The sequence below is a fragment of the Klebsiella sp. AqSCr genome (assembly GCF_008452795.1).
Taxonomy (GTDB): domain Bacteria; phylum Pseudomonadota; class Gammaproteobacteria; order Enterobacterales; family Enterobacteriaceae; genus Klebsiella; species Klebsiella pneumoniae.
This window is the reverse complement of sequence record NZ_MJDM01000005.1, coordinates 2,261,925-2,355,664: the sequence shown is the minus strand read 5'-3', so window position 1 is coordinate 2,355,664 and position 93,740 is coordinate 2,261,925. Positions and strand designations below refer to the sequence as shown.

At 57.9% G+C, this 93,740-nt stretch carries 96 protein-coding genes, 1 tRNA gene, 3 pseudogenes and 1 riboswitch (1 of these 101 only partly in view); of the genes and pseudogenes, 46 read left to right on the top strand and 54 right to left on the bottom strand.

Annotated features, from left to right (window positions below):
* From BHE81_RS28795 to BHE81_RS15470, 4 genes are all read right to left on the bottom strand, one after another.
* The coding region (locus BHE81_RS28795) for an urease subunit alpha (protein ID WP_228268719.1) at window positions 1-829 on the bottom strand (829 nt) is incomplete at its 3' end.
* Window positions 822-1,142: an urease subunit beta gene (locus BHE81_RS15480; protein WP_002916872.1), complete on the bottom strand. Its 321-nt coding sequence runs from the start codon at window positions 1,140-1,142 to the stop codon at window positions 822-824. The genes BHE81_RS15480 and BHE81_RS28795, both read right to left, overlap by 8 nt.
* 9 nt (window positions 1,143-1,151) lie before the next feature.
* Complete coding sequence (locus tag BHE81_RS15475; RefSeq protein WP_002916871.1) at window positions 1,152-1,454, bottom strand: urease subunit gamma; 303 nt, start codon at window positions 1,452-1,454, stop codon at window positions 1,152-1,154.
* 9 nt (window positions 1,455-1,463) lie between these two features.
* On the bottom strand, window positions 1,464-2,288 hold the full coding sequence (locus tag BHE81_RS15470; RefSeq protein ID WP_002916869.1) for an urease accessory protein UreD: 825 nt from the start codon (window positions 2,286-2,288) through the stop codon (window positions 1,464-1,466).
* On the opposite strand from BHE81_RS15470, the gene BHE81_RS15465 reads away from it, so the two are divergent.
* The gene (locus BHE81_RS15465; RefSeq protein ID WP_004144529.1) at window positions 2,278-2,424 is read left to right on the top strand and encodes a short-chain dehydrogenase; all 147 of its coding nucleotides are present in this window, start codon (window positions 2,278-2,280) and stop codon (window positions 2,422-2,424) included. The genes BHE81_RS15470 and BHE81_RS15465 overlap by 11 nt on opposite strands.
* A gap of 10 nt (window positions 2,425-2,434) precedes the next feature.
* Here the strand turns inward: BHE81_RS15465 and BHE81_RS28265 are convergent, their stop codons facing one another.
* Together BHE81_RS28265 and plsY are read right to left on the bottom strand one after the other, a co-directional pair.
* Window positions 2,435-2,554, bottom strand: coding sequence for a hypothetical protein (locus BHE81_RS28265; RefSeq protein WP_020324810.1), 120 nt, complete (start codon window positions 2,552-2,554; stop codon window positions 2,435-2,437).
* A 131-nt stretch (window positions 2,555-2,685) separates the two neighbouring features.
* Window positions 2,686-3,303, bottom strand: coding sequence for a glycerol-3-phosphate 1-O-acyltransferase PlsY (gene plsY / locus BHE81_RS15460; protein WP_015958998.1), 618 nt, complete (start codon window positions 3,301-3,303; stop codon window positions 2,686-2,688).
* Between the two features lie 107 nt (window positions 3,304-3,410).
* On the opposite strand from plsY, the gene folB reads away from it, so the two are divergent.
* Both folB and bacA read left to right on the top strand, forming a co-directional pair.
* A complete protein-coding gene (gene folB, locus BHE81_RS15455; protein ID WP_004150923.1) occupies window positions 3,411-3,794 on the top strand; it encodes a bifunctional dihydroneopterin aldolase/7,8-dihydroneopterin epimerase in 384 nt (127 codons plus the stop codon).
* A 198-nt stretch (window positions 3,795-3,992) separates the two neighbouring features.
* A complete protein-coding gene (gene bacA, locus BHE81_RS15450) occupies window positions 3,993-4,814 on the top strand; it encodes an undecaprenyl-diphosphate phosphatase (protein WP_004144532.1) in 822 nt (273 codons plus the stop codon).
* Between the two features lie 11 nt (window positions 4,815-4,825).
* On the opposite strand, the gene BHE81_RS15445 is transcribed toward bacA, so the two are convergent.
* Entirely contained in the window at window positions 4,826-6,067 is a 1,242-nt protein-coding gene (locus tag BHE81_RS15445; RefSeq protein ID WP_023342605.1) for a multifunctional CCA addition/repair protein, read from the bottom strand.
* Window positions 6,068-6,128: 61 nt separating this feature from the next.
* A complete protein-coding gene (locus BHE81_RS15440; RefSeq protein WP_002916862.1) occupies window positions 6,129-6,749 on the bottom strand; it encodes a TIGR04211 family SH3 domain-containing protein in 621 nt (206 codons plus the stop codon).
* Window positions 6,750-6,963: 214 nt separating this feature from the next.
* On the opposite strand from BHE81_RS15440, the gene BHE81_RS15435 reads away from it, so the two are divergent.
* Genes BHE81_RS15435 through hldE form a run of 3 tightly spaced genes read left to right on the top strand, consistent with a single transcriptional unit; the run spans window position 6,964 to window position 12,612 of the window.
* Complete coding sequence (locus BHE81_RS15435) at window positions 6,964-8,262, top strand: inorganic triphosphatase (protein WP_023342606.1); 1,299 nt, start codon at window positions 6,964-6,966, stop codon at window positions 8,260-8,262.
* A 20-nt stretch (window positions 8,263-8,282) separates the two neighbouring features.
* A complete protein-coding gene (gene glnE / locus BHE81_RS15430; RefSeq protein WP_002916860.1) occupies window positions 8,283-11,120 on the top strand; it encodes a bifunctional [glutamate--ammonia ligase]-adenylyl-L-tyrosine phosphorylase/[glutamate--ammonia-ligase] adenylyltransferase in 2,838 nt (945 codons plus the stop codon).
* Window positions 11,121-11,178: 58 nt separating this feature from the next.
* A complete protein-coding gene (gene hldE / locus BHE81_RS15425; protein WP_002916858.1) occupies window positions 11,179-12,612 on the top strand; it encodes a bifunctional D-glycero-beta-D-manno-heptose-7-phosphate kinase/D-glycero-beta-D-manno-heptose 1-phosphate adenylyltransferase HldE in 1,434 nt (477 codons plus the stop codon).
* Between the two features lie 77 nt (window positions 12,613-12,689).
* Here hldE and BHE81_RS28260 read toward each other — a convergent pair whose 3' ends face one another.
* Window positions 12,690-12,839 carry a hypothetical protein gene (locus tag BHE81_RS28260; RefSeq protein ID WP_004144536.1) on the bottom strand — a complete coding sequence of 50 codons (150 nt, stop codon included), beginning with the start codon at window positions 12,837-12,839 and terminating at the stop codon, window positions 12,690-12,692.
* Between BHE81_RS28260 and glgS the strand changes: the two genes are divergently transcribed.
* On the top strand, window positions 12,831-13,028 hold the full coding sequence (glgS, locus tag BHE81_RS15420) for a cell surface composition regulator GlgS (protein ID WP_004174354.1): 198 nt from the start codon (window positions 12,831-12,833) through the stop codon (window positions 13,026-13,028). The two genes, BHE81_RS28260 and glgS, sit on opposite strands and share 9 nt — an antisense overlap.
* A gap of 35 nt (window positions 13,029-13,063) precedes the next feature.
* On the opposite strand, the gene ubiK is transcribed toward glgS, so the two are convergent.
* On the bottom strand, window positions 13,064-13,336 hold the full coding sequence (gene ubiK, locus BHE81_RS15415) for a ubiquinone biosynthesis accessory factor UbiK (protein WP_004174355.1): 273 nt from the start codon (window positions 13,334-13,336) through the stop codon (window positions 13,064-13,066).
* A 120-nt stretch (window positions 13,337-13,456) separates the two neighbouring features.
* Window positions 13,457-13,608, top strand: a riboswitch (FMN riboswitch).
* A 105-nt stretch (window positions 13,609-13,713) separates the two neighbouring features.
* Here ubiK and ribB point away from each other — a divergent pair.
* A complete protein-coding gene (ribB, locus tag BHE81_RS15410; RefSeq protein ID WP_004185664.1) occupies window positions 13,714-14,367 on the top strand; it encodes a 3,4-dihydroxy-2-butanone-4-phosphate synthase in 654 nt (217 codons plus the stop codon).
* 61 nt (window positions 14,368-14,428) lie between these two features.
* On the opposite strand, the gene zupT is transcribed toward ribB, so the two are convergent.
* Window positions 14,429-15,199, bottom strand: a complete 771-nt coding sequence (gene zupT, locus BHE81_RS15405) for a zinc transporter ZupT (RefSeq protein WP_002916852.1) — start codon at window positions 15,197-15,199, stop codon at window positions 14,429-14,431.
* A 186-nt stretch (window positions 15,200-15,385) separates the two neighbouring features.
* Between zupT and ygiD the strand changes: the two genes are divergently transcribed.
* Entirely contained in the window at window positions 15,386-16,177 is a 792-nt protein-coding gene (ygiD, locus tag BHE81_RS15400) for a 4,5-DOPA dioxygenase extradiol (protein ID WP_004174357.1), read from the top strand.
* Between the two features lie 44 nt (window positions 16,178-16,221).
* On the opposite strand, the gene BHE81_RS15395 is transcribed toward ygiD, so the two are convergent.
* The 3 genes from BHE81_RS15395 to tolC form a co-directional block, all read right to left on the bottom strand.
* Window positions 16,222-17,382: a glutathionylspermidine synthase family protein gene (locus BHE81_RS15395; protein WP_004144540.1), complete on the bottom strand. Its 1,161-nt coding sequence runs from the start codon at window positions 17,380-17,382 to the stop codon at window positions 16,222-16,224.
* A gap of 5 nt (window positions 17,383-17,387) precedes the next feature.
* Entirely contained in the window at window positions 17,388-18,059 is a 672-nt protein-coding gene (locus tag BHE81_RS15390) for a DUF1190 family protein (RefSeq protein ID WP_002916849.1), read from the bottom strand.
* Between the two features lie 167 nt (window positions 18,060-18,226).
* Complete coding sequence (gene tolC, locus BHE81_RS15385; RefSeq protein ID WP_004174363.1) at window positions 18,227-19,699, bottom strand: outer membrane channel protein TolC; 1,473 nt, start codon at window positions 19,697-19,699, stop codon at window positions 18,227-18,229.
* A gap of 196 nt (window positions 19,700-19,895) precedes the next feature.
* Here tolC and nudF point away from each other — a divergent pair, with 196 nt between their 5' ends.
* From nudF to parE, 5 genes are read left to right on the top strand one after another with little or no spacing between them, the layout of a single operon-like run.
* A complete protein-coding gene (gene nudF / locus BHE81_RS15380) occupies window positions 19,896-20,528 on the top strand; it encodes an ADP-ribose diphosphatase (protein ID WP_002916848.1) in 633 nt (210 codons plus the stop codon).
* Complete coding sequence (locus tag BHE81_RS15375; protein ID WP_002916847.1) at window positions 20,525-20,947, top strand: DUF1249 family protein; 423 nt, start codon at window positions 20,525-20,527, stop codon at window positions 20,945-20,947. Before nudF ends, BHE81_RS15375 begins: the two co-directional genes overlap by 4 nt.
* Before the next feature lie 24 nt (window positions 20,948-20,971).
* Window positions 20,972-21,799: a 3',5'-cyclic-AMP phosphodiesterase gene (gene cpdA, locus BHE81_RS15370; protein WP_002916846.1), complete on the top strand. Its 828-nt coding sequence runs from the start codon at window positions 20,972-20,974 to the stop codon at window positions 21,797-21,799.
* Window positions 21,799-22,374, top strand: coding sequence for an esterase YqiA (gene yqiA / locus BHE81_RS15365; protein ID WP_002916845.1), 576 nt, complete (start codon window positions 21,799-21,801; stop codon window positions 22,372-22,374). The genes cpdA and yqiA overlap by 1 nt, the downstream gene beginning before the upstream one ends.
* A gap of 30 nt (window positions 22,375-22,404) precedes the next feature.
* Window positions 22,405-24,300 carry a DNA topoisomerase IV subunit B gene (gene parE, locus BHE81_RS15360; RefSeq protein WP_002916844.1) on the top strand — a complete coding sequence of 632 codons (1,896 nt, stop codon included), beginning with the start codon at window positions 22,405-22,407 and terminating at the stop codon, window positions 24,298-24,300.
* A 72-nt stretch (window positions 24,301-24,372) separates the two neighbouring features.
* Here the strand turns inward: parE and BHE81_RS15355 are convergent, their stop codons facing one another.
* The 4 genes from BHE81_RS15355 to qseB all read right to left on the bottom strand — a co-directional run bounded on the left by BHE81_RS15355 (window position 24,373) and on the right by qseB (window position 27,462).
* A complete protein-coding gene (locus BHE81_RS15355; RefSeq protein WP_002916842.1) occupies window positions 24,373-24,687 on the bottom strand; it encodes a putative quinol monooxygenase in 315 nt (104 codons plus the stop codon).
* Between the two features lie 81 nt (window positions 24,688-24,768).
* Window positions 24,769-25,350, bottom strand: coding sequence for an NAD(P)H-dependent oxidoreductase (locus BHE81_RS15350; protein ID WP_002916840.1), 582 nt, complete (start codon window positions 25,348-25,350; stop codon window positions 24,769-24,771).
* Window positions 25,351-25,456: 106 nt separating this feature from the next.
* Window positions 25,457-26,806: a quorum sensing histidine kinase QseC gene (qseC, locus tag BHE81_RS15345; protein WP_023301491.1), complete on the bottom strand. Its 1,350-nt coding sequence runs from the start codon at window positions 26,804-26,806 to the stop codon at window positions 25,457-25,459.
* Window positions 26,803-27,462 (bottom strand): quorum sensing response regulator transcription factor QseB, encoded by a 660-nt coding sequence (gene qseB, locus BHE81_RS15340; protein ID WP_002916836.1) that lies wholly within the window; start codon window positions 27,460-27,462, stop codon window positions 26,803-26,805. Before qseB ends, qseC begins: the two co-directional genes overlap by 4 nt.
* 150 nt (window positions 27,463-27,612) lie before the next feature.
* Between qseB and BHE81_RS15335 the strand changes: the two genes are divergently transcribed.
* From BHE81_RS15335 to BHE81_RS15305, 7 genes and pseudogenes are all read left to right on the top strand, one after another.
* On the top strand, window positions 27,613-28,008 hold the full coding sequence (locus BHE81_RS15335; protein WP_002916833.1) for a YgiW/YdeI family stress tolerance OB fold protein: 396 nt from the start codon (window positions 27,613-27,615) through the stop codon (window positions 28,006-28,008).
* A 77-nt stretch (window positions 28,009-28,085) separates the two neighbouring features.
* Window positions 28,086-28,955, top strand: coding sequence for an AraC family transcriptional regulator (locus tag BHE81_RS15330; RefSeq protein WP_023301492.1), 870 nt, complete (start codon window positions 28,086-28,088; stop codon window positions 28,953-28,955).
* Between the two features lie 121 nt (window positions 28,956-29,076).
* A complete protein-coding gene (gene parC / locus BHE81_RS15325; protein ID WP_004181324.1) occupies window positions 29,077-31,335 on the top strand; it encodes a DNA topoisomerase IV subunit A in 2,259 nt (752 codons plus the stop codon).
* Window positions 31,336-31,526: 191 nt separating this feature from the next.
* Window positions 31,527-32,264: a 1-acylglycerol-3-phosphate O-acyltransferase gene (gene plsC, locus BHE81_RS15320; protein ID WP_002916826.1), complete on the top strand. Its 738-nt coding sequence runs from the start codon at window positions 31,527-31,529 to the stop codon at window positions 32,262-32,264.
* 83 nt (window positions 32,265-32,347) lie between these two features.
* Window positions 32,348-33,760 carry a cell division protein FtsP gene (ftsP, locus tag BHE81_RS15315; protein WP_004144547.1) on the top strand — a complete coding sequence of 471 codons (1,413 nt, stop codon included), beginning with the start codon at window positions 32,348-32,350 and terminating at the stop codon, window positions 33,758-33,760.
* Between the two features lie 33 nt (window positions 33,761-33,793).
* A pseudogene (locus tag BHE81_RS15310) lies at window positions 33,794-36,125 on the top strand (YgiQ family radical SAM protein).
* Window positions 36,125-36,652, top strand: a complete 528-nt coding sequence (locus BHE81_RS15305) for a GNAT family N-acetyltransferase (protein ID WP_004144550.1) — start codon at window positions 36,125-36,127, stop codon at window positions 36,650-36,652. The pseudogene BHE81_RS15310 and the gene BHE81_RS15305 overlap by 1 nt, the downstream one beginning before the upstream one ends.
* A 35-nt stretch (window positions 36,653-36,687) precedes the next feature.
* Here BHE81_RS15305 and dkgA read toward each other — a convergent pair whose 3' ends face one another.
* Window positions 36,688-37,515, bottom strand: a complete 828-nt coding sequence (dkgA, locus tag BHE81_RS15300; protein WP_002916796.1) for a 2,5-didehydrogluconate reductase DkgA — start codon at window positions 37,513-37,515, stop codon at window positions 36,688-36,690.
* 145 nt (window positions 37,516-37,660) lie between these two features.
* Complete coding sequence (gene yqhD / locus BHE81_RS15295; RefSeq protein WP_004144551.1) at window positions 37,661-38,824, bottom strand: alcohol dehydrogenase; 1,164 nt, start codon at window positions 38,822-38,824, stop codon at window positions 37,661-37,663.
* 196 nt (window positions 38,825-39,020) lie between these two features.
* On the opposite strand from yqhD, the gene BHE81_RS15290 reads away from it, so the two are divergent.
* Window positions 39,021-39,920, top strand: coding sequence for an AraC family transcriptional regulator (locus BHE81_RS15290; protein WP_110246684.1), 900 nt, complete (start codon window positions 39,021-39,023; stop codon window positions 39,918-39,920).
* 49 nt (window positions 39,921-39,969) lie between these two features.
* On the opposite strand, the gene yghB is transcribed toward BHE81_RS15290, so the two are convergent.
* Both yghB and metC read right to left on the bottom strand, forming a co-directional pair.
* A complete protein-coding gene (yghB, locus tag BHE81_RS15285) occupies window positions 39,970-40,629 on the bottom strand; it encodes a DedA family general envelope maintenance protein YghB (RefSeq protein ID WP_002916791.1) in 660 nt (219 codons plus the stop codon).
* A 131-nt stretch (window positions 40,630-40,760) separates the two neighbouring features.
* Window positions 40,761-41,948, bottom strand: a complete 1,188-nt coding sequence (gene metC, locus BHE81_RS15280; RefSeq protein ID WP_004213773.1) for a cystathionine beta-lyase — start codon at window positions 41,946-41,948, stop codon at window positions 40,761-40,763.
* Between the two features lie 42 nt (window positions 41,949-41,990).
* Between metC and BHE81_RS15275 the strand changes: the two genes are divergently transcribed.
* From BHE81_RS15275 to BHE81_RS15240, 8 genes are all read left to right on the top strand, one after another.
* Window positions 41,991-42,206: a hypothetical protein gene (locus BHE81_RS15275; RefSeq protein WP_004213772.1), complete on the top strand. Its 216-nt coding sequence runs from the start codon at window positions 41,991-41,993 to the stop codon at window positions 42,204-42,206.
* Window positions 42,199-42,930 carry a tol-pal system-associated acyl-CoA thioesterase gene (gene exbB, locus BHE81_RS15270; protein WP_004174395.1) on the top strand — a complete coding sequence of 244 codons (732 nt, stop codon included), beginning with the start codon at window positions 42,199-42,201 and terminating at the stop codon, window positions 42,928-42,930. Before BHE81_RS15275 ends, exbB begins: the two co-directional genes overlap by 8 nt.
* 6 nt (window positions 42,931-42,936) lie before the next feature.
* Window positions 42,937-43,362 carry a TonB system transport protein ExbD gene (gene exbD / locus BHE81_RS15265; protein ID WP_002916785.1) on the top strand — a complete coding sequence of 142 codons (426 nt, stop codon included), beginning with the start codon at window positions 42,937-42,939 and terminating at the stop codon, window positions 43,360-43,362.
* Between the two features lie 204 nt (window positions 43,363-43,566).
* Window positions 43,567-44,985: a glycoside-pentoside-hexuronide (GPH):cation symporter gene (locus tag BHE81_RS15260; RefSeq protein WP_023342607.1), complete on the top strand. Its 1,419-nt coding sequence runs from the start codon at window positions 43,567-43,569 to the stop codon at window positions 44,983-44,985.
* A gap of 13 nt (window positions 44,986-44,998) precedes the next feature.
* Complete coding sequence (locus tag BHE81_RS15255) at window positions 44,999-46,522, top strand: glycoside hydrolase 43 family protein (RefSeq protein ID WP_023301306.1); 1,524 nt, start codon at window positions 44,999-45,001, stop codon at window positions 46,520-46,522.
* A 106-nt stretch (window positions 46,523-46,628) separates the two neighbouring features.
* Window positions 46,629-47,123: a TIGR00645 family protein gene (locus tag BHE81_RS15250; protein ID WP_004105804.1), complete on the top strand. Its 495-nt coding sequence runs from the start codon at window positions 46,629-46,631 to the stop codon at window positions 47,121-47,123.
* Window positions 47,124-47,244: 121 nt separating this feature from the next.
* Window positions 47,245-48,132 (top strand): YghX family hydrolase, encoded by an 888-nt coding sequence (yghX, locus tag BHE81_RS15245; protein ID WP_019704982.1) that lies wholly within the window; start codon window positions 47,245-47,247, stop codon window positions 48,130-48,132.
* A 78-nt stretch (window positions 48,133-48,210) separates the two neighbouring features.
* On the top strand, window positions 48,211-48,498 hold the full coding sequence (locus BHE81_RS15240; protein ID WP_002916743.1) for a DUF2623 domain-containing protein: 288 nt from the start codon (window positions 48,211-48,213) through the stop codon (window positions 48,496-48,498).
* A 72-nt stretch (window positions 48,499-48,570) separates the two neighbouring features.
* On the opposite strand, the gene yghU is transcribed toward BHE81_RS15240, so the two are convergent.
* Together yghU and BHE81_RS15230 are read right to left on the bottom strand one after the other, a co-directional pair.
* A complete protein-coding gene (gene yghU / locus BHE81_RS15235) occupies window positions 48,571-49,437 on the bottom strand; it encodes a glutathione-dependent disulfide-bond oxidoreductase (protein WP_002916742.1) in 867 nt (288 codons plus the stop codon).
* A 47-nt stretch (window positions 49,438-49,484) separates the two neighbouring features.
* Window positions 49,485-50,045, bottom strand: a complete 561-nt coding sequence (locus BHE81_RS15230; RefSeq protein WP_004150918.1) for a DsbA family protein — start codon at window positions 50,043-50,045, stop codon at window positions 49,485-49,487.
* Between the two features lie 20 nt (window positions 50,046-50,065).
* Between BHE81_RS15230 and BHE81_RS28255 the strand changes: the two genes are divergently transcribed.
* The 3 genes from BHE81_RS28255 to BHE81_RS15220 all read left to right on the top strand — a co-directional run bounded on the left by BHE81_RS28255 (window position 50,066) and on the right by BHE81_RS15220 (window position 53,457).
* Window positions 50,066-50,188: a hypothetical protein gene (locus BHE81_RS28255; RefSeq protein WP_004217169.1), complete on the top strand. Its 123-nt coding sequence runs from the start codon at window positions 50,066-50,068 to the stop codon at window positions 50,186-50,188.
* Window positions 50,189-50,264: 76 nt separating this feature from the next.
* Complete coding sequence (gene gss / locus BHE81_RS15225) at window positions 50,265-52,130, top strand: bifunctional glutathionylspermidine amidase/synthase (protein WP_023301496.1); 1,866 nt, start codon at window positions 50,265-50,267, stop codon at window positions 52,128-52,130.
* A gap of 145 nt (window positions 52,131-52,275) precedes the next feature.
* Window positions 52,276-53,457 carry a PLP-dependent aminotransferase family protein gene (locus tag BHE81_RS15220; RefSeq protein ID WP_110246683.1) on the top strand — a complete coding sequence of 394 codons (1,182 nt, stop codon included), beginning with the start codon at window positions 52,276-52,278 and terminating at the stop codon, window positions 53,455-53,457.
* Window positions 53,458-53,633: 176 nt separating this feature from the next.
* On the opposite strand, the gene BHE81_RS15215 is transcribed toward BHE81_RS15220, so the two are convergent.
* From BHE81_RS15215 to BHE81_RS15205, 3 genes are all read right to left on the bottom strand, one after another.
* Complete coding sequence (locus BHE81_RS15215; RefSeq protein WP_002916738.1) at window positions 53,634-53,822, bottom strand: hypothetical protein; 189 nt, start codon at window positions 53,820-53,822, stop codon at window positions 53,634-53,636.
* A gap of 199 nt (window positions 53,823-54,021) precedes the next feature.
* A complete protein-coding gene (locus tag BHE81_RS15210) occupies window positions 54,022-54,366 on the bottom strand; it encodes a hypothetical protein (protein WP_004185642.1) in 345 nt (114 codons plus the stop codon).
* An 86-nt stretch (window positions 54,367-54,452) separates the two neighbouring features.
* On the bottom strand, window positions 54,453-55,055 hold the full coding sequence (locus BHE81_RS15205) for a short chain dehydrogenase (protein ID WP_004174410.1): 603 nt from the start codon (window positions 55,053-55,055) through the stop codon (window positions 54,453-54,455).
* Between the two features lie 97 nt (window positions 55,056-55,152).
* Here BHE81_RS15205 and BHE81_RS15200 point away from each other — a divergent pair, with 97 nt between their 5' ends.
* The gene (locus tag BHE81_RS15200) at window positions 55,153-56,064 is read left to right on the top strand and encodes a LysR family transcriptional regulator (protein WP_004181308.1); all 912 of its coding nucleotides are present in this window, start codon (window positions 55,153-55,155) and stop codon (window positions 56,062-56,064) included.
* On the opposite strand, the gene BHE81_RS15195 is transcribed toward BHE81_RS15200, so the two are convergent.
* From BHE81_RS15195 to BHE81_RS15180, 4 genes are all read right to left on the bottom strand, one after another.
* Window positions 56,065-57,213 carry a trans-sulfuration enzyme family protein gene (locus BHE81_RS15195; RefSeq protein ID WP_023301497.1) on the bottom strand — a complete coding sequence of 383 codons (1,149 nt, stop codon included), beginning with the start codon at window positions 57,211-57,213 and terminating at the stop codon, window positions 56,065-56,067.
* A gap of 10 nt (window positions 57,214-57,223) precedes the next feature.
* Window positions 57,224-58,600 carry a pyridoxal-phosphate dependent enzyme gene (locus BHE81_RS15190; protein ID WP_004181304.1) on the bottom strand — a complete coding sequence of 459 codons (1,377 nt, stop codon included), beginning with the start codon at window positions 58,598-58,600 and terminating at the stop codon, window positions 57,224-57,226.
* A 395-nt stretch (window positions 58,601-58,995) separates the two neighbouring features.
* Window positions 58,996-59,071: transfer RNA gene (locus tag BHE81_RS15185), tRNA-Phe, on the bottom strand.
* A 105-nt stretch (window positions 59,072-59,176) separates the two neighbouring features.
* On the bottom strand, window positions 59,177-59,890 hold the full coding sequence (locus tag BHE81_RS15180; RefSeq protein ID WP_004174418.1) for a DUF554 domain-containing protein: 714 nt from the start codon (window positions 59,888-59,890) through the stop codon (window positions 59,177-59,179).
* 419 nt (window positions 59,891-60,309) lie between these two features.
* Between BHE81_RS15180 and BHE81_RS15170 the strand changes: the two genes are divergently transcribed.
* Window positions 60,310-62,448, top strand: coding sequence for an ornithine decarboxylase (locus BHE81_RS15170; RefSeq protein ID WP_009484134.1), 2,139 nt, complete (start codon window positions 60,310-60,312; stop codon window positions 62,446-62,448).
* Between the two features lie 43 nt (window positions 62,449-62,491).
* Here BHE81_RS15170 and BHE81_RS15165 read toward each other — a convergent pair whose 3' ends face one another.
* The 4 genes from BHE81_RS15165 to mutY all read right to left on the bottom strand — a co-directional run bounded on the left by BHE81_RS15165 (window position 62,492) and on the right by mutY (window position 66,431).
* Entirely contained in the window at window positions 62,492-63,745 is a 1,254-nt protein-coding gene (locus tag BHE81_RS15165; RefSeq protein ID WP_004144787.1) for a nucleoside permease, read from the bottom strand.
* Window positions 63,746-63,936: 191 nt separating this feature from the next.
* Window positions 63,937-65,019: a membrane-bound lytic murein transglycosylase MltC gene (mltC, locus tag BHE81_RS15160; RefSeq protein ID WP_002916629.1), complete on the bottom strand. Its 1,083-nt coding sequence runs from the start codon at window positions 65,017-65,019 to the stop codon at window positions 63,937-63,939.
* Between the two features lie 49 nt (window positions 65,020-65,068).
* Entirely contained in the window at window positions 65,069-65,344 is a 276-nt protein-coding gene (locus BHE81_RS15155; RefSeq protein WP_004105744.1) for an oxidative damage protection protein, read from the bottom strand.
* A gap of 28 nt (window positions 65,345-65,372) precedes the next feature.
* Entirely contained in the window at window positions 65,373-66,431 is a 1,059-nt protein-coding gene (gene mutY / locus BHE81_RS15150) for an A/G-specific adenine glycosylase (RefSeq protein WP_004185621.1), read from the bottom strand.
* 136 nt (window positions 66,432-66,567) lie between these two features.
* Between mutY and trmB the strand changes: the two genes are divergently transcribed.
* Genes trmB through BHE81_RS15135 form a run of 3 tightly spaced genes read left to right on the top strand, consistent with a single transcriptional unit; the run spans window position 66,568 to window position 68,383 of the window.
* On the top strand, window positions 66,568-67,287 hold the full coding sequence (gene trmB / locus BHE81_RS15145; protein ID WP_002916627.1) for a tRNA (guanosine(46)-N7)-methyltransferase TrmB: 720 nt from the start codon (window positions 66,568-66,570) through the stop codon (window positions 67,285-67,287).
* A complete protein-coding gene (locus tag BHE81_RS15140; protein WP_002916620.1) occupies window positions 67,287-67,613 on the top strand; it encodes a YggL family protein in 327 nt (108 codons plus the stop codon). The genes trmB and BHE81_RS15140 overlap by 1 nt, the downstream gene beginning before the upstream one ends.
* Window positions 67,614-67,663: 50 nt before the next feature.
* On the top strand, window positions 67,664-68,383 hold the full coding sequence (locus BHE81_RS15135) for a DUF2884 domain-containing protein (protein ID WP_019704316.1): 720 nt from the start codon (window positions 67,664-67,666) through the stop codon (window positions 68,381-68,383).
* 46 nt (window positions 68,384-68,429) lie between these two features.
* Here the strand turns inward: BHE81_RS15135 and BHE81_RS15130 are convergent, their stop codons facing one another.
* The 8 genes from BHE81_RS15130 to BHE81_RS15095 form a co-directional block, all read right to left on the bottom strand.
* Window positions 68,430-69,677, bottom strand: a complete 1,248-nt coding sequence (locus BHE81_RS15130; RefSeq protein WP_004181281.1) for a sugar ABC transporter permease — start codon at window positions 69,675-69,677, stop codon at window positions 68,430-68,432.
* Between the two features lie 4 nt (window positions 69,678-69,681).
* Complete coding sequence (locus tag BHE81_RS15125) at window positions 69,682-70,491, bottom strand: ATP-binding cassette domain-containing protein (RefSeq protein ID WP_004181271.1); 810 nt, start codon at window positions 70,489-70,491, stop codon at window positions 69,682-69,684.
* A gap of 59 nt (window positions 70,492-70,550) precedes the next feature.
* A complete protein-coding gene (locus tag BHE81_RS15120; protein WP_004185615.1) occupies window positions 70,551-71,597 on the bottom strand; it encodes a sugar ABC transporter substrate-binding protein in 1,047 nt (348 codons plus the stop codon).
* 292 nt (window positions 71,598-71,889) lie between these two features.
* On the bottom strand, window positions 71,890-73,029 hold the full coding sequence (hemW, locus tag BHE81_RS15115) for a radical SAM family heme chaperone HemW (RefSeq protein WP_016529066.1): 1,140 nt from the start codon (window positions 73,027-73,029) through the stop codon (window positions 71,890-71,892).
* On the bottom strand, window positions 73,022-73,615 hold the full coding sequence (locus tag BHE81_RS15110; RefSeq protein ID WP_002916615.1) for an XTP/dITP diphosphatase: 594 nt from the start codon (window positions 73,613-73,615) through the stop codon (window positions 73,022-73,024). The genes hemW and BHE81_RS15110 overlap by 8 nt, the downstream gene beginning before the upstream one ends.
* A 12-nt stretch (window positions 73,616-73,627) precedes the next feature.
* Window positions 73,628-73,918 carry a DUF167 family protein YggU gene (gene yggU, locus BHE81_RS15105; protein WP_002916614.1) on the bottom strand — a complete coding sequence of 97 codons (291 nt, stop codon included), beginning with the start codon at window positions 73,916-73,918 and terminating at the stop codon, window positions 73,628-73,630.
* Window positions 73,915-74,481, bottom strand: coding sequence for a YggT family protein (locus BHE81_RS15100; protein WP_002916613.1), 567 nt, complete (start codon window positions 74,479-74,481; stop codon window positions 73,915-73,917). The genes yggU and BHE81_RS15100 overlap by 4 nt, the downstream gene beginning before the upstream one ends.
* 20 nt (window positions 74,482-74,501) lie before the next feature.
* Window positions 74,502-75,203, bottom strand: coding sequence for a YggS family pyridoxal phosphate-dependent enzyme (locus tag BHE81_RS15095; RefSeq protein ID WP_004144780.1), 702 nt, complete (start codon window positions 75,201-75,203; stop codon window positions 74,502-74,504).
* Window positions 75,204-75,219: 16 nt separating this feature from the next.
* Between BHE81_RS15095 and BHE81_RS15090 the strand changes: the two genes are divergently transcribed.
* Complete coding sequence (locus BHE81_RS15090; protein ID WP_004149811.1) at window positions 75,220-76,200, top strand: type IV pilus twitching motility protein PilT; 981 nt, start codon at window positions 75,220-75,222, stop codon at window positions 76,198-76,200.
* 348 nt (window positions 76,201-76,548) lie between these two features.
* On the top strand, window positions 76,549-77,202 hold the full coding sequence (locus BHE81_RS15085) for a LuxR family transcriptional regulator (protein ID WP_002916607.1): 654 nt from the start codon (window positions 76,549-76,551) through the stop codon (window positions 77,200-77,202).
* Between the two features lie 52 nt (window positions 77,203-77,254).
* Here BHE81_RS15085 and ruvX read toward each other — a convergent pair whose 3' ends face one another.
* The 8 genes from ruvX to metK all read right to left on the bottom strand — a co-directional run bounded on the left by ruvX (window position 77,255) and on the right by metK (window position 84,513).
* Window positions 77,255-77,671 (bottom strand): Holliday junction resolvase RuvX, encoded by a 417-nt coding sequence (ruvX, locus tag BHE81_RS15080; protein WP_002916605.1) that lies wholly within the window; start codon window positions 77,669-77,671, stop codon window positions 77,255-77,257.
* Window positions 77,671-78,234 carry a YqgE/AlgH family protein gene (locus BHE81_RS15075; protein ID WP_002916603.1) on the bottom strand — a complete coding sequence of 188 codons (564 nt, stop codon included), beginning with the start codon at window positions 78,232-78,234 and terminating at the stop codon, window positions 77,671-77,673. The genes ruvX and BHE81_RS15075 overlap by 1 nt, the downstream gene beginning before the upstream one ends.
* A 174-nt stretch (window positions 78,235-78,408) precedes the next feature.
* On the bottom strand, window positions 78,409-79,359 hold the full coding sequence (gshB, locus tag BHE81_RS15070; RefSeq protein ID WP_023286872.1) for a glutathione synthase: 951 nt from the start codon (window positions 79,357-79,359) through the stop codon (window positions 78,409-78,411).
* 20 nt (window positions 79,360-79,379) lie between these two features.
* Entirely contained in the window at window positions 79,380-80,111 is a 732-nt protein-coding gene (rsmE, locus tag BHE81_RS15065) for a 16S rRNA (uracil(1498)-N(3))-methyltransferase (RefSeq protein WP_002916597.1), read from the bottom strand.
* Between the two features lie 91 nt (window positions 80,112-80,202).
* Window positions 80,203-80,910 (bottom strand): deoxyribonuclease I, encoded by a 708-nt coding sequence (gene endA / locus BHE81_RS15060; protein WP_002916589.1) that lies wholly within the window; start codon window positions 80,908-80,910, stop codon window positions 80,203-80,205.
* Window positions 80,911-81,004: 94 nt separating this feature from the next.
* Complete coding sequence (locus tag BHE81_RS15055) at window positions 81,005-81,505, bottom strand: SprT family zinc-dependent metalloprotease (RefSeq protein ID WP_002916588.1); 501 nt, start codon at window positions 81,503-81,505, stop codon at window positions 81,005-81,007.
* A 77-nt stretch (window positions 81,506-81,582) separates the two neighbouring features.
* Entirely contained in the window at window positions 81,583-82,977 is a 1,395-nt protein-coding gene (locus BHE81_RS15050) for a sugar porter family MFS transporter (RefSeq protein WP_002916587.1), read from the bottom strand.
* A 381-nt stretch (window positions 82,978-83,358) separates the two neighbouring features.
* On the bottom strand, window positions 83,359-84,513 hold the full coding sequence (gene metK / locus BHE81_RS15045; RefSeq protein WP_004149807.1) for a methionine adenosyltransferase: 1,155 nt from the start codon (window positions 84,511-84,513) through the stop codon (window positions 83,359-83,361).
* A gap of 701 nt (window positions 84,514-85,214) precedes the next feature.
* On the opposite strand from metK, the gene yqgB reads away from it, so the two are divergent.
* From yqgB to speB, 3 genes are all read left to right on the top strand, one after another.
* Entirely contained in the window at window positions 85,215-85,346 is a 132-nt protein-coding gene (gene yqgB / locus BHE81_RS15040; RefSeq protein ID WP_002916578.1) for an acid stress response protein YqgB, read from the top strand.
* Window positions 85,347-85,354: 8 nt separating this feature from the next.
* Window positions 85,355-87,331: a biosynthetic arginine decarboxylase gene (speA, locus tag BHE81_RS15035; RefSeq protein WP_023342612.1), complete on the top strand. Its 1,977-nt coding sequence runs from the start codon at window positions 85,355-85,357 to the stop codon at window positions 87,329-87,331.
* 233 nt (window positions 87,332-87,564) lie between these two features.
* Window positions 87,565-88,485: an agmatinase gene (gene speB, locus BHE81_RS15030; protein WP_002916572.1), complete on the top strand. Its 921-nt coding sequence runs from the start codon at window positions 87,565-87,567 to the stop codon at window positions 88,483-88,485.
* Window positions 88,486-88,535: 50 nt separating this feature from the next.
* Here speB and BHE81_RS15025 read toward each other — a convergent pair.
* From BHE81_RS15025 to BHE81_RS15015, 3 genes and pseudogenes are all read right to left on the bottom strand, one after another.
* Window positions 88,536-88,751 (bottom strand): annotated as a pseudogene (locus tag BHE81_RS15025) (OprD family outer membrane porin); the annotation flags it as partial.
* A gap of 86 nt (window positions 88,752-88,837) precedes the next feature.
* Window positions 88,838-88,912: pseudogene (locus BHE81_RS28790) on the bottom strand (hypothetical protein); the annotation flags it as partial.
* Between the two features lie 33 nt (window positions 88,913-88,945).
* Window positions 88,946-89,704 carry a M48 family metallopeptidase gene (locus BHE81_RS15015; protein WP_004151780.1) on the bottom strand — a complete coding sequence of 253 codons (759 nt, stop codon included), beginning with the start codon at window positions 89,702-89,704 and terminating at the stop codon, window positions 88,946-88,948.
* Window positions 89,705-89,982: 278 nt separating this feature from the next.
* On the opposite strand from BHE81_RS15015, the gene tkt reads away from it, so the two are divergent.
* The 3 genes from tkt to pgk form a co-directional block, all read left to right on the top strand.
* Window positions 89,983-91,974, top strand: coding sequence for a transketolase (gene tkt, locus BHE81_RS15010; protein ID WP_004174438.1), 1,992 nt, complete (start codon window positions 89,983-89,985; stop codon window positions 91,972-91,974).
* Window positions 91,975-92,359: 385 nt separating this feature from the next.
* Window positions 92,360-93,388: an erythrose-4-phosphate dehydrogenase gene (gene epd / locus BHE81_RS15005; protein WP_002916512.1), complete on the top strand. Its 1,029-nt coding sequence runs from the start codon at window positions 92,360-92,362 to the stop codon at window positions 93,386-93,388.
* Between the two features lie 39 nt (window positions 93,389-93,427).
* On the top strand, window positions 93,428-93,740 hold the start of the coding sequence (gene pgk / locus BHE81_RS15000; protein ID WP_002916508.1) for a phosphoglycerate kinase. 851 nt of this gene lie beyond the right edge of the window; the window shows 313 of its 1,164 coding nt (coding positions 1-313); it begins with the start codon at window positions 93,428-93,430; the stop codon falls past the right edge of the window.

The window sequence follows — 93,740 nt, the reverse complement described above, 5'->3', positions numbered from 1 at the left end:
CGCTCCTTTGGGTGAGATGGGTGTGGAGGGGGCGCCCGCCGATGGCGGCGAGGGTGTCTTCCACAAAACCGGATTCATTCAGGGTGTCGCTGTGCAGGGCGACCTGGACGTCCATTTCATCGGCGACGGTTAACGCACAGTCGATCGCCGCCGGGGTGGCGCCCCAGTCCTCATGGATCTTCAGGCCAATAACGCCCGCCGCCACCTGCTCGCGCAGGGCATCCGGCTGAGAAACGTTGCCCTTGCCCAGCAGGCCGATATTGACCGGCAGGCTGTCGGCCGCCTGCAGCATGCGTGAGATATACCACGGGCCCGGGGTGCAGGTGGTGGCATGGGTGCCCGCGGCCGGGCCGGTGCCGCCGCCGACCATGGTGGTCACGCCGGAGACCAGCGCCTCTTCCGCCTGTTGCGGACAGATCCAGTGAATATGGGTATCGATCCCGCCGGCGGTGACAATTTTTCCTTCGGCGGCGATCACTTCCGTCGCGGCGCCGATGGGGATGGTGACGTTGGGCTGGATGTCGGGGTTGCCGGCTTTGCCGATGGCGAAGATCCGGCCGTCCTTCACGCCGATATCGGCCTTAACGATCCCCCAGTGATCGACGATCAACGCGTTGGTGAGCACCAGGTCGACACAGTCGGCGGCCAGCATCTGTCCCTGGCCCATGCCGTCGCGGATCACTTTGCCGCCGCCGAATTTGACCTCTTCCCCGTAGGTGGTCAAATCGTCCTCCACCTCGATCCACAGCTCGGTATCCGCCAGGCGCACCTTGTCGCCGACGGTTGGGCCGAACATATCGGCATAGGCCTGGCGTGAAATATTACTCATCGTTTACCTCCAGAGGGCCCATAACCTCGCCGCGGAAGCCGAAGACGGCGCGGTGACCGGCGAAGGCCACCAGCTCGACCTCGCGTTTCTGGCCGGGTTCAAAGCGTACCGCCGTGCCCGCCGGGATATTCAGGCGATAGCCGGCGGCCTGCTGACGGTCGAACTTCAGCGCCGGGTTAACCTCGGCGAAATGGTAGTGCGAACCGACCTGAATCGGCCGATCGCCGTGGTTCTCAACGACCACGCGACAGGTTGCCCGGCCGGTATTCAGGGCTATCTGACCGGGCTTAACGTGATATTCACCGGGGATCATGGCGCTACCTCAGATAATCGGGTTGTGAACGGTGACCAGCTTCGAGCCGTCCGGGAAGGTGGCTTCGACCTGGATATCCGGGATCATTTCCGGGACGCCCTCCATCACCTGCTCGCGGGTCAGGACGTGACGGCCTTCCTCCATCAGCGAGGCCACGCTTTTGCCGTCCCGAGCGCCTTCCATAATAAAGGCGCTGATGAGGGCCACGGACTCCGGATAGTTGAGCTTCAGGCCGCGGGCCAGGCGACGCTCCGCCACCAGCGCGGCGGTAAACAGCAACAGCTTGTCTTTTTCTCGGGGGGTCAGTTCCATAACGTTCTCTTAAGTCAGCCAGATTCGGGGAAGTACGGGAGATTTACCGGTGAGATGAGGGCGCAGAAACTGCCATACGTCGCGCATCACCCGCTGGCAAATCAGATTATCGTCACTGAGGAAACGCACCGTCAGCAGGCGGTCGGTCAGGCTGGCGCCGGCGTAGAGACCGAGCGGCGCCAGCGCGTCGCGCACCCCGTCGAGCAGGGCATCGGTAGCCGGATAGCACAGCAAAGTGCCGACCCAGGGACGTTCGGCGACGCTGGAGAGCTCTCCCTCCTGCAGCTGCAGGCGCTCGACCAGCAGCGGCTCATCGTCCACCCATACCTCCAGCCGGTTGCTGAGGGTGCCGTGGCTGAAGGTTTCGCCAATCACCGGGCGGCCAAGGCAGAGCAGATCCCAGGCCAGCAGCCTGCTGGAGGCGCAAAGATGAAAGGTAGTGAACAGCCGGGCATTCGCCCCGGGAAAGAAGATGGCATCCTGCGGGAGCCACTCCAGGGTTGCCTGTGGGGCAAGGGTCAACTGCTGGCGAACTAGCGCTTGCGCGCCGCTGCTGCGGTAAAACTTGCTGGCGCCAGGCATGGTTATCAGCGTATGGCAGCCGGGGGCAAGGTGCGCGCTAATTGTCAGCTCATCACCGCCGACGATGCCGCCGGGCGGGTGAAGCAGATAGAGGTGACAGGTCTCTTCTTCCGGGTAAAACGGGCGCTGGACGGTCAGCGGGCCGACGTGTTGGGCGCTGGCGAGAACGGTCTTGCCGCCGGCCTGGTGAAAGCGGAGATCCAGCGTGGCCTGCCAGCCTTTTTTGAGTGGTGGTAACACGGTGCCGTGCAATGTTGCGCCCCTGCAAAATCAAGATAAAACAGCAGCAATGAGTATTGATCGGCGGGAGTTTATCCCGGTCATACGAAACGCTTATGTCATCCGTAACCCGGAGCGTCGCGACGGGCGCGAGGGGAAAGCGGCATAACCGCTCCGGATTATTCACCCGGATAATCTTTGCCGTCAATATCCTGATCCGCAGCCTGGGCGCGGCGGAAAAGGCGGCGGATCGGGTTGCGCCGCGCCGCCAGCCGCCAGCGCAACTTTTGCCTTTCCATGCTGCTAACGTATTGTTACAAAAGGAGGATGTGGCGATGATCGCCTTTGATGGCGAGGAAGCGTAAAAGGGCGGATGAAAGGCGCGATTAGCGCAGGGGAGTTCCCCGGCTGGCGGAGCCGGGAGGGGAGATTACTTCTGCTCTGGCGTTTTTTTCTTCTTCTCGCGGGTCCAGATTTTGCTCTCCTGGCGGCGCCACAGACGCTGAATGTTGTCGTGATGGCGCAGGAGGATCAGGCAGGAGAGCATCGACACCGGAAAGGTGTACTGCGGTTTGAACCACCAGACGTAGAACGGGGCGATCAGCGCGCTGACGATAGCGCCCAGGGAAGAGTAACCGCTGAGCAGGATGGTCAGCAGCCAGGTCCCGGCCATCACCCCGGTGAGATCGAGCCCGATGGGGGCGATAGCGCCGAAGGCCGTGGCGACGCCTTTACCGCCGCGGAAATGAAAGAAGACTGGCCAGATATGGCCCACGCAGGCGGCAATCGCCACTAACCCCAGCCAGAACGGCGTAAGGCCCAGCGCCCAGGCGCCCCACACCGGGAGCATGCCCTTCAGCACATCAAAAATAAGTACCGCTACGGCCGCCCCTTTTCCGCCAATTCGTAGTACGTTAGTGGCCCCGGGGTTGCCTGAGCCGCTGTCGCGTGGGTCGGGCAGGCCAGCAAGGCGACATACCAGAATGGCGCTGGAAATGGAGCCGCAGAGGTAGGCGAGGAGTACCAGTCCAGGCGCGATTGCACTCATAACGCTGTTCCGTTTTGAAAATGTCGTTGTATTCTCTGCATCTGTGGATAATACGCATAATTCGCCGGAAGTGGTATCCGGTTTAGCTAAAAAGCAGGCAGGGCGTGATGGATATTGTATTTATAGAGCAACTTTCGGTAATCACCACCATCGGTGTTTATGACTGGGAACAAACCATTGAGCAGAAGCTGGTGTTCGATATCGAAATTGCATGGGATAACCGCAAGGCGGCCGCCAGCGATGATGTCAGCGATTGCCTCAGCTATGCTGATATCAGCGAGCGCGTGATCGCGCATGTGGAGGGGGGGAAATTTGCGTTAGTGGAGCGGGTGGCGGAAGAGGTGGCCGACCTGCTGCTGGAAACATTCCAGTCGCCATGGGTGCGCATAAAAGTCAGCAAACCTGGCGCCGTGGCTCGCGCGGCAAACGTCGGGGTGATTATTGAACGTGGCCTTAATCTGAAACAAAACTTTTCAGGTCATACTTGTTAAACAAATTGCGTTTATACCGGTCATAGCATCCGGTCATCAGGCAATTTTACTGGCGATGTCCTTCCAGAACGGTGGACGAATCCGTGTGTACTTACTGTACGCTGCGGATTACGCGCGCTCTGGCAGCCGGGTTGTGCCTGTTGAACGATACCGTGTTCCTGGTTTTTTTCATTTTACTTTTTTAAAGGGTTTAATTGGATGAGCGATATACACTCGCTGCTGGTGGCGGCAATATTGGGTGTGGTTGAGGGTTTGACAGAGTTTTTACCTGTTTCCAGTACCGGTCATATGATTATTGTTGGTCACCTGCTGGGGTTTGAAGGTGATACCGCAAATACCTTTGAAGTGGTGATTCAGTTAGGTTCGATACTCGCCGTGGTGGTGATGTTCTGGCGTCGCCTGTTCGGCCTGATCGGCATCCATTTCGGGAAACCGCCGGCGCATGAAGGCCAGGGCAGCGGCCGTTTGTCGCTTATCCATATCCTTCTCGGCATGATCCCCGCGGTGGTGATGGGGCTGATTTTCCATGACACCATTAAATCCTTGTTTAACCCGGTGAACGTGATGTACGCCCTGATTGTCGGCGGCGTATTGCTGATTGCAGCGGAAGTGCTGAAGCCGAAACAGCCGCGCGCGGTCGGGATTGACGATATGACCTACCGTCAGGCGTTCGTCATCGGCTGCTTTCAGTGCCTGGCGCTGTGGCCAGGTTTCTCCCGCTCGGGGGCGACTATCTCCGGCGGCATGCTGATGGGCGTCAGCCGCTATGCGGCCTCGGAGTTCTCTTTCCTGCTGGCGGTACCGATGATGATGGGCGCCACCGTGCTGGACGTCTACAAGAGCATCGGCTTCCTGAACATGGGCGATGTCCCGATGTTCGCCGTCGGCTTCGTGATGGCGTTTATCGTGGCGCTGATTGCGATTAAAACCTTCCTGCAGCTGATCAAACGGATCTCGTTCATTCCGTTCGCTATCTACCGCTTTATCGTCGCGGCAGCGGTGTACGTGGTCTTCTTCTAAGGCCTGCGCCCTCAGCCTTGCGGCTGGGGGCAACGCTGTTCCTTCCACTGCGCTACCGCCGCAATTCTCCGCCGCGTCAGCTCCTCGCGAATTTCCGCCCCTTTAAAGCCCGCCGCCACGACCTCTTTAGTGGAGACCGACTGCGCCACTTCCCAGGCCTCCAGCAGCAGGCGCCCCTGCGGGTAATCGCTGGCCTCGAAACCGGTGCGTCCGCGGACGTCGGCTTCGCTGGTGAGCGCGATCTGCTGCACGCGCTGCGGTTTGCGCCACGCGTCAATGCTGTCGAAGAGTTTGACGAGGGTTTTCGGCTGCAGAATCGGCAGGGTGTGGATTAGGTCATGGTACTCCGCCACCAGTTTCGCGAGATCGCGGATATCGTTCGGCACCCGCAGACGCGCGCAGAGCTGCTCCACCAGCTTGACTCCCGCTGGACCATGGCCGTGGTGACGCGGCCAGAGCGCCTTCGGCGTCAGCCCTTTGCCGAGGTCATGGCACAGGGTGGCGAAACGTACGTCGACATCCGGCGACAGCATCGCGGCCATCGTGACGGTCATCAGGGTGTGCAGGCCGGTATCGATTTCCGGATGCCATTTCGCCGGGGCCGGCACGCCGTACAGGGCGTCAATCTCCGGGAACAGCACCTTGAGGGCCTGACAGTCGCGCAGCGTCTGGAAAAAGACCTGCGGGTTGCGAGTAGTTAATGCGCTTTCCGTCTCTTTCCACACCCGCTCCGGCGTTAAATGCGCCAGCTCGCCGGCCTCAACCATCGCGGCCATCAGGGCCTGGGTCTCTTCGGCAATGCGAAAACCGAGGTGGGCGTAGCGGGCGGCAAAGCGCGCGACGCGCAGCACGCGCAGCGGATCTTCACTAAACGCGGGAGAGACATGGCGCAGCAGGCGCTTACGGAGATCGTTCTGTCCGCCGTAGGGGTCGATAATTGCGCCGTCGGCATCCTGGGCGAGGGCATTGACCGTCAGGTCGCGGCGCAGCAGATCGGCTTCGAGGGTGACGTCCGGGGCGGCATAGCAGGTAAAACCGGTATAGCCCGCGCCGGATTTGCGCTCGGTGCGGGCCAGGGCATACTCTTCCCGGCTTTGCGGATGGAGGAACACGGGAAAATCGCGGCCTACCTGTTGATAGCCCGCGTCTAGCATCTGTTGCGGGGTGGCGCCCACCACCACCCAGTCTCGGTCTTTGACCGGCAGCCCTAACAGCGCGTCACGCACCGCGCCACCGACCAGATAACTCTTCACGCCTGATTCTCCCGTATCCGTTTTTCGCAAGATGATACGTAAGTCTGGCAGAGAAGACGAATTAGTTCATCCACCGGTCTTTGCGTTTGCGGCTTGGCACCAGATGCGGCAGCACCAGACCGAGCAGCAGACCGACGCCCAGCACACCGCCGCCGTACATAAACCACTGCATGATAATGGTGCGCTGTTTATCATCAAGCTGCAGATTTGCCGCATTCACCTTCTTCTGCGCGACAACCAGCTCGTTTTTCAACTTTTGGTTCTCGTCCTTCAGCGCGTTAATCACGCTGTCGCTGCCGGCGACTTTCTTCTGCATATCCGCCGTGCGCTGGTTCCAGGTGGCATCGATGTTATTCAGCTTATCGGTCAGCGTTTTGACCTGGTTTTCCAGATCCGGGACGCGGGTGCGCAGGCTGGGCTCGTTGCTCAGCTCTTTCAGCGGGATCCAGGCGGTACGGCCGTTGCTGTCGCGAATTTGCGCGTAACTGGTGCTGTCGTTCGTTTGCAGTACCGACACTTCTTCCCCGGCGTTGATGGTGCCGACCAGACGATAATTATCGCCCGGGCCGCTGCGAACCCAGGTGTTCAGCTCATCGGAAACGTAGCGCTTTTCTTCTGCGTGAACCGCCGTGGCGGCGCTAAGCGCGAGCAAAGTAAAAGTAATCAGGCGTAATTTTGGCATCAGGTCATCGTTTGGTCATAAAAAGTGGAACGATAGTAGAGGCATCGCTAGAGCGACGCAAAGTTTTCCGCCACAATCGGAATCATCCAGGAGGTGGCCCGGCAAAAAGCGCGTTGCATGGCGATTCACCGCAAAATACTATCTACTGACAAAAAATATTGTCGTAAGTTCGCCGCAATTTGTCGGCGCAGCACAGAAGCGGAAGAATTCAGTCATGGCTCAAGAAATCGAACTCAAGTTTATCGTCGCTCAGGATGGGGTAGAGACGCTGCGCGAGCAGCTCAATGCGCTCGAGGCGAAACATACGCCCGCGGGCCAGTTGCTGAACATTTATTACGAAACCGCCGATAACTGGCTGCGTCGTCACGATATGGGGCTGCGCATCCGCGGCGATCAGGGGCGTTATGAGATGACGCTGAAAATCGCCGGTCGGGTGGTCGGCGGCCTGCACCAGCGCCCGGAATATAATATTCCATTGGCTAAACCGGAGCTGGCGCTTGAGCGCCTGCCGGCGGAGGTCTGGCCGCAAGGGGAACTTCCGGCCGCGCTGGCGGAGCATGTCCAGCCGCTGTTCAGCACCGATTTTGCCCGTGAACGCTGGGTGATCCAGGAAGGAAAGAGTGAGATTGAGATTGCCCTCGATCGCGGCGAAGTAAAGGCGGGCGAACATCAGGAGCCGATCTGCGAACTGGAGCTGGAGCTGCTCGCCGGGGAGACCGCCGATCTGCTACGCCTCGCGCATCGTTTGCTGGAGAGCGGCGTCCTGCGTCAGGGGAGCCTGAGCAAAGCCGCGCGCGGGTATCATCTGGCGCAAGGTAACAATGAGCGTCCGGTGACCCGGCTGGCGGTGCTGCCGGTGGCAGCGAAGGCCAGCGTGGAGCAGGGGCTGGAGGCGGCGCTGGAGAGCGCCCTGGCGCACTGGCTATATCACGACGAGATCTGGCTGCGCGGCAACGCAAAAGCCAAAGCGGAAATTCTGCTGGCGATAGCCCGCGTGCGCCATGCCCTCGTGCTGTTTGGCGGCATCGTGCCGCGTAAGGCGACCACCCACCTCCGCGCGTTGCTGAACGACGCCGACGCCGTTCTGCTGGCTGCGGACACCGCCGACGAAGCGTTATTCCGCACCGAGGTCGTTGGCGCCAAACTGGCCCTGACCGAATGGCTGGTCCAGCGCGGGTGGCGTTCGTTCCTCAACGAGGCGGGAGAGAAAAAAATAGCCGGATCGTTCAAACGGTTTGCCGATATTCACCTCTCGCGGGTGGCGGCCGAGCTGCGCAGCGCCGTGCAGCATCTGGCGATAGAAGATGCCGCTGACCAGTTGCCGAAGCTGTCCCGCGACATCGACAGCGTCCAACTGCTGGCGGGCGCCTATGGCGACGCCGTCGCGCCCTGGCTGGAGAACTGGCAGGAACTTCAGCGTGCGATAGAGCATGACGACCGCAGCGTGTTTGAATATTTCCGTCGCAAGGCGCTGGCTGCCGAGCCGTTCTGGCTGCATAGTGGAAAACGATAATTACAGGCCAGGGAGCCCTTATGATGCCGCTTTCTCCGCAGTTACAGCAGCACTGGCAGACGGTCGCTGACCGTCTGCCAACGGATTTTCCCGTTGCCGAACTGAGCCCACAGGCCAGGTCGGTGATGGCGTTCAGCGATTTTGTCGAACAGAGTGTGATCGCTCAGCCGGGCTGGCTGAATGAGCTTGCGGACTCCGCGCCGGCGGCGGAAGAGTGGCGGCATTACGAAGCCTGGCTGCAGGAGCGCCTGCAGGCCGTCACTGACGAAGCGGGGTTGATGCGAGAGCTGCGTCTCTTCCGCCGCCAGATGATGGTCCGCATCGCCTGGGCGCAGGCCTTGTCGCTGGTGCGCGAAGAAGAGACGCTGCAGCAGCTGAGCGTCCTGGCGGAGACCCTGATTGTCGCCGCCCGCGACTGGCTGTACGCCGCCTGCTGTAAAGAGTGGGGAACGCCATGCAACGCCGAGGGTCAGCCGCAGCCGCTGCTGATCCTCGGGATGGGAAAGCTGGGCGGCGGCGAGCTGAACTTCTCTTCCGATATCGATCTGATCTTTGCCTGGCCGGAGCATGGCGCCACCCGCGGCGGCCGCCGCGAGCTGGATAACGCCCAGTTCTTTACCCGCCTGGGGCAGCGGCTTATCAAGGCGCTGGATCAGCCGACGCAGGACGGCTTTGTTTATCGGGTGGACATGCGCCTGCGGCCGTTTGGCGACAGCGGGCCGCTGGTGCTCAGCTTTGCGGCGCTGGAAGATTATTACCAGGAGCAGGGGCGGGACTGGGAACGCTACGCGATGGTGAAAGCGCGGATCATGGGCGATAACGACGGCGCCTACGCCAGCGAACTGCGCGCGATGCTTCGCCCCTTCGTCTTCCGCCGCTATATCGACTTCAGCGTGATCCAGTCGCTGCGTAACATGAAAGGCATGATCGCCCGTGAAGTGCGGCGTCGCGGGCTGAAAGACAACATCAAGCTCGGCGCCGGCGGCATTCGTGAAATTGAATTTATCGTTCAAGTCTTTCAGCTGATCCGCGGCGGTCGCGAACCTGCGCTGCAGCAGCGCGCGCTATTGCCGACACTGGCGGCGATTGATGAGCTGCATCTGCTGCCGGAAGGCGACGCGACCCTGCTGCGCGCGGCCTATCTGTTCCTGCGCCGGCTGGAAAACCTGCTGCAAAGTATCAACGATGAACAGACCCAGACCCTGCCGCAGGATGAACTGAACCGCGCCAGACTGGCGTGGGGGATGCATACCGATGACTGGGAGACGCTGAGCGCGCAGCTGGCGAACCATATGGCCAACGTACGGCGGGTGTTTAATGAACTGATCGGCGATGACGAGGCTCAGTCGCCAGATGAGCAGCTGGCCGAGTACTGGCGCGAGCTGTGGCAGGATGCGCTGGAAGAAGATGACGCCAGTCCGGCGCTGGCGCATTTAAACGACGCCGACCGCCGCAGCGTGCTGGCGCTGATTGCCGATTTCCGCAAAGAGCTGGATCGGCGCACCATCGGCCCGCGCGGCCGCCAGGTGCTGGATCAGCTGATGCCGCATCTGTTGAGCGAAATCTGCTCGCGCGCCGATGCGCCGCTGCCTCTGGCGCGGATCACGCCGCTGTTGACCGGGATCGTCACCCGCACCACCTATCTTGAACTGCTGAGCGAATTCCCCGGCGCGCTGAAACACCTGATTACGCTCTGCGCGGCATCGCCGATGGTCGCCAGCCAGCTGGCGCGCCACCCGCTGCTGCTGGATGAGCTGCTGGATCCCAACACCCTCTATCAGCCGACGGCGACCGATGCCTATCGCGACGAGCTGCGTCAGTATCTGCTGCGGGTGCCGGAAGAGGATGAAGAGCAGCAGCTGGAGGCGTTGCGCCAGTTCAAGCAGGCGCAGCAGCTGCATATCGCGGCGGCGGATATCGCCGGCACCCTGCCGGTGATGAAGGTCAGCGATCATTTAACCTGGCTTGCCGAAGCGATCCTCGATGCGGTGGTGCAGCAGGCATGGGGGCAGATGGTGGCTCGCTACGGCCTGCCGACCCATCTGCACGATCGCCAGGGGCGCGGCTTCGCCGTCGTCGGCTACGGTAAGCTCGGCGGTTGGGAGCTGGGCTACAGCTCCGATCTCGACCTGGTGTTCCTCCATGACTGTCCGGCGGAGGTGATGACCGACGGCGAGCGGGAGATTGACGGCCGTCAGTTCTACCTGCGGCTGGCCCAGCGGATCATGCATCTGTTCAGCACCCGCACCTCGTCCGGTATTCTCTACGAAGTGGACGCCCGGCTGCGCCCTTCCGGCGCGGCGGGGATGCTGGTTACCACCGCTGACGCGTTTGCCGACTATCAGCAGAACGAGGCCTGGACGTGGGAGCATCAGGCGCTGGTGCGCGCCCGCGTGGTCTATGGCGACCCGGCGTTGCAGGCGCGCTTTGACGCCATTCGTCGCGATATCCTGACCACCCCGCGGGAGGGCGCAACCCTGCAGACCGAGGTTCGCGAGATGCGTGAGAAGATGCGCGCCCACCTCGGCAACAAGCATCCCAATCGTTTTGATATCAAAGCCGATGCCGGCGGGATCACGGATATTGAATTTATTACCCAGTATCTGGTCCTACGCTATGCCAGCGACAAGCCGAAGCTGACCCGCTGGTCTGATAATGTGCGTATTCTCGAGCTGCTGGCGCAGAACGACATCATGGACGAGGAGGAAGCGCGCGCCTTAACGCACGCGTACACCACCTTGCGTGACGCGCTCCATCACCTGGCCCTGCAGGAGCTGCCGGGACACGTGGCGCCAGAGGCCTTCAGCCGGGAGCGCGAGCAGGTCAGCGCCAGCTGGCAGAAATGGCTGATGGCTTAACTATAAAATCGGGTGTGCTATTATCGCGCGCAAAGTTTGCGTCTCGCAGGAGAGAGTCATGAAAGTAACGCTGCCGGAGTTTGAACGTGCAGGAGTGTTGGTGGTGGGTGATGTGATGCTGGACCGCTACTGGTACGGCCCCACCAGTCGTATTTCCCCGGAAGCCCCGGTGCCGGTGGTGAAGGTGGAAAATATCGAAGAACGTCCTGGCGGCGCGGCAAACGTAGCGATGAACATTGCCTCGCTGGGGGCAACCTCGCGCCTGGTGGGATTGACCGGGATTGATGACGCCGCCCGCGCGCTGAGCCAGGCGCTGGCCAACGTCAATGTGAAGTGCGACTTCGTCTCCGTCCCGACTCACCCGACTATCACCAAGCTGCGGGTGCTGTCGCGCAATCAACAGCTGATCCGCCTCGACTTTGAAGAGGGCTTCTCCGGCGTCGATCCGCAGCCGATGCACGAGCGCATTCAGCAGGCGCTGGGCTCTATTGGCGCGCTGGTCCTTTCGGACTATGCCAAAGGGGCGCTGACCAGCGTCCAGACCATGATCCGACTCGCACGTGAAGCGGGCGTGCCGGTGCTGATCGATCCGAAAGGCACCGATTTCGAACGCTATCGCGGCGCGACGTTGCTCACCCCGAACCTCTCTGAGTTTGAAGCGGTGGTGGGCAAGTGCCAGGATGAAGCGCAGATCGTTGAGCGCGGCATGAAGCTCATCGCCGAATTCGAACTGTCGGCGCTGCTGGTGACGCGCTCTGAGCAGGGGATGACGCTGCTGCAGCCGGGGCGTCCGCCGCTGCATATGCCGACCCAGGCCCAGGAAGTGTACGACGTGACCGGCGCCGGCGACACGGTGATTGGCGTGCTGGCGGCGACCCTGGCGTCCGGCAACACCCTGGAAGAGGCCTGCTATTTCGCTAACGCCGCGGCGGGCGTGGTGGTCGGTAAGCTGGGTACATCCACCGTTTCCCCTGTCGAGCTGGAAAACGCGGTCCGCGGCCGGGCTGAGACCGGCTTTGGCGTGATGAGCGAAGAGGAGCTCAAACAGGCGGTTGCGGCGGCGCGCAAGCGCGGCGAGAAAGTGGTGATGACCAACGGCGTCTTCGACATTCTGCATGCCGGTCATGTCTCCTATCTGGCGAATGCGCGCAAGCTGGGCGACCGTCTGATCGTGGCGGTCAACAGCGATGCCTCCACCAAACGTCTGAAAGGCGAAACCCGCCCGGTGAACCCGCTGGAACAGCGGATGATCGTGCTGGGGGCGCTGGAAGCCGTCGACTGGGTGGTCTCCTTCGAAGAAGATACTCCGCAGCGCCTGATCGCTGGCATCCTGCCGGATCTGCTGGTCAAGGGCGGCGACTACAAACCGGAGCAGATCGCCGGCAGCGAAGAGGTCTGGGCGAACGGTGGCGAAGTGCTGGTGCTCAACTTTGAAGATGGCTGCTCAACTACCAATATTATTAAGAAAATACAAAAAGATAGCGACAAATAAGCTTTTCGCTATTCACCGGTTTGTACGGTGAAGCATCACGGCCTGCGATAGACGTATCGCGGGCCGTTTTTATTTAATCATGTGGAAAATGATTTAGCGCAATAAATAATCATGTTAAGCGCATTTTTCGTACAAATCGCGTTAAGGTAAGCGTAAATACTGAAGTGAGTAAAAGGCATATGACTGATCAGAACATCCACCGCTGAAGGAGTATGCGCATGAACCATAACGATATGTATTCAATGAAGAATTTTGATTTTTTGGCGCGGAGTTTCGCCAGAATGCACGCCCAGGGCCAGCCAATTGATCTTCAGGCCATTGTCGGCAATATGGATGAAGAACATCGTGAATGGTTTTGCCAGCGCTATGAACTGTACTGTCGCCAGGTGAGTAGTCAGGCGGAAGCCGCCCATTAAGCCAAACGCAAAACGGGCCCCCAGGGGCCCGTTTTTTACTGCTGCTCTTCGCTGCCCGGCGTCGTCGCCGGGCGGTTTTCGAGGTCATTCAGGCGCTGCTCCAGCAGCGCCAGTTTTTCCCGGGTCCGCAGCAGCACCTGAGTCTGCACGTCAAACTCTTCGCGGCTAACCAGATCCAGACGGGTCAGCTGCGACTGCAGCGCCTGGCGGATTTTCTTCTCAACATCCTCACCCAGATCGCGAAGTCCTTTTGGCATCGACTCATGGACCTGGCGGGCGATTTGTTCAATTTTTTTCGGGTCAATCATGGTGGTTTCCTGCTCGGGTCGGATGATTGATCATTGTAGTGCGAACCAGGCCGCCTATAAACCAGAAATGTTTGAAGCTTATGCATTGCCGAGGATAGTCAATAGCGTTATAGTTATCTCGCTTATTCTCAGGGCGGGGCGAAATTCCCCACCGGCGGTAAATCAACCATGGCGTTGAAAGCCCGCGAGCGCTTCCCGTGACTACGGGAAGGTCAGCAGATCCGGTGTAATTCCGGGGCCGACGGTTAAAGTCCGGATGGGAGAGAGTAACGGCACAGTCGGGCCCAGGCCCGCTCGCGTTGACTTTTGCCGCTAAACCGGCGCTCCTAAGACTGCCCTGATTCTGGTAACCATAATTTTAATGAGGTTTTTTTACCATGAATCAGACGCTCCTTTCTTCTTTTGGTACCGCTTTTGAACGTGTGGAACACGCTTTGGACGCCCTGCGCGAAGGCCGCGGCGTGATGGTGCTTGATGATGAAGACCGTGAAAACGAAGGCGATATGATCTTCGCCGCCGAAACCATGACCGTTGAGCAGATGGCGCTGACCATTCGTCACGGCAGCGGCATTGTGTGCCTGTGCCTGACCGAAGAACGCCGCAAACAGCTGGATCTGCCGATGATGGTAGAGAACAACACCAGCGCCTACGGCACTGGCTTCACCGTGACCATCGAAGCGGCCGAAGGTGTGACCACCGGCGTCTCCGCTGCCGACCGCGTGACCACCGTCCGCGCGGCCATCGCCGACGGCGCGAAACCTTCCGATCTCAACCGTCCAGGTCACGTCTTCCCGCTGCGTGCGCAGCCGGGCGGCGTACTGACCCGCGGCGGCCACACCGAAGCCACTATCGACCTCGTGACCCTGGCTGGCTTTAAACCGGCAGGCGTGCTGTGCGAGCTGACCAATGACGATGGCACCATGGCCCGCGCGCCGGAGTGCATCAAGTTCGCTCAGCAGCACAATATGGCGGTAGTCACGATTGAAGATCTGGTGGCCTATCGTCGCGAACATGAGCGTAAAGCCAGCTAAATAGCGGTTCGCTATGCCCGAGCACAGCCCACTTGTTAGTGGGCTGTGTTGTTTCTGCGCTTTAACCGATGCCCATCGTCTGGAGTACCACCAGGCTCAGCCCCATGACCGACATCCCGCACAGGACGCCGTAGCTTGGATTGCTTTGCGGATCGATCTCTTTCGCCAGCGGCATCAGTTCATCGACCGACAGCGCCACCATAATCCCGGCGACGGCAGCCATGATCGCGCCCATCACCAGCGGCGAGACCAGGCTCCCCAGAATCAACCACGCCAGCACGCCGCCCAAAATTTCCGCCATGCCGGAAAGCCCGGCCCAGAGCACCGCTTTGCTGCGCGAGCCGGTGGCGGCATACACCGGTCCGGCAACCGCCAGTCCTTCCGGAATATTGTGCAGGGCGACGGCAAGGGCGACGCCCATGCCAAGCTCGAGGTTGTTGCTGGCCGTGACATAGGTGGCGATCCCTTCCGGAAAGTTATGCAGGCTGATCCCCAGCGTCAGAAGAATAGCGGTGCGGCGTAAGTTGCGCGGGCGCGGCATGGCGGGAGTCATCAGATCCTGCGGGTGGGCGTGCGGCAGCAGGCGGTCAAGACCAAAGTAACCCAGCAGGCCGACAACAAACATTCCGTAGCCGAGCAGCGGCGACATGCCCTCGGCGGCCAGCGCGGCAGGCAGCATTTCCATCAACGAAATTAATAGCATAATCCCGGCGGCAAAGCCGAGGGAGAAGCCAAGCAGGCGGTTAGAGGGTTTCTGGCCAATCACGCCGAATATGGCGCCAATGAAGGTTGCGCTACCGGCTAACAGCGTCAATATTAAGGGTGATGACATCGCTTCTCTCCCTGTGAAAATAATTACATACGAGTATATTGCCTGAGGATGCGCGTACGGGACACGTCCCTTTACCGCGAATTACATTCAAATTTTCTGACGATCATCATCATGGTTATCTGAGTTTATCCTGGCGCAAAAGCGCGTAATGTGAGCACATCACATTGACACCCTAAGGATATCATCATGTCCCGTACCCGAATGCCCGCGTTGTTTCTCGGCCATGGCAGCCCAATGAACGTGCTGGAAGACAACCGTTATACCCGCGCCTGGGCTCAACTGGGCGAAACCCTGCCGCGTCCGAAAGCGATCGTGGTGGTCTCTGCGCACTGGTTTACGCGCGGTACGGGCGTAACGGCGATGGAGGCGCCGAAGACCATTCATGACTTCGGCGGTTTTCCGCAGGCGCTGTATGACACGCATTATCCGGCGCCGGGCTCTCCGGCGCTGGCGCAACGGCTGGTGGAGCTGCTCTCGCCGGTGCCGGTCACCCTCGATACAGAAGCCTGGGGATTTGACCATGGCTCGTGGGGCGTGCTGATTAAAATGTATCCGCAGGCGGATATCCCGATGGTTCAGTTGAGCATCGACAGCACCAAACCGCCGGCCTGGCATCTCGAAATGGGGCGGAAACTGGCCTCGCTGCGTGATGAAGGCATTATGCTGGTGGCCAGCGGCAACGTGGTGCATAACCTGCGCACCGCCCGCTGGCATGGCGAGAACACGCCGTACCCTTGGGCAGAGTCCTTCAATAACTACGTGAAAGCGAATCTGCAATGGCAGGGGCTGGACGAGCAGCACCCGCTGGTTAACTACCTGGCACACGAAGGGGGCTCGCTCTCCAATCCGACGGCGGAGCATTTCCTGCCGCTGCTGTATGTCCTGGGGACGTGGGATGGCGTTGAGGCGATGACGATCCCGGTCGATGGTATCGAGATGGGCTCGCTGAGCATGCTGTCGGTGTTGGTTGGCGCCTGATGATAGCGCGCTCCGGCGGCATTTACCGTCGCCGGAGCGCGGCATTATTCGACGAAAATGTGCGGATAGAAGCGCGACAGATCCTGGGTGATCAGCGCCCGGTCTTCGCGAATACCGATCCCTGCAGGCTGGTCGTTGATGAGCCAGCTGCCAATCAGCGTATAGCTATCGCCAAACTTCGGCAGCGGGTAAAACGCCTGCACGATGGTGCCTTCTTCCCCGTACGGGCCTTCTACTGCCTCCACCACTTTGCCATTTTCAACGATCGACACGTTAGCACCTTCGCGGGAGAAGATTGGCTTAATGACGTACTTCTCCATCTCCGGGTGAGTATCTTCGCTGAAGTAGGCCGCCAGCAGATTAGGGTGATTGGGGAACATCTCCCACAGCATCGGCAGCAGCGCCTTGTTGGAGATAATGCTTTTCCACGCCGGCTCCAGCCAGCGGACGCCAGCGTCTTCCAGCTTGGTGGAGAACATCTCCCGCAGCATAAACTCCCACGGATAGAGCTTGAACAGATTGCCAATCACCTGATCCTGCAGATCGGTAAACTGGCCTTTTTCGCCCAGGCCGATATCTTCAACGTAGAGGAATTCCGTCGCCAGCCCCGCTTCAGCGGCGCAGTCCTGCAGATACTGCACGGTACCGCGATCTTCAACGGTATCGCGGCAGCAGGCCATATGCAGCAGCTGAAAGCCAAACTGCTCGCGCAGCTCGCCGAAGCGATCGATCAGCTTTTCCTGCAAACTGTTGAACTGGTCGCTGCCCGCCGGCAGCTTGCCGGCGTTGAGCTGATCTTCCAGCCAGATCCACTGGAAGAAGGCCGCTTCATACAGCGAGGTCGGGGTGTCGGCATTGTTCTCCAGCAGCTTCGGTTCGCCGACGCCATCCCAGGCCAGGTCGAGACGTGAGTAGAGCGACGGCTGGTTGGTTTTCCACGACTGGCGTACAAAACCCCAGGTGTGTTTAGGGATGCGGAATTTGGTCATCAGCTCATCGCTGGCGATCACTTTTTCCACCACCTGGAGGCACATCTGATGTAGCTCAGCGGTGACCGCTTCCAGCTTTTCCACCTGCGCGAGGGTCAGCTTGTAATACGCCTCTTCGCTCCAGTAGGGCTCGCCGTACATGGTATGGAAGTTGAAACCGTACTCGGTCGCTTTCTCGCGCCAGTCCGGGCGCTCGGTAATACTGACTCTTTCCATGTTGCTTAGCCGCCCATTGAGCGAGAAGAGGACGTTGAGCCTGCGGCGCTACGCTGCATGGTCGACTGTTTCGCTACCGACTCGCCAAAGCCGCCGCGGGTGACGGTGGTGGTGGTGGCTGGCTTCGGCGCCATCGCGGTTTTCGGCACATTCATGGTGCGGCCCGGCTGGGCGGCGCCATAGCTCTTGCCGCTGGCGTCAGTGTACTGACCGTAGGCCGGGCTGGCCGGATTTTTCGAGCTGAACAGCGGCTGCTGTTGCGCCATGCCGCCGCCCATCAGGCGGCCCATCATGTAGCCGGCCATCAGCGGCATCCAGAAGCTGCCGCTGCTTTGCGCCTGCGCCTGGTTTTCCGGGGCGACGCCCGCCTGGGCTGGCGTCTGCTGGCACTGGCCTTCGCCAAACTCGGCGACGCAGTCTTCGCGGGTGGCATACTTCGGCGCAGTGCGCTCTGCCTCTTTTACCGCGTTGGTGTAGGCCGTGGTGCATTCGGCTGCTTTGCCAGGGTTGGCGGCGGAGCAGTCATCGGCGTTCTGGTACAGCGACACCGTTTCGTCGCTTTTTTCACAACCGGCGAGCATAAAGACCGCGGTGACGGCCAGCGCGACCGGCGTCAGATGGCGTGCGCTCCAGCTTTTGCGGAACGACGAATGATTAATATTTTTTGTCCGTTTCATATTTGTCTTCCAGGACCCAGTGGTATGGCGTGTGTTAACGCTCAGGATAGAGGATGAGTGGTGGAAAATGAAGCGAAGAGGGGCGCTAAGCGGGGGATCTTTACGTTGCCTTACGTTTAACGCATCGCCTGTCCGACGGACAGGCGATGCGCATCACAATATGAGAATTACTGACGGAACGGATTGCTGCCGCTGCTCTGGGTGGTCCGTGCGGACGCCGGCTTCACCGCCGCGGTAGTGTTGCCGTAGCCATCAGCGGTGGCATCCTGTTGCGGATTTTCCGGCGCGACGCTATCTGCGGAGGTGGAGATGGGTTTACCCAGCGTGTTGTTCAGGGCGACCAGATCCTGCTCGTTCAGGGTACCTAACGCCGACTTAATGTTCAGCTCGTTGATCAGGTAGTTGTAGCGCGCATTCGAGAGCTGCTGCTTAGCGTTATACAGCGTAGTGGTGGCGTCGAGGACGTCAACGATAGTACGCGTACCCACCGAGTAGCCAGCTTCCATGGCATCCAGGGAGCTTTGCGCAGAGACCACCGCCTGTTTGTAGGCGTTGATGCTGCTGATGGAGGCGTTCACGTTGTTAAACGATGAACGCACAGTCTGCACGACGCTGCGGTGGGCGCTTTCCAGCTGCTCGCTGGCGCCGACGAAGTTGTATTGCGCCTGCTTGACCTGCGAGGTCACCGCGCCGCCCTGGTACAGTGGCAGAGAGAAGTTCAGGCCGATTTGGTTCTGCCCGGCATCGTTATCCTGGTATTGCTGAGGATTATTATGGGTTTTTGAACCACTGTAGCTAGTATTCGATATCCCACTCGACGCGGATAGGCTGAGCGTCGGCAAATGGCCGTCCTGCGCCTGGCGAATCTGCTCGCGAGCCAGGTCCTGGTTCAGACGCGCCTGCAGCAGCGACAGGTTGCGGTTCTCCGCTTCCTTCAGCAGGGCGTTGACCGCCTGCGGCTTGTTGGTTTTGAAGCCATTCACGTTCAGGGAGGCCAGCTCCGGATAGTAGTTACCGGTGACCTGACGCAGTTCTTCGACGGCGTTGTCGAGATCGTTACGCGCGGTGACTTCGTTCGCCAGCACGGCATCGTATTGTGAACGGGCGTTCTGTACGTCGGTGATCGCCACCAGGCCTACGTTAAAGCGCTGCGTGGTTTGATCCAACTGGCGATAAATAGCCTGTTTCTGCGCTTCGGTATAGGAGAGCGTGTCGATGGCGGCCAGCACTTTAAAATAGGCCGTCGCGGTATTCAGAATCAGTGTTTGCTGATCGGTCTGATACGTGACATCCTGAATCCCTGCCGTTTTTTCCTGCAGCGTCAGGGCGCGCCATTTCGACATATCAAACAGAACCTGCGTTAACTGCAGCGAGCCGCTGGTGACGTTTGAATTGATGCCGTTGCTGTCGCGATAGCCATTGTTATAGGTATAATCCGCTCCCAGCCCAAGCTGAGGCAGTAATGGACTGCGCGCTTCGTTGATCTTTTCGAACGCGGCGTCACGATCGGCTGCCGATTTACGCAGATCGGGGTTGCTGATGCGTGCCTGCTGGTAAACCTGAAGCAGGTTTTCCGCCTGGCTCATGGCGCTGAACCCGGTCAGGCTCAGGCCGATAAGAATGGGGAGCAATTTCTTCATTTGCATTCCTTGTTGTGAAGCATTTAGCGCTGGTCTAATTCTAAGAAAAATTCCGCTGATTGTATCGATTCTGCCGCCGTAAAAAGTTGGCGTTACGTGCCATCCGGCGGTAATTTGCACCAATCTAACATACGGACCGTAAAACGGTAGCCAAACGGTTTGGAAATCCCTAATTTCAGATTCGCAGGACATGACAATGAGCAAACCCACGCAGCAGGGAATTACCTTCTCCAAAAATGATGTAGAAATTATTGCACGCGAAACGCTATATCGTGGTTTTTTTTCGCTCGATTTATACCGTTTTCGCCACCGCCTGTTTAACGGCGGCATGAGTGGCGAAATCACCCGTGAAATTTTTGAGCGCGGGCACGCCGCCGTCTTGCTACCCTTTGACCCGGTGCGCGACGAAGTGGTGCTGGTCGAACAAATCCGTATCGCCGCCTATGATACCAGCGAGAGCCCGTGGCTGCTGGAGATGGTCGCCGGCATGATTGAAGCGGGTGAAACGGTGGAAGATGTTGCCCGTCGGGAAGCGCTGGAGGAGGCCGGGCTTGAAGTTGGGCGGACGAAACCAATATTAAGCTATCTGGCCAGTCCCGGCGGCACCAGCGAACGGTTATCGATCCTGGTGGGAGAAGTTGATGCATCGACGGCAAAAGGCATTCACGGCCTGGCCGAGGAAAACGAGGATATTCGGGTGCATGTGGTGAGTCGGGAGCAGGCTTACCAGTGGGTAGAAGAGGGGAAAATCGACAACGCAGCCTCTGTCATCGCCTTGCAATGGCTGCAATTGCATTATCACAATTTACGAAATGAGTGGACAAAATGAAGCGTTATACACCTGACTTCCCTGAGATGATGCGCCTGTGCGAGACCAACTTCGCGCAGTTGCGCCGCCTGTTGCCGCGAACGGATGCAGCGGGTGAGAAGGTAAGCTATCAGGTGGGAAGCGCGCAGTATCGGTTAACGATAGTTGAATCGACCCGCTACACTACTCTGGTGGCAATAGAGCAGACTCTGCCTGCAGTGAGCTACTGGAGCCTGCCATCGATGACCGTCCGCCTCTACCATGACGCCATGGTGGCCGAAGTGTGTTCGAGTCAGCAGATCTTTCGCTTCAAAGCGCGATATGATTATCCTAATAAAAAGTTGCATCAACGCGACGAAAAGCATCAAATTAACCAGTTTTTGGCCGACTGGCTGCGTTACTGTTTAGCACATGGAGCGATGGCGATTCCGGTTTGTTAGCGTCGTTAAACCTAAGGACACCATTTGGAAAGCCTGTTAAACCTACCTCTGGCTGGTGAGGCCAGAGTCAGGATATTACAAATTACTGATACTCACCTGTTTGCTGAAAAGCATGAAACGTTGTTAGGCATCAATACCTGGGATAGCTATCAGGCCGTACTGTCGGCCATTCATGCCTCACAGCGTCCATGCGATCTGATTGTCGCAACAGGCGATCTGGCGCAGGACCACTCCTCCGCGGCCTATCAGCATTTTGCTGAGGGCATCGCGAGTTTTGCTGCACCCTGCGTCTGGCTACCGGGCAACCATGATTTCCAGCCGGCGATGTACAGCACCCTGCAGGAGGCGGGCATTTCCCCTGCCAAGCGCGTGTTTCTCGGCGATCGCTGGCAGATCCTGCTGCTCGACAGCCAGGTGTTTGGCGTTCCCCATGGCGAGCTGAGCGACTTCCAGCTGGAGTGGCTCGAACATAAGCTGGCGGAGGCGCCGGAGCGCTATACCTTACTCCTGCTGCACCATCATCCGCTGCCGGCCGGCTGCAGCTGGCTGGATCAGCATAGTCTGCGCAATGCCGGCGCGCTGGACAGCGCGTTGAGCGCCTGGCCGCGGGTGAAGCATCTTTTGTGCGGCCATATTCATCAGGAACTGGATCTCGACTGGAATGGCCGGCGCATGATGGCGACGCCGTCGACCTGCGTCCAGTTTAAACCGCACTGTGCCAATTTCACTCTGGATACGGTGTCACCGGGCTGGCGCTGGCTGGAGCTTCACCCTGACGGGACGCTGACCACCGAAGTGTGCCGCCTGGAAGGCGCCGCGTTTCATCCGGATATTGCTTCAGAAGGCTACTGATGGCGACGCTCCTTTATCTGCATGGCTTTAACAGTTCTCCGCGCTCGGCGAAGGCGACGGCGTTAAAGACCTGGCTGGCGCAGCACTATCCTGAGATCACCATGGTGGTGCCGGAGTTGCCGCCTTACCCGGCGGAAACGGCGGAGCTGTTGGAGTCCATCGTGCTGGAGCACGGCGGCGAGCCGCTGGGGGTCGTAGGGTCGTCGCTGGGCGGCTACTACGCGACCTGGCTTTCGCAGTGCTTTATGCTGCCGGCGGTGGTGGTTAACCCGGCGGTGCGGCCGTTTGAACTACTAAACAATTTTCTCGGCCACAATGAGAATCCATACACCGGGCAGCAATATGTGCTAGAGTCTCGCCATATTTACGATCTCAAAGTCATGCAAATCGACCCGCTCGAAGCGCCGGATTTACTCTGGCTGCTGCAGCAGACCGGGGATGAAGTGCTTGATTACCGCCAGGCCGTGCATTACTACGCCTCTTGCCGGCAGACGGTAGAGGAGGGCGGTAATCACGCATTTGTCGGCTTTGACGATCATTTCACTCAGATTATCGAATTTCTCGGCCTGCGCTAAACGGCCCTGAACGACCTACGAATACACACCATGACGCAATCTTCATATAATGCTGATGCCATTGAGGTACTCACCGGGCTAGAGCCGGTGCGCCGCCGTCCGGGCATGTATACCGACACCACTCGTCCTAACCATCTTGGTCAGGAAGTTATTGATAACAGTGTGGATGAAGCGCTGGCAGGCCACGCCAAACGCGTGGAAGTTATCCTTCATGCCGACCAGTCCCTGGAGGTCATTGACGATGGTCGTGGGATGCCGGTCGACATCCACCCGGAAGAGGGCGTGCCGGCGGTTGAGCTGATCCTCTGCCGGCTGCATGCGGGCGGTAAGTTTTCCAATAAAAACTATCAGTTTTCCGGCGGCCTGCACGGGGTGGGGATCTCGGTGGTCAACGCCCTGTCAAAACGCGTGGAGGTCAACGTGCGTCGCGACGGTCAGGTCTACAGCATCGCCTTTGAAAATGGTGAAAAAGTGGAAGACCTGCACGTCACCGGCACCTGCGGCAAACGCAATACCGGGACCAGCGTCCATTTCTGGCCGGACGAAAGCTTCTTCGACAGCCCGCGCTTTTCAGTTTCACGTCTGACCCACCTGTTAAAAGCGAAAGCGGTGCTGTGCCCGGGCGTGGAAATTGTTTTCCGCGACCAGGTGAACAACAGCGAGCAGAGCTGGTGCTATGCCGATGGCCTGAACGATTACCTGAGCGAAGCGGTGAACGGCTTGCCGCTGCTGCCGGAAAAACCATTCGTCGGCGCCTTCTCCGGCGAGACGGAGGCGGTGGACTGGGCGCTGCTGTGGCTGCCGGAAGGCGGCGAACTGCTGACCGAAAGCTACGTGAACCTGATCCCGACTATGCAGGGCGGGACGCACGTTAACGGTCTGCGTCAGGGGCTGCTGGACGCGATGCGTGAGTTCTGCGAGTACCGTAATATCCTGCCGCGCGGCGTGAAGCTGTCAGCGGAAGATATCTGGGATCGCTGCGCCTACGTGCTGTCGGTGAAGATGCAGGATCCGCAGTTCGCCGGGCAAACCAAAGAGCGCCTGTCGTCGCGCCAGTGCGCGGCGTTCGTCTCCGGCGTGGTGAAGGACGCCTTCAGCCTGTGGCTGAATCAGAACGTGCAGGCCGCGGAGCTGCTGGCGGAGATGGCCATCTCCAGCGCCCAGCGCCGTCTGCGCGCGGCCAAAAAAGTGGTGCGCAAAAAGCTGACCAGCGGTCCGGCGCTGCCGGGTAAGCTGGCGGACTGTACCGCCCAGGATCTGAACCGTACCGAGCTGTTCCTTGTCGAGGGGGATTCGGCGGGCGGCTCAGCCAAGCAGGCGCGCGATCGCGAATATCAGGCGATCATGCCGCTGAAGGGCAAGATCCTTAATACCTGGGAAGTCTCTTCCGATGAAGTGTTAGCTTCGCAAGAAGTGCACGACATTTCGGTGGCGATTGGTATTGACCCGGATAGCGATGATTTAAGCCAGCTGCGCTACGGTAAAATTTGTATTCTGGCGGATGCGGACTCCGATGGTCTGCACATTGCCACCCTGCTGTGCGCGCTGTTCGTAAGACATTTCCGTACCCTCGTGAAAGAGGGGCACGTCTATGTGGCGCTACCGCCGCTGTACCGTATCGACCTCGGTAAAGAGGTTTACTACGCACTGACGGAAGAAGAAAAAACCGGCGTGCTGGAGCAGCTAAAGCGCAAGAAGGGCAAGCCAAACGTCCAGCGCTTTAAAGGGCTCGGTGAGATGAACCCGATGCAGCTGCGCGAAACCACCCTTGACCCGAATACCCGCCGCCTGGTGCAGCTGGTGATCAGCGATGAGGACGAGCAGCAGACCACGGCGATAATGGATATGCTGCTGGCCAAAAAGCGTTCGGAAGATCGTCGCAACTGGCTGCAGGAGAAGGGCGATATGGCGGATCTGGAAGTGTAAGTCTGTACGCTGCGCCAGACGTAAAAGGGAGCCTCAGGCTCCCTTTTTCATGGCATTACTGAGTCGGCGGACTTAAACGCCAGCCTGCAGAATACGGATGCTGGTCTCCAGCACATCGCCTTTGACCGCTTCCGACCAGGCTTTCATGTGCGGGGTTTGCAGGTGTGCTTCAAGATGCGCGACGCTTTCCCACTGCTCGACCATGACGATAGAGTCGGGCGCTGTGGTCTGGAAGCTGACGCCGGCGGCATGATCCACCAGCGGGGCATAGCCGTGGCAGCCGGCCTCCTGCAAAACGGTCGGAATAATTTTCGCGAACTGATCGAGAACCGCCTGGCGGTGGTGCTGGCCCGGGCGGGTACGGATTTCTGCAATCACTGTTAACATGGTTAACTCAACTCCTTCTGTGTGGATCTTGTCATACTCCAGGTTCCAATAACTCGAAATATGTAGAGCATAGACCCCTAGTTAACCAAAAATTTCCGCCAGATGCTTGCGATATTCTGCGATATACCGTGGGACATCAGGCATTTTAATCACGTCGTTGGCGATAAAGGTCGGCAATGCCTCCATGCCGAGGAACTGATTGGCTTTATGGAACGGCAGGTAAACGCCGTCAACGCCGACGCCGTGGAAGAACTGGTCTTTGTCGGTGAAGGCTTCCATCGGCGCGTTCCAGGTCAGAGAAAGCATATATTTTTTCCCCTGCACCAGGCCGCCGGAGCCATATTTTTTGCTGGCGTCGGAGCGGGTACGGCCATCGCTGGCGTACAGCGAGCCGTGGCCTTCGGTAAAGACGTCATCCATATATTTTTTCACCGTCCACGGAGCGCCCATCCACCAGCCCGGCATCTGCCAGATCACCACATCGGCCCACAGGAAATTCTGTACTTCTTCTTTTACGTCGTACTCGCTTTCGGCGCGAACGCTTTTAACATCGTGCCCGGCGTCGCGCAGATAACTCTCCGCGACCTCGGTCAGGGTGTCGTTCAGTTGACCATTAGAGTGCGCGAACTTTTTCGCCCCATTGATAATCAGGATGTTGCTCATTTTTTACCCTCATATATGAAAATTTGCCGACGATCTTACCCCGCGAAGCGGGGCAGTAAAATGAGCAAAATGTGCAAAGTCTTTTGCCAAATGAGCAATAATCTCGCTACCAGTACACGCGGGCCTCGAAGCCGCCGTCGCGCGCGTTGGCAAAATCAACCTGCATGCCGTGCAGCGAGGCGATGCGCCGGACGATCGACAAGCCCAGGCCGCTGCCCGGCGCCTCCTGCCCCGGCGGACGATAAAAACGCTCGCCAATGCGCGAGAGCGCCTGCGGGCTAATGCCTGGGCCGTTATCGCGCACCCGGAACTCGCGGGCGTTGAGCGTGATATCGACCTGGCTGCCGCGAGGGCTATAGCGTACGGCGTTATCCAGCAGATTGCGCACCAGCAGACTGAGCAGCAGCGGCTGGCCGATGCGGACGATGTGGCTGGCATTAAGATGCAGGCGCAGCTCAATCCCGGACTGCTGCGCCGGGTGATACATCTCCATCACTGCCGACTGCAGCAGATCGGCGATAGCGACCTGCTGCACATCATCCAGTTGGGCGAGCGAGTCCAGCCGCGACAGCGTCAGCAGCTGATCCACCAGTCGGGTGGCGCGATCGATCCCCTGGTGGAGCTGATCCAACGCTTTCTCACGCCCTTCGGGATCGTCCAGGGAGAGTTGGGCGACTTCGGTCTGCACCTTCAGCGCCGCCAGCGGGCTGCGTAGCTCATGGGCGGCATCAGAGGTAAACCGACGCTCGCGCAGCATGGCGTCGTGAGTGCGTCGGAACAGCTGATTCAGCGCTTCGACCAGCGGGCGAACTTCGGCGGGGATCTTCTCCACGCTGAGCGAATCCGCCGAGTCCGGCGCGCGCAGGCGCAGCGTGCGCGCCAGATTTTTCAATGGCGCCAGCTCGCGGCTTAACAGCACGATGAGCAGCACGAACATCAGCGGCAGGGCAACCATCCACGGGGTGAGCTGCGAGGTCACGATATCCATCGCCATTTCGCGCCGGTAATCCCACTCCTGGCCGACGGCGATGCGGTAGCGGCCGTCGGCGGTGGTTAACCACAGGAAACGCCACTCGTCATCGTCGTCACGCAGATAGCCATCGCTGAATCCCTCGCGCTGCGAATTCCACTGAATATCCTCTCCGTTCTCGCCGTCATTAAGCACCATTTTGCCGTCGCGGGTGAAGATGGCGAACGCCAGCGCGTCGTCGTCGATGTGCCCGTGGCGTACCTTTTTCTTTTCCCCGAGTAAGGCGGGCGGGGCGCGCAGTTCATCGAAATGCATGACGCTCAGGCGGCGAGCGAACAGCAGCTGCTGGGTATCGAACAGCTTATCCAGCTTTTTGCTGGTCTGCTGCCAGGCGATAACGCTGGCCATCCCCCAGGCGGCGGTGGTCAGTACGGCAAACAGCAGCGTCAGGCGCAGGCGCAGGCTCAGGCGGGCAAGTCGTTTCATGCGTCACCCAGGGTATAGCCGATGCCGTGGACGGTACGGATAAAGTCGCTGCCGAGCTTGCGGCGCAGATGATGGACGTGAACTTCCACGGCGTTGCTGGAGACCTCGTCGTCCCAGGTGTAGAGCTTTTCCTCGATAAGCTTACGCGGCAATACGCGCCCGGCGTTGCGCATAAGCAGTTCCAGCAGGGCGAACTCCTTCGGCTTCAGCGCAAGGCTTTCGCCGTCGAGGCTGGCGGTTAAGCGGTTCGGATCGAGGATCACCTTGCCGTGGCGCAGTTCGCTGCTGCTCTGGCCGTGCGCGCGGCGGATCAACGCTTCGAGGCGCGCTGCCACCTCAATCAGGGCGAAAGGTTTGCACAGGTAGTCATCGGCGCCCAGGCGCAGGCCCTCCACCCGCTGGCTGAGGGCATCGCGGGCGGTGAGGATCAGCACCGGCTCATGGCGGCCTTTATCGCGCCATTCGCGCAGAATATCGAGGCCATCGATGCCGGGTAGGGTGAGGTCAAGGATTGCGGCGTCGTAGGGGGCGCTGTATAAGGCATTTTTGCCCTCCAGCCCGGCGGTAAACCAGTCAATGCTAAAGCCCATTTTGCTCAGCCCGGCTTTGATGCCGTCGCCGATAAGCTTGTCATCTTCCACCAGTAATATGCGCATGTTTCCCTCCGACGATCCCGTTTCTTTGCGCAGTAAACCGCGTTGAAGCGGGTGATGTACAGCATTAAAATTTCTTTTTTCCGCTTAAGAAGTCGTTAAGTTTTGTCGGGCGTAATAGGAGCCATACCAACACAAAAGGGAGAATATAAGATGAAAAAAATTGCTGCGATGACCGCGATTATTGCTTTGGTTTCCATGCCGGTACTGGCCGCCGGGCAGGGAGGATTCACCGGACCGTCGACTACCACTACCACCCAGGCTGGCGGCTTCACCGGGCCGAGCGGGGCGGTGACCACCGTGGCGAACGCCAAGTCGCTGCGTGATGACACCTGGGTGACCCTGCGCGGTAAAATCGTCGAGCGCATCTCTGATGACCTGTATAAATTCCAGGATGCTTCCGGGGTGATCAATGTCGATATCGACCACAAGCGCTGGAACGGCGTGACCGTCGGCCCGCAGGACACAGTAGAAATTCAGGGGGAAGTCGATAAGGACTGGAACTCGGTAGAAATCGACGTTAAACAGATCCGTAAAATCGCGCCATAAGTCTCCGTCGGATAAGCGCAAGATCGGTCAGGAATCGCGATCCTCGCTCTGTCAGAGTATGTCGCGAGGAGGAGACGATGAACGATATTAAGGCCAGCCCGGCGTATGTCGGGCGCTTCCAGCGCGTCTGTAAGTACATTGCGCGCCATCTTGATGAGCCGCTGTCGTTGGAGACGCTGAGCGCGATAGCGCACAGTTCGCCTTACCATTTTCACCGGCAATTTAGCGCTTATACCGGCATTCCATTGTACCGGTATATTCAGTGGTTGCGTCTGCGACGCGCCTGTTGGCGCCTGGCGTTCAACCCCCGCGATAAAGTCATCGATATTGCCCTTGATGCCGGATTTCAGAATGCGGAGTCGTTCAGTCGTGCCTTCCGTACCGCGTTTGACCAAAGCCCGACCCAATTCCGTCAACAACCGGACTGGGCCGAGTGGCATCGACGCGTACCGAAACATACGCTACAGGAGCAAACGTCGATGGACGTCAACATTATTTCGTGCCCCTCCACCCGGATAGCCGTACTGCAACATCGCGGTAGCCCGGACCTTGTCAACGCCACCGCCGCGCGTTTTATCGCCTGGCGTAAGACGAGCGGACTATCGCCCGTCGCCACCAGCGATACCTGGGGGATCGCCTGGGACGATCCGCAGACCACCCCGCAGGAGGCATTTCGTTTTGATATCTGCGGTACGGTCGATCGGCCGGTTGGTGAAAACGCCTTTGGCGTGATTAACGGCGAAATCCCCGGCGGACGCTGCGCCGTCGTGCGCCATCACGGCTCGCTGGACACGCTGGCGAACAGCGTTTGGTTTCTCTATCGCGACTGGTTACCCGCTTCAGGCGAGACGTTACGGGATTTTCCGGTGTACTTCCGTTACCTCAATTTTGTCCATGAGGTGGCTGAGCATGAACTGCAAACCGATATTTATCTGCCGCTGGCCTGATTAAGCGTGACGGAATCCTCAGCCGATCTCACGGCCTGTGACTCAGGGCGTGAGATCGGGTATTATCGCGGGTAGTTTTGCCGTCCGAACGGTCGGTACCCAGATTGAGGATCCACGATTAATGAGCGATATGGCAGAGCGCCTTGCGCTGCATGAATTTACGGAAAATGCTTACCTGAACTACTCCATGTACGTGATCATGGACAGGGCATTACCGTTTATTGGCGATGGCTTAAAACCGGTCCAGCGTCGCATCGTCTATGCGATGTCCGAGCTGGGGCTGAACGCCAGCGCGAAATTCAAAAAGTCCGCCCGCACCGTCGGCGACGTGTTGGGTAAATATCACCCGCACGGCGACAGCGCCTGCTATGAAGCGATGGTGCTGATGGCGCAGCCGTTCTCTTACCGCTATCCGCTGGTGGATGGTCAGGGAAACTGGGGGGCGCCGGACGATCCCAAATCTTTCGCCGCCATGCGTTACACCGAATCCCGCCTGTCGAAGTATGCCGAGCTGCTGCTCAGCGAGCTGGGGCAGGGGACGGTCGACTGGGTGCCAAACTTTGACGGCACGCTGCAGGAGCCGAAAATGCTGCCAGCGCGTCTGCCGAACATCCTGCTGAACGGCACCACCGGCATCGCGGTAGGCATGGCGACCGATATTCCTCCGCACAACCTGCGGGAAGTGGCCAAAGCGGCGATTACGCTGATTGAGCAGCCGAAAACCACCCTCGACGAACTGCTGGATATCGTACAGGGGCCGGATTTCCCGACCGAGGCGGAGATCATCACCTCGCGGGCGGAAATTCGCAAAATCTACCAGAACGGGCGCGGCTCAGTGCGCATGCGCGCGGTGTGGAGTAAAGAGGACGGCGCGGTGGTGATCAGCGCGCTGCCGCATCAGGTCTCCGGCGCCAAAGTGCTGGAGCAGATTGCGGCGCAGATGCGCAATAAAAAGCTGCCGATGGTTGACGATCTGCGCGACGAATCGGACCACGAAAACCCGACCCGTCTGGTGATTGTCCCGCGCTCCAACCGGGTGGATATGGAACAGGTGATGAACCACCTGTTCGCCACCACCGATCTGGAGAAGAGCTACCGCATCAACCTCAATATGATCGGCCTTGACGGCCGCCCGGCGGTGAAAAACCTGCTGGAGATCCTCAGCGAGTGGCTGGTGTTCCGTCGCGATACCGTGCGTCGCCGTCTAAACCATCGGTTAGAGAAAGTGCTGAAGCGCCTGCATATCCTCGAAGGTTTGCTGGTGGCGTTTCTTAATATCGATGAAGTGATTGAGATCATCCGCACTGAAGATGAACCGAAGCCGGCCCTGATGTCGCGCTTTGGCATCAGCGAAACCCAGGCGGAAGCGATTCTGGAATTAAAACTGCGCCACCTCGCCAAACTGGAAGAGATGAAGATCCGCGGCGAGCAGAGCGAGCTGGAAAAAGAGCGCGACCAGCTGCAGGCGATTCTGGCGTCTGAACGTAAGATGAACAACCTGCTGAAAAAAGAGCTGCAGGCCGATGCCGATGCCTTCGGCGACGACCGTCGCTCGCCGCTTCACGAGCGTGAAGAAGCGAAAGCGATGAGCGAACATGACATGCTGCCGTCTGAGCCGGTGACTATCGTTCTGTCGCAGATGGGCTGGGTGCGCAGCGCCAAAGGACACGACATTGACGCCCAGGGCTTGAGCTATAAGGCGGGCGACAGCTGGAAAGCCTCGGCGAAGGGCAAGAGCAACCAGCCGGTGGTGTTTATCGATACCACCGGACGCAGCTATGCCATCGATCCGATTACTCTGCCTTCCGCGCGTGGCCAGGGTGAACCGCTTACCGGCAAACTGACCCTGCCGCCGGGCGCGACCGTGGAGCATATGCTAATGGAAAGCGACGATCAGAAACTGCTGATGGCTTCCGACGCGGGCTACGGTTTCGTCTGTACCTTCAACGATCTGGTGGCGCGCAACCGTGCCGGGAAAGCGCTAATCACCCTGCCTGACAACGCGCACGTGATGCCGCCGCTGGTGATTGAGGATGAGTCCGATATGCTGCTGGCCATCACCGCCGCCGGGCGGATGCTGATGTTCCCGGTCAGCGATCTGCCGCAGCTGTCGAAAGGCAAGGGCAACAAAATTATCAGCATTCCGGCGGCGGAAGCCGCAGCCGGCCAGGACGGTCTGGCACATCTGTTTGTTCTGCCGCCGCAGAGTACGCTGACCATTCACGTCGGCAAACGGAAGATCAAACTGCGTCCGGAAGAGCTGCAAAAAGTCACCGGCGAGCGCGGCCGCCGCGGTTCGCTGATGCGCGGGCTGCAGAAAATTGACCGCGTGGAAATTGACTCGCCGCGTCGTGCCGCGGCAGGCGATAGCGAAGAGTAAGCGCGTCTCCTCCCCTCTTTGACGGGAGGAGACGAAAAAATGCCGCAAAATCGTTGTTTATTCAGGCGTTGCGATTAACAATGTCCATCATCAGGGACCCAGGAAGAACGGTCCCGGCCTGCGCAGAACTTGTGAGCCTGCCTTCTGCCAGCAGCGAATAATTCTAAGCGGTTTGGGTTTTAGAGGTAGCTATGCTATTCATTTTTCGAGTAATTTTCGTGGTCATTTATTGCATCGTAGTGTGCGTACTTGGCTGTCTGTACTGCTTGTTCAGCCCACGTAATCCAAAACACGTTGCCACTTTCGGCCATCTGTTTGGCCGTTTATCTCCGGTATTTGGCCTCAAGGTAGAGCTACGCAAACCCGCCGACGCGGAAAGCTATGGCAACGCGATCTACATCGCTAACCACCAGAACAACTATGATATGGTGACGGCGTCGAATATCGTGCAGGCTCCGACGGTCACCGTAGGTAAAAAGAGCCTGCTGTGGATCCCGTTCTTTGGCCAACTGTACTGGCTGACGGGCAATTTGCTGATTGACCGTAATAACCGAACCAAAGCGCACGGCACTATTGCCGAAGTCGTCAACGCTTTTAAAAAGCGTAAAATTTCGTTCTGGATGTTCCCGGAAGGGACCCGTAGCCGCGGCCGCGGCCTGCTGCCGTTTAAAACCGGGGCTTTTCACGCGGCTATTGCCGCTGGGGTGCCGATTATTCCGGTGTGTGTCTCGAATACATCGAATAAAATAAAGCTCAATCGCTGGAACAACGGTCTGGTGATTGTGGAAATGCTGCCGCCGGTAGATACCACGCAGTTTGGTAAAGACAACGTGCGCGCGCTGGCGACGCATTGCCGCGAGCTGATGGCCGCCAAAATCGCTGATCTGGACAACGAAGTGGCCGAGCGCGAAGCGGCTGGAAAGCAATAAGACAGGAAACGCCGCCAACGCGCGCGTATTGCTGGCGGGAAACGAATTCCCTTTTTCATTTGTCAGTATGTCATGGAGTTAATATGTCACTCAGTCGGCGTCAGTTTATTAAGGCTTCCGGCGTAGCGCTGTGCGCTGGCGCCGCGCCGCTGAAGGCCCATGCCGCCGGCCAGCAGCCTGCGCTGCCGGTTCCGCCGCTGCTGGAATCTCGTCGCGGCCAGCCGCTGTTTCTGACGCTGCAGCGTTCCCACTGGTCGTTTACCCCCGGCACCCGCGCCCCCGTCTGGGGGATCAATGGCCGCTATATGGGGCCGACGATCCGCGTCTGGAACGGAGACGACGTCAAGCTTATCTACAGCAACCGCCTGACGGAGAACGTGGCGATGACCATCCGCGGTCTGCAGGTGCCTGGCCCGCTGATTGGCGGCGCGGCGCGCATGATGTCGCCGAACGCCGACTGGGCGCCGGTGCTGCCTATCCGCCAGAGCGCGGCGACGCTGTGGTATCAGGCCAACACGCCGAACCGGATGGCGAAACAGGTTTACAACGGTCTGGCGGGCATGTGGCTGGTGGAAGACGAGGTCAGCAAGAACCTGCCGATCCCTAACCACTATGGCGTCGATGACTTCCCGGTGATTATTCAGGATAAACGGCTGGATAACTTCGGCACGCCGGAATATAGCGAACCGGGCAGCGGCGGCTTTGTGGGCGACACGCTGCTGGTTAACGGCGTGCAGAGCCCGTATGTTGAAGTGTCGCGCGGCTGGGTGCGCCTGCGCCTGCTGAACGCTTCCAACTCCCGGCGCTATCAGCTGCAGATGAGCGATGGCCGACTGCTGCATGTGATTTCCGGCGATCAGGGGTTCCTGCCGGCGCCGGTTTCGCTCAAGCAGCTATCGCTGGCCCCGGGGGAGCGGCGTGAAATTCTGGTCGATATGACTAACGGCGATGAAGTATCCATTACCTGCGGCGAAGCGGCGAGCATCGTCGACCGTATCCGCGGTTTTTTTGAACCGTCAAGCATCCTGGTCTCCACGCTGGTGCTGACGCTGCGTCCGACCGGGCTGCTGCCGCTGGTGACCGACAGTCTGCCGGTGCGCCTGCTGCCGACCGAGCTGCTCTCCGGTACGCCGATCCGCAGCCGGGATATCACCCTTGGCGACGATCCGGGCATCAACGGCCAGCTGTGGGATCCGCAGCGTATCGATATCACGGCGCAGCAGGGGACCTGGGAGCGCTGGACGGTGCGCGCCGACCGCCCGCAGTCGTTCCATATTGAAGGGGTGATGTTCCAGATCCGTAATGTCAACGGCTCGTCTCCTTTCCCGGAAGATCGCGGCTGGAAGGACACCGTGTGGGTCGACGGGCAGGTTGAGCTGCTGGTCTATTACGCTCAACCGTCGTGGCCGCACTTCCCGTTCCAGTATCTGAGTCAGACGCTGGAGCTTGCCGATCGCGGCTCGATCGGCCAGATGCTGGTGAATCCCGCGCCGTAATCTCTTTGACCCTGGCCGGCGCACGGTCAGGGTTTGAGAAAATCCTCCTTCATTTCCACTATCATTCCGGCTTATAATCCACGCCCTTTTGGTTATTTTTTTATCATTTTCCCCGGAAGCAATATGAGCGCAATATCCCTGATCCAACCGGATCGTGACCTTTTTTCCTGGCCGCAATACTGGGCTGCCTGTTTTGGCCCTGCGCCCTTTTTACCGATGTCGCGTGAAGAGATGGATCAACTTGGCTGGGATAGCTGCGACATTATTCTGGTCACCGGCGACGCCTATGTCGACCACCCGAGCTTCGGGATGGCTATCTGCGGCCGCATGCTGGAAGCGCAGGGTTTCCGGGTAGGGATCATCTCCCAGCCGGACTGGAACAGCAAAGACGACTTTATGCGTCTGGGCAAACCGAACCTGTTCTTCGGCGTGACCGCCGGCAACATGGACTCAATGATCAACCGTTACACCGCCGACCGTAAACTACGTCATGACGATGCCTATACGGCGGGTAACGTGGCGGGCAAACGTCCGGACCGCGCTACCCTCGTCTACACCCAGCGCTGTAAAGAGGCGTGGAAAGATGTGCCGGTGATCCTCGGCGGCATCGAAGCCAGCCTGCGTCGTACCGCCCACTATGATTACTGGTCCGACACCGTGCGCCGCTCGGTGCTGGTGGACTCCAAGGCCGATATGCTGATGTTCGGCAACGGCGAGCGTCCGCTGGTGGAAGTGGCTCATCGCCTGGCGATGGGCGAAACCATCGACCAGATCCGCGATGTGCGCAATACCGCCATCATGGTGAAAGAGGCGCTGCCGGGCTGGAGCGGCGTGGACTCCACCCGTCTGGATACGCCCGGTAAAATTGACCCCATCCCGCATCCGTACGGTGAAGATCTGCCGTGCGCCGATAACAAACCGGTCGCGCCGAAAAAACAGGAAGCGAAAAGCATTACTGTGCAACCGCCGCGGCCCAAACCGTGGGAAAAAACCTATGTGCTGCTGCCTTCCTTCGAGAAGGTGAAAGGCGATAAGGTCCTGTACGCTCACGCCTCGCGCATTTTGCACCACGAAACCAACCCCGGCTGCGCCCGGGCGCTGATGCAAAAGCACGGCGAGCGCTACATCTGGATCAACCCGCCGGCAATCCCGCTCTCCACCGAAGAGATGGACAGCGTCTTCGCGCTGCCGTACAAGCGGGTGCCGCATCCTTCCTATGGCGATGCGCGTATTCCGGCGTATGAGATGATCCGCTTCTCAATCAACATCATGCGCGGCTGCTTCGGCGGCTGTTCGTTCTGCTCGATCACCGAGCACGAAGGACGCATAATCCAGAGCCGTTCTGAGGATTCGATCATTAATGAGATCGAAGCCATTCGCGACACCGTGCCCGGCTTTACCGGGGTGATCTCCGATCTCGGCGGGCCAACGGCCAACATGTATATGCTGCGCTGTAAATCGCCGCGCGCTGAGCAGACCTGCCGCCGTCTCTCCTGCGTCTATCCGGATATTTGCCCGCACATGGATACCAACCATGAGCCGACGATCAATCTTTATCGCCGCGCTCGCGAACTGAAGGGCATCAAGAAGATCCTTATCGCCTCCGGGGTACGCTATGACATCGCGGTCGAAGATCCGCGCTATATCAAAGAGCTGGCGACCCACCACGTCGGCGGCTATCTGAAGATCGCCCCGGAGCATACCGAAGAGGGACCGCTGTCGAAGATGATGAAGCCGGGAATGGGCAGCTACGACCGCTTTAAAGAGCTGTTCGACACCTATTCGAAGCAGGCGGGTAAAGAGCAGTATCTGATCCCGTACTTTATCTCCGCTCATCCGGGGACCCGTGATGAAGATATGGTGAACCTGGCGCTGTGGCTGAAGAAGCATCGCTTCCGTCTCGACCAGGTGCAGAACTTCTATCCGTCGCCGCTGGCGAACTCGACCACCATGTATTACACCGGCAAGAACCCGCTGGGTAAAATTGGTTATAAGAGCGAAGAGGTGGTGGTGCCGAAGGGCGATAAACAGCGCCGTCTGCACAAAGCGCTGCTCCGCTACCACGATCCGGCAAACTGGCCGCTGATCCGTCAGGCGCTGGAGGCGATGGGCAAGAAGCACCTGATTGGCTCCCGTCGCGACTGCCTGGTGCCAGCGCCAACCCTGGACGAAATGCGTGAAGCGCGTCGCCAGAACCGCCATACTCGTCCGGCGCTGACCAAGCACACGCCGATCGCCCATCAGCGCCAGACGCCTGCCGCTGCGGGCGCGAAAAAACGCGTTAAGCCGAAGGCCGTATCACGCTAAGCGGCTGGCCCGGCGGGATCGCTCGCCGGGAACATCTGTGAAAAAAGGAGAGAGGTGATGACGCCGGTCATCCTGTCGCGACAACAACTGGACCAGCTCTGGGAGATAGACCGCAGCGAAATTATCGATACGCTCTACCGTCTCGATAACGGTCAGCTGCGGGCTTATCGGGAATATTATGACGTGCGTGGCTGGGACCCTCACGATCGTCAGGTTTATACTCCGATTCACGAGGCCTGTTACGATCGCGGCGGTATTTTTTTCGCCTTTTTTGACGATGAGCAGATGATTGCCGCAGCGGCGCTGGATACGCTGCCTCGCGGCATGAATGGCGAGCTGCGCCAGCTATTATTCTTTTATGTCGGGGCGGGAAAGCGCGGCCAGGGCTGGGGGCGGCGACTGTTTCAGTATGCCCTGCACCAGCTGCCAGAAATGGGGGCGTCCGGCCTCTATATCTCGTCGATCCCCAACAAAAACACCGTCGATTTTTATCTGGCTCAGGGATGTCGCTTAGCGGATAAGCCCGACCCGGCGCTGTTTGCGCTGGAGCCAGAGGATATTCATCTGGTCTGCGATCGCCTTTAACGCCGAGGCGCTAAAGGCGATGGCAAGAGAGAGCATTATCCGCCGAACTGATCCGGGTCAGGACCGAGACGTTTACCCTGGTCCAGCTTCGCGATCGCTCCCAGCTCATCTTTGTCGAGACGGAAGTCCCAGACGTCAAAGTTTTCCGCGATACGCGACGGCGTGACGGATTTCGGGATCACCACCAGACCGCTATCAAGATGCCAGCGGATGACGATTTGCGCCGGCGTTTTGCCGTACTTATCGGCGAGCTGGTGGATGACTTTTTGATCGAAGACGCCTTCGCCGCCCTGGGCCAGCGGGCTCCAGGATTCGGTCTGGATCTTGTGGGTGGCGTTCCACGCGTGCAGCTGACGCTGCTGCATAAGTGGATGGAGTTCTATCTGATTGATCACCGGGGCGACGCCGGTTTCATCAATCAGCTTCTGCAGATGCGGTACCTGGAAATTACACACGCCAATGCTTTTGGTCAGCCCCTGCTGCTGCAGCTCGATCAACGCCTGCCAGGCCTCGACGTAATGGCCGATAGCCGGTACCGGCCAGTGGATTAAATAGAGATCCACATAGTCCAGCTTCAGTTTGCTGAGGCTCTCTTTCAGCGCCTCGTGCGGCCGTTTTTGATCGTCGTTCCACAGCTTGGTGGTGATGAAGAGCTCATCGCGGTTGACGCCAGCGCTGTGCAGCGCATTGCCGACGCCGGTCTCATTTTGGTACGCGGCGGCGGTGTCAAAAGAGCGATAACCGACTTCCAGCGCCTTATGAATGGCGGAGACGACTTCCTCGTTGCCAGCTTTCCACACGCCGAGACCCAGCTGCGGCATCAGGTTGCCGTCGTGCAGTTTTATAACGGTTGGATGTGTCATGCCTTCCTCCTGTTAATGAACTCGGCGAAGCAGGATCCGCCGAGGGGTAGCATTAAGTCTGGACGAAATAGCTAAAAACGGTAGTAAAAACACCTCTCCCCGGCGTTTGTTTAACGTAAGGAGAGGTGAATCAGGCGGGGAGCGCTTAGCGTGCAGCCTCGTAAATACGGCGGCTGACGTCCAGGGTGATATCCTGATGTTCGCCAAGTTTAGTCATGCCGTGCTCTTCCAGTTTCGCCAGCAGCGCCGGGATGGAGCTACCGTCGAGACCGTAATCGGAAAGGCGGGTCGGCACGCCCATCTGCTCGAAGAACTGACGCGTTGCGGCGATGGCGGCATCGATACGTTGGTCGTCAGAGCCTTCGGTAATATTCCACACGCGCTCGGCATACTGCAGCAGCTTCTCGCGCTTGGCATCGCGTTTCTCATTCCACAGCGCCGGCAGCACGATAGCCAGCGTCTGGGCGTGATCCAGGCCGTGCATCGCCGTCAGCTCGTGGCCGAGCATATGCGTCGCCCAGTCCTGTGGCACGCCTGCGCCGATCAGGCCGTTCAGCGCCTGCGTCGCCGCCCACATAATGTTGGCGCGCACGTTATAGTTCTCCGGTTCCTGCAGGGCTTTCGGGCCATCCTCGATCAGGGTCAAGAGAATGCCTTCGGCGAAACGGTCCTGGATTTTGCCGTCTACCGGGTAGGTCACGTACTGCTCGACGGTATGGACGAAGGCGTCAACCACGCCGTTCGCGACCTGGCGCGGCGGCAGGGTATAGGTATAAACCGGATCGAGGATCGCGAACTGCGGCTGGACGTGCGAAGACATAAACGCGCGTTTGTCGCCGGTGGTTTTCCGCGATATGACCGCGCCTTTGTTGGATTCAGAACCGGTCGCTGGCAGAGTCAGTACCGAGCCCATTGGAATGGCGCTGGCAATTTTGCTGCCATAGGTTTCCAGAATTTCCCACGGATCGATATCCGCGTCGTAGTGGGCTGCTGCAGCGATAAACTTGGTGCCATCCAGCACCGAACCGCCGCCGACCGCCAGCAGGAAGGTCACTTTCTCTTCCCGGGCGAGTTTCACCGCATTCATCAGGGTTTCGTAAGACGGGTTCGGCTCGATGCCGCCAAATTCAAGGACATCCAGGCCATTCAGAGCGGTGAGGACCTGATCCAGGACGCCTGTTTTTTTGACGCTGCCGCCGCCGTAGGTGATCAGTACGCGGGCTTCCGCCGGGATCTGTTCACGCAGCTTTTCAATCGCGCCTTTGCCAAACAGAATGCGGGTTGGGGTATGCAGGTCGAAATTATTCATTGCTTAAGTCCTCCAAAGAGTAAAACCGTCGACAGGGACGATACCGCTGCCCGATGAAGGTTATTGTGGTCCTGGCGCCGTTGACCCTCAATGCACATTCCTGCCGATGTCTTGCCTATTTCTCCATATGGCTGGAGAATTTGTAGCGGCCTGCGCACAATGTACAGGTGAAGAAACATCGGGAGAGACGGTGGCAATGCAACACTCAGAGATATGTCGGACATTAACGGAGAAGATTAACCTGCTGAAAGATAAGCACGAAATGTTAAGTTCGTTGCTGCCTGACGTCCGTTTGCTGTACGGAACGCAACCGGGGCCCCGGACGCCGGTGATGTATCAGCCGGGGATCGTTTTTCTCTTTTCGGGCCATAAAATTGGTTATATCAATGAGCGGACTTTTCGCTACGATACAAACGAATATTTACTGCTGACCGTGCCGCTACCTTTCGAGTGCGAAACCTTTGCCGCCCCGGAGGTACCCCTCGCCGGGATGCGCCTGAACGTCGATATCCTGCAACTGCAAGAGCTGCTGATGGATATTGGCGAAGATCCACTGTTTCAGCCCGCGGTCGCCTCCAGCGGGATAAACTCCGCGGTACTCTCGGAGGATATTCTGTGCGCTGCCGAACGGCTGCTTGACGTGATGGAGCGGCCGCTGGACGCACGGATCCTTGGCAAGCAAATCGTCCGCGAAATTCTGTATTATGTGCTGACGGGGCCCTGCGGCGGCGCGCTGTTGGCGCTGGTCAGCCGGCAGACCCACTTCAGCCTGATAAGTCGCGTGCTCAAGCATATCGAAAGCCAGTACACCGAAAACCTCAGCGTCGATCGGCTGGCGGCGGAAGCGAATATGAGTGTGTCAGCGTTTCACCATAATTTTAAAGCGGTGACCAGCACTTCTCCTTTGCAGTATCTGAAAAACTACCGTTTGCACAAAGCACGAATGCTGATGATCCATGACGGCATGAAGGCCAGCGCGGCGGCGATGCGCGTGGGATATGAAAGCCCTTCGCAGTTCAGCCGCGAGTTTAAGCGCTACTTCGGTTTGACGCCGGGAGAAGACGCCGCGCGTATTCGCACGATGCAGGGGATGTAATACCGGGAAAGGGCGGCCGGGCGGGCGCAGGCCCCCCGGCAGATAAGCGTCAGGCGCTGCAATATTTCTTTTTAATGACCACGAACAGCGTGCCGAGCAGGCCAGCCAGCAGCAGGGCAATCGGCAGGATCATCAGACAGGTCATCACCTGATCTTCATGGCGCTTCACAAACGGGATCATGCTCAGCGCATAGCCAAGACCCGTCACCACACAGACCCACAGCAGGGCGCTCAGCCAGTTGAAGAACTGGAAGCGGCGGTTCGGCAGGCCAGAAATCCCGGCCATGGTTGGCAGCAGGGTGCGGACAAACGCCAGAAAACGGCCCGCGAGCAGCGCCAGCAGGCCGTGGCGGTCAAACATGCAGGTGGCGCGCTGATGGTACTTATGCGGCAGATGCGCCAGCCAGCCTTTCACCGTTTGCGTATTGCCCAGCCAGCGCCCTTGCACATAGCTCAGCCAGCAGCCGAGGCTGGCGGCGGCGGTCAGAATGGCGATAGTGGGCACAAAGTCCATGACGCCTTTAGCAATCAGCGCGCCGGCGAGCAGCAGCAGGCTGTCTCCCGGTAAAAAGGAGGCGGGCAGCAGCCCGTTTTCCAGAAACAGGGTCGCGAACATAACCAGATATACAACGCCCACAACGTGAGGGTTCGCCAATGCGGCAAAATCATGTTGCCACAGCGCGGCGACAATCTCTTGAATGACAACCATGGACTTTCCTAAGTGGTACCGTATTGTTGACTAGTGTACTCCTGAAGAGGCCCGAGCACCTTGATCCCGGGCGCAACAAAAGCGGCCGCTTTGCTAAAAAGCGTCCGCTATTGTTGCCACTGACTGTCACTTTACACGATACGCGCGAAGCCCGCTGCTAAATCCGCCTGCAGATCGTCAACATTTTCGAGACCAATGTGCAGGCGGATCAGCGTGCCGCTGAAGTCGACTTCAGCATCCGGTCGAATGTGGGCGATTTGCTCCGGCTGGTTGGCGAGAATCAGTGACTCAAAGCCGCCCCACGAATAGGCCATACTGAACAGGCTGAAATTGTCGAGGTACTCCGCCAGTTCGGCATCATTGAGGCGCTTGCTGAGCACAAACGAGAATAGCCCGCTGCTGCCGGTGAAATCACGTTTCCAGAACTCATGACCTTTACTGCCGGGAAGGGCGGGGTGGTTTACCCGCGCCACCTGCGGGTGCTGCGCCAGCCACTCGGCGATGCGCAGGCTGCTTTCATGATGCTGACGCAGGCGCACGCCCAGGGTGCGCAGGCCGCGGCTGGTCATATAGGCAGTATCGGCGTCCAGCATTTGCCCCATCAGGTAGGCATTTTCACGCAGCTGCGGCCAGCAGCGCGCGTTCGCCACCGCGGTGCCCACCATGGCGTCGGAATGGCCGATCAGGTATTTGGTGCCTGCCTGAATGGAAATATCAATGCCAAAATCCAGGGCTTTAAACAGGATCCCCGCCGCCCAGGTGTTATCGAGCATGATAATCGCTTCCGGGGCGACCTGACGCACGGCGGCGACTATCGCCGGCACATCGTGCACTTCCATGGTGATCGAGCCGGGCGATTCGAGGAACACCACGCGGGTCTCAGGGCGAACCAGACGGGCGATATCGGCGCCGATTAAGGGATCGAACCAGCTGGTGGTGACGCCGAGTTTGGCGAGAATTTTGGTACAAAAGTCCTGGCTTGGCTCATAGGCGGTATTGGTCATCAGCACATGGTCGCCTTGCTCGACAAACGCCAGGATAGTGTTAGCCACCGCCGCGGCGCCGCAGGGGAAGAGGGCGCAGCCGGCGCCGCCTTCCAGCTCGCACATCGCTTCCTGCAGCGAGAAATGGGTCAGGGTGCCGCGACGACCGTAGAACAGCTCGCCGTTGGCCCGATTGCGGGTGGCGTGCTTTTTGGCCTCGACGGTGTCGAAAACCAGCGATGACGCGCGCTGGATAACGCTGTTCACTGAGCCCTGGGTGTACTTTTTGCTCCGCCCGGCGTTGACCAGCGCGGTATCAAGATGTTTATCAGCCATGTTGACGAACCTGTTTTTATACGTCTGGACGTCTAAACTAACATGAATCTGCTTTTCTGTACCAGCGCACCGCCGATACAGGCGAAAATTTTACCAGGCCCGCAGTTAGCCGCTTTTTTACTGCGTAAGCGCAAGGAAAATAAACGTGATTTGCTGCACAGTGTAAATACTAATGAGAACCACTATCAATTCGATGTCGTTTTGATATTATTGTGGGCAGATTTTGTGATTATCGTCGTGGAGATAGAGCGTGGGTAATAATTTGATGCAGGCGGATCTCTCCGTTTGGGGTATGTATCATCATGCCGATATTGTCGTTAAGGTGGTGATGATTGGCCTGATTCTGGCGTCGGTCGTCACATGGGCCATCTTCTTCGGTAAAGGGGCGGAAATCCTCGCCAGCAAGCGTCGCCTCAAACGTGAACAGCAGCAGCTGGCGGAAGCCCGCTCTCTCGATCAGGCCAGCGATATCGCCAGCGCCTTTGAGGCGAAAAGCCTCACCACCCAGCTTATCAATGAAGCGCAGAACGAACTCGAACTCTCTGCCGGTGCCGAAGACAATGAAGGCATCAAGGAACGAACCGGTTTTCGCCTTGAGCGCCGCGTTGCGGCGGTTGGTCGCCATATGGGGCGCGGTAACGGCTATCTGGCGACCATCGGCGCCATTTCCCCGTTTGTGGGCCTGTTTGGTACCGTCTGGGGCATCATGAACAGCTTTATCGGCATCGCCCAGACCCAGACCACCAATCTTGCGGTGGTAGCGCCGGGCATCGCAGAAGCGCTGCTGGCGACGGCCATCGGCCTGTTCGCCGCCATCCCGGCGGTGGTCATCTATAACATCTTCGCCCGCATGATCGGCAGCTACAAGGCCTCGCTCGGCGATGTCGCCGCTCAGGTACTCCTGCTGCAAAGCCGCGATCTGGACCTCAGCGCCAGCGGCGTGAAGCCGGTGCGCAGCGCGCAGAAATTACGGGTAGGTTGATCGGCTATGGCGATGCGTCTTAATGAAAACCTGGACGATAACGGCGAAATGCATGAGATCAACGTGACGCCGTTTATCGACGTCATGCTGGTTCTGCTGATTATCTTTATGGTGGCCGCGCCGCTGGCGACGGTCGACGTGAAGGTCAATCTGCCAGCCTCCTCCAGCCAGCCGCAACCGCGACCGGAAAAACCCATCTACCTGTCGGTGAAGGCGGATAAGAGCATGTTCCTCGGCAACGACCCGGTTACCGAAGCGAATATGATTAACGCCCTGGATAGCCTGACCGCCGGCAAAAAAGATACCACCGTCTTCTTCCGCGCGGATAAAACCGTTGATTACGAGACGATGATGAAAGTGATGGATACCCTGCATCAGGCGGGCTATCTCAAGATCGGGCTGGTGGGCGAAGAGACCGTCAAAGCGAAGTAACCTCCCCCTTTCCACTTTTCTCCTCAGGCTGGCCTTGCGCCAGCTTTTTAATAGGTGACGCAATAACTTGTAAGACCAATCTTATAGATGTGTGACAACTTTCTCAGTTAACAGAAAACATAAACCCGATGCGAAAAATGACAATAGGATAGTTTTTATCCTGCCTCTACAGTGAATACCACTTCATCTGAGAGGGATTATATTGTGAATCACGATAATAAACTGTCATTTGCGGAGAAGCTGGGATATGGCATGGGGGATGCAGCCTGCGGTATCGTTTACTCTTCGGTAACCATGTTTCTGACATGGTTTTATACGGATATTTACGGGCTTTCTGCTGCCGCAGTCGGTGTGATGTTCCTGGTGACGCGGGTTCTGGATGCGATTACCGATCCGCTAACCGGCATTGTTGCAGACCGTGTAAAGACCCGCTGGGGCCATTTTCGCCCGTGGCTTATCTGGTTTGCCGTACCTTATGCCGTGCTGGCGGTAATGACCTTCACGACTCCGGAATTTGGCGCATCGAGTAAACTGGTTTATGCCTACCTGACCTACACCTTACTCATGCTGTGTTACACCTTTATCAATATTCCCTACTGCGCATTGGGCGGAGTCATTACGCGTGATGAGAAGGATCGCCTTTCAGCCCAGTCATATCGTTTTACGATCTCATCTCTGGCCGGTCTGATGGTTTCTGTCGCAACCCTGTTCCTGGTGGATTTTTTCGGTAAAGAAAATAAGCAGTTTGGTTTTCAGGCGACAATGGGAATCATGGGCGCGATCGCTATTGTAATGCTGGCTTTTTGCTTCTTCTCTACCAAAGAACGCGTGGCTCCAGCTGTTGAACAGCAGGGGAGCATACGCGAAGACCTCCGTCAGCTGCTGGCGAATGACCAGTGGCGTATTGTGGCGATAATTACTTTTTTCTCCAGTATGGCCGGGGTTATGCGCAGCGCCGCCACGCTCTATTATGCAACCTACCTGATGTTAGGCGGTGTGGAGTCAGCGGCGGGAACGGCCATGAAATCAGCATTTGTTTCCACCAGCGTCGTTGGCACGATTATCGGCAGCATCGCCGCCGGATGGCTGGCCAAGCGCTATCGCGCGGTATCGCTGTTTAAAAATATCAACCTCCTGCTGGTCCTGGTTGGCGTCGTAATGTTCTTTGTGCCGCCGACCTGGCTGCCGGTGGTGTTCCCTTTATACTTCCTGGTCGGCTTCTTCCATCAGATGTACCAGCCGTTTAAATGGAACATGATGGCCAACGCTGCCGATTATGGCGAATGGAAGTTTGGCCGTCGCATCACGGGATTATCCTATTCCGGTAATCTGTTTGCTTTGAAAATGGGCATGGCGGTTGCTGGCGCCGCCGTAGGTTTTTCGCTTGGGCTATTTGGCTATCAGGCGGGCGTAACGGCGCAGACTCCGCTGGCGACAATGGGAATTGTGGGGCTGTTAACCCTCGGTCCATCACTATCTTACCTGCTCCTGTGGTGGCTGGCGCGTTTCTATAAACTGGATGACAAAATGATGCAGACAATTCAGCGCGAGCTGTCCATGCGTCAGCAGCAGGGGCATTCAGAGACGCATTTGCCGCTAAACGCCGTTCCGGAAAAGGCCTGAGGAGATGCGAAATATGACCCCTTCTGAATACCAGAATCCTATCTTATGCGCCGATTATTCCGACCCGGATATCGTGCGCGTAGGCGATGATTTCTTTATGGTCTCTTCCAGTTTTAACCATGTGCCCGCTTTACCGATCCTGCATTCAACGGACCTGGTTAATTGGACTATCATCAACCACGTTATGGATGAACTGCCGCTACCTGGTTATGACCGGTATCAGCCGGGTAAGGGCGTATGGGCGCCGTCGATTCGCTGGCACGATGGCAAGCTGTGGGTCTGCTTCAGCACGCCAGATGAAGGTATTTTTATCTGCCATACCGAGGATCCGTGGGGGAAATGGAGCGCTCCGCACTGCCTGCGCGAGGCCAGAGGTTGGATAGATCCCTGCCCGTTCTGGGACGACAATGGTCAGGCCTGGTTGGTACATGCCTTCGCCCATAGCCGCAGCGGCATCAAGCATAAACTGCAGTTGTTTGCGATGGCGCCGGACGCCAGCGAATTGCTGGGCGAAGGGCAGATTATCTATGACGGCTGCTGCGATTTACCTACCCTTGAGGGTCCAAAGGTTTATCAACGCGCCGGTTGGTACTACATCTTTGCTCCTGCGGGCGGGGTTGAAAATGGCTGGCAGACGGTACTGCGCGCGCGCCAGATGACGGGGCCCTGGGAAGCCAAAAACGTGCTTTTCCAGGGAAACACCTCGATAAATGGACCACATCAGGGCGGCTGGGTGGAGGGTGAGGAGGGCGAATGCTGGTTTGTTCATTTCCAGGACTTACACCTCTATGGCCGCGTGGTTCACCTCCAGCCGATGTCCTGGGGTAACGATGGCTGGCCGCGTATCGGTGAGCAGATTGGCAACTGCGGCGTCGGACAGCCGGTTTTACGTTGGCAGCGTCCTAAAGGGTTAACGCCTTCACCGGCATTGGCGCCGCAAACCAGCGACTATTTTGCGCAAGGCCAACCGGGAATACAGTGGCAGTGGCAGGCTAACCCCAGCCCTGAGTGGCTGCTGCCAGCGAAAGGCGAACTTCGATTACGCTGCGTCCCATTATCCGAAGTCGATGGACAGAGAGCGTTATACTGGGCGCCGCAGCTGTTGCTGCAGAAATTCCCGGCGCTAACTTTTAGCGCGAAAACAAGCGTAACGTTATATGCCGCTCAGGACGGTGATGCCGGAGGCCTGATCGTATACGGCGAACGCTACGCCGCTTTGCTGGTGGAGTTTGGGCAAGGGGGTTACCGGCTCGTGTGGCGACACGGTTGGATGAGCGATGCGGGTGTGGTGCGCGAAACTCGTCAGGTTCTTGCTGAGCTTAAGTGCGGCAAGTGTCAGCTGCAGGTGGCCGTAGGCGAAGGCGGCCTGTGTCAATTTTCCTGGCGAGCCGAGGAGGAGTGGCGGAAAGTTCCTCTTTGTTTTGCTGCCGGGAAGGGAAAATGGGTCGGCGCGAAATTTGGCCTGCTGGCTGCTTCAATGGTTGGCCTACAAAGCGAGGGCTATTCCGCTTTGCAGGACTTTGAGGTCATACTTTAAAGAAACCGTTTCTGGCCGCCTGCAGATGACGCGGGCGGCTGATGTTGCATAAGCGTTACCCTGTTGCGATATAATGGCGGCCGTTTATGTTAACTGACAGGATCTTATGGAACGCTTTCTGGAAAATGCTATGTACGCCTCGCGCTGGCTGCTGGCGCCGGTTTATTTTGGCCTCTCGCTCGGTCTGATTGCGCTGACCATCAAATTTTTTCAGGAGATCTTCCACATACTGCCGCATATTTTTAGCGTCAGCGAGTCGGATATGATTCTGACCCTGCTGTCGCTGGTGGATATGACCCTGGTGGGCGGTTTGCTGGTGATGGTGATGTTCTCCGGGTATGAAAATTTTGTCTCGCAACTGGATATTAACGAGGGTAAAGAAAAACTCAGCTGGCTGGGCAAAATGGACGCGACTTCGCTGAAAAATAAGGTTGCCGCCTCCATCGTGGCGATCTCCTCTATTCACCTGCTGCGGGTGTTTATGGATGCGAAAAACGTCCCGGACAATAAGCTGATGTGGTACGTGATTATCCACCTGACCTTCGTGCTTTCGGCCTTTGTGATGGGCTACCTTGATCGTCTGACCAAAGTGAAACACTGATCCCTTCTCTCCCGGCGGTGTTAGCCGCTGGGCTGTTCCTCCCTGTTTTATGCTTTTCTGGGCTGGCGTATGTCCGGGCTTCTGCTTTGCTTAAAGAGCGCTTAACAACGGAGGCAGGGTGATGACGCGATTAACGGCCAAAGATTTCCCGCAGCAGTTGCTCGAGTATTATGACTACTATGCCCACGGCAAAATCAGTAAACGCGAGTTTCTCCAGCTGGCGGGGAAATATACTGTCGGCGGGATGACCGCGCTGGCGCTGTTTAATCTGCTGAAGCCCGACTATGCCCTGGCAGAGCAGGTACCGTTCACCGACCCGGATATCCGCCCGGAGTATATTCATTATCCCTCTCCTGACGGTCACGGCGAAGTGCGGGCTTACCTGGTGACGCCGACAAAAATAGCCGACAAAGCGCCCGCTGTGGTGGTGGTGCATGAGAACCGCGGCCTGAACCCCTATATTGAAGATGTAGCCCGGCGGGTAGCGAAAGCGGGGTACATCGCGCTGGCGCCGGATGGCCTGAGCGCTGTCGGCGGCTATCCGGGGAATGATGATGAAGGCCGCGCGCTACAGCAGAAAGTCGATCCCGTGAAGCTGATGAATGATTTTTTTGCGGCGGTCGCGTTTATGGCGAACTATCCACAGGCGACGGGGAAGGTCGGTATCACCGGTTTTTGCTACGGCGGCGGCGTCAGCAACGCGGCGGCGGTGGCGATCCCGGAGCTGGCCTGCGCGGTGCCGTTTTACGGTCGCCAGCCGCCGCTGAAGGAGGTTGATAAAATTAAAGCACCGCTGCTGCTGCACTATGCCGGCCTCGATAGCGGCATTAATGAAGGCTGGCCTGCCTATGAACAGGCGTTGAAGGAACACCATAAAGTCTACGAGGCCTATCTCTATCAGGGCGTGAATCACGGCTTTCATAATGATTCCACGCCGCGCTACGATCGGGCTGCGGCTGATCTGGCCTGGCAACGCACGCTGGCATGGTTTGAGAAGTATTTACGCTAGCGCAACCGTCATAAATAGCGCTACCGCTCGCTCAAAAAAACGCTATATAATTTATTATATAACGATTGGGAGGGCGCGATGGAAAATCATTTTGGCAAAGGCTTAATGGCGGGGCTACAGGCATCCTATGCTGACACCGCCGCGCATGCGGCGAATTTTTGCGCCGACTATAAACGCGGGTTTGTGCTCGGCTACTCGCACCGCATGTTTGAAAAAACCGGCGACCGCCAGCTCAGCGCCTGGGAAGCGGGGATCCTCACCCGTCGCTATGGCCTGGACAGGGATATGGTGATGGATTTCTTCAAAGAAGGTGGGTCGGGTATGGCGATGCGCTATTTTCTGGCGGGCTATCGGCTGGAAAGCTAAACAGGACGGCTTCGCAGGCGGAACCGTCCTGTGGTGGGAACCCTTTCCCGTCAACGGGAAAGGGTGAGGACCTTACGCCTGGCGCTTATCTTCCGTTTGGGTGTCAAAGTCTCGGGCGTCATGGCGCTCATGCAGCTGCTCATTGAGCGGGCCGTTGGTGCGGTTGACGATGCGTCCGCGCTTGACGGCCGGGCGGTTGCCGACATCCTGCGCCCAGCGCAGCACGTTTTTATAGCTCCCGGCGTCGAGGAACTCCGCCGCGTTATAGACATTGCCCAGCACTACGTTGCCATACCACGGCCAGACAGCCATATCGGCGATGGTGTACTCCTCGCCGGCCACATAGCGACCGCGGGCGAGCTGTTTGTCCAGCACGTCGAGCTGGCGTTTGGCTTCCATCGTAAAGCGGTCGATCGCGTACTCGATCTTCACTGGCGCATAGTTATAGAAGTGGCCGAAGCCGCCGCCGAGGAACGGCGCCGCGCCCTGCAGCCAGAACAGCCAGTTGAGGGTTTCGGTGCGACCGGCAGGATCTTTCGGCAGGAAGAAACCAAATTTTTCCGCCAGATAGAGAAGAATGTTGCCGGACTCAAATACCCGGGTCGGCGGCGTGGTGGAATGGTCGCTGAGGGCCGGGATCTTCGAGTTCGGGTTGATCTCGACAAAGCCGCTGGAAAACTGATCCCCTTCGCCAATGCGTATCAGCCAGGCGTCGTACTCCGCGCCGCTGACGCCCAGCGCCAGCAGCTCTTCCAGCATGATCGTCACCTTCTGGCCGTTGGGCGTGCCGAGTGAGTATAGCTGGAGCGGATGGGTTCCCACCGGCAGGACGCGTTCATGAGTCGCGCCGGAAACGGGACGGTTGATGTTGGCGAACGCGCCGCCGCTGTTTTGCTTCCATTCCCACACTTTTGGTGGCTGGTAGTTTTGCTCTGACATGCTGGTTTGCCTTTTTCGTGGATGTACAAAAAGTGTAGCAGGTGACCTCAGGCCATAATCCGCGCGGCCCACACGCTGACATCATCGCCGCTGCCCAGATCCGGCTGCACCAGGCCGTTGACCATAAAGGTCGGCGAGACATGGATGCCGTTCTGACGGGCGTATTTACTGTGCCACTTGATCACGTCCTGCAGCTCCGGGCGGGCAAAGGCGGCCCCCAGCAGCACGTGACTGTAGCGTTCAATGCGCTCAATGATTTGCTGCGGCGTGGCGTTCATATTCGGCCCGCTGCAGTGATCGGTAAACTCAAACTCTTCCCGATGGTCGGCCACGGCCTGCATCACCTTATGCGCCTGCTCTCTGCCGTGCGGCAGGGTGGACGCGGCGAGGATGCAGCGGACGATAACCCCGGAGAACAGATGCCACGGCTGCGACTGCAGGCGTATCTTGATGGTCACGTTATCGGCGCCGACCTCATCGAGCAGATCGTCGAGTTTATTAAACGCGCGGACAGAGTAGGGGCAGGTGGGCTCAAGGAACACCTCAAACGTCCGCGGGCCGTGTCCCCAGACCAGCGGTTGGGCATTCAGATGCGAGGGTGTGCTCATTGTCGACTCCTGATGTTGCGTTGTTTTTTTGTTATATCACCGATAACGATATCACTTTTGTTTCCGGCTGCAGGGTTATTTTCCTTAACGGCACGATTAGCGAAACGAATGAGTGGTATCATCGTTACACCTCTGTCTGGTAAGTGCCTGCGGCAGGATAAGAAGAGGGAGTTTTGTTTCGCCAACTGCCCGGGCTGCATTAATTTGAGGTCAGGCTAAATGAGCAAAGGATCGACAAGCAGTGACGCCCCGTTTGGGACATTGTTAGGCTATGCACCCGGTGGCGTAGCGATTTATTCATCGAATTACAGTAGCTTAAATCCGCAGGACTACCCGGATGACGCGACGTTTCGCAGCTACATCGGTAATGAGTATATGGGGCATAAATGGCAGTGCGTGGAGTTTGCGCGCCGCTTTCTGTTCCTGACCTATGGCTTTGTCTTCACCGATGTGGGGATGGCTTATGAAATCTTCTCCCTGCGTTTCCTGCGCGAAGTGGTCAATGACAATATTCTGCCGCTGCAGGCCTTCGCCAACAGCTCCCGCCGTCCGCCTATCGCTGGTTCGCTGCTGATCTGGCAGAAGGGGGGCGAGTTTAAGCACACCGGCCATGTGGCGGTGATCACCCAGCTTGTCGGCAATAAGGTGCGTATCGCCGAGCAGAACGTGATTCACTCGCCGCTGCCGCAGGGCCAGCAGTGGACCCGCGAGCTGACCCTCGAGGTCAACGACGGCCGGTACACCATCAAAGATACCTTTGCCGATACCGAAATTTTAGGCTGGATGATCCAGACCGCCGATACCGAACACAGCCTGCCGCAGCCGGTGCTGCCGGGCGAGGCGATGGCCATCAAAGGCGCGCGGCTGCCAAACAACGGCCAGTTTCGCGGTAAATGGCTGAACGAGAAAGACCCGCTGCAGAAAGCCTACGTGGCAGCCAACGGTCATTTCATCAATCAGGATCCCTATCAGTATTTCACCATCAGCGAAAGTGCCGAACAGGAGCTGATCAAAGCCACCAACGAGCTGCACCTGATGTATCTGCACGCCACCGATAAGGTGATGAAGGATGACAACCTGCTGGCGCTGTTCGATATTCCGAAAATTCTCTGGCCTCGTCTGCGCCTCTCGTGGCAGCGCCGCCGTCATCATATGATCACCGGGCGCATGGATTTTTGCATGGACGAGCGCGGGCTGAAGGTGTACGAGTACAATGCCGATTCCGCTTCCTGCCATACCGAAGGCGGGCTGATCCTCGAACAGTGGCTGAAGCAGGGCTACTACGGCACCGGCCACAATCCGGCGGAAGGTCTGCTCGATGAGCTGGCGGGGGCGTGGAAACACAGCCGGGCGCGGCCCTTCGTCCACATCATGCAGGACAAGGATCTGGAAGAGAACTACCACGCGCAGTTTATTCAGCGTTCGCTGACCCAGGCCGGTTTTGAGAGCAAAATTCTCTTTGGCCTTGATGAGCTGCGCTGGGACGCTGCCGGTCAGCTGATCGACGCCGACGGGCGGCTGGTCAACTGCGTCTGGAAAACCTGGGCATGGGAAACCGCCATTGAGCAGGTGCGCGAAGTCAGCGCCGAGGAGTACGCGGCGGTACCGATTCGTACCGGACATCCGCAGAATGAGGTGCGGCTGATTGACGTCCTGCTGCGTCCTGAAGTATTGGTATTCGAACCCCTGTGGACGGTGATCCCCGGCAACAAAGCCATTCTGCCGGTGCTGTGGTCGCTGTTCCCGCATCATCGCTATCTGCTGGATACCGATTTTGAGGTTAACGACGAGCTGGCGAAAACCGGCTATGCGGTGAAGCCTATTTCCGGGCGCTGCGGTAACAATATCGACCTGATCGGCCCTCAGGATGAACTTCTGGATAAGACCAGCGGCCAGTTTGTCGATCGCAAGAATATCTACCAGCAGCTGTGGTGCCTGCCGAAAGTGGACGGTAAGTACATTCAGGTGTGCACATTTACCGTCGGCGGTAACTACGGCGGTACCTGCCTGCGCGGCGATTCGTCGCTGGTGGTAAAAAAAGAGAGCGATATCGAGCCGTTAATCGTTTTGAAAGACAAAGCATGACGTACGAAACCCGGGTAGCGGCATACCCCTGTCCGGGTGACAACGTACTGAAAAGGATAGCCCCGGCATGGTAAGCGCCGCCGGGGAGCACCTGCAACAAAGCCAAGATAATTAACACAACAACAAGACAGAAAAGGAAAATAGTATGCACGATCGGCGTCTCGCCGCCCGCGCGGGTGAACTCAAGCCCTCCGCCGTCCGCGAACTTCTCAAGCACAGTAAACTGCCCGGCGTGATTTCGCTTGGCGGCGGCATTCCGGCCCCGGAACTGTTTGATACCGAAGGCCTGGAGCTGGCGGTGCAGAAGGTGATGAGCGAGCGTTTTAATGACGCATTCCAGTACGGTCTGACGGAAGGCTACCCGCCGCTGCGCCAGGCGGTGAGTGAAATTTGCCACTCCCGTGGCGTCGCCTGTTCAGCCGCCCAGGTCTATATCACCTCCGGCTCCCAGCAATCGCTGGATATCGTTGCCCGTACGCTGCTCGATCCGGGCGATACTATCGTCGTTGAGCGTCCCACCTATCTGGCGGCGCTGCAGGTATTTCAGCTGGCGCAGGCCAATATTCTCAGCGTTGACACCGACGATGACGGGATGCTGGTGGAGCAGCTGGCCGACCTGCTGGAGACCACCCGCGTCAAAGCTGTTTACCTGGTGCCGACGTTCGGCAATCCCGGCGGCAAAACGCTGAGCGAGGCGCGTCGTCGCCGGTTGGTTGGGCTGGCGAAAAAATATGATTTCGTCATTCTGGAAGACGATCCCTACGGCGAAATTAGCTTTACAGACGCCGTTAGACGCCCGCTCTATCAGCATGCTGTCGAGCTGGGCTGTGAAGATCAGGTGGTTTACACCTCGACTTTTTCGAAAATCCTCGCGCCAGGGATGCGTATCGGCTGGATCGTCATGCCGGACTGGCTGGCGCAGCAGACGGTGATTGTGAAGCAGGCGGCGGATCTCCATACCAATATGCTGTCGCAGGTGATCACTGCGGAATACCTCAGTCTGAACCGGCTGGATAACCAGATTGCGTTGATTCGCGAAGACTACCGCAAGAAGTGCGTGGCGCTGGCCGATGCGCTGGAAAGCCGCCTTGGCGAGCACCTGGAATTCAGCCGCCCGCAGGGGGGGATGTTCCTGTGGGCGCGTTTCCGCTATCCGTTCGATACCATGGAATGGATGAAGAAAACGCTGGAAAACGGCGTGGTGTACGTCCCGGGTGAAGCGTTTTATCACGATAAGCCGGATACCCGTACCCTGCGTCTTTCTTACTCCACGGTGTCAGAAGCCGGATTGCTGACGGCCGTTGAGCGGCTGGCGGCCTCCCTGTAACGTCTCTGCTGTGCGCCGCTTTTCGGCGGCGCGCAGCCCTGCGTGACGTTAACGTCCAGCGCAGGGTCAATCCGTTTCGGCGATCCGGTCATCGAGCCAGACCAGCATCAGCGCTGCGAGAAAAGCCAGCGCAAAGGTTCCAATAAACAACCACATAGACGTCCCTCGCGGGTTAATTATTTTGCTGATTCTACCGGAGAGCGATCGTTGCGGTCGGCGATGGAGATTTTAGTTCCGGCGGAATGGCTGGCGAGAGAGAAAAAGTCATCGGCATCAATATCGAAGTTAAGAATAATTTCCCTGTATTTTCCACCGTTAATTAACGCTTTGGCTTCTTTAACACTACTGGCAATAATGACAGGCATCAGTTTTATCTCATTTTGAAAACTGTGAAGCAAAATAAGAGTTAGTTCGTACCAGATCAACTACTTTTTATCGTATTCCGCCGCAGAAAAAACGTCGTACTGTGACGCGACGACGACCGGATATTTTGTGACAGCGATCCGGTCATCAACAGCACAATCTTATTCGACGCTGGCGATATGCTGCAATTTTGCCAACTCGTCAGGATGATTTCCCCTGTTGTTTTTCGCGCAATATCTCGCCGCAGCGCTGCTTGTCCTGACGCAGCGCCTGCTGTTCCTGCGGGCTGAGCTGGCGCCAGGTATCCAGCATCCGCTGCCCCAGCGCCGGAAGGTAATGGGTTTTATGCAGCGCGTAGTCAGAATTTCCCCCCTCGACGATATTCTGCATATCGTGGAGGAACTGGCGGCTGTCGTCATGATCGATTATGCAAAATACCGCCCGGTAGTAAGCTTCATCTTCCTCGGTGTAATGCGGGGTGAACCACCAGACCAGCAGCGCGATAAGCGCCAGCAGCGGGATAATTAAGGATAATTTTTTCAACATCAGTTTTTCGGCCGGAGACAATCAGCCGTCAGTGTACCTGCAACGACGGCCTGATGTAAGCGCCGGCCCCGGCGGGCCGGCACAGGCTAGTAGCCGACCGGGTAGATGCGGCCGGTCTGAACGCCTTCAATGCTGCGGCGATAGGCCTGCGCCACGGCGGCGGCGGGAACGCTGGGGAAGCCCGGGAAAAAGTCGCCGTAGGCCGCCAGCGACTCGCTGAGCACGGTGGGGCTGATGAGATTGATGCGGATCCCGCGCGGTAGTTCGCAGGCGGCGGCGCGGACAAAGCCTTCCAGACCGGCGTTGACCGTCGTGGCATTGACCCCCTGAGCAATGGGTTCCTGCGCGACAATACCGCTGACCAGGGTAATCGACCCGCCGTCGCGCAGAAAATGCTGGCCGACCAGCGCCAGGCGAATTTGCCCCAGCAGCTTGTCCTGCAGACCGAGGTTGAACTGGCTGTCGGTCATGGTGCTTAACGGCCCAAAGTGCAGATTGCCGGTGGTGGAGACGATGGCATCTACTTCACCCGTTTGGGCAAATAGCGCCTCGACGCTCTCCTGGGAGGTGATATCCACCTGATAATCTCCCCGGGTGCGGCCGACGCGGATAACCTCATGTCTCTGACTCAGTTCTTCGCTGACCGCGCGACCGATGGTGCCGCTGGCACCGATAACGATAATTTTCATGGCAGACTCCTGATGAGGTGAGAGGCTATTTTTTAATAAAAGTAATCTCGGATAAACTGGCTAAAAGTTAGAACATTACTAACCAGAGGTTAGCAATATGGACAAATTACGAGGGATGGAGACGTTTATTGCCGTGGTGGAGTGCGGCAGCTTTACCGGGGCGGCGTCGCGCCTGGGGCTGTCGGCGGTGATGGTTGGGAAATATATCGCCCAGTTGGAAAGCCAGCTGGCGACGCGTCTGCTGGAGCGTAACACCCGACGCCAGAGCCTCACCGACGCCGGGCGAGTCTATTTTGACGAAGCGAAACGGGTGATGGAGCAGGTCTCCATCGCCGAAAGCGCGGTCGAGCGGCTGCGGCTGGCGCCGGCCGGCACCCTGCGGGTGAGCGCTCCCACCTCGTTCGGCGCCAGCGTGATCGCGCCCCTGACCGCCACCTTCCTGCAGGCCTGGCCTGCGGTCCGGGTGGAACTGGATCTGACTAACCGGATGGTCGATCTGGTGGATGAGGGGTTCGATCTGGCGATCCGTATCGGCGAGATCCATCAGGAGGATCTGGTGGCTCGCTACCTGGCGCCGTATCGGATGGTGATCTGCGCCGCGCCGGCTTATCTGGCGCGTTACGGGACCCCCGGGACGCCAGAGGATCTCGCCGATCATCTCTGCCTGTCCCATACGGTCTGGACCGCCCGCAACGAGTGGCGGCTGCCGGGCGTAGAGGGAGAAGTGCGCTGGAAACGCGATGCGGTTTTGCGCTGCAACGATGGCTACGCGCTGCGCCAGGCGGCGATCGCCGGGGCCGGGCTGCTGATGCAGCCGGAGGTGCTGCTGGCCGATGCGCTGGCCAGCGGCAGCCTGGTTCGGGTGCTGGAGGCGTGGACTCCGCAGCCGCGGCCTGTGCATCTGCTCTGGCGCCAGGATCGTCGGCCCCTGCCGAAGCTGACGCAGTTTATCGCCCACCTTCAGCAGGGAATGGCCGACGCGCTGACAACGACCCGCGCGTCGGAATAATCACTCCGCCCGCAGCGCCTGCTGCCAGTCGGCAATCAGATCGTTGGGATCTTCGATCCCCACCGACAGGCGGATCAGCTGCGGTGTGATACCGTTCGCCAGGCGTTTCTCCAGCGGGATCGAGGCATGGGTCATGCTGAAGGGCTGGCTCACCAGACTCTCCACGCCGCCCAGGCTCTCCGCAAGCGTAAACCAGCGCAGCTTGCTGATGATGCGCTCGGCGTAACCTTCATCGCCCTTCACCACCACCGAAATCATGCCGCCGGGCAGGGCCATTTGCTGGCGCGCCAGCTGATAATGCGGGTGCGAAGCCAGCCAGGGAAACCAGACTCGCTCCACTTCCGGCTGCTGTTCCAGCCATTCGGCGAGCTGCAGCGCGTTCGCGCTGTGGCGCTCCATCCGCAGCGCCAGGGTACGGATGCCGCGCAGCGTCAGGAAGCTGCTGAACGGGTCAAGCACGCCGCCTACCGCATTCTGCAGATAGCCAAGCTTTTCCGCGAGCCCGGAGTTATCGCCAACCACCGCCAGGCCGGCGACGACATCGGAATGGCCGTTGAGGTACTTGGTCGCGGAGTGCACCACAATATCAAACCCATGCTCCAGCGGGCGATGGATCGCCGGCGAAGCAAAGGTGTTATCGGCGACGCTGATCAGGTTATGGCGGCGCGCGATGGCGGCGATGGCGCTGAGATCCGCGAGCTTCAGCAGCGGGTTGGTGGGCGTTTCCACCCAGATCATGCGGGTGTCGGGGCGGATCGCCGCTTCAATTCCCGCCAGGTCGTCGGGTTTCACCCAGCTCACCTGCAGACCCGCGCTACGGCGGCGAACGTTTTCCAGCAGGCGGTAAGTGCCGCCATACACATCATCGACCGCCACCAGGTGACTGTCCTTATCCAGCAGCTCCAGCACGGTGGAGATGGCGGCCAGCCCGGAGGCGAACGCGTAGCCGCGCGTGCCGTTTTCCAGGTCGGCGATCGCCGTCTCCAGCGCGTGGCGGGTGGGATTCCCGCTGCGGGAATATTCATAACCGGTATGCTGCCCCGGCGCTGGCTGAGCAAAAGTGGAGGTGGCATAAATCGGCGGCATCACTGCGCCGTGGCTGTCGGTGAAGGTTCCGCTATGTACACTCAGGGTGTGGATAGATGACATAAAAAATTCCTTATTGTGCGACTCGGTTACGCCAGGCGGTCAATACATCGCTGCGGGTGACCAGGCCAAGAAAACGCGCGTTGTCAGCGATCACCGCCACCAGACCGCGATCGAGAATGGCCTGCAGTTCGCTCTCGGGCGCATGCTTATCGAGGGTTTCAACATGGCGACTCATCGCTTCGCTAACCGGTAGGGAGAAGCGTTGGCGATCGCCCTGTACGTGGCGGATCAAATCCCACTCATCGACGATGCCGACCACGCGGCCATCCTCCAGAACCGGCAGCTGGGAGATGTCATACAGCCGCATGCGGGTAAAGACCGCGGCCAGGGTGTCGTCCGGCGCGGCCGTGACGGTAGCGCCTTCGTCATGGCGCAGGGCGATAAAATCACTGAGATCGCCCTGTTCGGGGCGGGCGATCAGTCCTTGCTGGCGCATCCAGTCGTCGTTGAACATTTTGGACAGGTATTTATTGCCGCTGTCGCAGGCGAAGGTTACTACCCGTTTCGGACGGCTTTGTGCCCGGCAGTAGCGCAGCGCGGCGCTGAGCAGGGTGCCGGTGGAAGAGCCGGCCAGCACGCCCTCAACCTGCAGCAGCTGGCGCGCGGTGTGGAACGCTTCGCGGTCGCTGACGCGATACGCGGTATGTACCCCCTCCAGCCTGGCCAGCGGCGGGATAAAATCTTCGCCGATCCCTTCGACCAGCCAGGATCCCGTTTCGCCGTAGCGTCCGGTATCGACCTGATCGGCAAGGATGGAACCCGCCGGATCGGCGAGAATAAATTCCGTTTTCGGCGAGTGCTCAGCAAACCAGGCCTGAAGCCCACCCAGCGTGCCGCCGGAGCCGACGCCGACGACGATGGCGTCGATGTCGCCCTCCAGCTGCTGATAAAGCTCCGGCGCAGTGGAGGTGGCATGGGCCAGCGGATTGGCGTCGTTATTAAACTGGTCGATATAAAAGGCGCCCGGCGTTTCATCGGCAAGGCGGCGGGCATAATCCTGGTAGTAGGCCGGGTGGCCTTTATTGACGTCGGAGCGGGTGAGCAGCACCGTCGCGCCCAGCGCCCGCAGGTGAAAGATTTTCTCGCGGCTCATTTTGTCCGGCACCACCAGGATCAGGCGGTAATTTTTCTGCGCCGCAATCAGCGCCAGACCGAGGCCGGTATTGCCGGCGGTGGCTTCGATAATCGTTCCCCCGGGCGCCAGTTTTCCCTGGCGCTCGGCTTCATTAATCATCGACAGCGCAACCCGATCTTTAATTGACCCGCCGGGGTTCTGATTTTCCAGTTTTAAAAACAGACTGCAGGGCCCGGTATCCAGTTTGTGCAACTGGAGCAGGGGAGTATGACCGATCAGGTCGCTCACGGAATGAAACAGTGACATAACCATTTACCCACTCGTTTAAGATATTTTTGCATGCTAGAACTGTGAAAACGGTTATTTAAAGAATATTTCTCTGTCATTTAGCGCAAAATGGAATATAAGATGCTATTTGGCCATCTGGAGGGAAAGCAGGGCAGCCACCTGGGCGGATCGATTTCCAGAAAAGGGCGTTTCTAGCCGCTTTTAGCGGGAAAATGGCGATTTTAATCAGTGCGTTATCTGATGTCTGAAAATGTATTTGCGAAAAGATTCTATGGAGAATAGGCCTGCGCTTGTCGTTAACTAGCAGCGGGCTGGCCAGGAGAAAAACGCAGCATGGAAATCACGGGTTAGCGTTGTTCGATGGAGAGTCCGGATGCAGAAAAGCAAAAACCCGCCTTTTGGGCGGGTTCTTTAAATAGTGGTGCCCGGACTCGGAATCGAACCAAGGACACGGGGATTTTCAATCCCCTGCTCTACCGACTGAGCTATCCGGGCAACGGGGCGCATTAAACCGTAATCGCCGCGCCTCGTCAACGAAATTTATCTGTTTTGCAGCAGACTGAACAATCTATCACCACATTGCGCTAAAAGCACGCGTTTTCAGGCAAAAAACAGTGTCCAGGCCGCGGAAATTGGCATCGCCAGCACCAGCGCAGGCAGCATATTCACTACGGCAAACATTTTTATCCCGCAGATGCGCAGCCCGGTGGCCACCAGCAGCATGCCGCCGACGGCGCTGAAATCCGCCAGCATCATCGGCGTGGTAAGCGGCATAATGAGCGCCGCGCAGGCTGCAAGAGTCAGCTGGATAAGCAGCATCGGTACGCTGATGGCGGCGACGGCAATGCCCAGGGTGCAGGCGAAGATGGTGGCGGTGAAAAAGTCGAGAAACGCTTTGGCAATCAGAATGCTGGCGTCGCCGGTCATCCCTTCGCGCATGGCGCCGAAGACGCCGGTGCCGCTGGCGCAGAACAGGACGATAATCGCCACATAGCTCTGAATATAAGACTCATGAGCCGAAGCCTTTTTCTTGCCTTTCGCTGACATCAACTGCTGGAGTTTACTGACCAGCGTATTGATGCCTTTTTCCATATTGCATATTTCGCCGAGCAGCGTCCCCACCAGGGTCGACAGCACCATCACCGGCAGATTGGCGCACTTAATGACCAGTAAAATGCCGATGCCCAATGACGCCAGGCCAAAAATAGAGGTCATTGCGGTGCGGATCCGTTCCGGCAACCGTTGGCTGAGTAAGGCGCCCAGCACACCGCCGACCAGCACCGCGCTGGCGTTAATAAAAGGTCCTGTAACCACGCTGACTCCTGTTAAAAATCCCTGATAACCGCATTATTATGGCGTTAACTTACCGGGAAAGCTTGTGTATCCGTGATATAAGTGCATACGGTTTTCATCTTGCGCCTGTTCGGGAAAGGTGCCATGATTGCGCGAATTTTCTCCTCCCTGATATGAGGCCGCCGATGACGACACAGCCATTATCTCGCCAGCGACGCCGCGCCCAGATGCGCGGGCTGCCTCATCTTGCTACGCTTACCCCTCTGTTCACCATGCGGTGAAGGACACGTATGCTCACTGTAGGGCAACAGTAAGATCGGACGCGTCTGCTTTTACTGATGTCCGGCGGTCGGAGCTGAATCCGTCAGACCCGGACACATCGTTGGGCAAGGTCTCCCTTGTCTGAGGTTTTTACACTCCCGATACGGGCATTTGCGCTTATGAAATCCATGCACATTGCCGCCAGCTGCGAGCTGGTCACCCGCTTGTCCACCCACCGTCGCGTTGTGGCGCTGGACAGTACCGATTTTACCGATGTGGCGGCAGTCGTCATCTCCGTGGCCGACAGTCGCAGCGGCATCCTTACTCTCCTCAGGCGTAGCGGATTTAACCTGCCGGTCTACCTGCTGAGTGAGACGGCGGTCGACAAGCCGGAGGGGGTGCAGGCGGTGATCGCCGGTAAAGATCAGGAGTGGCTGGAGCTGGAGGCGGCGGCCTGTGATTATGAAGCGCGTCTGCTGCCGCCGTTTTTCAATACCCTGACCCAGTACGTCGAGATGGATAACAGCACCTTTGCCTGTCCGGGGCATCAGCACGGGGCGTTTTTCAAAAAGCACCCTGCAGGCCGTCAGTTCTATGACTTTTTTGGCGAAAATGTCTTTCGCGCCGACATGTGCAACGCCGATGTGAAATTAGGCGATCTGCTGATCCACGAAGGATCGGCCAAGCACGCGCAGAAGTTCGCTGCGAAGGTGTTCAACGCGGATAAAACCTACTTCGTCCTCAACGGCACCTCGGCGGCCAACAAAGTCGTGACCAACGCGCTGTTGACCCGCGGCGATCTGGTGCTGTTCGATCGCAACAACCACAAGTCAAACCATCACGGGGCGCTGATCCAGGCGGGGGCGACGCCTGTTTACCTGGAAGCCGCGCGCAATCCGTTCGGCTTTATCGGCGGCATTGACGAGCGCTGCTTTGATGAGCATTACCTGCGGGATCTCATCCGCGAAGCGGCGCCTGAGAAAGCCAATGCCTCCCGCCCGTTTCGTCTGGCGGTGATCCAACTCGGAACCTACGACGGCACGGTCTATAACGCCCGCCAGGTGGTGGATAAAATAGGCCACCTCTGCGATTACATCCTGTTCGACTCGGCGTGGGTGGGCTATGAGCAGTTTATCCCGATGATGGCCGACTGCTCGCCACTGCTGCTGGAGCTGACCCCCGACGATCCGGGTATTTTTGTCACCCAGTCCGTGCACAAGCAGCAGGCCGGCTTCTCACAGACGTCGCAGATCCATAAAAAGGATAACCATCTGCGCGGCCAGGCGCGCTTCTGTCCGCACAAGCGGCTGAATAACGCCTTTATGCTGCATGCCTCCACCAGCCCGTTCTATCCGCTGTTCGCCGCGCTGGACGTCAACGCTAAAATCCATGAAGGTGAGAGCGGCCGTCGCCTGTGGGCCGAGTGCGTGGCGCTGGGCATTGAGGCGCGCAAAGCGATCATCGCCAACTGCAAGATGATCCAGCCCTTTATTCCGCCAGTGGTGGCGGGGCGCCCATGGCAGGATCACCCGACCGAGGCGATCGCCCGGGAGCGCCGCTTCTTCAGCTTCGAACCCGACGCGCGCTGGCATGGTTTTGAAGGCTACGCGGACGACCAGTATTTTGTCGACCCGTGCAAACTGTTGCTGACCACCCCGGGCATTGACGCTGAAAGTGGGGAGTACAGTGAGTTTGGCATCCCGGCAACCATTCTGGCGCATTATCTGCGTGAAAACGGCATCGTGCCGGAGAAGTGCGATCTCAACTCGATTCTGTTCCTGCTGACGCCGGCGGAGAGCGCCGAAAAAATGGCGCAGCTGGTGGCGATGCTGGGGCAGTTTGAACAGCATATTGAAGCGGATACGCCGCTGGCCGATGTGTTGCCGACCATCTATAACAAATATCCGGTGCGTTATCGCGACTATACCCTGCGCGAGCTGTGCCAGGAGATGCACGATCTGTACGTTAGCTTTGACGTGAAGAGCCTGCAAAAAGAGATGTTCCGTAAACGGAGCTTCCCAAGGGTGGTGATGAATCCCCAGGATGCCAACCACGAGTTTATTCGCGGCAACGTTGAGCTGGTGCGTCTGAGCGAGGCGGAAGGCCGCGTCGCGGCGGAGGGGGCGCTGCCGTATCCGCCGGGCGTGCTGTGCGTGGTGCCCGGCGAGGTCTGGGGCGGCGCCGTGCTGCGCTATTTCCTCGCGCTGGAGGAGGGGGTCAATATGCTGCCTGGCTTCTCGCCGGAGCTGCAGGGGGTTTACAGCGAGACGGATCCGGACGGCATTAAGCGGCTGTATGGCTACGTGCTGAAGGGATAAAAAAACGCCCCGCCGAACAGGCGGGGCGTTTTACTTTTGCCGATCACACGCTCTGCTGGGCGGCGGTCGGTTGTCTGACGTGTTTGTATTTGAACAGCGCCACGAAGGCAAAGGCCAGCACCAGCGAATAGCCGGCGAAAATCAGCCACACGCTCTGCCAGTCAGTGATCCCCTCGACGGTAAAGTGTTCGACGACTTTGCCGCTCACCATCCCGCCGAGAATACAGCCGAAGCCGTTGGTCATCATCAGGAACATCCCCTGAGCGCTGGCGCGGATTTCCGGGCGCACCTCTTTCTCAACGAACACCGAACCGGAGATGTTAAAGAAGTCGAAGGCGCAGCCGTAGACGATCATCGACAGCACCAGCAGTACAGTGCCGAACGGCGTCGGGTCGCCAAAGGCGAACAGGCCGAAGCGCAGCATCCACGCCACAATACTGATAAGCATCACGTTCTTAATGCCGTAGCGGCTAAGGAAGAATGGGATGGTCAGGATAAACAGCGTTTCGGAAATCTGCGAAATCGACATCAGCACTGACGCGTGCTCGACGATAAAGCTGCCGGCAAACAGCGGATCTTTATCGAAGCTGTGCAGGAAGGTGTTACCGAACATGTTAGTGATTTGCAGCTCGGCGCCGAGCATCATCGAGAAGATAAAGAAGATAGCCATACGCTTGTTTTTAAACAGCGCAAAAGCGTTCAGGCCGAGCATCTCCGTCCAGCTTTGATTGCGCTGGGCGTTGGCGACCGGAATATGCGGCAGCGTCAGGGTGAACAGAGTCAGCAGGACCGACAGCGTCGCGCCAATGTACAGCTGCATATGGCTCAGTTCAAAGCCGGAGAAGCTCACGCCCCACATGGCGAGGATAAAGCCGATGGTGCCCCAGATACGAATTGGCGGGAAATCGGTGACAATATCCAGCCCCGCCGACTGCAGGCGGTAGTAGGAGATGGTATTGATCAAGCCAAGCGTCGGCATATAGGCCAGCGAGTTAAGCAGGATCACGAGGAACATCTCGCCCGGCGTGGTGACCTGCGCCGCGAGGTACAGCGTTAACGCGCCGACCAGGTGGCAGATGGCGTATACCCATTTGGCGCTGATCCACTTATCGGCGACGATGCCGAGCAGCGTCGGCATCAACACCGCGGCGATACCGAGCGAGCTATACACTGCGCCGATTGCCGCGCCGTCAAACTTCAGCGTGACAAACATGTACGAGCCAAGCGTGGTGAGCCAGCTCCCCCAAAGGCAGAACTGCAGGAACGACAGTATTTTGAGCTGCAGCTTAAGATTCATGTAGTTATCCTCACGAATGTGGGCTTGTTATGTTTTTAAAATAACATTAATCCCGTTATTTTGATGCGATTCTATCATTCACCAGCTTAATGCTTCTGTTAACTGCCGCAGAAAACCGAAAGATATTACAGAGTATGGCGGAGAATAAGCGCGGCCTCAGCGCGGGGCTGAGGCCGGAGTCGGGAGGAGGGCTATTTACGGCGGTAGCTTTTCTGCGCCGTATTAACTTTGTACAGATAGCGGCGCGATTCCGCCGACGGATGGCGGGTGGTCAGCGTCTGGTAGACGTCCCCTGGCGCCATGCTGTTGATAATATTGGCCGCCTGCACTTTATCGCTGGAGAAGACCCGCAGTACGCTGCCGGCGCCGCCGTTATAGGCAGTGATCACCGCGTAGCGACGCGAGGTGGGGTTATCGATGCCGGCGAGGTAAACATTGTTCAGCATCGCCAGGTAGGCGGTACCGGTGTCGATGTTATTCGCCGGGTCAAACAGATAGCTGCGGCTTGGCAGGCCGGATTTACCCTGGGAGCGGAAGACGTCTCTGCCGGCGCTGTGCTGGACCACCTGCATCAGCCCCATGGCGTCGGCATGGCTGACCGCATAGGGGTTAAAGGAGGATTCGGTCTGCATAATCGCGAGGATCAGCGACTCATCAACCCCATACTTACGCGAGGCCTGACGCACCATGCCGAGGTATTTATGCGCACGTTTGTCGAGGTGGTTCGGCACTAGGTTAATGGTGATGCTATAGACCACGCGCAGGCCGTTGTTGCGGCTCTTCAGACGGGTTTGCAGCAGATAGTCGGCAAAGCGCGCGGCGCGCCACTCCCAGCGAATCGACGCCCCGGTGTTATCCACCACCTGGCCATAGAGGAACGGCTCTTTGGAGATCTGGATGTCATCGACATCGGAATAGAGGTCAATGGAGTTGGGGTCATCGCCCATCAACAGGGTTTTGACGATAGCCTGGCGCAGTCGTCCGCGAGGGTCGGTGCCGGCAATGGTCTCGACGGTGATCGTCCCTTCATCGAAGTTGATGTGGCTGCGGGTTTGATACTGGTCGGTGTACTTGACGTAGTCCTTTGGCCCGGCGAGCAGGACTTCGTTGTACCCCCAAATGTTCTCGATGTTGTGGGCGAACTGGCCCATCAAAATATCGAATCCGTTCGTGTCCTTGACCCAGGCCTCGTTGTATTCGGCGCCTTTTTTATTGGAGCTGGAACACGAAACGAGCAACGGCGCAATCAGCGCGAGCGCTAAGTATTTTTTCATCATTCCGGGCGTGCGTGTTGTGTTTGTTTTTTTAAAGGCCGCAGGGCCCTTACTGTTTTTCCGGCGGCGTGTAGCCTTCGATGTGCACGTCTTTCCCTTCAAACAGGAACTGCACCATCTCCTGCTCAAGCAGTTTGCGGTGCTCCGGGTTCATCATGCTGAGCTTTTTCTCGTTGATCAGCATGGTCTGCTTGTGCTGCCACTGCGCCCAGGCTTCTTTGGAGATTTCGTTGTAAATACGCTTTCCGAGCTCGCCCGGATACAGCTGGAAATCCTGGCCGTCCGCTTCACGCTGCAGGAAGGTACAAAAAATGGTTCTGCTCATAATTAATCCTCTTTGATAGCCGAAAAATTTATACCGGCGCTCCGGCTTTTAGCTGTTGCAACAAGCGCTCCACGGGGGCCGCCAGACCGACCGACGGCGGCTGCGCTAAGTTATACCAGAGTGCGTTGCCTTCATCCATGCATGCGCCACATGAGTGCACTGTAAGCCACATCGGCACAATATCCAGGTGGAAATGGCTGAAAGTGTGGCGAAAAGCGGTTAATTGCGTCAGATTATCGGCCTTTATCTGGCGCTGCGCCAGCCACTCGCGTAGCTCCGCTTCGTCTGCAAACTGCGGAAAACAGAACAACCCGCCCCACAGACCCACCGGCGGACGCTGGGAAAGAAACACCTCGTCGCCGTGCTGCATCAGCAGGAAGTAGCCGGTGCGTTCCGGGAGGGTCTGCTTCGGTTTTTTGCCCGGGTATTCCGCCCATGAATGGTTCGCGTAGGCCACGCAGCCGTTGCTCAGCGGACACAGCTCGCACTTCGGCTTCGAGCGGGTGCAAACCATTGCCCCGAGATCCATCATCGCCTGGTTGAAGCGCTCGACGCCCTCTGCCGGGGTGAGCTCTTCGCTGATGTCCCACAGCCGTTTTTCCACCTCTTTTTTCCCCGGCCAGCCGCTGACAGCATAGCAGCGGGCGAGCACGCGCTTCACGTTGCCGTCGAGAATCGGATAATGCTGACCGAGCGAAAGGGATAAAATCGCCCCCGCCGTTGAGCGCCCGACGCCGGGTAGCGCCGCCACTTCGTCAAAGGTCCGGGGGAATTCCCCGCCGTGTAGTGTGGCGACTTGCTGCGCGGCTTTATGTAAGTTGCGCGCCCGCGCGTAGTAGCCCAGACCGGTCCACAGATGCAGCACTTCATCCAGCGGCGCGTTGGCGAGATCCACCACCGTGGGGAAACGCGCCATAAAGCGTTCAAAATAGGGGATTACCGTGGTCACCTGGGTTTGTTGCAACATCACTTCGGAGAGCCATACTTTGTAGGGCGTCTTGGCGATTTGCCAGGGCAGGGTTTTACGCCCGTATTTGTCGTACCAGTCCAGAACCTGGGCTGAAAATTGCGTGGCGAGAAAAGTCAAAGCTACGGCTCCGGGATCGCGATTACAGGGGGGCAGATTGCAGCATAAGGGCGAGTGGCTGTAAACCCTTGCATCCGCCGGGTAACTTTGGATAATGCCCGTTTTCCGAACACATTCACAAGCAGACCAAACTTTTATGAAAAACGACGTCATCTCTCCGGAATTCGATGAAAACGGTCGCCCGCTGCGCCGTATTCGTAGCTTCGTCCGTCGCCAGGGCCGCCTGACGAAAGGGCAGCAGCATGCGCTGGATAACATTTGGCCGGTGATGGGCGTTGAATTCAACGATGCGCCGCTCGATTTCGCCGCCCTGTTTGGCCGTGACGCGCCGGTCACCTTAGAAATTGGCTTCGGGATGGGCGCCTCGCTGGTGGCGATGGCGAAAGCCAAACCGGAACAGAATTTCCTCGGCATTGAAGTACACTCCCCGGGCGTTGGCGCTTGTCTGGCTTCTGCGGAAGAAGAAGGCGTACAAAACCTGCGCGTAATGTGTCACGATGCAGTGGAAGTGCTGCATACCATGATCCCGGATAACTCGCTGAATATGGTGCAACTGTTTTTCCCTGATCCGTGGCATAAAGCGCGTCATAATAAACGTCGTATCGTGCAGCCGCCTTTCGCTGAGCTGGTGAAAAGCAAGTTGAAGCTCGGCGGCGTCTTCCATATGGCGACCGACTGGGAAGCTTATGCCGTGCATATGCTGGAAGTCATGTCCTCGCTGGAAGGCTATCGTAACCAGTCGGCAAGCAACGATTACGTACCGCGCCCGGAATCGCGCCCGGTAACCAAATTTGAACAGCGTGGCCATCGTCTCGGCCACGGCGTATGGGACTTAATGTTCGAGAGGGTGAAATAATGGCCAAGAATCGTAGCCGTCGTCTGCGTAAAAAAATGCATATCGATGAGTTTCAGGAGTTAGGCTTCTCCGTCGCCTGGCGTTTCCCGGAAGGGACCAGCGAAGAGCAGATCGACCAGACGGTCAACGATCTGATCGAAGAGGTGATAGAGCCGAACAAGCTGGCCTTCGACGGCAGCGGTTATCTCTCCTGGGAAGGGCTCATCTGCATGCAGGAGATTGGTAAGTGCACTGAAGAGCATCAGGCTATCGTACGCAAATGGCTGGAAGCGCGTAAGTTAGAGGATGTGCGCACCAGCGAACTTTTTGACGTCTGGTGGGACTAAGTTTGACAAGGGTCGGCAATTGCCGGCCCGTTTTGTCTTAAGGGAGTTTTATGATGCGTAAAACGCTGCTGGCGGTGGCGCTCTCCATCACCGCTTTGTCTGCCCATGCGGACTACCAGTGTAGCGTCACGCCGCGTGACGATGTGATCCTCAGCCCGCAGCAGGTGCAGGTGAAAGGGGAAAACGGCGATCTGGTGATAAAGCCGGACGGCAATCTGACCTTTAACGGCAAGGCCTATGCGCTCAGCGCCGCCCAGCGCGAACAGGCGCAGGATTATCAGGCCAGCCTGCGCAGCAGCCTGCCGTGGATTGACGAAGGCGCGCGTTCGCGAGTCGAAAAAAGCCGCAAGGCGCTGGATAAAATCATTACCGAACAGGTTGGCGCCAACAGCAGCATGCACGGTCGCCTGACCAAACTGGACGCGCAGCTGAAAGAACAGATGAACCGCATAATTGAGCGCCGCAGCGATGGCCTGACCTTCCACTATAAAGCCATCGACCAGGTACGCGCCGATGGCCAGCAGCTGGTGAATCAGGCGATGGGCGGCATTCTGCAGGACAGCATTAACGAGATGGGCGCCAAAGCGGTGCTCAAAGGCGGCGGTAATCCGTTACAGGGCATTCTTGGCAGCCTCGGCGGCCTGCAAACGGCGATTCAGGAGGAATGGAAAAACCAGGAGGCCGATTTCCAGCAGTTTGGTAAGGACGTCTGCAGCCGGGTGGTATCGCTGGAGGACAGCCGCAAAGCGCTGGTTGGCTCGTTAAAATAATCAAAATTTCGCGGCCCGCATACCTTTGGGCCGCGCACTTCGCCACTCAGGCGCGGCCGTGCGACACGCGTGAACGGCGAGCCAGAGAATCAATGATTACCGCAATCGCCAGTACCGCGCCGGTAATGATATAGCGCAGCGAAGACGGCAGGTTCAACAGCGTCAGCCCATTTGAAATCGACTGAATCACGATGATCCCCAATAGCGCGGACCAGGCGCTGCCGCGTCCGCCAAACAGGCTGGTGCCGCCGATCACCGCCGCGGCGATGGCGTTGAGGTTGACGTCGCCGGTGCCGGCCTGCTGGCTGGCGGAAGCCAGTCGCGACGCCGCGAGAATGCCCCCGAAGGTCGCAAGCGTGGTACACAGGACGAAAGCGCTCACATAAATCGCCCGCACGTTAATGCCCGAACGGCGCGCCGCTTCACGGTTGCCGCCAACCGCGAACATCGAGCGACCCCATTTTGTCCGTTTCAGCGCGTAGTTGAGGATCATCACGCAGGCGACAAAGAGACCGAAAATCCATGGAATACCGCGCCCCTGATTGAGGTAAAGCACCGCGGCCTCGAAGATAATCGTCAGCGCGATCGCGCGCGCCACTAGCGAGCTGACTCCCTCGGCGGAGAGATTGGCCGCCAGGCGCCGCGAGCGTTTTTTCAGGCCAAAAATAAGGATCGCCAGCCCTGGCAGCAATGCCATCAGGTGTGAGAACCAGCCGGGCATCACCAGCAGTTGGCCAAAGCGCACCAGCGGCGAAGTATAGGGCAGGTTGATGCTGCCGCTCGGCCCGAGGATATACAGCTGCATACCCAGCAGCGCCAGCAGGCCGGCGAGAGTGGCGACGAAACTCGGCATTCCGACGCGGGTATACAGCAGCGCGTAGACCAGCCCGACGGCCACGCCGCAGGCCAGCGCCACGGCGATGGCTCCCGCCAGCGGCCATCCTGCGTTCACCCACAGCACGCCGACGATAGCCGATGCCAGGCCGCTCATGGAGCCGACCGACAGGTCTATCTCACCAAGCATTAGCACGCAGACGATGCCGAGCGAGATAAACCCGACCGTCGCGCAGTCAAACAGCAGGTTCACCAGGTTATTCGGCGCGATATAGACCGGGTTGAGGAAGGTGAAAACCAGGGAAATCACAATCAGCCCGGCTATCACCGGCGCGGTGCCGAGATCGCCGGTTTTGATGCGGGTTATCTGCGCGCGTAGGGCGCCGAACAGCCCCTCGTCGTGACGAACGCGCTCATCGCTGCGATCCAGCGCGGTGTGGGATGCGGTCTTACTGTTCATAAAATTACATCGCTCCGGAAGTCGTTGGCTGTGATTTACGTTCAACCCGGCGTGAGACGGCGTTTTCCGTCGCGCCGGTGATCGCGGCGACCAGATCCTGATTAGAAGCATCGGGCGTGAAGATCCCTTTGTTGCGCCCGAGACGCAGCACCACGATACGGTCGGCGACGGCGCGAACGTCTTCCATGTTGTGACTGATGATGATGACGCCAAGCCCGCGCTCGCGAACGCGCTCAATCAGGTTGAGCACTTCCGCGGTCTGCGCGACGCCCAGCGCCGCGGTGGGTTCATCGAGCATAATGATTTTAGGGTTCAGCAGCAGCGAACGGGCGATGGCGACGGTCTGCCGCTGGCCGCCGGAAAGCGATGCCACCGGTTCGCGTACCGACGGAATACGTGCCGCCAGCTCCTGCAGCAGCGTCCAGGCTTTCACTTCCATCGCCACTTCATCGAGCTGGAACGGCGAAATTTCATGACCCAGAAACAGGTTTGCCACCACATCAAGGTTTTCACACAGCGCCAGATCCTGAAACACCGTGGCAATACCGTATTCCAGCGCCTTGCCGGGGCTATCGAGGGTGACGGGGTTGCCGTCAAACTCAATGGTGCCGGAGGTCGGCTGGTGGACGCCGGCGAGGATCTTCACCAGCGTGGATTTGCCCGCGCCGTTGTCGCCGACCAGCGCGACCACCTCGCCGGCGTGGACTTCTAATTCGATATCCGTCAGCGCGGACACCGCGCCAAAATGTTTAGAGACGTTGCGCAGTTGCAGTATTGGCCGCCCGGCGGCGGAGTTGTGTTGTTGTTGCGGCATACAAAACGACCTCAATAATGGCGAAATCGCGCCCGCCGCGGCGGGCGCAGGGGCAAAAGTTACTTGCTGATGCCTAACTTCTGGCAGGCGGCGGCGTACTCGCCGCTACACACCTGATCCCAGGTCTGGATTTTTTTATCGAAGATTTCCGCTTTGATGTTTTTGGCCGTCACCACTTCCGGGGTAAATAGCTGGGAAGGGGTGTTGTACAGGGTGGTGCTGGCCTGCGGTTTTTTGCCCTGGATAAAATCAACCGCCACTTTGGCCGCCGCCGCGGCGACGATCTCCGATGGCTTGGAGATGGTGTTGTACTGATCGCCAGCGATGATCAGCTGCAGCGCGGCGATAGTGGCGTCATTGCCGGTGACCGGCGGCAGCGGCTGGACGCCGGCAGCCTTAAAGGCGGCAATTGCGCCGCCGCCGGTACCGTCGTTTGCCGCGACCACGCCCTTAATTTTGTCGCCAAAGCGGGTAACCTGCCCGGCGGTCCACTCCTGGGCTTTCGGCGGCGCCCACTCCGGGGTGTCGAATTCGGCCAACGTTTTGTAACCGGACTCTTTCAATCCGCGATGGATACCGTCGCGGATCAGCCCTGCGGCGGCATCGGTTGGCGAACCGTTAATTTGCAGCACGCCGGCATCCTGCGGCACGCCGCTCGCTTTCAGATGGTCGGTAAGAGATTTTGCGATGGCGTAGCCAATGCCCTCGTTATCAAATGAGACGTAGAAATCAGCCGGTTTGTCTGGTACCGGGCGATCATAGGCAATGACCTTGACCCCCTGCGCTTGGGCGTTTTCGACCAGCGCGGCGGCGGCGGAAGAGTCAACCGGATCCAGGACGATCACTTTCGCCCCCTGGGCGATAACCGAGTTGAACTGCTGCTGCTGGAGCGACGCGTTGGCGTTGGCATTCTGATAGATGACCTTACAATCCGCGCAAAGCTTGCTCATTTCCGCCTTAAAACCGGGGAAGTCGTGCTGTTCATAGCGGGTAGAGGCCTGATCGGGCATTAAAAAGGCCACGGTGGCGGACTCTGCAGACCAGGCTGAAGCCGTGACGGTGCCGGATAGTGCGGCGAGTGTGATAAAAATATTACGGTAATTCATTGTGTTACCCTCTTTTTTATAGGCTTAAGCCCGCCGGGTTGCGCCGACGTTACAGAGACTTTTTTAATCAGAGTTACCAATAATTCACATGTAGGATACGTCGGTTTTACATTTGCTCAACCGATGAAGCAGGATTACCACTGCGCAAAAAATGAGTCAAGAAAAGGAAAAAAGTCGATCGGATTTTGTGATTCGCTGCAAATAAGTGAACAAAAAAACGCCAGTCGATTTGACCGTAGCGGGAGAGGATGTAAGGGGAAAGATACGGGCGACGACGTGCCGCCCGCAGGGATTACTCTTCGCTGAGGAACAGCTCCAGCAGCGAATTTAAAAACAGTTTACCGTGCTCGGTAATTTGCCAGTTTTGCGCATCTTCCAGCAGATAGCCTTCGGCGATAGCGGCATCGATTTGCTGACGGATAACCTGCTCATCAAGGCCGGTATACAAGCTGAACTCCGCGCGCGGCGCGGCCTCCAGCAGGCGAAAACGGTTCATAAAGAACTCAAACGGTTTATCCGCTTCTTCCACATCATGCTGACGCTCAAGGTAACGGCCTTCCATATACCCGCGCGGGTGGCGGGTTTTGGCGGTTCGCAGAATGCGTCCGTCAGGGAAGGTGATCTTGCCGTGCGCGCCGCAGCCGATGCCGAGGTAGTCGCCAAAGCGCCAGTAGTTGAGATTATGCTGACACTGGAAGCCTGGCTTAGCATAGGCGGACGTCTCGTACTGCTGATAGCCGGCGGCGCTCAGCAGCTGATGCCCCTGCTCGAAAATATCCCATAGCGCGTCGTCATCCGGCAGCACCGGCGGCCGGGAGCCGAACAAGGTGTTCGGCTCAATGGTCAGCTGGTACCACGACAGGTGCGGCGGGTTGAGGGCAATCGCCTGACGCAGATCGTCCAGCGCCTCCTCCAGCGACTGGTCCGGCAGACCGTGCATCAGGTCGAGGTTGAAGCTGCGCAAGCCGAGGCCGCTGGCGAGACGTGCTGCGCGCTTGGCCTCCTCCGGGCCGTGGATCCGCCCCAGGCGCTGCAGCTTCGGTTCGCTAAAGCTTTGTACGCCGATGGAGATGCGGTTCACCCCGGCGCGCTGATAATCAACGAAGCGATCGGCCTCCACGGTACCCGGGTTGGCTTCCATGGTGATTTCCGCCCCGGCGGCCAGCGGCAGGCAGGCGCGGACGCCATCGAGCAGGGTTTGCATGGCCGGGCCGGACAGCAGGCTCGGCGTACCGCCGCCGATAAAAATAGTGCCTATTTCCCGTCCCTGGGCATAGTGCGCATCAGCCTGCAGATCGTTCAGCAGATGCTGGACGTAGTCATCATGCGGCACCTCGCCTTTCAGCGCATGCGAATTAAAATCGCAGTACGGGCATTTCTGCACGCACCAGGGAATATGGATATAGAGACTCAGCGGCGGCAAATTAGCCATTACGTAATGCTTCCAGTAACAGTTTCAGCGCCTGCCCGCGATGGGAAATGGCGCTCTTTTCTTCACGGCTCAGTTCGGCCGCGGTTTTCCCTTCTGACGGGACGAAGAAGATCGGGTCGTAACCGAAGCCGCCATGACCGGCGGCTTGTCGGGTGATTACCCCAGGCCAGCTGCCGTGGCACACAAGCGGCGTGGGATCCTCGGCATGGCGCAGATAGACCAGCACGCAGTGGAACTGGGCCTGACGCTGGTCGTCCGGCACGTCCTTTAACGCGTCGAGCAGCTTCTCAAGATTCTGCTGGTCGCTGGCATCGACGCCGGAATAGCGTGCGGAGTAAATACCCGGCGCGCCGCCAAGAGCATCGACGGCCAGACCGGAATCGTCGGCGATGGCCGGCAGGCCGGTGATCTGCGCCGCGTGGCGCGCTTTCAGAATCGCGTTTTCAATGAAGGTCAGGCCGGTCTCTTCCGCAGAGTCCACGCCCAGCTCGGTCTGAGCGACGATATCGAGACCAAAATCTTCCAGCAGCGAGGCCAGTTCGCGCACTTTGCCGGCGTTGCCGGTAGCGAGGACGACTTTTTGCATGATGAATCCTGTTTATTCAGTTAGCGCCGCGACCGCAGTCGGGATCTGTTGTGGGGCGATGATTTTAACTTGCTTATGGCGGCCCAGCTCGCCTTTTTCAATCAGTACCTGGCTTTTGGCGACGCGGAACTGTTTGGCGAGAAATTTCACCAGGTGGGCATTGGCCTGGCCATCAACGGGCGGGGCGGTAATGGCGACTTTAAGCTCGTCGCCATGTACGCCCACGATGCTATCGCGGCTGGCCTTAGGCTGAATGTACAGCCTCAGCACCAGCCCGTCAGCGCAGGTTTCAACGGCACTCATAGCGCCATCCACAGCCCCGGCAGCAGTACATTACCGGTGGCCTGCAGCACTTCGGCGATGCCCATATTGATTACGTACAACAGCAATACCAGCACCATCGGCGAGAAATCGATACCGCCCATCGACGGCAGCAGGTTGCGGATAGGGCGCAGCAGCGGGTCCGCCAGCTGCATCAGCACATACTCCACCGGGCTACGGCCCTGGCTGACCCAGCTCATGATCGCCATCAACAGCAGTACCCAGAAGATCAACGAGCCGATGGTTTTCAGCAGAATAAGCAGAGCGGAGATCCAGATGATCGGCTGGAAGGTGATCACCATAAACAGCACGATCGCTTTGATGACGCAGAGAATAAATGCCACCAGCAGCGAGGCGCTGTCAATCGGCCCCATTGCCGGGATAATCCGGCGCAGCGGTCCGACAATCGGCTGCGTGGCTTTCACCACAAACTGCGAAAACGGGTTGTAAAAGTCGCAGCGCGCCCACTGCATCCAGACGCGTAACAACACGACCATCGTGTAAAGCTCAATGACCGTTGAAAGCAGGAAAGTCAACGTCTTCATGGCGTTCCTCAGATTCCTTATTATTTGCTGTAGTCGCGCGCACCAAAAATGGCTGTACCGATGCGCACCATCGTGCTTCCCGCCGCGATTGCGGCTTCCATATCGTCCGACATTCCCAGAGACAACGTATCGACCGTGGGGTACCGCGTTTTTAATCGCGCAAATGCTACCGCCATTTGCCGGGCGACGGCAAACTGCCTTACATATTCTGACTCAGGCGCGGGGATGGCCATCAGGCCGCGCAGTTCCAGATGAGGTAACTCAGCGATCTCCGCCGCTAAGCCGTCGAGCGCTTCCAGCGGGATGCCGGATTTGCTCTGCTCATCGCTGATGTTAATTTGAATCAGCACCTTCAGCGGCGGTAAATGCGCCGGGCGCTGCTCGTTCAGGCGGGTGGCGATTTTCAGCCGATCGACGGTGTGGCACCAGTCAAAATGCTCTGCCACCAACCGGCTTTTGTTGGACTGCAGGGGGCCAATAAAGTGCCACTGCAGCCCGCTGACGCCAGCCTGCTGGAAATGGTTAATCTTCTCCACGCCCTCCTGGACGTAGTTTTCACCAAATGCCCGCTGGCCTGCCGCAATGGCTTCTTCGATCGCGCTCGCAGGTTTCGTTTTACTCACTGCAAGCAATGTCACTTCTTCTGGCGCACGCCCGCATCGGGCGGCAGCACCGGAGATTTTGTCCCGGACCTGTGCCAGGTTATGCGCAATATCGTTCATATTCCGAGGATGAGTTATGAAGCTGGAAGAAATCGTAGCCCTTAGTGTAAAGCATAATGTCTCCGATCTACACCTGTGCAATTCCGCCGCACCGCGCTGGCGGCGGCAGGGCAGGCTGGAGCCCGCGCCCTTTCCCGCGCCGGATATTGCGAATTTACTCAACGACTGGCTCGATGCCGCACAGTTACTGCACTGGCAGGAACACGGCCAGATTGACTTTGCGCTGAACCTGGCCTGCGGTGCGCGGCTGCGCGCCAGCGCCTTCGCCCATACGCGTGGGATATCGCTGGTGCTGCGTCTCCTTCCTGAACAGTGCCCGCGTCTGGATATGCTCGGCGCCCCGCCTGCGCTGAGCGAACTGCTGGCGGAAGAGAGTGGTTTGCTGTTGGTCACCGGAGCGACGGGCAGCGGCAAGTCGACCACCCTGGCGGCAATGGTGGGGCACCTCAATCAGCATCTTGATGGCCATATTCTGACGCTTGAAGATCCGGTGGAATTTATTCATCACAGCGAGCGCTGTCTGATCCAGCAGCGGGAAGTTGGCCGTCACTGTCCTTCGTTCGCCGCGGCGCTCCGCGTGGCGCTGCGCCAGGATCCGGATGTGATCCTGCTCGGGGAGCTACGCGACAGCGAAACCATTCGCCTGGCGTTAACCGCGGCGGAGACCGGGCACCTGGTAATGGCGACATTACATACCCGCGGCGCGGCGCCGGCGGTGGAGAGATTGATCGATGTCTTTCCGGCGGAGGAGAAAGATCAGGTTCGTAGCCAGCTTGCCGGAAGCCTGTGCGCGGTGCTGGCGCAAAAATTGTTACCTGCACGTCAGGGCGGGAGAGTTGCGCTATACGAGCTTCTGGTCAACACGCCAGCGGTGGCGAATTTGATCCGTGAAGGAAAAGTACATCAATTGCCTGGTGTGATGCAGACCGGGATGCAGGCCGGAATGTTGACCTTTACCCAGAGTTTTCAGCAACGTGTCGCTGCAGGCGCGCTATAAGATGAGAAAGAGATTGATATGACAGGTTAAATGATATGTTAGATGAATGTTTATTTGTTGTTTATTAATATTATTTGGTAATACAAATAACTTTTGATTATAAATTCAAATAACACATTCAGATTAGATATGTCGACAGTGAATACGCATTTCCAGGAAAAAAGTTTGATTATCTTTTGACAGCTTTGAGTCATTCGATTTATGCTGTTTGTGGGAATAGGATGATTCTCATGGAATAACGTTTCAGTTTGTAAATTACCTTGGTGATTTATAAATTCACGACTGTTTGTATCTTTTTTTATTCATTTAACCACCATGGCGGTGGGTAACAGCTAAGGAGAGTTTTAAGTGATTAATTTAAATGGAAATTCATCATCTTCTCGTCAGGTAACCTTTATTACCCACCCGTCTATTCAAAGCAAAGCCTTTGCCAGCTATCTGAGCGAAACCCTGATGGCACCGGTGGTTTTACAAAATATTAATAAACCGCTGGCGCAGCGTTTGGCAAAAGATTCTGTAATATTATTTGATATTGCAGTGTCAAATAAGAAATTAAACGGGGTGTGGCGGGATATTATTCGCCTGCAGGCAGATAATCCTCGTTTGTTGATTATTAATAGCGCACAAAAGTATGAGCTATACGAAATGGCGCAGTGGCCGGCTTTATATGGCGTGTTCCGTCATGACGATGATGAATCGCGCTTAATTGAGGGCGTTAAGGCCGTGCTGAACGGCGAGCAGACGGCTGAATTGAGCGTGATGCACCCGGCGATGTACGCTGCGGACCATGCATCGACTCCAGTAGAGAACTCGCCGCTGACCGAGCGGGAATGCGAGATCCTCAACGAACTGCGCTGCGGCGCGACGAACCTGGATATCGCCCGCGCGCTGTTTATCAGCGAGAACACGGTGCGGACGCACCTGTACAATGTGTTTCGTAAACTGAGCGTGAAAAATCGCACCCAGGCGGTGAGCTGGGCTAACGAACATCTGCGCCACTAAGCGGGTAAACGTGCGCCGTCAGCGGTCCGCCGGCGGCGCAGGAGGGCAGAGTTTAAAAGCTCTGCTCGAAGTAGCTTTCCAGTATGACTACGGCAGAGGCCGAATCGACGCTGCCTTTATTCAGCGCCCGGTAGCCGCCGTGTTCAAACAGGCCCGCGCGGGCCTCAACCGTACTCAGTCGTTCATCGTGGAGAAGGATCGCGACGCCAAAGCGGCCATGAATTTTATTGGCGAAATTACGCGCGCGCGCCGTCAGCGGTTGCTCGGTGCCGTCCATATTGAGCGGCAGGCCGACGATTACCGCCTCAGGCTGCCACTCTTTAAGCAGTTTTTCGATGACGTTCCAGTCCGGTTTACCGTCCTGCGCCTTCAGCGCCGGTAATGGTCGTGCGGTCGCGGTGATGCGTTGTCCCACCGCCACGCCGATGCTTTTGGTGCCAAAGTCAAAGCCGAGAAAGGTTCCGCTCATCACGCATGCCCCGCGACGCCTGGCATCGTCACAATGTCGATACCAATCAGTTTAGCCGCCTCGCGCCAGCGATCGGCGATCGGCGTACGGAAAAGAATATTCTGATCCGCCGGGGCGGTGAGCCAGGCATTATCTAAAATCTCCTGCTCCAGCTGCCCTTTCTCCCACGAAGAGTAGCCCAACGCAACCAGCACGTTGCCCGGCTGCCGATCGGTACCTAAGGTTTCAAGAACATCCCGCGAGGTGGTAATCACCGTGTTATCCGAGATGCGAATGCTCGAGGAAAAGTCAGAGGGCGGGGTATGCAAAATGAAGCCGCGGTCTTCCGCCAGCGGGCCTCCCAGCATCACCGGTTTATCCAGACGGATCTCTGGATTGCGCGGCTCCGGGACAATTTTGAGCTTCTCAAGGATCCCTTCCACCTGCAGATTTTCCAGCGGCTTATTGATAATAATGCCCATGGCACCCTCGTCGTTGTACTCGCAGATATAGACTACGGAGCGGCGGAAAATGGGGTCCTGAAGCGCGGGCATGGCAATCAGAAAGTGATGCTGTAAATTCATTGTCAGAGGTTCGTTCCTGGTTCAAAAAAGCAACACCCAGTATGCGGGCAAAGTAGAATGGTGTCGATGCACTTTATCTGGCCGGCGCCCGAGTGGCGTCAGGCTGGCAACGTTTCACGAGCGCGGTAATCCGCGCTCGCTGCGCCAAAAGCGGACGTTGGTCCGCCGTCGTGCTTATTTATCGATACGTCTTTCGATAGCGTCCATCAGCATACCGGTGATCGAAATATCCGGGAAGGCGGCTTCGATTTCGCGTACGCAGGTGGGGCTGGTGACGTTAATTTCCGTCAGACGGTCGCCGATGATATCCAGGCCGACGAAGATAAGGCCTTTGGCCTTCAGCGTCGGGCCGACGCGGCGGGCGATTTCCCAGTCGCTTTCGGTCAACGGGCGGGCTTCGCCGCGGCCGCCGGCGGCCAGATTGCCGCGGGTCTCGCCACCCTGCGGAATTCGCGCCAGGCAGTAAGGCACGGGCACTCCATCCACTACCAACACGCGCTTGTCGCCATCTTTAATGGCCGGCAGATAGTTCTGCGCCATGCAGTAGCGGCTGCCCAGTTCGGTCAGCGTCTCGGCAATCACCCCAAGGTTTGGATCGCCGGCTTTAACCCGGAAAATAGAGGCGCCGCCCATGCCGTCGAGCGGTTTCATGATGATATCGCCGTGCTTTTCCCAGAAGGCTTTCAGCTGGGCTTTATTGCGGGTGACCAACGTTTCCGGAGTCAGTTCAGAGAACCAGGCGGTGAACAGCTTCTCGTTACAGTCGCGCAGACTCTGCGGCTTGTTGACGATAAGCGTGCCTTTCTCTTCCGCCCGCTCCAGGATGTAGGTGGCATAAATAAATTCGGTATCAAACGGCGGATCCTTACGCATCAGGATGACGTCAAGGTCCGCCAGCGGCAGATCCTGCTCGCCGGTGAAGTCATACCATTTATCGTAGTTCTGTTCGACGCTCAGCGTGCGCGTCCGGGCGCGGGCTTCGCCGTTGATCAAATAGAGGTCGTTCATCTCCATATAATGGAGTTCATAGCCGCGACGCTGCGCCTCCAGCAACATAGCGAAGCTGGTGTCTTTCTTGATGTTGATGGTTGCGATGGGATCCATCACGATGCCGAGCTTGATCATGGTTCTTCTCCGTTAACGCCTCAACCTAAGTCGCCAAAACGCACCTGTAGGGCGGTGATGGCGGTGAGCGCAGTAGTCTCTGTACGCAGAACGCGCGGTCCCAACAGGATATCAGTAAACTGGTATTGCGCGGTCATCGCTATCTCTTCAGCCGACAGCCCGCCTTCCGGGCCAATCAGCAGACGGACGCGTTCAACCGGCAGCGGCAGCGTGTTAATGCTGGCGCTGGCGCGCGGGTGCAGGTTGAGCTTCAGCCCGCTGTCCTGCTCGGCGCACCACGCCTCCAGCTGCATCGCCGGACGTATTTCCGGTACCACGTTACGACCGCTCTGTTCGCAGGCGGCAATAGCGATTTTCTGCCACTGCTGGATCTTTTTCTGCAAACGTTCGGCATCCAGTTTAACGCCGCAGCGCTCGGAAAACAGTGGCGTTATGAGGCTTACCCCGAGTTCGATCGATTTCTGGATGGTGAATTCCATTTTTTCGCCGCGGGACATCACCTGGCCTAAATGGATATGCAGCGGCGATTCCCGATCGTCAGGTTCGCCACTGAGCACCTCAACCGTAACGTTTTTCTTACCGGCCTCGGTGATGACCGCGTCAAACACCTGGTTACTGCCGTCAAAAAGCTGTAGGTGCTGACCGGCGGTCATGCGCAGGACGCGGCCGACGTGGTTGGCCGCGTCATCGCTCAGCGCGATCTGGCTGCCGACAATGAGGCGTTCTGGATGATGGATGCGAGGAATGCGCATGCTTGATATTCCGTTCGTTGCGCAGATGCCAGCTTCCCGCCATCGGGCGGGAAGCACAGGGCTGCAAATTAACAATTGCCGCTAGTGTAGGTTAGCTCTTTTGCGCCTGGCAAGCCTGCTGGACATACGGATTATGGTTGCCCTGCACTTTCGCGATGCGCTCATCACGTTCACATTCCCAGGCGGTGACCGGGTACTGTTTATTCCAGGCGGTAAACAGCTGAGTTTGCTGGCGGGAAAGATTCAGCTGATAGCGGTCGCGCATATAGAAGTAGGTGCGGGCGATGGCGCCGCGAGCGCGGGCAGGGGGCTCGGCGATTTTATCTTTAAAATCGACCTTCATGGTGCACTGGCCGTACTGGCCTTCACCGCCGTTCCACTGGCTGTACATAAAGTTGCCGCGATCGCCATTCACTTCTCCCACCGCCGGCTGCAGGTTGTGCATATCGCTTTCCATCTTGCGGTATTCCGGATCTTTGGCGCAGTTTTTACGTCCACCCTCCTGCCAGCACTGACGCTGATGGCCGAACTGCCATGCCGGCACTACGTGCTCCCATTCAACCCGGCTGGCGCGGTTCTCATTTTTACGCACTTTATAGCCGCAGGATTCCAAATCGATAACGCCTTTTTTCCCCTGCCAGTCGATTTTACAGCCGCAATAAAAATCGCCCGGAACGTCGGCATTCACTTTGACGCCAGCGGCTTTGGCCTGGGAAAAACTATTAATACCAGCGGCCGCAAGCGGACCACTGACTGCCGCGCTCAATACCGCTACGGCTAAAACATGCATACGGGACATCGTTAACTCCGTGTCAAAACGAGCCCGCAACGTAGCGAATGAGGGTGCCGGATGCAATCAGTCAGATCAGAAAGTTTCTAATTAATTCCGATGGTTATTTTTCAGCCACCAGCAGATCGCCGCAGCGAACGCAGCGGTAGGTGGCCTCGCCGCGAACCACCCGGTTATGGCGACGGACGGTGAGCTGGTGCTGCTGACAGCGACAGCGATAGGGGAAGGTGTTCTGGCGGACCGAAGCGAGTTCAAAGCGGTGGGTGCGACGCGCGGGAACGCCAAGGACGCTCTCCATCATCCATTTCCACTCTTTCCCGTGCGGCGCGACGCGGCCGAAATGCTGCCAGACCAGCAGGTGCGCCAGCTCATGCGGCACCACTTCATCGATAAACTCCCGCTGATTTTCCAGCAGCAGCACCGGGTTTAAACGAATTTCGTTTTTCTCCAGCCAGGCGGTGCCGGCGGAAGTACCACGCTGCTGGTAGACCAGCGTCGGTTCCGCATAGCGGCGTTCCAGCTTGCGATTCGCATTGGCGAGATGCTCCCGCAGGCTGCGCATGACGGCCTGCTGAATAGCGATGGGAATACGGGGCGTTTTCATAGCGTCAGAGGATAGTGCGGCGGAGGGGGGAGAGCAAGAGGAAGCTTCCTCCCGGGATGGGAGGAAGCTCAGGAAGGTTAATCGCGGGCACCGATCTCGCGCAGTGGACGACCCTGCATCAGGTTACGTTCAATATGTTCCAGCGAGACGTTTTTGGTTTCCGGGATCAGCCACAGCGTCAGCAGGATAAACAGCACGTTCAGACCGCCGTACACCCAGAAGGTATTGGCGCTGCCCAGCGAGTTGAGCATGGTCAGGAAGGTGGCGCCGACAATCATGTTGGCAATCCAGTTGGTCGCTGTGGAGCAGGTGATACCGAAGTCGCGGCCTTTCAGCGGCTGGATTTCGGAGCACAGTACCCAAATCAGTGGGCCGGCGCTCATGGCGAAACCGACGATGAACATCAGCAGCATCAGGACGGCGATGTACTGGGCGGTAGAGGAGTGAATGCCGATGTGCATCATGGTACCCAGGACGCCCATACCCGCGGCCATCACGATAAAGCCAAGGATCAGCGTCGGTTTACGGCCCCAGCGGTCGACCAGACCGATGGCGATAAAGGTGGCCAGCACGTTAGTCAGACCGACGATCACTGTCCCCCACATTTGCTCAGTGGTGTTGGCATAACCCGCCAGCTCAAAGATCTTCGGCGCGTAGTACATGATGACGTTCATCCCGGTGAACTGTTGCATCACCTGCAGCAGGATGCCGAGGAACACCGCGCGGCGGAAGTTGCTGTTGTCTTTAAACAGCGACCAGCCGGACTGTTTTACCTTCAGGCTTTCACGGATTTCATCGAGCTCGCGTTTCGCTTCGGCGCTGGTATCGCGCAGGCGCAGCAGCACGCGTTCCGCATCGACAAAGCGACGTTTGGCGGCGAACCAGCGCGGGCTGTCCGGCAGGAAGATAACACCGATCAGCAGCAATACCGCCGGAATGATGATAACCCCGAGCATCCAGCGCCATGCGCCGCTGTAGCTGAAAGCGGTGTCAGAGAGATAGGCGCCAAGGATCCCGATGGTGATCATCAGCTGGTACATGGAAATCATACTGCCGCGAATTTTTTCTGGCGCGATTTCCGACAGATACAGCGGAGCCGTATATGAGGCGACGCCCACCGCCAGGCCGAGCAGCACACGGGAAACCAGCAGGATCTCGACGTTTGGCGCGGCGGCAGAGAACAGCGAACCGGCGACGAAGAGGATGGCGCCGATCATCAGGCTCTTTTTCCGGCCCAGTTTGAAAGAGAGCCAGCCGCTGCCGACCGCGCCGACGGCAGCTCCGAACATCATGGAGCTGACCACCCACTCCTGGGTGTGGGCGGAAATCTGGAACTCATTGGCAATAAAGGGTAAGGCACCCGCAATAACACCGATATCAAGGCCGAACAGCAGGCCAGCCAGCGCGGCGAGGAAACAGACGAAGAACGTCATAGTCTTGTTCGAACGCCCTTGTTTTTTGTTGTCAGGCATAACGCCCTCCAGTTGAGTTATTGATTCTGTCGATGGTTAGGGTAGGACACTCGTCGGTAAAAAAACGTGACTATAATCACGGCTGTGTAATCGTTTCCACAAAGGTAAAGAAACGTAATTCATTAAATGCTTTTTAAATCAGCAATATAAACAAGGATAGACGACATTTTGAAAAACGGTAATCAGAGTTGACCGAAACAATATGTAACATTGTGAAAAATGGGTACAGGAGATAGCGTCTTTGGGCAGAAGGTGACAGTCTTTACTATGTAATCGCTTTCATTTTTTGGCGGCCGCGCGTTGAAATGGGGGCGCAGAAAAGGGGGGGCGTAAATAAAAAGGCCAGCGCGAGACTGGCCTTGAAGAGAGGAAGCGCGGAGATTATTTCAGACCGGCCGCTTCCCGCAGCAGCGCCGCTTTGTCGGTTTTTTCCCATGGGAAATGTTCGCGACCAAAGTGACCGTAGGCTGCGGTTTCTTTGTAGATCGGGTGCAGCAGATCCAGCATCTGAATCAGACCGTATGGACGCAGGTCGAAGAACTCACGCACCAGCAGGGTCAGCTGTTCAGAAGGCACTTTCTCGGTGCCAAAGGTTTCCACCATGATGGACGTCGGTTCTGCAACGCCGATAGCGTAGGAAACCTGAATTTCGCAACGATCGGCCAGGCCTGCGGCAACGATGTTCTTCGCCACATAGCGCGCCGCGTAGGCTGCGGAACGGTCAACTTTAGATGGATCTTTACCGGAGAACGCGCCGCCGCCGTGGCGAGCCATGCCGCCGTAGGTATCAACGATGATCTTACGACCGGTCAGACCGCAGTCGCCCATCGGGCCGCCAATAACGAAACGGCCGGTCGGGTTGATGAAGAATTTGGTGGACGCGTTGAGCCATTCGGTCGGCAGAATCGGCTTGATGATCTCTTCCATCACTGCTTCCTGCAGGGATTTCTGATCGATATCTTCCGCGTGCTGAGTCGACAGAACGACCGCGTCGATGCCGACGATTTTGCCGTCGTCATACTGGAAGGTCACCTGGCTTTTCGCATCCGGGCGCAGCCACGGCAGGGTGCCGTTTTTACGCACTTCAGCCTGACGCTGCACCAGACGGTGAGCGTAAGTCACCGGCGCCGGCATCAGCACGTCGGTTTCGTTAGTGGCGTAGCCAAACATCAGTCCCTGGTCGCCGGCGCCCTGTTCCAGCGGATCGGCACGGTCAACGCCCTGGTTAATGTCCGGAGACTGTTTACCAATGGCGCTCAGTACGGCGCACGAGTTGGCGTCAAAGCCCATATCGGAATGCACGTAGCCAATTTCGCGGACGGTGTTGCGGGTGATCTCTTCGATATCAACCCATGCGCTGGTGGTGATTTCGCCGCCTACCAGCACCATGCCGGTTTTGACATAGGTTTCACATGCGACACGCGCTTTTGGATCCTGCTCGAGGATCGCATCCAGCACGGCATCGGAGATTTGGTCAGCAATTTTGTCAGGATGCCCTTCTGATACGGACTCAGACGTAAAAAGGTGTTTTGCCATATTTTATTTCACCTGTGGACGATTCGGATAGCTCATACTGTTGTGTAATGTGGCTTTGGTGGATAATCAGCGCAAAGCCGCGCAGGTAGCGACACGAGCAGTCTGAGTGTTAATCAGTATAGACGGATTAACTTCTGGACGGCCATTTTAGGTCAAATCTTGAGCCCATTTCCAGCCTTTTTTGATGGCGGTCGCATTTATGGGAAAACCCGCCTGGCAAAATTTCCTGACAACCGCGCAAACAGGCACATTTTTATTTTGCTTTTTACCCCGCTTCTCGGTATAAAACGCCGCGCGCGGCTCATTAAAAAAGCGCACGGGGCATGGCCCTGTGGTGCCACTTCCAGCCGGGTTAAGCAGTCTGTATTTACAGAATCTCGCAGCGGCGTAGCGCCTGTTGCCCGGTATGTATAGCTTTGGCTTGTCGCCGACCCTGTCGCAGGGCGGTGTGGAGGTGATACCAGATAATGAACCAATGTTTTTCGTTTGATTCGTCGCGTCGTTCTGTCGCGCGTCAGCACTCCGCAACCTGCATCTCTCTCATGCAAACCAGCCGATGTTCACCCCATCTCGGCGCTTCTCAGGATTCCAGGGCCGGTCGGCCGTCAGAAAACTGAACAAGGGCGCTCTTGCCTGGCAAGAGTTTTCTCGTGGTTTCTCCGGACTGTCATACTCTGTTCGGCTACGTGTTTTACGATGATATGAATAAGAAACCGGTCGCGCAGTCGCAAAACCAGCAAATAGTGCTGGGCTTTAGGACTGTTCATGGGTTGTTATCGCATCTTTGGACTGCGATAGTAGTTAACTGTCTTACACTTATTATTAAAAATTGAGGTTCGCTATGTCTGACGACATGTCTATGGTTTCGCCTTCGTCAGCAGGCGAACACGGTGTACTACGTTCCATGCAGGAGGTAGCGATGAGCTCCCAGGAAGCCAGCAAGATGCTGCGTACTTATAATATTGCCTGGTGGGGCAATAACTATTATGACGTCAACGAACTGGGCCACATCAGCGTTTGCCCGGATCCGGACGTCCCGGAAGCGCGCGTTGACCTCGCGGAATTAGTCAAAGCGCGTGAAGCGCAAGGGCAGCGCTTGCCGGCGCTGTTCTGCTTCCCGCAGATCCTGCAGCACCGCCTGCGCTCGATCAACGCCGCCTTCAAACGCGCGCGTGAATCGTATGGCTATAACGGCGATTACTTCCTCGTCTACCCGATCAAGGTTAACCAGCACCGTCGCGTGATTGAATCGCTGATCCATTCCGGCGAGCCGCTGGGCCTGGAAGCCGGTTCGAAAGCGGAACTGATGGCCGTGCTGGCGCACGCCGGGATGACCCGCAGCGTCATCGTCTGTAATGGTTATAAAGACCGCGAATATATCCGTCTGGCGCTGGTGGGCGAGAAGATGGGCCACAAGGTCTATCTGGTCATTGAGAAGATGTCCGAGATCGTTATCGTACTGGAAGAGGCCGAGCGCCTGAACGTGGTGCCGCGCCTTGGCGTACGTGCGCGTCTGGCCTCGCAGGGCTCCGGTAAATGGCAGTCCTCCGGCGGCGAGAAGTCCAAGTTCGGCCTCGCAGCGACCCAGGTGCTGCAACTGGTCGAAATTCTGCGCGAGGCAGGCCATCTTGAGAGCCTGCAACTGCTGCACTTCCACCTCGGTTCGCAGATGGCTAACATTCGCGATATCGCCACCGGCGTGCGTGAATCGGCGCGTTTCTACGTCGAACTACATAAGCTGGGCGTCAACATTCAGTGCTTCGACGTCGGCGGCGGCCTGGGCGTGGACTATGAAGGCACCCGCTCGCAGTCCGATTGCTCGGTGAACTACGGTCTGAACGAATACGCCAACAATATCATCTGGGCGATCGGCGATGCCTGCGAAGAGAATGGCCTGCCGCACCCGACGGTGATCACCGAGTCCGGCCGCGCGGTGACCGCGCACCATACCGTGCTGGTTTCCAACATCATCGGCGTTGAGCGTAACGAATACACCGAGGCGACCCCGCCGGCGGAAGACGCTGCGCGTCCGCTGCAGAGCATGTGGGAAACCTGGCTGGAGATGCACGAGACCGGCAACCGCCGCTCGCTGCGCGAATGGCTGCACGACAGCCAGATGGACCTGCACGATATCCACATCGGCTACTCCTCAGGCACCTTCAACCTGCAGGAGCGCGCGTGGGCGGAACAGCTGTATCTGAACATGTGCCATGAGGTGCAGAAGCAGCTCGACCCGAGCAACCGCGCCCATCGTCCCATCATCGATGAGCTGCAGGAGCGAATGGCGGATAAAATCTACGTCAACTTCTCGTTGTTCCAGTCGATGCCGGATGCCTGGGGGATCGATCAGCTGTTCCCGGTGATGCCGCTGGAAGGGCTGAACAAGTCGCCGGAGCGCCGCGCGGTGCTGCTGGACATCACCTGCGATTCCGATGGCGCCATCGATCACTACGTGGACGGCGACGGGATCGCCACCACCATGCCGATGCCGGAATACGACCCGGAGAACCCGCCGATGCTGGGCTTCTTCATGGTTGGCGCCTATCAGGAGATCCTCGGCAACATGCACAACCTGTTCGGCGATACCGAGGCGGTGGACGTGTTCGTCTTCCCTGACGGCAGCGTTGAGGTTGAGCTGTCCGACGAGGGCGATACCGTAGCGGATATGCTGCAGTATGTGCAGCTGGATCCGAACACGCTGCTGACCCAGTTCCGCGATCAGGTGAAAAATACCGGTCTGGACGATGCGCTGCAGCAGCAGTTCCTCGAGGAGTTCGAGGCGGGACTGTACGGCTATACTTATCTGGAAGACGAGTAGCCGCTGATGCCCGGTGGCGCTGCGCTGACCGGGCCTGCGTATGTCGGCCGGATAAGGCGAAGCCGTCATCCGGCAGCATGCGATACTCACTTGAACCCGTATGCATTACCGGCGATAATTCACGCCAATAAGCGATTTATCTATCAAACCCTTCCTCGTCGGGCCTAACGACGCGGAGGGGTTTTTTTATACTTATTTTTTACGTTCCACGACTGTCAAAAGAGGTCATATCCATGAGCACTTTAGGTCATCAATACGATAACTCCCTGGTATCCAATGCCTTTGGCTTTCTGCGTTTGCCAATGAACTTTATGCCGTATGAAAGCGATGCGGACTGGGTCATCACCGGCGTGCCGTTCGATATGGCGACCTCCGGGCGCGCGGGCGGCCGTCATGGCCCGGCGGCGATCCGTCAGGTTTCCACTAACCTTGCCTGGGAGCACAACCGTTTCCCGTGGAACTTCGATATGCGCGAGCGCCTGAACGTGGTGGACTGCGGGGATCTGGTGTACGCCTTCGGCGACGCGCGCGAAATGAGCGAGAAGCTGCAGGCTCACGCCGAGAAGCTGCTGGCGGCCGGCAAACGTATGCTCTCCTTTGGCGGCGACCACTTCGTTACCCTGCCGCTGCTGCGCGCCCATGCCAAGCACTTTGGTAAAATGGCGCTGGTGCACTTCGATGCTCACACCGATACCTACGCCAACGGCTGCGAGTTCGACCACGGCACCATGTTCTATACCGCGCCGAACGAAGGGCTTATCGATCCGAACCACTCCGTACAGATCGGGATCCGCACCGAGTTCGACAAAGACAATGGCTTTACGGTGCTCGACGCCGGCCAGGTTAACGACCGCAGCGTTGATGACGTGATTGCCCAGGTGAAGCAGATCGTCGGCGACATGCCGGTGTACCTGACCTTTGATATCGACTGTCTGGATCCGGCGTTTGCGCCAGGCACCGGTACCCCGGTTATCGGTGGGCTGACCTCCGACCGCGCGATCAAGCTGGTGCGCGGCCTGAAGGACCTGAACATCGTCGGGATGGACGTGGTGGAAGTCGCCCCGGCCTACGATCAGTCCGAAATTACCGCTCTGGCGGCGGCGACCCTGGCGCTGGAGATGCTGTACATCCAGGCGGCGAAAAAGGGCGAATAACCCCGGTAACCCCCTGTGCCGTACGGTACAGGGGGTTAATCAAGGCGCAGGCCGCTGGGCCCGCGACCGCCGTCAAGGCGCACCGCATACTGGGCGATACAGTCCACACCGAAGCCGACCGGTCCCTGGGTAAACCCCGATTTGAAGGTGGCGATAATCCCCTGGCCCCATTCGGCTTTATCCGGCAACCCATCGCGATAATCACGTTTGGTATATACCCTAAATATTTCGAGTTGCCGGACAAAACGGCTAGCCGTTTTGAACAGCGCTTGCGCTGGCCCCGTAGGGGCGAGGCCCAGGGATAGGCCGAGTTATTGCCAACGCACATGCAGCTTGAAGTATGACGGGTATAAGCGTTACGTAAAAAGAGTTCCAAGTGGCTGTCTTCAATAAAGCCCTGGCTATTTGATTGTTGGCTGGCAAAGATTGGTGAGGAGGCGCTAGCGCCTCCCGCTGTCGCTTATTTAATGCCGTCGGCCTTCATGCGATCGCGAATATGCTGCGCGCGCGCTTCTGAGGCCGGGTGATCGTCAAACATCGAACTCTGACGACCGGCTTCCAGCTTGGCCAGTTTCTCGAAGCTGGTGGCCAGTCCCGACGGATTGATACCGCGCTTACGCAGCAGGTCGTAAGAGTAGTCATCCGCTTCCGATTCCTGACGCTGGGAGAACTGCGAGTTCACCAGTTTTTCGCCCAGATCGCCCAACTGAGACTGCGACAGGCTACCGACGATACCGCCCGCGGAGGCCGCCGCCGCACGCACGGCGTTGGTACCCAGGGCGACCTGCATGCCTTTCTTCACGTGGCCCAGCGCGACGTGGCCCATTTCGTGGCCGATCACCGCCTCGACTTCATTATCGTTCATCAGATCCATCAGCCCGCTGTAGACGCGGATGCAGCCGTTGGCCATGGCGAAGGCGTTGACATCCTTGGTCTCATAGACCTTGTAGTTCACGGGCTGACCATTGATGTTATCGCCCAGCGCAGCCGCGATTTTGTTCAGCCGCTGGCTGTATTCACTGTTGGCCGGGGCGATTTTCGCTTTGGCGTCCATCTCTTTACAGGCCTGGTCGCTTAAGGTTTTCACCTGCGCGTCGCTGAGAGAGTATGCCTGGAAGGCTTCGGCGCCTGAGCTGAGCAGACCGTTGGAGTCCATGTTCTGACATCCGGTGAGGGTTGCTGCGATCCCAAGAGCAAGTACGGTTGAGCGAATTTTCATTTTTATCTTCCACAATCTTATGGTTGTTTATCCGAAAATACGGCGACGGCAGGGAACCGTATTCTGCGTAAATTATAAAGAGTATCGCAGGATGCGGGCGAGCGGATTCCGGCGTAGCACAACCTGTTCCAGAGATTTCTTAAAGGGCAAAAGGATGCTCCATGTACATGACTTGTCGCTTGGGTTACATTGTTCACACTTTTTTCCGGCGTAGCCCAAAACGCGCTCTCGTCAAGTCGTTAAGGGCATGGCCTTCAACAGTCCGAACTGGAGTCAAAATGTCCTCACGTAAAGAGCTTGCTAACGCTATTCGTGCGCTGAGCATGGACGCTGTACAGAAAGCCAAATCCGGCCACCCGGGGGCCCCGATGGGTATGGCTGACATTGCCGAAGTGCTGTGGCGTGATTTCCTGAACCATAACCCGAACAATCCGGCCTGGGCTGACCGTGACCGTTTTGTGTTGTCAAATGGCCATGGTTCGATGCTGATTTACAGCCTGCTGCACCTCACTGGCTACGATCTGCCGATTGAAGAGCTGAAAAACTTCCGCCAGCTGCACTCCAAAACTCCGGGTCACCCGGAAGTCGGCTACACCGCAGGCGTGGAAACCACCACCGGTCCGCTGGGCCAGGGTATCGCTAACGCGGTCGGGATGGCTATCGCCGAGAAAACCCTGGCGGCGCAGTTCAACCGTCCGGGACACGATATCGTCGACCACTACACCTACGCCTTCATGGGCGACGGCTGTATGATGGAAGGCATTTCTCACGAAGTGTGCTCCCTGGCCGGTACCCTGAAACTGGGTAAACTGGTGGCGTTCTATGATGACAACGGCATCTCCATCGACGGCCACGTTGAAGGCTGGTTCACCGACGATACCGCCAAACGCTTTGAAGCCTACGGCTGGCACGTGGTGCGCGGCGTGGACGGTCACGACGCTGACGCCATCAAACGCGCGGTAGAAGAAGCACGGGCGGTCACCGACAAACCGTCCCTGCTGATGTGCAAAACCATCATCGGTTTCGGTTCGCCGAACAAAGCCGGTACCCACGACTCCCACGGCGCGCCGCTGGGCGACGCCGAAATCGCCCTGACCCGCGAAGCGCTGGGCTGGAAACACGCGCCGTTTGACATCCCGTCTGACATCTATGCCCAGTGGGATGCCAAAGAAGCCGGCCAGGCGAAAGAAGCCGCATGGAACGAGAAGTTTGCGGCTTACGCCAAAGCCTTCCCGCAGGAAGCAGCCGAATTCACCCGCCGTATGAAAGGCGAGATGCCGTCTGACTTCGACGCGAAAGCTAACGAGTTCATCGCGAAGCTGCAGGCCAACCCGGCGAAAATCGCCAGCCGTAAAGCCTCGCAGAACGCCATCGAAGCCTTCGGCCCGCTGCTGCCGGAATTCCTCGGCGGCTCCGCAGATCTCGCGCCGTCCAACCTGACCCTGTGGTCTGGCTCTAAGCCGATCAACGAAGACGCTGCCGGGAACTACATCCACTACGGCGTGCGCGAGTTCGGTATGACCGCTATCGCCAACGGTATCGCGCTGCACGGCGGCTTCCTGCCGTACACCTCCACCTTCCTGATGTTCGTGGAATACGCGCGTAACGCGGTACGTATGGCCGCGCTGATGAAACAGCGTCAGGTGATGGTCTACACCCACGACTCGATCGGTCTGGGCGAAGACGGCCCGACTCACCAGCCGGTAGAGCAGGTGGCTTCCCTGCGCGTGACCCCGAACATGTCCACCTGGCGTCCGTGTGACCAGGTTGAATCCGCGATTGCGTGGAAATATGGCGTGGAGCGTCAGGACGGCCCGACCGCGCTGATCCTCTCCCGTCAGAACCTGGCGCAGCAGGAGCGTACCGCAGAGCAGCTGGCGAACGTGGCCCGCGGCGGTTATGTGCTGAAAGATTGCGCAGGCCAGCCGGAGCTGATCTTCATCGCCACCGGTTCAGAAGTGGAGCTGGCGGTTGCCGCATGGGACAAACTGACTGCCGAAGGCGTGAAGGCGCGCGTGGTTTCCATGCCGTCCACCGACGCGTTCGACAAGCAGGATGCGGCTTATCGCGAATCCGTACTGCCGAAAGCCGTGACCGCGCGCGTTGCCGTGGAAGCGGGTATCGCTGACTACTGGTTCAAATACGTTGGCCTGAACGGCGCTATCGTTGGCATGACCACCTTCGGTGAGTCTGCGCCGGCTGAGCAGCTGTTCGAGGAGTTCGGCTTCACCGTTGATAACGTGGTCGCTAAAGCGAAAGCGCTGCTGTAATCGCTGGTACGGTGCGGGCTGATGCCCTCACCCCAACCCTCTCCCACAGGAGAGGGTGCAAACACCAAAAACGGTAACCCCTGGGTTACCGTTTTGCTTTTATCTCGCCACCCGGATTTTTTGTATCTGCTATTCCTGAACCATGTAATACGGTTGTAAATTATTCCAGCAAAAATGTGATGTGAGTCATATAGCTGGTTTATTGCGCTGGACAAACATTCCTTTTATTCCTCATTTCGCTTATTCTAGCTGAAGCGTTTCAGTCGTTTAAATGTTCGACAATTAATCAATCAGTCGCAGTTTGCAGCTGGTAAGGTTCCCCTCAGAGCGTTGCTGGATTACTCTGTCAGCCACCTCATAACAGGGACAGCCTTGCAGGAGATCTATGACCATTCGCATCGCGATTAATGGCTTCGGTCGCATTGGACGCAACGTGGTTCGTGCTCTATATGAATCCGGGCGTCGTGCGGAAATCACCGTGGTGGCAATCAATGAGCTGGCGGATGCCGCGGGCATCGCGCATTTATTGAAATATGACACCAGCCATGGCCGTTTCGCCTGGGATGTCCGTCAGGAGCGCGAGCAGCTGTTTGTTGGCGACGATGCCATCCGTCTGCTGCATGAGCCGACCATTGCGGCGCTGCCCTGGCGCGAACTGGCGGTGGACGTAGTGCTTGACTGTACCGGCGTATACGGGAGCCGTGAACACGGTGAAGCCCATCTTCAGGCGGGGGCGAAAAAAGTGCTCTTTTCTCACCCCGGCGGCAACGACCTCGACGCGACGGTGGTGTACGGCGTAAATCAGGATGAACTTCGCGCCGGGCATCGCATTGTCTCCAACGCCTCCTGCACCACCAACTGCATTATTCCGATCATTAAACTGCTCGATGACGCCTATGGCATTGAGTCCGGCACCGTCACCACCATTCACTCGGCGATGCATGACCAGCAGGTGATTGACGCTTATCATCCGGATCTGCGGCGTACCCGCGCGGCCAGCCAGTCGATCATTCCGGTGGATACCAAACTGGCGGCAGGGATCACCCGTATTTTTCCGCAATTTAACGACCGTTTTGAAGCGATTGCCGTGCGGGTGCCGACGATTAACGTGACGGCAATTGACCTGAGCGTGACGGTGAAAAAACCGGTAAAAGCATGTGAAGTCAACCAGTTGCTGCAAAAAGCAGCACAAGGTGCATTTCATGGTATAGTTGACTATACGGAATTACCGTTGGTCTCGACAGATTTTAACCACGATCCGCACAGCGCCATCGTCGATGGTACGCAAACCCGGGTCAGTGGCGCGCATCTGATCAAAACGCTGGTCTGGTGCGATAACGAATGGGGCTTTGCTAACCGAATGCTCGACACGACGTTAGCGATGGCGGCTATTGGTTTCAGGTTCGACGCGTAAACGTCGACAAAACTTTATGAATCAACGAGAGGATTCACCATGTCTGTAATTAAGATGACCGATCTGGATCTGGCTGGTAAACGCGTTTTTATCCGTGCGGATCTGAACGTACCAGTTAAAGACGGGAAAGTAACCAGCGACGCACGTATCCGTGCATCTCTGCCGACCATTGAACTGGCGCTGAAGCAGGGCGCGAAAGTCATGGTTACTTCTCACCTGGGTCGTCCGACCGAAGGCGAGTACAACGAAGAATTCTCTCTGCTGCCGGTTGTTAATTACCTGAAAGACAAACTGTCCAACCCGGTACGCCTGGTTAAAGACTACCTGGACGGCGTGGAAGTGGCTGCCGGTG

Coding starts and splice junctions, on each gene's coding strand:
- BHE81_RS15480 (WP_002916872.1), bottom strand. CDS start 1,142: ATGATCCCCGGTGAATATCACGTTAAGCCCGGTCAGATAGCCCTGAAT.
- BHE81_RS15475 (WP_002916871.1), bottom strand. CDS start 1,454: ATGGAACTGACCCCCCGAGAAAAAGACAAGCTGTTGCTGTTTACCGCC.
- BHE81_RS28265 (WP_020324810.1), bottom strand. CDS start 2,554: ATGGAAAGGCAAAAGTTGCGCTGGCGGCTGGCGGCGCGGCGCAACCCG.
- plsY (WP_015958998.1), bottom strand. CDS start 3,303: ATGAGTGCAATCGCGCCTGGACTGGTACTCCTCGCCTACCTCTGCGGC.
- folB (WP_004150923.1), top strand. CDS start 3,411: ATGGATATTGTATTTATAGAGCAACTTTCGGTAATCACCACCATCGGT.
- bacA (WP_004144532.1), top strand. CDS start 3,993: ATGAGCGATATACACTCGCTGCTGGTGGCGGCAATATTGGGTGTGGTT.
- BHE81_RS15440 (WP_002916862.1), bottom strand. CDS start 6,749: ATGCCAAAATTACGCCTGATTACTTTTACTTTGCTCGCGCTTAGCGCC.
- BHE81_RS15435 (WP_023342606.1), top strand. CDS start 6,964: ATGGCTCAAGAAATCGAACTCAAGTTTATCGTCGCTCAGGATGGGGTA.
- glnE (WP_002916860.1), top strand. CDS start 8,283: ATGATGCCGCTTTCTCCGCAGTTACAGCAGCACTGGCAGACGGTCGCT.
- hldE (WP_002916858.1), top strand. CDS start 11,179: ATGAAAGTAACGCTGCCGGAGTTTGAACGTGCAGGAGTGTTGGTGGTG.
- glgS (WP_004174354.1), top strand. CDS start 12,831: ATGAACCATAACGATATGTATTCAATGAAGAATTTTGATTTTTTGGCG.
- BHE81_RS28260 (WP_004144536.1), bottom strand. CDS start 12,839: ATGGTTCATGCGCATACTCCTTCAGCGGTGGATGTTCTGATCAGTCAT.
- ubiK (WP_004174355.1), bottom strand. CDS start 13,336: ATGATTGACCCGAAAAAAATTGAACAAATCGCCCGCCAGGTCCATGAG.
- ribB (WP_004185664.1), top strand. CDS start 13,714: ATGAATCAGACGCTCCTTTCTTCTTTTGGTACCGCTTTTGAACGTGTG.
- zupT (WP_002916852.1), bottom strand. CDS start 15,199: ATGTCATCACCCTTAATATTGACGCTGTTAGCCGGTAGCGCAACCTTC.
- ygiD (WP_004174357.1), top strand. CDS start 15,386: ATGTCCCGTACCCGAATGCCCGCGTTGTTTCTCGGCCATGGCAGCCCA.
- BHE81_RS15395 (WP_004144540.1), bottom strand. CDS start 17,382: ATGGAAAGAGTCAGTATTACCGAGCGCCCGGACTGGCGCGAGAAAGCG.
- BHE81_RS15390 (WP_002916849.1), bottom strand. CDS start 18,059: ATGAAACGGACAAAAAATATTAATCATTCGTCGTTCCGCAAAAGCTGG.
- tolC (WP_004174363.1), bottom strand. CDS start 19,699: ATGAAGAAATTGCTCCCCATTCTTATCGGCCTGAGCCTGACCGGGTTC.
- nudF (WP_002916848.1), top strand. CDS start 19,896: ATGAGCAAACCCACGCAGCAGGGAATTACCTTCTCCAAAAATGATGTA.
- BHE81_RS15375 (WP_002916847.1), top strand. CDS start 20,525: ATGAAGCGTTATACACCTGACTTCCCTGAGATGATGCGCCTGTGCGAG.
- yqiA (WP_002916845.1), top strand. CDS start 21,799: ATGGCGACGCTCCTTTATCTGCATGGCTTTAACAGTTCTCCGCGCTCG.
- parE (WP_002916844.1), top strand. CDS start 22,405: ATGACGCAATCTTCATATAATGCTGATGCCATTGAGGTACTCACCGGG.
- BHE81_RS15355 (WP_002916842.1), bottom strand. CDS start 24,687: ATGTTAACAGTGATTGCAGAAATCCGTACCCGCCCGGGCCAGCACCAC.
- BHE81_RS15350 (WP_002916840.1), bottom strand. CDS start 25,350: ATGAGCAACATCCTGATTATCAATGGGGCGAAAAAGTTCGCGCACTCT.
- qseC (WP_023301491.1), bottom strand. CDS start 26,806: ATGAAACGACTTGCCCGCCTGAGCCTGCGCCTGCGCCTGACGCTGCTG.
- qseB (WP_002916836.1), bottom strand. CDS start 27,462: ATGCGCATATTACTGGTGGAAGATGACAAGCTTATCGGCGACGGCATC.
- BHE81_RS15335 (WP_002916833.1), top strand. CDS start 27,613: ATGAAAAAAATTGCTGCGATGACCGCGATTATTGCTTTGGTTTCCATG.
- BHE81_RS15330 (WP_023301492.1), top strand. CDS start 28,086: ATGAACGATATTAAGGCCAGCCCGGCGTATGTCGGGCGCTTCCAGCGC.
- parC (WP_004181324.1), top strand. CDS start 29,077: ATGAGCGATATGGCAGAGCGCCTTGCGCTGCATGAATTTACGGAAAAT.
- plsC (WP_002916826.1), top strand. CDS start 31,527: ATGCTATTCATTTTTCGAGTAATTTTCGTGGTCATTTATTGCATCGTA.
- ftsP (WP_004144547.1), top strand. CDS start 32,348: ATGTCACTCAGTCGGCGTCAGTTTATTAAGGCTTCCGGCGTAGCGCTG.
- BHE81_RS15305 (WP_004144550.1), top strand. CDS start 36,125: ATGACGCCGGTCATCCTGTCGCGACAACAACTGGACCAGCTCTGGGAG.
- dkgA (WP_002916796.1), bottom strand. CDS start 37,515: ATGACACATCCAACCGTTATAAAACTGCACGACGGCAACCTGATGCCG.
- yqhD (WP_004144551.1), bottom strand. CDS start 38,824: ATGAATAATTTCGACCTGCATACCCCAACCCGCATTCTGTTTGGCAAA.
- BHE81_RS15290 (WP_110246684.1), top strand. CDS start 39,021: ATGCAACACTCAGAGATATGTCGGACATTAACGGAGAAGATTAACCTG.
- yghB (WP_002916791.1), bottom strand. CDS start 40,629: ATGGTTGTCATTCAAGAGATTGTCGCCGCGCTGTGGCAACATGATTTT.
- metC (WP_004213773.1), bottom strand. CDS start 41,948: ATGGCTGATAAACATCTTGATACCGCGCTGGTCAACGCCGGGCGGAGC.
- BHE81_RS15275 (WP_004213772.1), top strand. CDS start 41,991: ATGAATCTGCTTTTCTGTACCAGCGCACCGCCGATACAGGCGAAAATT.
- exbD (WP_002916785.1), top strand. CDS start 42,937: ATGGCGATGCGTCTTAATGAAAACCTGGACGATAACGGCGAAATGCAT.
- BHE81_RS15255 (WP_023301306.1), top strand. CDS start 44,999: ATGACCCCTTCTGAATACCAGAATCCTATCTTATGCGCCGATTATTCC.
- BHE81_RS15250 (WP_004105804.1), top strand. CDS start 46,629: ATGGAACGCTTTCTGGAAAATGCTATGTACGCCTCGCGCTGGCTGCTG.
- yghX (WP_019704982.1), top strand. CDS start 47,245: ATGACGCGATTAACGGCCAAAGATTTCCCGCAGCAGTTGCTCGAGTAT.
- BHE81_RS15240 (WP_002916743.1), top strand. CDS start 48,211: ATGGAAAATCATTTTGGCAAAGGCTTAATGGCGGGGCTACAGGCATCC.
- yghU (WP_002916742.1), bottom strand. CDS start 49,437: ATGTCAGAGCAAAACTACCAGCCACCAAAAGTGTGGGAATGGAAGCAA.
- BHE81_RS15230 (WP_004150918.1), bottom strand. CDS start 50,045: ATGAGCACACCCTCGCATCTGAATGCCCAACCGCTGGTCTGGGGACAC.
- gss (WP_023301496.1), top strand. CDS start 50,265: ATGAGCAAAGGATCGACAAGCAGTGACGCCCCGTTTGGGACATTGTTA.
- BHE81_RS15220 (WP_110246683.1), top strand. CDS start 52,276: ATGCACGATCGGCGTCTCGCCGCCCGCGCGGGTGAACTCAAGCCCTCC.
- BHE81_RS15215 (WP_002916738.1), bottom strand. CDS start 53,822: ATGCCTGTCATTATTGCCAGTAGTGTTAAAGAAGCCAAAGCGTTAATT.
- BHE81_RS15210 (WP_004185642.1), bottom strand. CDS start 54,366: ATGTTGAAAAAATTATCCTTAATTATCCCGCTGCTGGCGCTTATCGCG.
- BHE81_RS15205 (WP_004174410.1), bottom strand. CDS start 55,055: ATGAAAATTATCGTTATCGGTGCCAGCGGCACCATCGGTCGCGCGGTC.
- BHE81_RS15200 (WP_004181308.1), top strand. CDS start 55,153: ATGGACAAATTACGAGGGATGGAGACGTTTATTGCCGTGGTGGAGTGC.
- BHE81_RS15195 (WP_023301497.1), bottom strand. CDS start 57,213: ATGTCATCTATCCACACCCTGAGTGTACATAGCGGAACCTTCACCGAC.
- BHE81_RS15190 (WP_004181304.1), bottom strand. CDS start 58,600: ATGGTTATGTCACTGTTTCATTCCGTGAGCGACCTGATCGGTCATACT.
- BHE81_RS15170 (WP_009484134.1), top strand. CDS start 60,310: ATGAAATCCATGCACATTGCCGCCAGCTGCGAGCTGGTCACCCGCTTG.
- BHE81_RS15165 (WP_004144787.1), bottom strand. CDS start 63,745: ATGAATCTTAAGCTGCAGCTCAAAATACTGTCGTTCCTGCAGTTCTGC.
- mltC (WP_002916629.1), bottom strand. CDS start 65,019: ATGAAAAAATACTTAGCGCTCGCGCTGATTGCGCCGTTGCTCGTTTCG.
- BHE81_RS15155 (WP_004105744.1), bottom strand. CDS start 65,344: ATGAGCAGAACCATTTTTTGTACCTTCCTGCAGCGTGAAGCGGACGGC.
- trmB (WP_002916627.1), top strand. CDS start 66,568: ATGAAAAACGACGTCATCTCTCCGGAATTCGATGAAAACGGTCGCCCG.
- BHE81_RS15140 (WP_002916620.1), top strand. CDS start 67,287: ATGGCCAAGAATCGTAGCCGTCGTCTGCGTAAAAAAATGCATATCGAT.
- BHE81_RS15135 (WP_019704316.1), top strand. CDS start 67,664: ATGATGCGTAAAACGCTGCTGGCGGTGGCGCTCTCCATCACCGCTTTG.
- BHE81_RS15130 (WP_004181281.1), bottom strand. CDS start 69,677: ATGAACAGTAAGACCGCATCCCACACCGCGCTGGATCGCAGCGATGAG.
- BHE81_RS15125 (WP_004181271.1), bottom strand. CDS start 70,491: ATGCCGCAACAACAACACAACTCCGCCGCCGGGCGGCCAATACTGCAA.
- BHE81_RS15120 (WP_004185615.1), bottom strand. CDS start 71,597: ATGAATTACCGTAATATTTTTATCACACTCGCCGCACTATCCGGCACC.
- hemW (WP_016529066.1), bottom strand. CDS start 73,029: ATGGCTAATTTGCCGCCGCTGAGTCTCTATATCCATATTCCCTGGTGC.
- BHE81_RS15110 (WP_002916615.1), bottom strand. CDS start 73,615: ATGCAAAAAGTCGTCCTCGCTACCGGCAACGCCGGCAAAGTGCGCGAA.
- yggU (WP_002916614.1), bottom strand. CDS start 73,918: ATGAGTGCCGTTGAAACCTGCGCTGACGGGCTGGTGCTGAGGCTGTAC.
- BHE81_RS15100 (WP_002916613.1), bottom strand. CDS start 74,481: ATGAAGACGTTGACTTTCCTGCTTTCAACGGTCATTGAGCTTTACACG.
- BHE81_RS15095 (WP_004144780.1), bottom strand. CDS start 75,203: ATGAACGATATTGCGCATAACCTGGCACAGGTCCGGGACAAAATCTCC.
- BHE81_RS15090 (WP_004149811.1), top strand. CDS start 75,220: ATGAAGCTGGAAGAAATCGTAGCCCTTAGTGTAAAGCATAATGTCTCC.
- ruvX (WP_002916605.1), bottom strand. CDS start 77,671: ATGAGCGGAACCTTTCTCGGCTTTGACTTTGGCACCAAAAGCATCGGC.
- BHE81_RS15075 (WP_002916603.1), bottom strand. CDS start 78,234: ATGAATTTACAGCATCACTTTCTGATTGCCATGCCCGCGCTTCAGGAC.
- gshB (WP_023286872.1), bottom strand. CDS start 79,359: ATGATCAAGCTCGGCATCGTGATGGATCCCATCGCAACCATCAACATC.
- rsmE (WP_002916597.1), bottom strand. CDS start 80,111: ATGCGCATTCCTCGCATCCATCATCCAGAACGCCTCATTGTCGGCAGC.
- endA (WP_002916589.1), bottom strand. CDS start 80,910: ATGTCCCGTATGCATGTTTTAGCCGTAGCGGTATTGAGCGCGGCAGTC.
- BHE81_RS15055 (WP_002916588.1), bottom strand. CDS start 81,505: ATGAAAACGCCCCGTATTCCCATCGCTATTCAGCAGGCCGTCATGCGC.
- BHE81_RS15050 (WP_002916587.1), bottom strand. CDS start 82,977: ATGCCTGACAACAAAAAACAAGGGCGTTCGAACAAGACTATGACGTTC.
- metK (WP_004149807.1), bottom strand. CDS start 84,513: ATGGCAAAACACCTTTTTACGTCTGAGTCCGTATCAGAAGGGCATCCT.
- yqgB (WP_002916578.1), top strand. CDS start 85,215: ATGAATAAGAAACCGGTCGCGCAGTCGCAAAACCAGCAAATAGTGCTG.
- speA (WP_023342612.1), top strand. CDS start 85,355: ATGTCTGACGACATGTCTATGGTTTCGCCTTCGTCAGCAGGCGAACAC.
- speB (WP_002916572.1), top strand. CDS start 87,565: ATGAGCACTTTAGGTCATCAATACGATAACTCCCTGGTATCCAATGCC.
- BHE81_RS15015 (WP_004151780.1), bottom strand. CDS start 89,704: ATGAAAATTCGCTCAACCGTACTTGCTCTTGGGATCGCAGCAACCCTC.
- tkt (WP_004174438.1), top strand. CDS start 89,983: ATGTCCTCACGTAAAGAGCTTGCTAACGCTATTCGTGCGCTGAGCATG.
- epd (WP_002916512.1), top strand. CDS start 92,360: ATGACCATTCGCATCGCGATTAATGGCTTCGGTCGCATTGGACGCAAC.